The 88,235-nt window shown below is 66.7% G+C and carries 81 protein-coding genes and 4 pseudogenes; 36 read left to right on the top strand and 49 right to left on the bottom strand.

Annotated elements, in window-relative coordinates:
• Positions 1-99: pseudogene (locus tag QZH52_RS31410) on the top strand (IS5/IS1182 family transposase); the annotation flags it as partial.
• A gap of 73 nt (positions 100-172) precedes the next feature.
• Here QZH52_RS31410 and QZH52_RS31405 read toward each other — a convergent pair.
• The 8 genes from QZH52_RS31405 to QZH52_RS31370 all read right to left on the bottom strand — a co-directional run bounded on the left by QZH52_RS31405 (position 173) and on the right by QZH52_RS31370 (position 7,692).
• Positions 173-643 (bottom strand): hypothetical protein, encoded by a 471-nt coding sequence (locus QZH52_RS31405; RefSeq protein WP_301815000.1) that lies wholly within the window; start codon positions 641-643, stop codon positions 173-175.
• A 119-nt stretch (positions 644-762) separates the two neighbouring features.
• Complete coding sequence (locus QZH52_RS31400) at positions 763-1,695, bottom strand: branched-chain amino acid ABC transporter permease (RefSeq protein WP_301814999.1); 933 nt, start codon at positions 1,693-1,695, stop codon at positions 763-765.
• Positions 1,696-1,697: 2 nt separating this feature from the next.
• Positions 1,698-2,540, bottom strand: coding sequence for a branched-chain amino acid ABC transporter permease (locus QZH52_RS31395; protein ID WP_301814998.1), 843 nt, complete (start codon positions 2,538-2,540; stop codon positions 1,698-1,700).
• A gap of 21 nt (positions 2,541-2,561) precedes the next feature.
• The gene (locus tag QZH52_RS31390) at positions 2,562-3,278 is read right to left on the bottom strand and encodes an ABC transporter ATP-binding protein (protein ID WP_301814997.1); all 717 of its coding nucleotides are present in this window, start codon (positions 3,276-3,278) and stop codon (positions 2,562-2,564) included.
• Positions 3,262-4,059: an ABC transporter ATP-binding protein gene (locus QZH52_RS31385; RefSeq protein ID WP_301814996.1), complete on the bottom strand. Its 798-nt coding sequence runs from the start codon at positions 4,057-4,059 to the stop codon at positions 3,262-3,264. The genes QZH52_RS31390 and QZH52_RS31385 overlap by 17 nt, the downstream gene beginning before the upstream one ends.
• Positions 4,056-5,264, bottom strand: a complete 1,209-nt coding sequence (locus QZH52_RS31380) for an ABC transporter substrate-binding protein (RefSeq protein ID WP_301814995.1) — start codon at positions 5,262-5,264, stop codon at positions 4,056-4,058. The genes QZH52_RS31385 and QZH52_RS31380 overlap by 4 nt, the downstream gene beginning before the upstream one ends.
• An 84-nt stretch (positions 5,265-5,348) precedes the next feature.
• Positions 5,349-6,899: an AMP-binding protein gene (locus QZH52_RS31375; RefSeq protein ID WP_301814994.1), complete on the bottom strand. Its 1,551-nt coding sequence runs from the start codon at positions 6,897-6,899 to the stop codon at positions 5,349-5,351.
• Between the two features lie 10 nt (positions 6,900-6,909).
• Entirely contained in the window at positions 6,910-7,692 is a 783-nt protein-coding gene (locus QZH52_RS31370; protein ID WP_301814993.1) for a crotonase/enoyl-CoA hydratase family protein, read from the bottom strand.
• Between the two features lie 74 nt (positions 7,693-7,766).
• On the opposite strand from QZH52_RS31370, the gene QZH52_RS31365 reads away from it, so the two are divergent.
• Positions 7,767-8,573 carry a PaaX family transcriptional regulator gene (locus QZH52_RS31365; RefSeq protein WP_301814990.1) on the top strand — a complete coding sequence of 269 codons (807 nt, stop codon included), beginning with the start codon at positions 7,767-7,769 and terminating at the stop codon, positions 8,571-8,573.
• A 16-nt stretch (positions 8,574-8,589) separates the two neighbouring features.
• Here the strand turns inward: QZH52_RS31365 and QZH52_RS31360 are convergent, their stop codons facing one another.
• From QZH52_RS31360 to QZH52_RS31320, 9 genes are all read right to left on the bottom strand, one after another.
• On the bottom strand, positions 8,590-9,597 hold the full coding sequence (locus tag QZH52_RS31360) for an aldo/keto reductase (protein WP_301814987.1): 1,008 nt from the start codon (positions 9,595-9,597) through the stop codon (positions 8,590-8,592).
• 8 nt (positions 9,598-9,605) lie between these two features.
• Positions 9,606-10,562: a Gfo/Idh/MocA family oxidoreductase gene (locus QZH52_RS31355; protein WP_301814985.1), complete on the bottom strand. Its 957-nt coding sequence runs from the start codon at positions 10,560-10,562 to the stop codon at positions 9,606-9,608.
• Positions 10,559-11,428 carry a class III extradiol dioxygenase subunit beta gene (locus QZH52_RS31350; RefSeq protein ID WP_301814984.1) on the bottom strand — a complete coding sequence of 290 codons (870 nt, stop codon included), beginning with the start codon at positions 11,426-11,428 and terminating at the stop codon, positions 10,559-10,561. The genes QZH52_RS31355 and QZH52_RS31350 overlap by 4 nt, the downstream gene beginning before the upstream one ends.
• A gap of 1 nt (position 11,429) precedes the next feature.
• Positions 11,430-11,870 (bottom strand): protocatechuate 4,5-dioxygenase subunit alpha, encoded by a 441-nt coding sequence (gene ligA, locus QZH52_RS31345; protein ID WP_286372900.1) that lies wholly within the window; start codon positions 11,868-11,870, stop codon positions 11,430-11,432.
• Entirely contained in the window at positions 11,870-12,790 is a 921-nt protein-coding gene (locus QZH52_RS31340) for an amidohydrolase family protein (RefSeq protein WP_286372899.1), read from the bottom strand. The genes ligA and QZH52_RS31340 overlap by 1 nt, the downstream gene beginning before the upstream one ends.
• Before the next feature lie 4 nt (positions 12,791-12,794).
• Entirely contained in the window at positions 12,795-13,793 is a 999-nt protein-coding gene (locus QZH52_RS31335) for a Bug family tripartite tricarboxylate transporter substrate binding protein (protein ID WP_286372898.1), read from the bottom strand.
• Between the two features lie 29 nt (positions 13,794-13,822).
• Complete coding sequence (gene ligK, locus QZH52_RS31330) at positions 13,823-14,506, bottom strand: 4-carboxy-4-hydroxy-2-oxoadipate aldolase/oxaloacetate decarboxylase (RefSeq protein WP_301814979.1); 684 nt, start codon at positions 14,504-14,506, stop codon at positions 13,823-13,825.
• A gap of 165 nt (positions 14,507-14,671) precedes the next feature.
• On the bottom strand, positions 14,672-15,700 hold the full coding sequence (locus QZH52_RS31325) for an amidohydrolase family protein (protein ID WP_301814977.1): 1,029 nt from the start codon (positions 15,698-15,700) through the stop codon (positions 14,672-14,674).
• Positions 15,701-15,760: 60 nt separating this feature from the next.
• A complete protein-coding gene (locus QZH52_RS31320; protein ID WP_301814975.1) occupies positions 15,761-16,453 on the bottom strand; it encodes a substrate-binding domain-containing protein in 693 nt (230 codons plus the stop codon).
• Positions 16,454-16,593: 140 nt separating this feature from the next.
• Between QZH52_RS31320 and QZH52_RS31315 the strand changes: the two genes are divergently transcribed.
• On the top strand, positions 16,594-17,502 hold the full coding sequence (locus QZH52_RS31315; RefSeq protein WP_301814973.1) for a LysR substrate-binding domain-containing protein: 909 nt from the start codon (positions 16,594-16,596) through the stop codon (positions 17,500-17,502).
• A 20-nt stretch (positions 17,503-17,522) separates the two neighbouring features.
• On the opposite strand, the gene QZH52_RS31310 is transcribed toward QZH52_RS31315, so the two are convergent.
• The 17 genes from QZH52_RS31310 to QZH52_RS31230 all read right to left on the bottom strand — a co-directional run bounded on the left by QZH52_RS31310 (position 17,523) and on the right by QZH52_RS31230 (position 35,426).
• The gene (locus QZH52_RS31310) at positions 17,523-18,422 is read right to left on the bottom strand and encodes an NAD(P)-dependent oxidoreductase (RefSeq protein WP_301814971.1); all 900 of its coding nucleotides are present in this window, start codon (positions 18,420-18,422) and stop codon (positions 17,523-17,525) included.
• 20 nt (positions 18,423-18,442) lie between these two features.
• Positions 18,443-19,426, bottom strand: a complete 984-nt coding sequence (locus QZH52_RS31305) for a Bug family tripartite tricarboxylate transporter substrate binding protein (RefSeq protein WP_301814968.1) — start codon at positions 19,424-19,426, stop codon at positions 18,443-18,445.
• Positions 19,427-19,492: 66 nt separating this feature from the next.
• Entirely contained in the window at positions 19,493-20,356 is an 864-nt protein-coding gene (locus tag QZH52_RS31300; protein ID WP_301814967.1) for an isocitrate lyase/PEP mutase family protein, read from the bottom strand.
• A complete protein-coding gene (locus QZH52_RS31295) occupies positions 20,346-21,776 on the bottom strand; it encodes an FAD-dependent oxidoreductase (RefSeq protein WP_301814965.1) in 1,431 nt (476 codons plus the stop codon). Before QZH52_RS31295 ends, QZH52_RS31300 begins: the two co-directional genes overlap by 11 nt.
• Positions 21,773-22,387, bottom strand: coding sequence for a cysteine hydrolase family protein (locus tag QZH52_RS31290; RefSeq protein ID WP_301814962.1), 615 nt, complete (start codon positions 22,385-22,387; stop codon positions 21,773-21,775). Before QZH52_RS31290 ends, QZH52_RS31295 begins: the two co-directional genes overlap by 4 nt.
• On the bottom strand, positions 22,384-24,438 hold the full coding sequence (locus tag QZH52_RS31285; RefSeq protein ID WP_286534074.1) for a hydantoinase/oxoprolinase family protein: 2,055 nt from the start codon (positions 24,436-24,438) through the stop codon (positions 22,384-22,386). The genes QZH52_RS31290 and QZH52_RS31285 overlap by 4 nt, the downstream gene beginning before the upstream one ends.
• On the bottom strand, positions 24,435-26,135 hold the full coding sequence (locus QZH52_RS31280; protein ID WP_301814958.1) for a hydantoinase B/oxoprolinase family protein: 1,701 nt from the start codon (positions 26,133-26,135) through the stop codon (positions 24,435-24,437). Before QZH52_RS31280 ends, QZH52_RS31285 begins: the two co-directional genes overlap by 4 nt.
• Positions 26,132-26,629 (bottom strand): LeuD/DmdB family oxidoreductase small subunit, encoded by a 498-nt coding sequence (locus QZH52_RS31275; RefSeq protein ID WP_301814956.1) that lies wholly within the window; start codon positions 26,627-26,629, stop codon positions 26,132-26,134. Before QZH52_RS31275 ends, QZH52_RS31280 begins: the two co-directional genes overlap by 4 nt.
• Positions 26,626-27,915: a 3-isopropylmalate dehydratase large subunit gene (locus QZH52_RS31270; protein WP_286534077.1), complete on the bottom strand. Its 1,290-nt coding sequence runs from the start codon at positions 27,913-27,915 to the stop codon at positions 26,626-26,628. The genes QZH52_RS31275 and QZH52_RS31270 overlap by 4 nt, the downstream gene beginning before the upstream one ends.
• Positions 27,912-28,865, bottom strand: a complete 954-nt coding sequence (locus QZH52_RS31265) for a tripartite tricarboxylate transporter substrate binding protein (protein WP_301814954.1) — start codon at positions 28,863-28,865, stop codon at positions 27,912-27,914. The genes QZH52_RS31270 and QZH52_RS31265 overlap by 4 nt, the downstream gene beginning before the upstream one ends.
• Positions 28,866-28,890: 25 nt before the next feature.
• Positions 28,891-29,601, bottom strand: a complete 711-nt coding sequence (locus tag QZH52_RS31260; RefSeq protein ID WP_301814953.1) for an ABC transporter ATP-binding protein — start codon at positions 29,599-29,601, stop codon at positions 28,891-28,893.
• Positions 29,598-30,365, bottom strand: coding sequence for an ABC transporter ATP-binding protein (locus QZH52_RS31255; protein ID WP_301814952.1), 768 nt, complete (start codon positions 30,363-30,365; stop codon positions 29,598-29,600). Before QZH52_RS31255 ends, QZH52_RS31260 begins: the two co-directional genes overlap by 4 nt.
• Entirely contained in the window at positions 30,358-31,338 is a 981-nt protein-coding gene (locus QZH52_RS31250; RefSeq protein ID WP_301814951.1) for a branched-chain amino acid ABC transporter permease, read from the bottom strand. Before QZH52_RS31250 ends, QZH52_RS31255 begins: the two co-directional genes overlap by 8 nt.
• Positions 31,335-32,207 (bottom strand): branched-chain amino acid ABC transporter permease, encoded by an 873-nt coding sequence (locus QZH52_RS31245; RefSeq protein ID WP_286506771.1) that lies wholly within the window; start codon positions 32,205-32,207, stop codon positions 31,335-31,337. The genes QZH52_RS31250 and QZH52_RS31245 overlap by 4 nt, the downstream gene beginning before the upstream one ends.
• Positions 32,208-32,276: 69 nt before the next feature.
• Positions 32,277-33,497 (bottom strand): ABC transporter substrate-binding protein, encoded by a 1,221-nt coding sequence (locus QZH52_RS31240; protein ID WP_301814949.1) that lies wholly within the window; start codon positions 33,495-33,497, stop codon positions 32,277-32,279.
• Between the two features lie 17 nt (positions 33,498-33,514).
• Positions 33,515-34,297, bottom strand: a complete 783-nt coding sequence (locus QZH52_RS31235) for a GntR family transcriptional regulator (protein ID WP_301815001.1) — start codon at positions 34,295-34,297, stop codon at positions 33,515-33,517.
• A 97-nt stretch (positions 34,298-34,394) separates the two neighbouring features.
• Entirely contained in the window at positions 34,395-35,426 is a 1,032-nt protein-coding gene (locus QZH52_RS31230) for a LacI family DNA-binding transcriptional regulator (protein WP_301814948.1), read from the bottom strand.
• A 134-nt stretch (positions 35,427-35,560) separates the two neighbouring features.
• Between QZH52_RS31230 and QZH52_RS31225 the strand changes: the two genes are divergently transcribed.
• The 6 genes from QZH52_RS31225 to QZH52_RS31200 are packed head-to-tail and all read left to right on the top strand — an operon-like array spanning position 35,561 to position 40,516.
• Positions 35,561-36,427, top strand: coding sequence for a dioxygenase family protein (locus tag QZH52_RS31225; protein WP_301814947.1), 867 nt, complete (start codon positions 35,561-35,563; stop codon positions 36,425-36,427).
• Between the two features lie 42 nt (positions 36,428-36,469).
• Positions 36,470-37,234 (top strand): SDR family NAD(P)-dependent oxidoreductase, encoded by a 765-nt coding sequence (locus QZH52_RS31220; protein ID WP_301814945.1) that lies wholly within the window; start codon positions 36,470-36,472, stop codon positions 37,232-37,234.
• Positions 37,231-38,112: a beta-keto acid cleavage family enzyme gene (locus QZH52_RS31215; RefSeq protein ID WP_301814942.1), complete on the top strand. Its 882-nt coding sequence runs from the start codon at positions 37,231-37,233 to the stop codon at positions 38,110-38,112. The genes QZH52_RS31220 and QZH52_RS31215 overlap by 4 nt, the downstream gene beginning before the upstream one ends.
• Positions 38,109-39,107 carry a quinone oxidoreductase family protein gene (locus QZH52_RS31210; protein WP_301814940.1) on the top strand — a complete coding sequence of 333 codons (999 nt, stop codon included), beginning with the start codon at positions 38,109-38,111 and terminating at the stop codon, positions 39,105-39,107. The genes QZH52_RS31215 and QZH52_RS31210 overlap by 4 nt, the downstream gene beginning before the upstream one ends.
• 12 nt (positions 39,108-39,119) lie before the next feature.
• Positions 39,120-39,476 carry a cupin domain-containing protein gene (locus QZH52_RS31205; protein ID WP_301814939.1) on the top strand — a complete coding sequence of 119 codons (357 nt, stop codon included), beginning with the start codon at positions 39,120-39,122 and terminating at the stop codon, positions 39,474-39,476.
• Positions 39,477-39,535: 59 nt separating this feature from the next.
• Positions 39,536-40,516, top strand: a complete 981-nt coding sequence (locus QZH52_RS31200; RefSeq protein WP_301814938.1) for a tripartite tricarboxylate transporter substrate binding protein — start codon at positions 39,536-39,538, stop codon at positions 40,514-40,516.
• Between the two features lie 18 nt (positions 40,517-40,534).
• Here the strand turns inward: QZH52_RS31200 and QZH52_RS31195 are convergent, their stop codons facing one another.
• Genes QZH52_RS31195 through QZH52_RS31185 form a run of 3 tightly spaced genes read right to left on the bottom strand, consistent with a single transcriptional unit; the run spans position 40,535 to position 42,884 of the window.
• Complete coding sequence (locus QZH52_RS31195; protein ID WP_286534096.1) at positions 40,535-41,386, bottom strand: fumarylacetoacetate hydrolase family protein; 852 nt, start codon at positions 41,384-41,386, stop codon at positions 40,535-40,537.
• Between the two features lie 20 nt (positions 41,387-41,406).
• Positions 41,407-42,153, bottom strand: coding sequence for an SDR family NAD(P)-dependent oxidoreductase (locus QZH52_RS31190; RefSeq protein WP_286522184.1), 747 nt, complete (start codon positions 42,151-42,153; stop codon positions 41,407-41,409).
• The gene (locus QZH52_RS31185; RefSeq protein ID WP_286534098.1) at positions 42,150-42,884 is read right to left on the bottom strand and encodes an SDR family oxidoreductase; all 735 of its coding nucleotides are present in this window, start codon (positions 42,882-42,884) and stop codon (positions 42,150-42,152) included. The genes QZH52_RS31190 and QZH52_RS31185 overlap by 4 nt, the downstream gene beginning before the upstream one ends.
• A gap of 161 nt (positions 42,885-43,045) precedes the next feature.
• Here QZH52_RS31185 and QZH52_RS31180 point away from each other — a divergent pair, with 161 nt between their 5' ends.
• From QZH52_RS31180 to QZH52_RS31145, 8 genes are all read left to right on the top strand, one after another.
• Positions 43,046-43,753 (top strand): FadR/GntR family transcriptional regulator, encoded by a 708-nt coding sequence (locus QZH52_RS31180; protein ID WP_286522182.1) that lies wholly within the window; start codon positions 43,046-43,048, stop codon positions 43,751-43,753.
• Positions 43,754-43,804: 51 nt separating this feature from the next.
• Positions 43,805-44,800: a sialic acid TRAP transporter substrate-binding protein SiaP gene (locus QZH52_RS31175; RefSeq protein WP_301814934.1), complete on the top strand. Its 996-nt coding sequence runs from the start codon at positions 43,805-43,807 to the stop codon at positions 44,798-44,800.
• Positions 44,801-44,809: 9 nt separating this feature from the next.
• Complete coding sequence (locus tag QZH52_RS31170; RefSeq protein WP_301814933.1) at positions 44,810-45,367, top strand: TRAP transporter small permease; 558 nt, start codon at positions 44,810-44,812, stop codon at positions 45,365-45,367.
• A 15-nt stretch (positions 45,368-45,382) separates the two neighbouring features.
• A complete protein-coding gene (locus QZH52_RS31165; RefSeq protein WP_301814931.1) occupies positions 45,383-46,777 on the top strand; it encodes a TRAP transporter large permease in 1,395 nt (464 codons plus the stop codon).
• A 94-nt stretch (positions 46,778-46,871) separates the two neighbouring features.
• Entirely contained in the window at positions 46,872-48,398 is a 1,527-nt protein-coding gene (locus tag QZH52_RS31160) for a UxaA family hydrolase (RefSeq protein ID WP_301814930.1), read from the top strand.
• A 2-nt stretch (positions 48,399-48,400) separates the two neighbouring features.
• Positions 48,401-49,342: an SMP-30/gluconolactonase/LRE family protein gene (locus QZH52_RS31155; RefSeq protein ID WP_301814929.1), complete on the top strand. Its 942-nt coding sequence runs from the start codon at positions 48,401-48,403 to the stop codon at positions 49,340-49,342.
• A gap of 5 nt (positions 49,343-49,347) precedes the next feature.
• The gene (locus QZH52_RS31150) at positions 49,348-50,418 is read left to right on the top strand and encodes a malate/lactate/ureidoglycolate dehydrogenase (protein ID WP_301814928.1); all 1,071 of its coding nucleotides are present in this window, start codon (positions 49,348-49,350) and stop codon (positions 50,416-50,418) included.
• A gap of 89 nt (positions 50,419-50,507) precedes the next feature.
• A complete protein-coding gene (locus QZH52_RS31145; protein WP_301814926.1) occupies positions 50,508-50,912 on the top strand; it encodes a DUF2501 domain-containing protein in 405 nt (134 codons plus the stop codon).
• Here QZH52_RS31145 and katG read toward each other — a convergent pair.
• Together katG and slmA are read right to left on the bottom strand one after the other, a co-directional pair.
• Positions 50,909-53,152, bottom strand: a complete 2,244-nt coding sequence (katG, locus tag QZH52_RS31140) for a catalase/peroxidase HPI (RefSeq protein WP_301814925.1) — start codon at positions 53,150-53,152, stop codon at positions 50,909-50,911. The genes QZH52_RS31145 and katG overlap by 4 nt on opposite strands.
• Before the next feature lie 148 nt (positions 53,153-53,300).
• Positions 53,301-53,951 (bottom strand): nucleoid occlusion factor SlmA, encoded by a 651-nt coding sequence (gene slmA / locus QZH52_RS31135; RefSeq protein WP_301814924.1) that lies wholly within the window; start codon positions 53,949-53,951, stop codon positions 53,301-53,303.
• Positions 53,952-54,073: 122 nt separating this feature from the next.
• On the opposite strand from slmA, the gene galE reads away from it, so the two are divergent.
• Complete coding sequence (gene galE, locus QZH52_RS31130) at positions 54,074-55,093, top strand: UDP-glucose 4-epimerase GalE (protein ID WP_301814923.1); 1,020 nt, start codon at positions 54,074-54,076, stop codon at positions 55,091-55,093.
• Positions 55,094-55,097: 4 nt separating this feature from the next.
• Here galE and argB read toward each other — a convergent pair whose 3' ends face one another.
• Positions 55,098-55,991 (bottom strand): acetylglutamate kinase, encoded by an 894-nt coding sequence (argB, locus tag QZH52_RS31125; protein ID WP_286522163.1) that lies wholly within the window; start codon positions 55,989-55,991, stop codon positions 55,098-55,100.
• Between the two features lie 58 nt (positions 55,992-56,049).
• Positions 56,050-57,144, bottom strand: a complete 1,095-nt coding sequence (locus QZH52_RS31120) for an MraY family glycosyltransferase (RefSeq protein ID WP_301814921.1) — start codon at positions 57,142-57,144, stop codon at positions 56,050-56,052.
• Between the two features lie 44 nt (positions 57,145-57,188).
• On the opposite strand from QZH52_RS31120, the gene QZH52_RS31115 reads away from it, so the two are divergent.
• Complete coding sequence (locus QZH52_RS31115; protein WP_301814920.1) at positions 57,189-57,956, top strand: glycosyltransferase family 2 protein; 768 nt, start codon at positions 57,189-57,191, stop codon at positions 57,954-57,956.
• On the opposite strand, the gene QZH52_RS31110 is transcribed toward QZH52_RS31115, so the two are convergent.
• The 3 genes from QZH52_RS31110 to QZH52_RS31100 are packed head-to-tail and all read right to left on the bottom strand — an operon-like array spanning position 57,938 to position 61,978.
• On the bottom strand, positions 57,938-58,990 hold the full coding sequence (locus QZH52_RS31110; protein WP_301814919.1) for a glycosyltransferase family 2 protein: 1,053 nt from the start codon (positions 58,988-58,990) through the stop codon (positions 57,938-57,940). The genes QZH52_RS31115 and QZH52_RS31110 overlap by 19 nt on opposite strands.
• 31 nt (positions 58,991-59,021) lie before the next feature.
• Positions 59,022-60,014, bottom strand: a complete 993-nt coding sequence (locus QZH52_RS31105; RefSeq protein ID WP_301814917.1) for a glycosyltransferase family 2 protein — start codon at positions 60,012-60,014, stop codon at positions 59,022-59,024.
• Positions 60,011-61,978: a glycosyltransferase family 2 protein gene (locus QZH52_RS31100; RefSeq protein WP_301814916.1), complete on the bottom strand. Its 1,968-nt coding sequence runs from the start codon at positions 61,976-61,978 to the stop codon at positions 60,011-60,013. Before QZH52_RS31100 ends, QZH52_RS31105 begins: the two co-directional genes overlap by 4 nt.
• Before the next feature lie 115 nt (positions 61,979-62,093).
• On the opposite strand from QZH52_RS31100, the gene QZH52_RS31095 reads away from it, so the two are divergent.
• From QZH52_RS31095 to QZH52_RS31085, 3 genes are read left to right on the top strand one after another with little or no spacing between them, the layout of a single operon-like run.
• Positions 62,094-63,512 (top strand): mannose-1-phosphate guanylyltransferase/mannose-6-phosphate isomerase, encoded by a 1,419-nt coding sequence (locus tag QZH52_RS31095; RefSeq protein ID WP_301814914.1) that lies wholly within the window; start codon positions 62,094-62,096, stop codon positions 63,510-63,512.
• A complete protein-coding gene (locus QZH52_RS31090) occupies positions 63,509-64,312 on the top strand; it encodes an ABC transporter permease (protein ID WP_301814913.1) in 804 nt (267 codons plus the stop codon). Before QZH52_RS31095 ends, QZH52_RS31090 begins: the two co-directional genes overlap by 4 nt.
• A 6-nt stretch (positions 64,313-64,318) precedes the next feature.
• Positions 64,319-65,020, top strand: coding sequence for an ABC transporter ATP-binding protein (locus tag QZH52_RS31085; RefSeq protein ID WP_301814912.1), 702 nt, complete (start codon positions 64,319-64,321; stop codon positions 65,018-65,020).
• Positions 65,021-65,025: 5 nt separating this feature from the next.
• Here the strand turns inward: QZH52_RS31085 and QZH52_RS31080 are convergent, their stop codons facing one another.
• From QZH52_RS31080 to QZH52_RS31065, 4 genes are all read right to left on the bottom strand, one after another.
• Complete coding sequence (locus QZH52_RS31080) at positions 65,026-67,038, bottom strand: glycosyltransferase family 4 protein (protein ID WP_301814911.1); 2,013 nt, start codon at positions 67,036-67,038, stop codon at positions 65,026-65,028.
• A gap of 124 nt (positions 67,039-67,162) precedes the next feature.
• Entirely contained in the window at positions 67,163-68,122 is a 960-nt protein-coding gene (locus QZH52_RS31075) for a GDP-L-fucose synthase family protein (RefSeq protein ID WP_301814909.1), read from the bottom strand.
• 35 nt (positions 68,123-68,157) lie between these two features.
• Complete coding sequence (locus QZH52_RS31070; RefSeq protein ID WP_301814907.1) at positions 68,158-69,303, bottom strand: glycosyltransferase; 1,146 nt, start codon at positions 69,301-69,303, stop codon at positions 68,158-68,160.
• A 4-nt stretch (positions 69,304-69,307) separates the two neighbouring features.
• Positions 69,308-71,707 (bottom strand): glycosyltransferase, encoded by a 2,400-nt coding sequence (locus tag QZH52_RS31065; RefSeq protein WP_301814905.1) that lies wholly within the window; start codon positions 71,705-71,707, stop codon positions 69,308-69,310.
• Between the two features lie 463 nt (positions 71,708-72,170).
• On the opposite strand from QZH52_RS31065, the gene gmd reads away from it, so the two are divergent.
• The 14 genes and pseudogenes from gmd to QZH52_RS30995 all read left to right on the top strand — a co-directional run.
• Positions 72,171-73,208, top strand: coding sequence for a GDP-mannose 4,6-dehydratase (gene gmd, locus QZH52_RS31060; RefSeq protein WP_301814903.1), 1,038 nt, complete (start codon positions 72,171-72,173; stop codon positions 73,206-73,208).
• Positions 73,209-73,339: 131 nt separating this feature from the next.
• Positions 73,340-74,656, top strand: coding sequence for an FkbM family methyltransferase (locus tag QZH52_RS31055; protein WP_301814901.1), 1,317 nt, complete (start codon positions 73,340-73,342; stop codon positions 74,654-74,656).
• Positions 74,653-75,285, top strand: coding sequence for an acetyltransferase (locus QZH52_RS31050; RefSeq protein ID WP_301814900.1), 633 nt, complete (start codon positions 74,653-74,655; stop codon positions 75,283-75,285). Before QZH52_RS31055 ends, QZH52_RS31050 begins: the two co-directional genes overlap by 4 nt.
• A gap of 5 nt (positions 75,286-75,290) precedes the next feature.
• Positions 75,291-76,394, top strand: coding sequence for a DegT/DnrJ/EryC1/StrS family aminotransferase (locus QZH52_RS31045; RefSeq protein ID WP_301814898.1), 1,104 nt, complete (start codon positions 75,291-75,293; stop codon positions 76,392-76,394).
• Complete coding sequence (locus QZH52_RS31040; protein WP_301814896.1) at positions 76,391-77,425, top strand: glycosyltransferase family 4 protein; 1,035 nt, start codon at positions 76,391-76,393, stop codon at positions 77,423-77,425. The genes QZH52_RS31045 and QZH52_RS31040 overlap by 4 nt, the downstream gene beginning before the upstream one ends.
• On the top strand, positions 77,422-78,459 hold the full coding sequence (locus tag QZH52_RS31035) for a glycosyltransferase family 4 protein (RefSeq protein ID WP_301814894.1): 1,038 nt from the start codon (positions 77,422-77,424) through the stop codon (positions 78,457-78,459). Before QZH52_RS31040 ends, QZH52_RS31035 begins: the two co-directional genes overlap by 4 nt.
• On the top strand, positions 78,456-79,832 hold the full coding sequence (locus QZH52_RS31030) for a glycosyltransferase family 4 protein (protein ID WP_301814892.1): 1,377 nt from the start codon (positions 78,456-78,458) through the stop codon (positions 79,830-79,832). The genes QZH52_RS31035 and QZH52_RS31030 overlap by 4 nt, the downstream gene beginning before the upstream one ends.
• Positions 79,829-80,920, top strand: a complete 1,092-nt coding sequence (locus QZH52_RS31025; RefSeq protein WP_301814891.1) for a DegT/DnrJ/EryC1/StrS family aminotransferase — start codon at positions 79,829-79,831, stop codon at positions 80,918-80,920. The genes QZH52_RS31030 and QZH52_RS31025 overlap by 4 nt, the downstream gene beginning before the upstream one ends.
• A gap of 7 nt (positions 80,921-80,927) precedes the next feature.
• A complete protein-coding gene (locus QZH52_RS31020; protein ID WP_301814890.1) occupies positions 80,928-81,863 on the top strand; it encodes a glycosyltransferase family 2 protein in 936 nt (311 codons plus the stop codon).
• Between the two features lies 1 nt (position 81,864).
• Positions 81,865-82,812, top strand: a complete 948-nt coding sequence (locus tag QZH52_RS31015; protein ID WP_301814887.1) for a WxcM-like domain-containing protein — start codon at positions 81,865-81,867, stop codon at positions 82,810-82,812.
• 25 nt (positions 82,813-82,837) lie between these two features.
• The gene (locus tag QZH52_RS31010; RefSeq protein WP_301814885.1) at positions 82,838-83,194 is read left to right on the top strand and encodes a GtrA family protein; all 357 of its coding nucleotides are present in this window, start codon (positions 82,838-82,840) and stop codon (positions 83,192-83,194) included.
• Between the two features lie 27 nt (positions 83,195-83,221).
• Entirely contained in the window at positions 83,222-85,378 is a 2,157-nt protein-coding gene (locus tag QZH52_RS31005) for a hypothetical protein (protein WP_301814883.1), read from the top strand.
• 239 nt (positions 85,379-85,617) lie between these two features.
• Positions 85,618-86,100 (top strand): annotated as a pseudogene (locus QZH52_RS31000) (transposase); the annotation flags it as partial.
• A 338-nt stretch (positions 86,101-86,438) separates the two neighbouring features.
• Positions 86,439-87,191: pseudogene (locus QZH52_RS30995) on the top strand (helix-turn-helix domain-containing protein); the annotation flags it as partial.
• A 67-nt stretch (positions 87,192-87,258) separates the two neighbouring features.
• Here the strand turns inward: QZH52_RS30995 and istB are convergent.
• Positions 87,259-88,023, bottom strand: a pseudogene (istB, locus tag QZH52_RS30990) (IS21-like element helper ATPase IstB).
• Positions 88,024-88,235: the final 212 nt, after the last annotated feature.

Genomic DNA, 88,235 nt, shown 5'->3' with positions numbered 1-88,235 from the left:
GAGAAACTCGAGCGCAGCTTCGTCGCCCTCAACCACCTTGCCGCTGCCATCATTGCCTTCCGCAAGGTACCTGCCGACGTCAACATAATTTACGGATAAGTTCTTAGTCGAGAGCCACGAAAAAGTGTTCGCACCATGGTGCGTGTGCTGCTGCACCTTGGTGCAATGCGATCTATTCGGCCTTGGGCGTGCCAGTGCTCGCCGGTGCCACCGCCGGAAATTCGACCGCGGGCGCGGGAGCTTCCGCCTTTGCCACGGATGCCAGAACGACCGTGATGAGTTCGGGGTAATCGTACGCGGCGCCGGTGGCCACATCGACGCCCGCACCGATCACGCCCCCAAAGAGGATGTTCCCTGCCGCCAGCGCCTTGGTGGTCGACTTTGCAGATGCGACACCCGGCTCGTGGCCGTCCTTGTCGCAGTTGACCTTCAAGTCGCCGTAGGCGCGGTGAACCGTCGTGGAACCGGGCGTGGTGACGAACCAGACGCCCTTGTCATTCTCGAGCTTGCAGCTCGCGCCGGCCACCGGGCCGGCGGCATTCTGCGTTGCCACCGAAATGCTCTGGTTCGTTCCGCCGACGATGGAGGCGCATCCGACGGTTTGGGCCAGAACGGCCAGGGCGATGTAGGGACGAAGGTTCATTGTTGAAAATCCAGGGGAGATGGAGGTGCCGATGGGAATGGATTGTTCCGATCCTCCTCCGCGCCCACGATCAGAGGAGTCTGAAAATGTGCGGCAGGCCCGGCGCCGGCGGCCGTATCTCAGCGCTGCCGCCGCAGCAGCAGCCGCGCCACACCGCCCGGCATCACGAACACGAACAGGATCAGCACCACGCCGTAGATCGCCCAGGGCGCGGACTGGGTGATCTTTTCGGCCGCGGTCGGGACGAACACGATGAACAGGGCGCCATACAGCGCGCCCGAGAGCGTTCCGACGCCGCCGACCACCACGCCCACCAGCAGCGAGATCGACAGGAACATCGTGAACGAGTCGGGCGCCACGAACTGCACCGCGATCGCCGACAGGGCGCCGCCGATGCCGGTGTACATCGCCGAGATGCCGAAGGCGCCGGCCTTGTAGCGACGGTTGTCGATGCCCATCGCCTGCGCCGCCAGCGGATGGTCGCGGATCGCGACGATCGCCCGGCCGGCGCCGCTGTGCAGGAGGTTGCGCGCCAGCGCGAACAAGATCACCACCACAGCCAGCGCGAACAGGTAGAGCCACTGGTCCTGCGTGAGCGGCAGGCCGAAGGGCGCATCGGGCTTGGCCAGCACCAGGCCCTGCACGCCGCCGGTCCACGGCTCCAGGTGCTTGTACTTGAGCAGCTGCGGCATCGCCACGCCGAGCGCGAAGGTGGCCAGCGCCAGGTACAGGCCTTCGAGCTTGAGTGCCGGCAGGCCGAACAGCACGCCGGCCACCAGGCAGACCGCGCCCGCGGCCGGGATGGTCGCCCAGTAGGGCAGGCCGAAGCGGTCCATGAGGATCGCCGCGGTGTAGGCCCCGAGGGCATAGAAGGCACCATGCCCGAGCGAGATCTGTCCGTTGTAGCCGGTGAGGATGTTAAGCCCCAGCAGCGCCACCGCGTACGACAGCACCATGGTGGCCTGGAACACGGCGTAGCCCTCGGCCAGGAAGGGAAAGGCGAGGGCCAGCAACAGCAGCAGCGCGAAGGCGGTGCGTTCGACGAGGCGCATGGCTAGACCTTCACCACGATGGTCCGGCCGAACAGCCCGCTCGGACGCACGATCAGCACGCCGACGATCAGCACCAGCGCGACCGTGAGCTTGAGCTCGGTGCCGACCACGTAGCTGCCGATGAGGTTCTCCAGCACGCCGACGATGAAGCCGCCGAGCACCGCGCCCGCGGGGCTGTCGATGCCGCCGACCAGCGCGCCGGCAAAGGCGTAGAGCAGCACGCCACCCATCATGCCGGGGTCGAGGAAGACCACCGGCGCGACCAGCATGCCGGCCACCGCGCCGACCGCACCGGCCAGGCCCCAGCCTAGCATCAGCATCCACCCGACGTCGATGCCGACCAGCCGCGACGACACCGGGTTCTGTGCCGCCGCGCGCATCGCGAGGCCGAGCGCGGTGAAGCGGAAGAAGCCGAAGATCAGCGCCATCACGGCGAGCGTGATCGCGATTGCGCCGACCTCGTGCGCGGACATGAGCGCCGTGCCGTACCAGGCGCGCTCCGGGAACGGGCTGGGGAACTGCTTGATCGTGTAGCCGAACAACCAGCCGGCGAGGCTATGGAAGATCATCAGCAGCGCGATGAAGACGACCACCACCGACAGCACCGGCGCATGGCGCATCGGACGGATCACGATCCGCTCGACCAGCGCGCCCATCACGAAGGACAGGCCCACGGTGAGGCCGAACATCGCCCAGCCGAGGTAGGTGGAGAACATCGCCATCTCGCCCTGTGCGAAGTTCACGAGGTGGGTCGACTGGTAGATCATGACCAGCGCCAGCGCGACACTGGCGTAGATGCCGCCGGTGGCCAGGCCGGCCAGCAGCTGGTGCAGGAATGCTTGCATGTTGTCTCCTTGAGCTCGTGCTCAGCCGCCGAGGTACACGCGGCGCACCGCGTCATTGCCGCGGACCTCTTGCGGCGTGCCGTTCAGCACGATGCGGCCGCTCTCCATGAGGTAGACCGAATCGGCGATGTCGAGCGCCAGCGCGGCGTTCTGCTCGACCAGCAGGATCGAGACGCCCTGCTCCGCGTTGATGCGCCGCATGATCTCGAAGATGTCGCGCACGACCAGCGGCGCGAGCCCGAAGGAGGGCTCGTCGAGCAGCAGCAGGCGCGGCCGCGACATCAGTGCCCGGCCGATCGCCAGCATCTGCTGCTCGCCGCCGGACAAGGTTCCGGCCTGCTGGCCGCTGCGTTCCCTGAGCCGCGGAAAGTAGCCGTAGACCCGCTCGAAGTCTTCGGCGACGCCCGCGCGGTCTCGCCGCCCGTAGGCGCCCAGGCGCAGGTTCTCCTCGGTGCTCAACGCAAGGAAGGTGCCGCGGCCGTCGGGCACGTGGGCGACGCCGAGCCGCACGATCCGCTCGGTGGGCCGGCCGTCGGCGCGCTCGCCGCCGATGCGGATCGTGCCCGTGGTGCGCACAGCCATCTGGCACAGCGCGCGCAGGGTCGTGGTCTTGCCGGCGCCGTTGGCGCCGAGCAGCGCGGTGACCGAGCCGGCCCGCATCGACAGGCCGATGCCGTGCAGCACGCGGCTCGCGCCATAGGCCGCATGCAGCCCCTCGACTTCAAGCAGCATCGGCATGGGCGCCTCCCAGGTAGGCCTGGATCACCTCGGGGTGCTGCCGCACCGCGGCCGGCGGGCCCTCGGCGATCTTGCGGCCGAAGTTCAGCACCACCACCTGGTCGGAGATCGCCATCACCAGGCCCATGTGGTGCTCGACCAGCAGCACCGTGACGCCCAGCCGGTCGCGGATCTCGCGGATCAGCGCGGCCAGGCCTTCGAGCTCTTCATGGTTGAGCCCGCAGGCCGGCTCGTCGAGCAGCAGCAGGCGCGGCCGGCCGCAGAGCGCGCGGCCGAGCTCGACCCGCTTCTGGGTGCCGAAGGGCAGGTCGGCCACGATGCGCTCGGCGCAGTCTTCGAGCGCCAGGAAGCGCAGCAGTTCGTCCGCCCTCGCCTGCGCCTCGCGCTCCGTGCGTCGCTCGCCGGGCAGGCGCAGCAGGGCGCCCACGAAGCCGGCCGGCTGCCGGCCATGGCAGCCGACCAGCAGGTTCTCGCGCACGCTCATGCTGCCGAACAGCGCGAGGTTCTGGAAGGTGCGGCCGATGCCCTCGCCCGCCATGCGGTGGCGCGGCAATGTCGAGATGCGCCGGCCATCGAACTCGATGCTTCCGGCGCCGCAGTCGTAGATGCGCGAGAGGCAATTGAAGACGGTGCTCTTGCCGGCGCCGTTGGGACCGATCAGGCCGCAGATCTGGCCGGCCTCGACGCTGAACGACACCGCATCGAGCGCCACGATGCCGCCGAAGCGCACCGTCACCGCCTGCACGCGCAGCAGCGGCGCGCCGGTTGAAGGCGTGTTCACGGCCCGAGCAGGTCGCCGAATTTCTCATAGCCGGTGCCGTCGAAGCGCACCAGCTGCATCTGCCGGATCGGATAGAAGTTGTCGGGCCCGGTCTTCAGGCGGATGCCCGGATAGAGCATCGGCAAGGTCATGTCGAGGCTCGCGGCCTGCTTCATGAGGTTGGCGCGGGTCAGGTCGTCGCCGGCCTGGGTCAGCAGCTGCACCAGCGCCTGCGCCATCGAGTAGCCCGTGACGTTGAGCGTGTCGTTCGGGTCGCCCTCGGGGTAGTACTGCTTCATGAAGGCCGCGAAGTCGCGCCCCTCCGGCGTGTCGCGGCCATCGCTCGGATCGCGCAGGTAGGTGGCGGTGAGGAGCCCCTTCGCATGCTCGGCGCCGGCCGGCTTGAGCACCGCCGCCACCGAGTTCGACACGTTGGTCAGGTAGTGCGCGGGCTTCCAGCCGATCGCGGCCATCTTGCGGATGGTCTGGGCCGCGAACTTGGTCTGCGAGAAGTTCATCAGCGTGTCGGCGCCCGAGCTCCTGAGGCTGATGATCTGGCTGTCGACCGTGGGGTCGCTGACCTCGTAGCTGGCCTGGGCCACGACCACCGATCTGGCCTTGTCGCCGAGGCCATCGAGGAAGCCGCGCACGATGTCCTTGCCGAACTCGTCGTTCTGGTAGAGCACCGCCACCTTGGCATCGGGCCGGCTGGCCAGGATGTGGGCGGCGTAGATGCGGCCTTCGGTCACGTAGGTGGGGTTGAAGCCGATGCTCCACGGGAACTGGCGGTGGTCGCCCCAGCGCTCGGCACCCGAGCTCACGAAGAGCTGCGGCACCTTCCTGATGTTGAGGTACTTCTGCGTTGCTGCATTGGTGGGCGTGCCGAGCGGGCCGAAGATCAGCAGAACCTTCTGCTGCTCGACCAGCTTGCGGGTCTGCTCCACGGCCACCGGCGGGCTGTAGGCGTCGTCGAGCGAGATGAACTCGATCTTGCGGCCGCCGATGCCGCCCTCGGCGTTGACCTTGCGGAAGTAGGCGGCTGCGCTCTTGCCCACGGTGCCGTAGACCGAGGCCGGCCCGGAGTACGGCATGGTGTTGCCGATCTTGATCGTGGTGTCGGTGGCGCCGGGGTCGTAGCGCTTCTGGGCCTGCGCCAGCAGGGCGCTGCCTGCGAGGACGGCCACGGCCAGCCAGCGGCCGGCCCTTCGAATGTCGCGTGTCTGCATGGTTCTCTCCCTGGGTGGTGTGACAGTTCGGTGTGGCGGCGGACGGCTTCTGCCGTCTCTTGTTCCGCGCCGACCGGCCGCGCTTTAGGCCGGCGGATCGGATGCGGCGCGCAGGCGATCGCGCAGGGCGCGGCGGTTGAGCTTGCCCACCGCGGTCTTCGGGATCTGCTCGGTGAAGATCACGCGCCGCGGCTTCTTGTAGGACGCCAGCCGGGCCGCGACGTGTGCAATGAGCTCGGCCGCCAGCGCATCGCTTTCGGCATTGCCGGGCGCGAGCGCCACCACCGCGGTGACCGCCTCCACCCACTTGTCGTCGGGCAGGCCGACGACCGCGCATTCGCGCACGGCGGGATGGGCGAGCAGCGCCTCTTCGACCTCGCGCGGATAGACGTTGTAGCCGCCGCTGACGATCATGTCAGAGGTGCGGTCCTTGAGGAACAGGAAGCCGTGCTCGTCGAACACGCCGACGTCGCGCGTGAGCACCCAGCCGTCGGGCTTGAAGGTCTCTGCCGTGAGCTCGGGCGCAGCGTGGTAGCCGGCCACCGCCGACGGCGCGCGCACCGCGATCTCGCCGGGCTGGCCCGGCGGCACGTCGTGGCCGGACTCGTCGAGCAGCCGCACTTCGACCTCGATGGCAGGCTGGCCGCAGGCGCCCAGCCGCTCGCCATGGTGGTCTTCGGGCCGCAGCACTGCGAGGCACAGCGGCACCTCGGTCTGGCCGTAGTACTGCCAGAAGCGGTGTTGGCCCCAGAGCGCCATTGCGCGTTCGATCACGGGGCGCGGCATCGGCGACGCACCGTAGATCACGTAGCGCAGCGCATCGACCTTGCAGGTCGCCATGGCCGGCGTCTCGACCAGCATCTGCAGCATGGTCGGCACCAGGTTGATCGCGGTCGCGCGCTCGCGCTCGATCGCGGCCAGGAAGGACTCGGGCTCGAAGCCCGGCAGGATCACGGTGCGGCCGCCGCGCAGCCAGAAGGGCAGCACGAAGACGCCGCTGGCGTGGATCAGCGAGGCGGCATGCAGCATCGCGTCGTCGGGCGTCGCGGGCAGCAGGTTCAGCAGCACGTTGCGGCAGATCGCGGCATAGGAGCCCTGCGTGTGCTGCGCGGCCTTGAGCGTGCCGGTGGTGCCGGAGGTGAACAGGGTCAGGATCACGTCGTCGGCGCTCACCTGAAGATCGGGGTCGCGCGCCGGCTGCTGCGCGGCCGCGGCGATCAGGTCGGTGCCGCCGGGCAGGCTGGCATCGAGGCCATGGCAGTCCAGGCCCGGCAGGGCCTCGCGCAGTGCGGCGGCGCGCTCGGCGAGGTCGGCCCCGAACACCAGCAGGCGGCAGCCGGTGTCCTGCAGCATGCGCACGTGCTCGGGCAGTGACAGCCGGGCATTGAGCGGGACGCGGTTGAGCGCCGCCTTCACGCAGGCGAAGTCGAGCGGCACGCTGTAGAGGCTGTTGTTGACCAGCAGCGCGATGCGCGTGCCGGGCTCGGCGCCGCGGGCGCGCAGTGCGTGGGCCAGCCGGGCGCTGAGCGCATCGACCTCGGCGAAGCTCAGGCTGCGGCCGTTGAAGCTGAGGGCGGTGCGGGGCCCGTGCTGGGCGGCGCCGCGGCGGATCAGATCGAGGGTGGTGGGGACCATGTTCGCCTTCCTATTTGCCAAAGCTGCCGTGGCGGCCGGCGCCCTGGACGAAGCGGGCGGCGCCCGCCACGGCTTCCTCGAACACCACCGGAACGCCTTGGGCGCCTTCGGCGCGCAGCGCCTCTGCCAGCGGGAGATCCCACTGGCCATAGGCCGACGCGCGATCGGCCAGCATGCAGCGGCGCGGGAAGTCAGCGATCTCGCGCGCCAGGGCCTCGGCGGCCTCGCGCGCAGTGCCTGGGTCGACCAGGCGGCTGGCCAGCCCCATCGCGAACGCTTCTTCGGCCCCCACTGGGCGGCCGGTCAGGATCATGTCGAGCGCCCGGCCCATGCCGACGATGCGCGGCAGCCGCACCGTGCCGCCATCGATCAGCGGCACGCCCCAGCGGCGGCAGAAGACGCCGAACACCGCATCGCGTTCGACCACCCGCAGGTCGGCCAGCAGCGCGAGTTCGAGGCCGCCGGCCACGGCATAGCCGCTGACCGCGGCGATCAGCGGCTTGGACAGCGCCATGCGGGAGGGGCCCATCGGCCCGCTGCCGCCGCCCTGGGGATCGAGCTCGTGGCGGCGTGAAGGATCGCCGACGGCGCTCAGGTCGGCACCGGCGCAGAAATGGCCGCCGGCACCCCACAGCACCGCCACCTGCTGCGTGTCGTCGGCCTCGAAGGCTTCGAAGGCGCGGCGCAGATCGATCGCCATCGGGCCGTCGACCGCGTTGCGCACCGCGGGGCGGTCCAGGATGATCGTGCACACTGGGCCGTCGACCTCGGTACGGATGAAAGAACCCGCCATTCGCTTTCTCCATTGATATTTCAATGAAAATGATATAGACGGCAGAATAAGAAAGATTACACGTTTTCACCTAGATGGACATAATTCATAACATCGAAGAAGGCGAACCTTCGGCTGCGGACCTGGTGCTCGACCTGCTGATCACCCATCCCGAGCCGCACATGACGGTGCAGACGCTCGCGCGCGCGGGCGAGATCATGGGACTCAGCACGCCCAGCGTGCGGGTGGCGCTGACGCGCCTGCTGGGCCAGGATCGGATCGTCAAGACCGGACGCGGCTGCTATGCCGTGCAGCTGCTGGGCAACTCGGTGCACTACGAGGTGCAGCACTGGTTCGAGAAGGAGAGCCGGATGGGCCATTGGGCCGGCGGCTGGCTGCTGGTGCATGACGGCGACGTGCCGCGCAGCGACAAGACCGCCTGGCGGCACCACCTGCGGGCGCTCGACCTGAACGGGTTTCGCACGCTGGCCGCGGGCCTCTCGGTGCGGCCCGACAACCTCGACGGCGGCGCCGAGGCGATGCGCGCGGCGCTGGCCCGGCTCGGCTTGGCGGCGGGCAGCCTGGTGTTCGGCGGCAGCGGCTTCGACGCCGATGCCGCTGCGCGAATGCGGGCGCTGTGGGACGTTGAGGCACTGTCCGCCGCCTATCGCGGCGCATTGAAGCTGATCGAGGACAGCAACGCGCGCCTGCCGCGCCTGGCGCCCGAGGCGGCGGCCCGCGAGACGCTGCTGGTGGGGCGCACGGTGATCCGCGGCATCGTGCGCGATCCGCTGCTGCCCGAGGCGATCCAGCCCGGCGCGCCGCGGCGGGCGCTGATCGAGGCGACGCGCAGCTATCAGGCGCGGGCGCGTGAGCTTTGGCGAGAGGTGCTGGCCGGCTGATCGGCCAGCTCGCCTCTCAGTCCTCGAACACCTCGGTATCCACCTCGGTGCTGCTCTGCGCGCCATAGCGCGCACCGCTCACGGTGCGCTGGTTGATCACCGCGTCGACCCGCGCAACCAGTTCGGGCGACAGCCGGACCTGCTCGGCCTGCAGGTCTTCATTCAGGTGGGCGAGACTGGTCGTGCCGGGAATCGGGATGACATGCTCGCCGCGCGACAGCAGCCAGGCCAGTGCCAGCTGCGCCGGCGTGCAGCCGGCCTCTTTCGCCAGCGCCTTGTAGGCCGGCAGCAGCGCCAGGTTGCGCGCGTAGTTCTCGGGCGAGAAGCGTGGCATCGCGCGCCGGATGTCCTTGGCGTCGAGCGTCGACACGTCGTGCAGCACGTCGCACAGGAAGCCGCGCGCCAGCGGACTGAAGGCCACCAGCGCAGTACCCAGCTCGCGGCAGGCATCGAGCACGCCGATCTCGGTGTTGCGGCTCCAGAGCGAATATTCGTTCTGGACCGCGGCGATCGGGTGCACCGCATGCGCGCGGCGCAACGTGGCGGCCGAGACCTCCGACAGACCCAGCGCGCGCACCTTGCCTTCTTCGACCAGGCGCGACATCTCGCCGACCGAGTCCTCGATCGGCACCGACTTGTCCCAGCGATGCAGGTAGTAGAGATCGATGACCTCGGTCTGCAGGTTCCGCAGGCTGTCTTCGCAGTTGCGGCGCAAGGTGGCCAGGCGGCCGTCGATCACGCGGCGCAGCGTGCCATCGTCGCCGCGCACACCCGCCATGCCGCCCTTGCTGGCCAGCGTGAAGGCGCTGCGGTGCGGCTTCAACACCCGTCCGACCAACTGCTCGTTGGCCCCGAAGCCATACAGCGCCGCAGTATCGAACAAGGTCACGCCGGCATCCAGCGCCGCCAGCAGCAGCCGCTCGCCCTGCTCCGCCGACGGCGGCACGCCATAGGCATGGCTCAGGTTCATGCAGCCGAGGCCGATCGCGCTGACCGAGAAGGGGCCGAGTTGACGCGTGTGCATGGCGTGGCTCAGCTCTGCAGCTGCTGTTCGAGCTGCTGCAGAACCTGGTAGCAGGGCAGCACCTGCGCCACGCTCGAATTCGGCTCGCGGCCTTCGCGGATCGCGGCGAAGAACTCGCGGTCCTGCAGCTCGATGCCGTTCATCGACACGTCCACCTTCGAGACGTCGATCGCTTCTTCCTTGCCGGTGAACAGATCGTCGTAGCGCGCGATGTAGGTGCCGGTGTCGCCGATGTAGCGGAAGAAGGTGCCGAGCGGGCCGTCGTTGTTGAAGGACAGCGACAGCGTGCAGATCGCGCCGTTGGCCGCCTGCAGCTGGATCGACATGTCCATCGCGATGCCCAGGGTCGGGTGGATCGGGCCCTGCACCGCATTGGCCTTCACGATCGGGCTGCCGGCCTGGTAGGCGAACAGGTCGACCGTGTGCGCGGCGTGGTGCCACAGCAGGTGGTCGGTCCAGCTGCGCGCCTGGCCCAGCGCGTTCATGTTGGTGCGGCGGAAGAAGTAGGTCTGCACGTCCATCTGCTGGATGTTGAACTCGCCGGCCTTGATCTTCTTGTGCACCCACTGGTGGCTGGGGTTGAAGCGGCGCGTGTGGCCGCACATCGCGACCAGCCCGGTCTGCTTCTGCAGGTCGACCACGGCCTGCGCGTCCTTGAGCGAATCCGCCAGCGGGATCTCGACCTGCACGTGCTTGCCGGCCTTGAGCGCCGCGATGCTCTGCGAGGCGTGCATCTGGGTCGGCGTGCAGAGGATGACGGCGTCGACCTCCTTCAGCGCCAGCGATTCGGCGAGGTCGGTCGTGACATGGCCGATGCCGTACTTGGCCGCCACTTCTCGGGTCTTGTCGAGTTCGCGGCTGACCAGCGAGACGACTTCGACGCCGTCGATCTTCTTGATGCCGTCGAGGTGCTTGATGCCGAAGGCGCCGGCACCGGCGAGGGCAACCTTGATGGTCTTGGTCATTGTTGGTTCTCCAGGATGAGGTGGCCCACGGCCGTGTTGGACGCGGGAACATGGAAGAAGCGGTGCGCCACCTTGGGCGGCTTGCCGCCGGCGACGTCGGCCATCGCGCCGCGTGCGATCAGCCACATCACGAGCTCGATGCCCTCGGAGCCGGCTTCGCGCACGTAGTCGATGTGCGGCACCTTCGAGAGGCCGTCGGGGTCGGCGATCAGGCGGTCGAGGAACTTGTTGTCCCACTCGGCGTTGATCAGGCCGGCGCGCGGACCCTGCAGCTGATGGCTCATGCCGCCGGTGCCCCAGATGTGGACATTGATGTCCTCGTCGTAGGACTCGACAGCGCGGCGAATCGCCTGGCCCAGCATGAAGCAGCGGCGGCCGCTCGGCACCGGGTACTGCACCACGTTGACCGCGAAGGGGATCACCGGGCAGGGCCAGCGGAAGTCGGACTGCGGGGGCTGGCCGCACATCAGCGACAGCGGCACCGTGAGCCCGTGGTCGACGTCCATCTTGTTGACGATGGTGAGGTCGAAGTCCTGCTGGATCACGCTCTGCGCGATGTGGGAGGCCAGCGGCGCGTGGCCGATGACGGTCGGCACCGGGCGCGGGCCCCAGCCTTCGTCGGCCGGCTGGTACGAGTCGGCGGTGCCGATCGCGAAGGTCGGGATCATGTCCAGGCTGAAGGCCGTCGCGTGGTCGTTGTAGACCAGGAAGATGACGTCGGGCTTGTTGTCCTTCATCCACTGCTTGGAGAAGTCGTAGCCCGCGAACAGCGGCTGCCAGTAGGGCTCGTGCGATTTGCCGAGGTCGAGCGCGGCGCCGATGGCGGGCACGTGCGAGGTGTAGACGGATGCGGTGATGCGGGCCATGTCAGTTGCCTTTTTTTCCTGCGGCGCCCTGGGGCTGCCGATGCGCCTGCGCAGTGCCGTCCTCGCCGACGCGGCGATTGCCCTCGACCGAACGGCCGCCCTTGATCATCATGTCGCGGTATTCCTCTTCGGTCATGCCGGTCATGCTGCCGGCCATCTGCTGGAAGCTCTTGCCGTCGGTGGCGCCGATCTTGGCCAGGAAGTAGATGTTGCCCCCGAGCGCGATGCAGCGGTTGAGGTCGCGCGCCAGCACCGCGAGCTTCTGCTCTTCGGTCATCGGCCACTCGTCGAGGTAGGCCCGCTCGTCGGCCTTGAAGCGCTCGCGGTTGGCGGCCTTCATGAGCGACATGCAGAACTGGTTCAGGTGATAGCCCAGACGCGATTGCTCGGCGTCGAAGATGGTCGTGCCGGGCACGTCCTTGTAGGGTTTCTCGAGTGACATTACTTCAGCTCCGGCCAGTACAGCCGCGTCGGGTTGTCGACCAGCAGCTTGCGCTGCAGCTCGGCGGTGGTCGCGATCTGCGGGATGAAATCGACCAGCAGGCCGTCGTCGGGCATGTGGTCCTTGAGGTTCGGGTGCGGCCAGTCGGTGCCCCACAGCACGCGGTCGGGGAAGCTCTCGACCACCTTGCGGGCGAAGGGCACGACGTCCTGGTAGGCCGCCTGCTCGCCGTTCAATGCCTTCGGGCCGGTGAGCGACAGGCGCTCGGGGCAGCTGACCTTGCTCCACACATTGGTGTGCTCGCGCATGAACTTCAGGAACAGCTCGAACTCGGGGCCGTCGATCGGCTTGCTGACGTCGGGGCGGCCCATGTGGTCGACCACCACGGTGGTCGGCAGCGCGGTGAAGAAGTCCCACAGCTCGGGCAGGTCGACCGCCTCGAAGTAGATCACCACGTGCCAGCCCAGCGGCGCAATGCGGCTGGCGATCTCCAGCAGTTCGTCCTTGGGCGTGAAGTCGACCAACCGCTTGACGAAGTTGAAGCGCACACCGCGCACGCCGGCGTCGTGCAGCTCCTTGAGCTCTGCATCGCTGATGCTGCGCTTGACCGTGGCGATGCCCTTGGCACGTCCGCCGGAGGCCTTCAGCGCATCGACCATGGCGCGGTTGTCGGCGCCGTGGCAGGTGGCCTGGACGACCACGTTCTTGTCGAAGCCGAGGTGGTCGCGCAGTGCGAACAGCTGGTCCTTCGATGCATCGCAGGGCGTGTACTTGCGTTCCGGGGCGAACGGGAACTGGTCGCCCGGGCCGAACACGTGGCAGTGCGCATCGACGCTGCCGGCCGGCACCTTGAAGCGCGGCTTGGAGGGGCCGGCGTACCAGTCGAGCCAACCCGGGGTCTTGGTGAATTTCTCGGTCATGGCGTCAGTCCAGCGAGATGTTGGCCTTGCGGATCACGTCGCCGAAGCGCTGCGTCTCGGCCTTGACGAACTGGTTGAACTGGTCGCGCGTCTGCGGGAAGGGCTCGTAGCCGAAGCTCTTGAACTTCTCCAGCACGTCCGGGCTCGCGAGCGCGGTCTCGATGTCCTTCTTGATCTTGTCGGTGACTGCCGGCGGCAGGCCCGGCGGCACCGCGATCGCGTTCCAGCCGGTCACCTCGAAGCCCTTCGGGCCACCGGATTCGCCGACCGTGGGCACGTCCGGGAAAGCGGCGTTGCGCTGCGGAGCGGTCACGGCCAGGAAGCGCAGCTTGCCGGCGCGCTGCAGCGGGCCCGCGGTGGCGGCGCTGCCGAGCGCGAAGGCCAGCTCGCCGGTCGACACCGAGGTGTAGAGCTGGGTGGTTTCCTTGTAGAGCACGTGCTCCATCTTGATGCCCGCGGTGCTCGCGAACAGCTCGGAGCCCAGGTGCACCGGGTTGCCGATCGACCAGGAGCCGAAGTTGAGCTTGCCCGGGTTGGCCTTGGCGTCCGCGATGATGTCGCCGACGGTCTTGTACTTGCTGTCGGTCGCGACCGTGAAGAAGAAGTAGGTCTTGAACAGCGGCAGCAGCGTGTCGAAGTCCTTCACCGGGTCGTAGGGCAGCTTCTTGAACAGCGCCGGGTAGGCTGCCAGGTGCACGTTGTCGAGCACGATCATGTCGTGGCCGTCCTTGGCGCCGCGCTTGAAGGCGTCGATCGCGATGAAGCCGTTGCCGCCCGGGCGGTTCTCGACCACCACCGGCTGGCCCCAGGCGCGCGAGAGCTTGTCGGCCACCAGGCGGGCGACGCCATCGGGGCCGCCGCCGACCGGGAACGGCGTGATGATGCGCACCGCCTTGGTCGGGAACTGCTGCGCGAAGGCACCCATGGGCAGCGCCGCGGCGGTCAGTGCGCCGGCGGTGAGAGCGAGGGCGCGGGTCGCGAGAAGACGTCGAGTGACTTGCATGATGAGATTCAGGTGAGGATGAAAGGAAATCAGTCGATGTAGCGCAGGCCGGCCTTCTCGAGGGGCTCGCGCATCTTGTACATGTCGAGGCCGAGCACGCCGGAGGCCAGCTTCTCGCGCTTGGCGCCCTCGTTGGCCTCGCGCGCCACGGCCGCTTCGAGCGCCTTCGCCGCCATCGCGCGGGGCACGCAGACCACGCCGTCGTCGTCGGCCACGATCACGTCGCCGGGCGTGACCAGCATGCCGGCGCAGACCACCGGGATGTTGACCGAGCCGAGCGTGGCCTTGATCGTGCCCTTGGACGAGATCGCGCGGCTCCAGACCGGGAAGTTCATCTCCTGCAGCGTCTTCACGTCGCGCACGCCGGCATCGATGATCAAAGCGCGGGCGCCGCGGGCCTGGAAGCTGGTTGCCAGCAGGTCGCCGAAGTAGCCGTCGGTGCATTCGGCCGTGACCGCCGCCACCACGATGTCGCCGGCCTGGATCTGCTCCGCCGCCACATGCATCATCCAGTTGTCGCCGGGCTGCAGCAGCACCGTGACCGCGGTGCCCGACACCTGCGCGCCGGGATAGATCGGCCGCATGTAGGGTTTGAGCAGGCCGACGCGGCCCATGGCCTCGTGCACCGTGGCCGAGCCGAGCTTGGCCAGGGCGTCGGCGGTGACGCGGTCGGTGCGCTCGATGTTGCGATAGACGACTCCGAGTTCGTACATGGTCATGTCTCCTTTAAATATCGGTTTTCCAACAGGCCGTCACAAGACCGATGCCGCACGAAACCGGCGCGACCGAGGTCAGGGATACCGCGGAACCGGCTTTGCCGGGCCGCTGGTATCGCCCCCCTTGAGGGGGGAGGCGCCGCAGGCGCATCGGGGGGTGTTTCACAGATTCTTGGCCTTGAGTGCGGCGTCGAGCCGCGGGAACACGCGGCGCGCATTGCCTTCGTAGATCTGGAACCGGTCGGCGTCGCTCAGGATCTTGCTCGACTCGATGTAGCGCTTGGTGTCGTCGTAGTAGTGGCCGGTGGTCGGGTCGATGCCGCGCACGGCGCCGATCATCTCGGAGGCGAACAGCACGTTCTTGACCGGGATCACCGTGTTCAGCAGGTCGATGCCCGGCTGGTGGTAGACGCAGGTGTCGAAGTAGATGTTGTTGAGCAGGTGCTCGTCGAGCAGCGGCTTCTTGAGTTCTTGCGCGAGGCCGCGGAAACGGCCCCAGTGGTAGGGCACCGCGCCGCCGCCGTGCGGGATCAGGAAGCGCAGCGTCGGGAAGTCCTTGAACAGGTCCGAGGTCAGGCACTGCATGAAGGCCGTCGTGTCGGCATTGAGGTAGTGCGAGCCGGTGGTGTGGAAGGCCGGGTTGCAGCTGGTGCTGACGTGGATCATCGCGGGGATGTCGTACTCGACCATCTTCTCGTAGATCGGGTACCACTGGCGGTCGCTCAGCGGCGGGCTGGTCCAGTGGCCGCCGCTCGGGTCCGGGTTCAGGTTGATGCCGACGTTGCCGTATTCCTTGACGCAGCGCTCCAGCTCGGGGATGCAGGTCTTGGGGTCGACGCCGGGCGACTGCGGCAGCATCGCCGCCGGGATGAAGTGGTCCGGGAACAGCTGGCTCACGCGATAGCAGAGCTCGTTGCAGATGGCGGCCCAGGTCGACGAGGTGTTGAAGTCGCCGATGTGGTGCGCCATGAAGCTGGCGCGCGGGCTGAAGATGGTGAGGTCGGAGCCGCGTTCCTTCATCAGCTTGAGCTGGTTGCTCTCGATGGTCTCGCGGATGTCGTCGTCGCTGATCTTGAGGTCCGCGGCCTTGGGGGCCTTGGACGGATCCTTGAGGCCGGCGATCTGCAGGTCGCGCCAGGCGCCGAGTGCAGCGGGGGCGGTCGTGTAGTGACCGTGGACGTCGATGATCATGTGGTGTGCTCCTATTTAGTCAGTTGTTTCTTGATCTGTCCCGCAAGGTCTCAGTAAGACTCAGCAGGGCTCCATCCCCTGCGCCCGCTTCGCCGCATCGGCCTCCGCCGATGCCATGAAAGCCAGCATCGCACGCACGGTCTCGGCCTGGGCCGATCCGCTGCAGACGCCGCCTGAAAAAGTCGTGACGATCTGAATCGCGGCCGGCATCGGGCCGAGCAGGTCGATGCCCTGGACGTGGATCAGTTCGCTGAGCTGCTGGAAGCCGAGTTCGACCTCCCCTCGCGCGACCAGCGTGCCGACCGGCACGCCCGGCGGGGCCTGGACGATGCGGGGCTTGATCTCTTCGGCGATGCCCCAGCGCTCGAACAGGGCGGCCAGAGCGACGCCGCTCGGACCGGTGGAATAGCTGAGGCTGCGTGCGGCGAGCACCGCGCTGCGCAGCGCGTCCTCGGAGCCGATGTCGGGGTGCGGCGCGCCGGCCTTCACGGCCACCGCGACGCCCGAGCGCACCAGGTCGGTCTTGCTGCCGGCATCGACGCGGCCGGCGGCGATCAGCTTGTCGATCGCGTCGGAGGCCAGCACCACCACATCGAAAGCCTCGCCGGCCTGCACGCGTTTGGCGGCATCCACGCCGCCGACCGATTCGATCAGGACCGCGGCGCCCGAACGAGCCTGGAACGCAACGACGAGGTCGGCCAGCACCTGGCGGGTGGCCATCGACGAAATACCCTTGATTGCGGTCTTCTGCATGCTTTTCGCCTTGTCTCCGTGCCGGTGCTCGGCTCGATGGGCCGGATTTTGCGACCGTATTGCCCTGCAGGATTCGCCATAAGCCACTAGCAGCTAGAACAAAACGGCATATCATCCGACGCTGATCCCGGAGATGAAGCTTGGACCTGAAGCAACTCGCGTATTTCGTCCGCGTCGCCGAATTGGGCAGCTTCACCCGTGCCGCGGTGGCGCTCAAGGTGGCGCAGCCCGCGCTGAGCCGGCAGGTGCGCCTGCTCGAGGTCGAACTGCGGCAGAACCTGCTGGTGCGCAACGGCCGCGGCGCCACGCCGACCGAAGCCGGCCAGGTGCTGCTGGCCCATGGGCGCGGCATCCTGCATCAGGTCGAACGCGCCCGCGAAGAGCTCGACCGGGTGCGCGGCTCGCTGGCCGGCCGGGTGGCGGTCGGCCTGCCGCCCAGCATCGCGCGCGCGCTGACGGTGCCGCTGACCCGCGCCTTCCGCGAGCAGATGCCGCAGGCCCAGCTGTCGATCAGCGAGAACCTGTCGACCGCGATGCAGGACCAGCTGCTGCACGGCGGCCTGGACATCGCCGTGCTCTACGACGCCCGCCCGATGCCGGGCCTCGATGTACAGCGGCTGCTGGATCAGTCGCTGCTGCTGGTCGGCCGCCGTCCGCCGGGCCTGCAGGAAGATCCGCCGCCGGCCCCCCTGTCGCTGGCCGAAGTGGCCCGCCTTCCGCTCGTGATCCCGAGCCGGCCGAATGCGATCCGGATGTACGTCGAGTCGGAGATGGCCGGCGTCGGCTGCACGCCGCGGGTGGCGCTCGAGATCGACGGCGTCTCGGCGATGCTCGACCTGGTGGCCGACGGCGCCGGGTTCGCGATCCTGTCGCGCAACGCGGTGATCCGCTCGATCAATCCCTCGGCCTACACCCTGCGGGAGATCGTGTCGCCGCCGCTGCAGATCCCGGTCTTCACCGCGGTCAGCGCGCTGCGCCGCGCCACGCTGACGCAGCAGGCGACGCTGGAGCTGATCCGCAAGACCGGCGAAGCGCTGCTGCGAGGCTGACGGGCTCAGTCCGCCGCCGCTCAGTCCTTGCGCGCGGCCAGCAAGCGGTCGGCGTAGTCCTGCCAGGGGGCGTCCTTGGCCAGTCCTTCGAACACGCCGGCCTTGGCCTGGTCGGCCACCCATTGCTGCTTGTCCGCGATGGCCGAGGCCATGAGCGGCACGAAGCCGGCCTCGCGCACCGTGTTGGCTGCCTCGCGCATCTCCTCGGCCCGGCGCTGGCCGTGCTGCACCACGCGGCTGAAGAAGTAGGCGCCCTGCCGGCTCCAGTCGATGCCCGGAAAGGTCTCCTGCAGGGTCGGCAGCACATGGTCTTCGACGCCGTAGGCGCGCGCAGTGGCGTAGCTCTCGATCGCCAGCGCCTCGAGGCCCTTGATCATCACGCTGCGGCTCATCTTGATCGCGCTGGCGACGCCGAGGCGCTCGCTCACCGCCCGGGCGTCGAGGCCCCAGGCGGACAAGGCCTCGGCCAATGCGGCCGCGCGCTCGCCGCCGAGCAGCATCGGCACGCGGACCCCGTAGGGCGGCACCGAGGTCATCACGCCGGCTTCGACGTAGTGCGCGCCGGCGGCTTCGACCAGCGCCGCGCACTGCTGCTTGGTGCCGGGCGAGGCCGAATTGAGGTCGAGGAAAACAGTGCCCGGCCGCAGGTGCGGCGCGGCCTCCCGGGCCACGCCCAGCGTGTTCGACGCCGTGACCGCGGAGATCAGCAGCGTGCTGGCCTGGCACACCGCCGCCATGGACGGGTGCGCCGCCACCCCGGCCTGCGCGGCGTGCGCCTGCTCCGCCGTCTGGCGCGCGGGATCGATGAACTTCAGGTCCCAGGCGCCGACCGTGCGGACGCCGAGCTTGTCCTTGAGTCCGAACGCGAAGATCTTGCCGACCTCGCCATAGCCGATCAGGCCGATGTGTTCGAGCTGCATGCCAGTCCCCTTCGAGAAATCTATTGCCGTGGAATGCCGGCCGCGGCGATCACGCCGCTCCAGCGCCGGATCTCGCTGTCGAGCAGCGCGGCCAGTTCCTCGGGCGTGCCGGCCCGCGGCTGGACGTTGAGGGTTGCCAGCTGCTGCTGCACCTCGGCCGATGCCAGCGCGGCCCGCACGGCGCGATTGAGCCGGTCGACCCGCTCGCGCGGCGTCTTCCCGGGCGCGGCCAGCGCATTCCAGGAGCGCACGTCGAAACCCTTGAGCCCCGCCCCCTCGGCCGCCGTGGGCACGTTCGGCAATGCCGGGTTGCGGCGCTCGCCCATGACCGCGATCGCGCGCAGCGCCTTGCCCGTGATCTGCGGCATGACCGGCGACAGGATCTCGACCGCGGCATCGATCTGGCCGCTGCGCAGCGCCGTCACCACTGCCGGCGTGCCGTTGAAGGGCACGACCTGCACATCGATGCCGGCCCGGCTCTTGAACAGCTCGGCCGACAGGTGCTGGGTGCTGCCGACGTTCACCGTGCCGATGTTCAGCCCGCCGGGACGCGCCTTGGCCGCAGCGACCAGGTCGGCCAGGCTGCGCAGCGGCGAGGCCTCGGGCACCACGATCGCGAGGTCGAAATAGCCGAGCAGCGAGATCGGCGCGAAGTCCTTGCGGGTGTCGAACGGAAGCTTCTGGAACAGGCCCTCGCTGACCGCGGTGCCGTTGCTCATCAGCAGCAGCGTGAGGCCGTCGGGCGCCGCGCTGGCCACCATCGTGCCGGCCACCACGCCGCCGGCGCCGGGGCGGTTGTCGACCACCACCGGCTGGCCCAGCTGGCTGGCCATCGCCTTGCCGACCACGCGGGCCGTGAGGTCGGCGACGCCGCCGGCACCGAAGGGCACGACGAGGCGGATCGGCTGGGTGTCGCGGCTGTCGGCGTGGGCGGCCAAGGGCCAGCACGCCGCCGCACCGAGCGCGGCAGGCAACAACAGGAACGAACGGCGGGTGGATCTCATGGCAGACGCAAGGGCTGGAAAATGACGGCCAGTGTAGGCCGAAGCACCCTGCCCCCGCGTGCCCGGCTACTCGTAGCGTTGCCCCGCCGCCATCAGCTCCGGCGTGCCGATCAACTCGTTGAGCCCGTCGAAATCCAGCATCCGGTCGCGCCATGGCAGCGTCGTGCGGTGCGCCTGCAGGCTCGCGTAGTAGCCCTGCAGCGTGTGCGCCACCGCGCGCGCCGTGCCGCCCGGGAAGATCGCGATGCGAAAGCCGTGCGCCTGCAGCGCGTCGGCATCCTGCACCGGCGTCTTGCCGCCCTCGACCATGTTGGCGAGCAGCGGCACGCGATGGGCGAAGCGCTGGCAGGCGGCGTCCATCTGCGCGGGCGAACGCAGCGCCTCGATGAAGAGCGCGTCGACACCGGTCTCGAGATAGGCTTGCGCGCGGTCGAGCGCAGCATCGAGTCCCTCGACCGCGACCGCGTCGGTGCGCGCGAGGATCAAGGTCTGCGCCGACGCGCGCGCGTCGAGCGCCGCCTTGAGCTTGCCGACCATCTCGCGCTGCGGCACCACGGTCTTGCCGTCCAGATGGCCGCAGCGCTTCGGGAAGCCCTGGTCCTCGATCTGGATCATCGCGGCGCCCGTGCGCTCGAAGCCGCGCACGGTGCGCTGGGTGTTGAGCGCATTGCCGAAGCCGGTGTCGGCATCGACGATCACCGGCAGGCCCACGCGCTCGGTGATGCGCGCCAGCGTGTCCTCCACTTCGGTGAAGGTGGTGAGCCCGACGTCGGAGCGCCCGAGCCGCGTGTAGGCGATCGAGGCACCCGACAGGTACAGCGCCTCGAAGCCGGCCTGCTCGGCCACCAGCGCGCTCAACGCGTCGTAGACGCCCGGCGCCAGAACAATGTCGTTGCGCGCCAGGCGCGCCTTGAATGTTTCATCGGCCATGGAAAGCCTTCCTTTCATCGATGAGCGCAGCGGCCGTGTGCGCCGCGATGTAGCCGCCGGCAACCGCGCTCAAAAGTCCGTTGCCCGAGAGATAGCCCCAGACCGCATCGCCCGACACGCCGCCCGCGGCGCCGCCGGCGGCCAGCAGATTGGGCAGCGGCGTGCCGTCCTGGCGCAGGACCCGCATATCGGACCCGACGTCGAGGCCGCCTTGGGTATGGAACAGCGCACCGGTGACCTTGACCGCGAAATACGGCGCGGCCAGTGGACGCGCGAACACACGGCCATCGCCCTGCACGGCGCCGGCGCGAAGCCCGTCGAGCGTCGATTGCAGCGTGGCCGCATCGCAGCCGATGCAGGCCGCCAGTTCGGCCATGCCGTCGCAGCGCCTGAGCGCGCCGGCCGCCTCGGCCTCGCAAAAATCGGGAAAGCCGCGCGCCAGATCCAGCAGCGGCGCATCGAAGACATTCCAGGCCACGCCGCCCGGCTGCGCCAGCACATGCACCGCGGCCTCGGAGTAGCCCTGCGTCTCGTCATGGAAGCGGCGGCCCTCGCGGTTGATCTGCACCCCGCCTTCCATCATCACGGCCCAGGACATCAGCGCGCCCTGCGGCGTGACCCAGGAGCCGTGCCCCTGGTAGCCGCCGAGGTCGCGCAGCCGCGCACCGATCGCCTGGCCCCAAAGGATGGCGCTGCCGTCGTTGCCGACGTGGCCACCGAAGGCGGCCTCGGCCATCTCGGGCAGCAGCGCGCGCACCATCGCCGCATTGCCGCCGAAGCCGTTGCAAGCCAGCAGCAGCGCGTCGCAACCCAGCGTTTCCTCGCGGCCGTCGGGGCGGCGGTAGCCGACGCCGATCGCTCGGTCTGACTCATCGAGCCACAACGTGTCGACCAGGGCCAATGTCAGCACCGGGATGCCGGAGGCTTCGACGGCCGCCTGCAAGCCGGCCATCAGGGCGGCCCCGGTCTTCTGCCGCAGCGCGTGCATTCGATGGACGCTGTGACCGGGATAGAGAAAGCCATCGAGCACGATCCAGTCGAGGCCATGCCTGGCCTGCAGCGCGTCAAGTGCCGGACCGGCGGCTTGCGCGTACGCCTGCACCAGCGTTGGCGCGGCCCGGCCATGGGCCTTGGCCTGGATGTCGGCCGCGAAGCGGGCAGGACTGTCGCCCTCGATGCCCTGCCGGCGCTGGGCAAGCGTGCCGGGCGCCGGAATAAAGCCCGAGGACAGCGCGGTCGATCCGCTCGGCACGGCGTCGCGTTCGAGCACCACGCATTCGATGCCCGCGTCGTGCAGCATCAGCGCTGCCGTGAGCCCGCAGGCACCGGCGCCGACGATCGCGACGCCGACCTGCATCTCGGCATCGATCCGTGCCGCGCGCCGGACCCGGCGCTCCGGTGCCGCGCTCGAGACGCTCATGCCAGCCCCTGCACGAACGCCGCGCAGTCCGTCACCTCGGCCACGTTGGCCATGTCGGCCAGCGAGGTCCGGTGCCGCTCCTCGCCGAACGCCGCACAGCCGTCGGCCAGCACCAGCGTGCGGTAGTCGCGCATGTGGGCATCGCGCACCGTGCTCGCCACCCCGCCGTTGGTGACGATGCCGCACACGGCCACGGTGTCGATGCCGGCGCGGCGCAGCACCCAGTCGAGCTGGGTGTTGAAGAAGGCCGAGTAGGCGACCTTGCTGACCGCCACGTCGACCAGGCCGGCCAGCACGTCGACGTTGGCCTGGCCCCAGCTGCCCGGTGCGAAGTCGCCCTTGCGCAGGTACGGGCGCAGCGCCTTCAGGTGCGGCGAGACCATCGGCTCGCCGGCCGCATCGGGCCACAGCGTGAACTGGCTCGCGGCGACCAGGCCGCCGACGGTCTTGAGCGCGCGCGCCACCGCCGCCACGCGGTCGGGCAGCAGCAGCGCAGGCGGGTTGCTGTCGCCGCCGCGCGCATAGGCGCCGCGGGCATCGAGAAAGTCGTTTTGCAGGTCGATCACGATCAGCGCCGTGGTCGCGCCGCGGATGGCCGCCGCATCGCTCATGACAGCCTCACCAGCAAATTGCCATGCGCATCGACCTCGGCATGGAAGCCGGGCTCGAGCCAGACGGTGGTGTCGGCCTGCTCGAGGATCGCCGGGCCGTCGACACGCGCGCCGACCGGCAGCGCCAGCCGCGCGAAGCGCAGCGCCTCGTGCCACTGCCCGGCGTGGAACACGCGCTGCGTGCCCAGCGGGGCGACGCTGCCCTCGCCTTCGGGCGCCAGCACGGCGAGGTCGAACTTGGGCCGCACGCCGATGCGCGCGTAGCGCAGGTTCATCACGCGGATGCCGATGCCGTCGAGCACCCGGCCGAAGGCGGCGCTGTAGCTGGCCTCGAAGGCCGTGCGAATGCCTTCACGGGTCAACGCCTGCGCGGTGGCGGCCGTGAGCACCACCGGCAGCGTGTGGGTCTGGCCGGCATAGAGCATGTCGAGCGCGATCACCTCGCGCACTTCGTCGAAGCGCACGCCCGAGGAATCGAGCCGTTGCTGGCAGGACGCCGCCAGCTCGGCGATGCGCCGCGCGAGCTGCGCGACGTCGAGTTCGTCAAGCGGGCGATTGAGGGTCTGCACCGCGTCGTGCCGCATGTCGGCGATCACGCAGCCCAGCGCCGAGGTCACGCCGGGGTAGCGCGGCACGATGCCGATGGCGACGCCGACCTCTCGCATCATCGCGCACACGTGCAGCGCGCCGCCGCCGCCGAAGGGCATGTAGGCGAAGCGGCGCGGGTCGTGGCCGCGCTCGATCGACACCAGCCGGATCGCGCCGGCCATGCGCGCGTTCGCGACCGTGAGGATCGCCTCCGCCGCCTGGTGGACGTCGAGACCGAGCGGCTTCGCGACATGCGTCTCGATCGCCTCGAAGGACTTGCCCGCATCGAGCGCCGCCAGCAGTCCGCCGCCCAGCGGCCGGTCGGCGGCGATGCGGCCGAGCAGCACGTTGGCATCGGTCACGGTCGGGCGCATGTTGCCGCGGCCGTAACAGGCCGGGCCCGGGATGCTGCCGGCCGATTCGGGACCGACCTGCAGCATGCCGCTGGCGTCGACCGAGGCGATCGAGCCGCCGCCGGCGCCGATGGTCTCGATCTGGATCATCGGCGAGCGGATCACCATGCCGAACTCGATCGCGGTCTGCGCCGCCAGCGCGGCCTCGCCGTTGGCGACCAGCGAAACGTCGAAGGAGGTGCCGCCCATGTCGCCGGTGATCGCATTCGGGAAGCCGGCCGCCCGGGCGATCGCCGCGCAGGCGATCACGCCGGCCGCCGGGCCCGACAGCGCGGTGCGCACGGGCAGGTCGCTGGCGGTCTGGCGCGACATCACGCCGCCGTTGCTCTGCACCACCAGCAGTTCGCCGTCGAAGCCCTGGCCGCGCAGGTCCGACTCGAGCCGCTCGAGGTAGCTGCCGACCACCGGCTGCAGCGCCGCGTTGAGCGTGGCGGTCGAGCAGCGCTCGAATTCGCGGATCTCGGGCAGCACTTCGCAGGCCGAGGTGACATGGGCGTTGGGCCACAGTTCGCGCACCGCCGCGACCGCCAGCCGCTCGTTCTCGGGATTGGCGTAGGTATTGATGAAGAACACGCACACCGCCTCGCAGCCGGCCTGCAGCAGCGCGCGGGCTTCGGCGCGGACCTGGTCGAGGTCGACCGGCGTATGGAGCGTGCCGTCGGCCAGCACGCGCTCGTCGACCTCGCGCCGCAGGTCGCGCGGCACCACCGGCACGAAGCTGCCGCGCAGGCCCCAGGTCTGGGGCCGGTCGCGCCGGCGCATCTCGAGCACATCGCGAAAGCCCCGCGTGGTGATGATGCCGGTGCGCGCCACCTTGCGTTCGAGCAGCGCATTGGTGCCGACCGTGGTGCCGTGCACGATGGTGGCGATGGCGGCGGCCGAGTCGGCCACGCGGGCCACGCCGTTCATGAAGCCGCGGGCTTCCTCGCCGCGGGTCGACGGCACCTTGACGATGCGCGCCGTGCCGTTCGACTCGTCGAGCACGAACAGGTCGGTGAAGGTGCCGCCGACATCGACGCCGACGACCAGGGATTGGCTTGGGGAAGTCATTCGGAAGCTTTCTTGGTTGCATCGGCGGCGGCGCTGACATAGCCCATGGCCAGGTCGCGCTCGCGCTGCTCGGGCGCACGCTCGGCGGCGCTGCCCCAGCCGCCGCCGCCGGGGGTTTCGAGGCGCACGCGCTGGCCGCGAACGAGCTGGATGCCACGCATCTTCGACACCATCGGCGGCACGTGCCAGGCGCCGTCGTTCTCGTAGCGGAAGACGTTCACTGCGCCGGCACCGCCGCCCGCGATGCCCTTGGGCGGCGAGGTGCCGCGCTCGCCGAAGACGAAGGCTTCGGCCTCCTGCTCCAGCAGTTCGATCTCGTAGACCGCGCCGAGGCCGCCGCGATGGCGGCCATCGCCGCCCGAATCGGCGCGCAGCGACCATTCGGTGAAGCGCACCGGGTAGGCCGCCTCGAGGATTTCGAGCGGCGGGATGGTGGCGGTGGAGATCGGCGCGTTGCCGTGCGAGAGCCCGTCGCCGCCGGCATGGCCACCATGCCCGCCGCCGAAGAAGCTGAACATCACCCAGCGCTGGCCCTCGCGCCCGGCGTCGCTGCGGTGGCCCGCGATCGACAGCGCGTTGATGGTGCCGTAGGCCTGCGCCACCGCGCGCGTCGGATCGGCCTGGGCGGCGGCGCTGAAAATCACGTCGATCATGCGCAGGATGGTCTCGGTGTAGCCGCCGACCGGCCGCGGCCGCTCGGCGCTGATCACAAGGCGGTCTGGCAGGACGAAGTCCACCGCATCGAGCACGCCGGCATTCGCCGGCACGTCCGGGAACAGGTGCTTCAGCGCCACGTAGCAGGCCGCGATCGCTGTCGCGCGCGAGATGTTCACCGGCCCCGCGCACTGCGCAGAGGTGCGCGAGAAGTCGAGCAGCAGGCGGTCGCCGGCCACCGTCATGTCGAGCGCGATGGTGAGCGGCTCGTTGACGATGCCGTCGTTGTCGAGCACGTCCTCGAAGCTGTAGCGGCCGTCGGGCAGCGAGGCGATGTGCGAGCGCATCAGGCGCAGCGCGCGGCTGCGCAGCTCGCCCATGGCCTGCAGCACCGGCGCATCGCCGTACTCGTCGAGCAGGCCGTGCAATCGCCTGGCGCCGAGTTCGAGCGCGGCGAGCTGGCCGTTGAGGTCGCCCCAGAGGCTTTCGGGCAGCCGCGTGTTGGCGCGCAGGATCGCCAGCACGTCCTGGTCGAGCACGCCGTCGCGCACGATGCGCACCGGCGGGATCTGGACGGCCTCCTGCCAGCACTCGGTGGCGGCCGGGTTGTAGTTGCCTGGCACCGCGCCGCCGACATCGTGCCAGTGGGCGGCCGAGGCCATGTAGCAATAGAGCCGGCCGTCGCGGAAGAAGGGCCGCACCAGCTTGAAGTCGTTGGCGTGCGTGCCGCCGTCGTAGGGGTCGTTGCTGATCCAGATGTCGCCATCTTTCATGCCACCGCGCGGCGCCGCGGCGGCGGCAGTCGCGCGCACCGCGAAGGCCATCGCGCCGACGAACACCGGCAGGCCCGACTTGCCCTGCACCAGCGTGTCGCCGCTGTCGGCGTCATAGAGGCCGTGGCAGGCATCGTGGGCCTCGGCAATGATCGGATTGAAGGCGCTGCGGTAGAGCGTCGCATCCATCTCGTCGGCCACCTGTTCGAGGCGGCCGCGCAGCACCGCGAGCGTGACCGGGTCCATCGGGGTCGGGGGGGAGTCGTTCATGGTTGGGATCTTTCTTTGCCGAAGCGTTGCCGCAGCTGCTTCATGAGGCCGCCTGCGCGGACCATGTCCATCAGGAATCCGGGCACCGGCTCGCAGGCCAGCAGCCGGCCATCGGGCGCCACCACCGAGGGGTGCGCCGGGTCCAGTTCGACGCGATCGCCGTCCTGCAGCGTCTCGGCCTGGGGGCAGGTCAGCAGCAGCAGGCCGAGGTTGAAGGCATTGCGGAAATAGAGCCCGCCGTACGAAGGCGCGATCACCGCCGCCACGCCCAGGTGCACCAGCACCGCGGCCGCCTGCTCGCGCGACGAGCCGATGCCGAAATTCGGCCCGGCCACGATCAGGTCGCCGGGCCGCACCTCGCGGGCGAACTCGGGCCGCACGGCTTCGAGGCAATGGCGGGCGATGACGTCGATGCCGTGCTTCATCGCATGGCCCGGCGCCAATGCGTCGGTGTCGACATCGGCGCCGAGGCGCCAGACGCGGTGCGCCGTCATGCCAGCACCTCGCGCGGGTCGGTGACGCAGCCGCGCAGCGCCGCCGCAGCCACGGTGTACGGCGAGCCCAGGTAGACCTGCGCCGTGGGCGAACCCATGCGGCCCTTGAAGTTGCGCGCCGTGGTCGAGATCACTGTGATGTCGTCGCCCATCGGGTCGCCGTAGCCCGAGCAGGCGCCGCAGGCTGTGGGAAAGAGCTCGGCGCCGGCGTCGAGCAGCGACTGCAGCACGCCCTCGTCGCGCGCCCGCTGCTGGTCCTGCAGGCTGGCCGGCGCGACGATCAGGCGCACGCCGGCCGCCACCTTGTGGCCGCGCAGCACCTGGGCCGCGGCCCGCAGGTCCTCGAGCTTGGCGCCGGTGCAGGCGCCGACATAGGCGACGTCGATCGGCGTGCCGAGGTAGTGGCTCACGCCGTGCGCGTTGGCCGGGCTGTGCGGCGCCGCCACATAGGGTTCGAGCGCCGATGCGTCGAAGCGATGGCGCGTCAGCTCGGCGCCTTCGTCGGTGAACCACGGCGCCGTGTCGATCGCCGGCGCGCCGGCTTCGGCAAGGAAGGCCGAGGTGGTCGCATCTGGCGCGATCAGTCCCACCTGACCACCGAGTTCGGCGCTCATGTTCGACAGCGTCATGCGCTCCTGCATCGACAGTGCCGCAACCGCCGGCCCGCAGAACTCGACCGCCTGGTAGCGCCCGCCGTTCATGCCGAAGCGCGCCAGCATGTGCAGCATCATGTCCTTGGCCGTGACGCCCGCGGGCAGCCGGCCGTCCCACCACATCTGGATCGTCTCGGGCACGCGCAGCCAGATCTCGCCGCTGACCACCACGCCGAGCATCTCGGTGCTGCCGATGCCGAACATGTAGGCACCGAAGGCGCCGCCGGTGGGCGAATGCGAATCGCCGCCCACGCACAGCATGCCGGGACGGATGTGGCCGTGCTGCGGCACCACCACGTGGCAGATGCCCTGGCTGTCGTAGACATGCGGCAGCCGCTGGTCGCGGGCCCAGTCGCGGGCGATGCGCACGATGCGGCGAGAGTCGTCGTCGCGCTCGGGCACGTAGTGGTCCATCACCAGCACGATGCGCGAGCGGTCCCAGATCTGCGCCCCGAGTTCCTCCAGCATCGGCTGCAGCCGGCGCGGCCCCGAGGAGTCGTGGAACATCGCCAGGTCGACCGCGCAGGTCACGATCTCGCCGACCGCGACCGCCGCGCGGCCGCAGGCACGGGCGATGAGCTTCTGCGCCAGCGTCTGCGGCGCCGGCTGGAGGGTGACGGCAGGCGCGGTCATTCGGGCCTCGCGCCTGAATACTTGACCACCTGGGCCCAGCGCTTGATCTCGCTCTGGACGAAGGGGCCGAACTGCTCGGGCGTATTGCCGACCGCGATCACGCCCTCGCTGTCGAAGCGCTTGCGCATCGCCGGCTCGGCGATCGCCTGCCGCGCGGCATCCGCCAGGCGGCGCGTGGTTTCAGCCGGCATGCGCGCCGGCCCGAACAGGCCGAACCAGGCGCTCGATTCGTAGCCGGGCAAGGTCTCGGCGATGGCCGGAAGGTCGGGAAACTCGGGCAGGCGCTTGGCCGAAGTCACGCCCAATGCCTTCAGCTTGCCGGCCTTGATGTGCTGCTGCACGTTGCCGACCGCCGCGAACATCAGCTGCACCTGGCCCGCGAGCACGTCCTGCACGGCCGGCGCGGTGCCCCGGTACGGGATGTTCACGATGTAGACGCCCGACTGCATCTTGAAGGCCTCGCCCGCCATGTGCAGCGACGAGCCCAGCGCGCCGATGGCGAAGTTGAGCTGGCCCGGCTTGGCCTTGGCCAGCGCGATCAGCTCGCGCACGTTGTCGGCCGGCACCGACGGATGGGCGACCAGGATCGACGGCGACGTGGCGATGCAGCTCAGGGCCGTGAAGTCCTTGACCGGATCGAAGGGCAGCGTGGGATAGAGCGTCGCATTGATCGCATGGCTGGTGAAGCTCAGCAGCAGCGTGTTGCCGTCGGGCGGGGCCTTGGCGACGACCTCGGCGGCGATGTTGCCGCCGGCGCCGGGCCGGTTCTCGACGATCACGGTGCGGCCCAGCACCGGGCCCATGCCGGCCGCCAGGGTGCGGGCGATGGTGTCGGTCGAACCGCCGGCCGGCGCGCCGACCAGCAGGCGGATCGGCGTGTTGCCGATCTGGGCCCGGGCGGTGCCGGCCAGCGCTGTCACGGAGGCGATGAGGATGTCTCTGCGTTTCATGGTCTTTCCTTGTGGGGTCCCTGGCTCAGAGCCCGAGATAGGCGCGGCGCAGTTCGTCGCTGCCGAGCAGTTCGTCCGGCGCGCCCGAGAAGCGAACGCTGCCGTTCTCCAGCACGTAGGCGCGGTCGGCGATCTCCAGCGACTGGCCGACGTTCTGCTCGACCAGCAGCACCGCGAGGCCGTCGTCGCGCAGGCGCCGGATCAAGGTGAACATCTCTTCGACCAGCAGCGGCGACAGGCCGAGCGAGGGCTCGTCGAGGATCAGCAGCACCGGCTCAGCCATCAGGCCGCGGCCGATGGCCAGCATCTGCTGCTCGCCTCCGCTCATGGTGCCGGCGTTCTGGCGGATGCGCTCGCGCAGCCGCGGGAAGATGCCGAACACCTTCTCCAGGTTGCTGGCCCGTCGTTCGCGGGCCCGCGTGAAGGAGCCCAGCTCGAGGTTCTCCAGCACGCTGAGGTTCGGGAACACCTTGCGGCCCTCGGGCACCTGGATCAGGCCGGCCTTGACGACCTCGCGGTAGTGGGCGCCGCTCAGGTCCTGGCCGTCGAAGCGCACGCTGCCGCTCCAGGCCGGGCACAGGCCGCAGACCATCTTGTTCAAGGTCGACTTGCCGGCGCCGTTGCTGCCGAGCAGCGCGACCATCTCGCCGGCGTTCACCTGGAGGTCGACGCCGCGCAGCACCTCGACCCGGCCGTAGCCGCCGCGGAGGCCCTTGATTTCCAGCAGCGCGGTCATGCGTTCACCCTCTTCGCCGCAGCCGCCTTGCGCAGCCGCGCCGCGGTGCCGTGGCCCAGGTAGGCCTCGACCACCTTGTCGTTCGACGTCACCTCGGCCGGACTGCCTTCGGCGATCAGCTGGCCCTGCGCCAGCACCCACACGTGCTCGGCCAGGTTCATCACGGCCTGCATCACGTGTTCGATCATCAGCACGGTCACGCCGCCGTCGGCGATGCCGCGCACCACCGGCATCATCTCGGCGATCTCCTGCGGATTCAGGCCGGCCAGCACTTCGTCGAGCAACAGCAGGCGCGGCTCGGTCGCCAGCGCACGCGCCAGTTCGAGCCGCTTGCGGCCGGCGACCGTGAGGTCGGAGGCCGGCTTGTCGAGCTGCGCTGCCAGGCCCACGCGCTGCGCCACTTCGTCCGCGCGCCGCAATGCCGCCCCACGGCTGCGCTCGTGCAGGTGGACGCCGACCGCGATGTTCTCGCGCACGGTCTGCGCCGCGAATGGCTTGACGATCTGGAAGGTCCGCGTCATGCCGAGCAGGGCGTTGCGGTGCGGCTCGCGGCCCGTGATGTCCTGGCCCGCGAAGCGCACCGTGCCGGTGTCCGGCTTGAGAAAGCCCGACATCAGCGCAAACAGCGTGGTCTTGCCGGCGCCGTTGGGGCCGATCAGCGCGCTCAGGCTGCCTTCAGCGACGGACAGGCTGACCCCCTGCACCGCCTTCAGGCCGCCGAAGGAACGGGAGATGCCATTCAGCACCAGCAGCGGTTCAGCCACGGGGACCTCCCTTCGCGGACGACCAGAGCTGCCGCACCGAGAGCCCCAGGCCGGCGATGCCGCGCGGCAGGAAGATCACGATCAGCACCAGCACCGTGCCGTAGATCACCATGTTGATGCCCGGCAGCTCGCCGAACAGGTTGCGCGTCAGGTCGGCCAGCAGATGCAGCACCACCGCACCCAGCACCGGCCCCCACAGGGTGCCGACGCCGCCGACGATGGCCCCGACGAGCGCCTCGACCGAAGTCGACGGGCCATAGGCGATGCCCGGGTCGATGTACTGGAACACCTGCACGTAGAAGGCGCCCGCGGCGCCCATGAAGGCGGCCGAGATGCCGATCGCGCCGAGCTTGACGCGGAACGGGTTCACGCCCACGGCGCGCGCCGCGTCCTCGTTGTCGCGCACCGCCTGCAGCCAGGCGCCGAAGCGGCCGTTGCGCAGCCACCAGGTGACCAGCAGCGCCGCGACCACGAAGGCCAGCACCACCCACAGGTAGCCGGCGCGGGTGGCGAACTGCAGGTTCGACGGCGCCTCGCGCAGGGGCAGCATCAGGCCGACGCCGCCGCCGGTGAAAGGCACCGAGAGCGCGACGATGCGGAACACCTCGGCGAAGGCCAGGGTGACCAGCGCGAAGTAGGAGCCCTTGAGCCCGTAGCGAAAGCTCAAGCCGCCGATGAACAGGCCGACCGCCGCGGCACCGATGACCGCCAGTCCGAGCGCGGCCCAGGCGTTGAGGCCGCCCTGCAGCTGCGCGATGGCCTGGATGTAGGCGCCGCTGCCGAAGAACAGCGCATGGCCGAAGGAGAACTGGCCGCCGAAGCCGCCGAGGATGTTCCAGGCCTGCGCGATCAAGGTGGCGTAGAGCGCCATCATCACGAAATTGAGCGTCGCGCCCGACGCTGTGACCAACGGCACGCAGGCCACCACCGCGGCGAACAGCGCGATGCCCGCGAGTTGACGAGGACCGCTCATGCCTTCGCTCCGAACATGCCCTGCGGGCGAAACAGCACGACCCCGATGAAGATCGCGAAGATGCCGATCTGCCCAAGCGATTCGCCCAGGTAGAGGCCGCCGAGCGATTCGACGATGCCGACCAGGAAGCCGCCGATCAGCGCGCCGACGAAGCTGCCCATGCCGCCCAGCACCACGATCGTGAAGGCCACCAGCACGAAGCCGCCGCCCACCTGCGGATTGACGTAGTAGGCCGGCAGCAGGAAGCAGGCGGCGGCGCCGAGGCAGGCCAAGCCGATGCCGAAACTCATCGCATAGACATGGTCGACATCGATGCCCATCAGCTTGGCGCCCTCCTTCTCCTTGGCGACCGCGCGGATCGCGCGGCCCAGGTCGGTGCGCCCCATGACCCAGAACAGCAGTGCCGACACCACCAGTGCCCCGGCGAAGGCCACCAGCTTGGGCACCGCGATCATCGCCGGCCCGATGGCGACCGTGCTGAGCGCGTAGGCGGTGTCGATGTTGCGGGTGTCCGACTTGAAGAACAGCAGCGCCAGGTTCTCCATCACGATCGCGATGCCGAGCGTGACCAACAGGATGTTCTCGTCCTTGCCATGGCCTGCGCGGTTGATGACCAGGCGCTGCAGCCCGTAGCCGAGCGCGAACATGCCGGGGATGACGATCGGCAGCGCCAGGTAGGGGTCGATGCCCCAGCGCTCCTTGAGGAAGTACACCGCATAGAGGGCCAGCATCAGCGAGGCGCCATGGGCGAAGTTGATGATGTGCAGCACGCCGTAGATCAGGGTGAGGCCGAGCGCGATCAGGGCATAGACCGCGCCGGTCGTCAGGCCGTTCAGGACGGACGAGAAGAGGATGCTGGGGTCGAACATGGGCGGTTTCGGTGGGGCTGCCCGCACCGCGGGGCGCGGCCGGGCAGCTGGCGGGCCTGGACCAGGCGCTCAGGCGTTCAAGGGGAACATGGGTTCGACCTCACGGAACTCGCGCGGGATGATGACCTTGATGTCGTTCTTCACGACCTGCGTCATCAGTGGCTGCGCGCCCTCGTTCTGGCCGTTGACGAACTTTGTCGGGCTGTACGGCATGATGTGGTTCGAGAAGGTGCTCTTCTCCAGCGCGTCGATGATGGCGGCGCGATCGCTCGACTTGGCGCGCTCCAGCGCGTCGGCCAGCAGCATCATCGCGGTGTAGGTCATGAAGACCTCGTAGCTGAAGAACTGGCCCTGGGCCTCGACCCGCTTGCGCAGTTCGGCCGAGCGCTTGTCCTTCGGGTTGAACCAGTGGTTGCAGTCGATGATGCCGTTGGCTGCGTCCGGAAACTCCTTGACGAACTTGTAGCTCGATGCCGCGCCGCCGAGCACCGAGAAGATCGCCTTCGGCTGCACCTTCTGCTGCTGCATGGTGCGCACCAGCAGCGCGTACTCGTTGTAGTAGTTGGCCGGGATCACGATGTCGGGGTTGATCGACTTCATGCGCAGCACGATGTTGTTGAAGTCGCGCGTCGGGTTGGCGTGCTTCACGACCTCCTTCACCTCGAAGCCGTAGCCCGGCAGCTCGCGCGACAGCAGCGCCGCCGTGCCGGAGCCGAACAGCGAGTCCTCGTGGATGATCATCACCGTCTTGGCCGGATTGCCCGCGGCCTTGTTGAGCACCAGCAGGTTGGCCATCGCGACCTCGGTCGACTTCTTGTAGCCGGGGCCGAAGCGGAAGGTGTTCTTGAGGCCGCGCTCGACAATCTGGTCGGCCACCCCGACATCGACCACGTGCGGCAGGTTGTACTTGGCCGCGGCCTGCGTGGTGGCCAGGCAGATCGCCGACGCGAAGGCGCCGACGATGGCCGACACGCCGGCCTCGTTCATCTTCTCGACCTCGGCGGCGCCGGCCTGGGGCTGCGATTGGGCGTCGCCGAGCAAGGCCTCGATCTTGGCGCCGCCCAGCGACTTGATGCCGCCGGCCTTGTTGATGTCCTCGATCGCCATCAGCGCACCGAGCCGGCACTGCTGGCCCGAATAGGCGAGTGCGCCGGTCACGGGATGCAGCACCCCGACCTTGATCGGCTTGGGCTGGGCGCCGGCCACCAGCGGGAAGGCGATGGCGGAGGCCACGGCGGCGGACTGCGACATGAAGCGGCGGCGGTCCGGGCGATCGAAGCGATGGGGCATGGTGCTTTCCTTTATCTTCAGTTGAACTGGGCTGACACGTCTTTGCTGACCCACACCTTGGCGTCGATGCTGCCGACGCGCGACAGTTGCATCTCGTAGGTGTAGCGATCGGGCCGGTAGAAGCCGTGCAGCCACTGCACCGGGCGCTCGGCTTCGTCGTAGATGAGGCGGCGCACGGCCAGCAGGGCCGAGCCGACCGAGACTTCGAGGTGCTCCGCAAGCACGTTGTCGGCCAGCCGCGCCGTGATGGTCTGGTGCGCGCGGCCGACCTTGACGCCGGACTCTTCGAGCAGCACCAGGATCGGTTTCTTGGCCAGTTCGCGGCGGCCGAACTTGCGCGCGATGTCGTTCGGCACGTAGGTCGTGATGTGCGACAGCGGCCCCTCGCGCGTCGAACGCACGCGCACCGCCTTCTGCACCGCGTCGCCGAGCTGGAGCTGCAGGGCGTCGGCGACCTGGGTCGAGGCCGAGATGGTCGCCACGTCGATCACCTTGACCGAGGTGTGCAGGCCCATCGTGACCAGGTTCTCGAGCAGGCCGCGCAGGTTGGCGCGCGCCATGCCGTCGGCCGCACGTGGCTCGCCGCTCAGTGCCGGCGGCACCGGGCGCGTGCGCCGGCCTGGGTTGCGCGAGATCAGGCCCTCGGACGACAACTGGCCAAGGGCCCGCCGCACCGTGACGCGGGCGACGCCGAACTGCTCCATCAGAGCCAGTTCACCGGGCAGGCCGTCGGCGAAGCGCCCTTCTTCGAGTTGCTCGCGCAGCACCAGATAGATCTGGTGGTACTTCGGCAAAGGCATCTGCGACATGCCCGCGATGGTTGGGCACTTCCATTGTTCTGTCAATGGGACATTTGATGCGGGATGGAAACGGGGTCCTCGGTACGCCCCCCAGTCCTCAGAGCTCGCCAGCAACGTCTCGCGTCGACTCGCGCACCACCAGTTCCGGCCGCAGCACCACTGTGAAGGCCGACGGCGCCCGGCCCTCGATGCCGTCGAACAGCATCTCGGCGGCGCGCCAGCCGAGCTCGCGGTGCGGCAGCCGGATGGTGGTGAGCGGCGGGTTGACCATGTCGACCAGCGGCATGTCGTTGTGGCCCGTGATCGAGATGTCCTGCGGCACGCGGATGCCGCGCTCGCGCAGCACATCGTAGGCGCCGAGGGCGACCAGGTCGTTGCAGCACACCACGGCCTGCGGCCGTTCGTAGACATCGAGCAGCCGCTGCATGGCGGCGCGGCCGGCCTCGCGGCTGTAGCCCTCGCATTCCTCGACGCTGGCCAGTTCGAGTCCGCGGTCGCGCAGTGCCTGCTCGACGCCCTGGCGCCGGCCGACGCCGGTCGGCACGTTCTGCGGGCCGGCCAGGTGGGCGATGCGGCGATGGCCCAGCGACACCAGGTGATCGACCGCCAGCTTCATTGCCAGCCGGTCGTCGCTCACCACCGCGGGCAGGCGCCCGGTCTCGTCGGCCCGGTTGACCAGCACCGCCTGCAGGCCGGCCTTGCCGATGTAGTCGACCAGCGGGTCGTCGCGGGTGGCGATCGCCAGCACCAGTCCGTCGACCCGCTGCGCCAGCATCCGCTCGACGATCGGGCGCGCCAGGGCATGGTCGACCACGTTCGTCACGAAGACGAAGTAGCCGCGCGCCGCCGCGCTGGCCTCGATGCCCTGCAGGATCGGCGGGAACACCGGGTTGGTGATGTCGGGCACCAGCACCCCGATGGTGTGGGTGCGGCCGGTCCGCAGCGCCGACGCCGCGCGGTTGGGCCGGTAGCCGAGCTTGCGCGCGGCCTCCTCGACCACCTTCAGCACCTCGGCGCTGATCAGGCTGCGCTTGTCCGGATTGAGCGCGCGCGAGACCGTCGAGACATGCACGCCGGCGGCCAGCGCGACATCGCGGATGGTGACGGTGGACGAGGGTTGGGGGTTCATGGATGCAAACGATTGAATGCCCGAATCGGGACAACCCGGCGATTTTCCACGATGAGGGAATGGATATGCGGATTTTACTTTTCCGAGAAATGGAGGAATAATTTGCAAACGTTTGCATAAAGGCCAGACACCCCATGAACATCGTGACCACCCCCGAATCCGTGCTGCAGATCACCCTCCAGGCGATGGAGCGCACGCCCGACCCGCGCCTGCGCAGCGTGATGGCCGCCCTGACCCGCCACCTGCACGCCTTCGTGCGCGAGGTCGAGCTGACCGAGGACGAGTTCGAGCGCGCGCTCGAATTCCTGGTCGCGATCGGCCAGGCCAGCGGCGAGACCAAGAACGAGGTCGTGCTGGCGGCCGACCTGCTGGGCGTGTCCACCCTGGTGGCCTTGCAGAACAACCAGGACCCGCAGGGCGAGTCGCCGGCCGCGCTGCTGGGTCCGTTCTGGCGCGCCAACGCGCCGTTCTGCGATGGCGGCGAGAGCATCGCGCGCTCGGAGACGCCCGGCGTTCCGCTCGAGGTCGCCGGCACCGTGCGCGACACCGCCGGCCGTCCGGTGGCGGACGCCACCCTCGATGTCTGGCAGGCCTCGCCGGTCGGCCTCTACGAGAACCAGGACCCGGCGCAGCAGGACATGAACCTGCGCGGCCGCTTCAGGACCGATGCCGAGGGCCGCTTCCATTTCCGCAGCGTCCGGCCGGCCGGCTATCCGGTGCCGACCGACGGCCCCTGCGGCGACCTGCTGCGGGCCCAGCTGCGGCATCCCAACCGGCCGGCGCACCTGCATTTCATGGTCAGCAAGCCGGGCCACAAGGTGCTCGTCACGCAGGTCTTCGCGGACGACGACGAGAACCTCGAGAGCGACCCGGTGTTCGGCGTGACGCGCCGGCTGATCGGCCGCTTCGAACCCCAGCAGGGCGGCGGCCACGCGACCTTGCAGTACGACTTCGTGCTGGAGCCCGGCGAGATGAAGTTCCCGCGCCCGCCGATTCCATGAACACCTCGATCGATCGCCTTCAACCTTTCCCTTGGACACCCCATGAGTTTTGATCCCACCTCCCGACTCGACGGCAAGGTCGCCGTCATCACCGGCGGCCTCGGCGCCATCGGCCATGCGAGCGCACGCCGGCTCGCCGCGCTCGGCGCCAGCTGCGTGCTGGTGCACCGCAAGGGCGAGGACGCCGACGCCCGCGCCGCCGCCTTGCCGCATGCCGACGGGCAGCGCCATTCGGCGCTGCGCGCGGACATCGTCGACACGCCCAGCCTGCAGCGCGCCGCCGCCGCCGTCCAGGCGAGCTACGGACGCTGCGACATCCTGGTCAACAGTGCCGGCCACACGCAGCCTGTGCCCGCGGCCGACCTCGATGCCTTGACCGACGAACTGATCGACGAGCTGCTGCGCGCCAACTTCCGCGGCGTGTTCGCCACCATCCGCGCCTTCGCGCCGATGCTCAAGGCCAGCGGCGACGGGCTGGTGGTCAACGTCTCGTCGATCGCCGGCTTCACCGGCGTCGGCAGCAACCTGGCCTATGTCGCGGCCAAGGCCGGGCTCGACGTCGTCGGCGATGCACTGGCCAAGGCCCTGGCGCCCGCCGTGCGCGTGGTCTCGGTGTCGCCGGGCGCGGTCGAGTCGGGGTTCGTGCCGGGCCGTGGCGCCGAGTTCGCGGACAAGATGGCCGCCACCACCCCGCTGGGCCGCATCGGCCGGCCGGAGGACGTGGCCGCCACCATCGAAGCGCTGGCGACCACCTTGCGCTTCGTGACCGGCACCCGCATCGTGGTCGATGGAGGGCGGCACCTGTGAAGACGCTGATCACCTGCGCAGTCACCGGCAACCTCGTGAAGCCCGAGCAGACGCCGCACCTGCCGATCACGCCGGCGCAGATCGCCGACGAATGCCTGGCCGCGGCCGAGGCCGGCGCCGGCCAGGTCCACATCCACGTGCGCGACCCCGAGACCGGCAAGCCGTCGATGCAGGTCGACCTCTACCGCGACGTGGTCGACCGCATCCGGCGCCAGAACCGCGAGCTCATCATCAACCTGACCACCGGCCCCGGCGGCCGCTTCATTCCGAGCGAGGACGACCCGAAGGTCGCCGCGCCGGGCAGCACGCTGCTGCCGCCCGAGAAGCGGGTCGAGCACATCGCGCTGATCAAGCCCGACGTCTGCTCGCTGGACCTCAACACGATGAACTCCGGGCCCGACGTCGTCATGAACACGCCGAAGAACGTGCGCCGCATGGCCCGCGTGATCCGCGAGGCGGGCGTCAAGCCCGAGCTCGAGATCTTCGACTCGGGCGACATCAACCTGGCGCTCGACCTGATCGCCGACGGCACGCTCGAAGGCCCCGCCATGTGGACCTTCGTCCTCGGCGTGAAGTACGGCTTCGCGCCGACACCCGAGACGCTGCTCTATGCCCGCAACATGCTGCCGCGCGGCGCCTTCTGGAGCGCCTTCGGCATCGGCCGCATGGAGTTCCCGATCGTCGCGCAAGCCTGGCTCATGGGCGGCCACGTGCGGGTCGGCATGGAAGACAACATCTACCTCGAGCGCGGCGTGCTGGCCGAAAGCAACGCGCAGCTGGTGGCCAAGGCCAGGGACATCATCGTGAGCCTGGGCGGCGAGGTGGCTTCGGCGCGCGAGGCGCGCGCCACGCTGGGACTGGAAGGAGGCAGCGCATGAACGCCGTCACTGTCGACGACAGCGCCCGCGCCTTGCGGCTGGCCGAGAAGGCCGCGGACATCGCCGGACTGCGGCTCCAGGCCGCCGCCCAGCCCGAACCGGCGGCCACGCCCGGCTTCGCGGTGGTGCGGGTCGGCGCCGCGGCGGTCAATCCGAGCGACGTCAAGGCGGCACTCGGCCTGATGCCGCAGGCCGTCTGGCCGCGCACCCCGGGGCGCGACTTCGCGGGCGTGGTGGTCGACGGCCCCAACGACTGGATCGGCCGCGAGGTCTATGGCTCCGGCGGCGACATCGGCATCACGCGCGACGGCTCGCACGCGCGCTTCCTGGTGCTGCCGGTGGCCGCCCTGCGCGACCGGCCGCTCAGCATCTCGATGGACGAATCGGGCGCGGTCGGCGTGCCCTTCGTCACGGCCTACGAAGGCTTCCGGCGCAGCGGCATGCCGCGGGACGGGCAGACGGTGCTGGTGCTGGGCGCCAACGGCAAGGTCGGCCAGGCGGCGGTGCAGCTGGCGGCCCAGGCCGGGGCGCGGGTGATCGCGGTGCAACGGCGCCCGGGGCCCTTCGAAGGCTTCGCCTGCGCAGCGGTCGAGACGATCGATGCCACGCAGGGCGACATCGCGGCGCGGGTGCGGGAGCTCACCGGCGGCCGCGGCGTCGACATCGCCTACAACACCGTGGGCAGCGCCTACTTCGACGCCGCCAACAAGTCGATGGCCAAGGGCGCGACGCAGATCCTGATCTCGACCCAGGACCGCGCGGTGCCCTTCGACATCTTCGCCTTCTACCGCGGCATGCACACCTACGTCGGCATCGACTCGCTGGCGATGGACTGCGTGGCCGCCACCGGCCAGCTCGACGCGATGCGCGAGGGCTTCGAGCGCGGCACGCTGAAGCCCTTTCCGGTGGCCCGCGCCTTCACGCTCGACCAGGCCGCGGATGCCTACCGGCTGGTGCTGTCGGGCAGCACCGACCGCGTCGTGCTGCGGCCCTGAGGAGACGCCGCCATGCACCTGACCCGATTCGAGCAGGCGCCGGCCTACGAGGCGCCCAATCATTACGACATGCGCTGCCTGCGGCTGCAGGGCAAGGAGGCCGGGCCCTCGACCCAGATGTGGATGGGCATGAGCCAGATCCTGCCGGGCGGCCACACCACGCTCGACGGCTCGCAGATCGAAAAGCTCTACCTGGTGCTCGAAGGGCGCCTGACCGTGGTCTCCGAACTCGACGGCCACCAGGAAGAGCATGAACTCGGCCCCTACGACAGCTGCCGCTTCGCGCCGGGCGAGAAGCGGCAGTTGCTGAACCGCAGCCAACGGCCAGTGCTGGTGGCGCTGGTCATGGCCAATGCCGCACCCGGCTGAGCCTTCTTTCGCCTTTCGTCGTTCCTCGACACACACATCATTCCAACGGAGACAACCCCATGACGACATCCTTCCTCGGCCGGCGCCAGCTGCTGGCGGCCGCCATCGCCCTGTGCGCCTTCCCGGCCGCCCAGGCCCAGGGCGACTGGCCGCGCGGCCAGACGATCCGGATGGTGGTGCCCTTCACCGCCGGCAGCGGTACCGACATCGTGGCCCGGCTGGTGGCCGAGCGGCTCGGGCCGGCGCTCGGGACCAGCGTCATCATCGACAACAAGCCGGGCGCGGGCGGCACGTTGGGCGCTGCCCAGGTCGCCAAGGCGGCGCCCGACGGCTACACGCTGCTGGTGCATTCGGCGGGGCATCTGGTGAACCCGTCGATCTATCCGGGACTCAGCTACGACACGCTGAAGGACTTCGCCGGCGTCACGCCGCTGGCCAGCCTGCCCAACGTGCTGGTCGCCCCGCCCGGGCGCTTCGCCGACGTGAAGGACCTGGTCGCGCAGGCCAAGGCCAAGCCCGGGGGCTTCAACTACGCCTCGGCGGGCAACGGCTCGGCGACCCACATGAATGCCGAGGTGTTCCGGCTCGCGGCCGGCCTCCAGGCCCAGCACGTGCCGTTCCGCGGCACGCCCGAAGCCATGACCGAGGTGATGGGCGGGCGGGTCGACTGGTTCTTCGCGCCGATGGTCTCGGCGCTGCCGCTGATCAAGGACGGGCGGCTGAAGGCGCTAGCGGTCGGAACCGGCAAGCGCTCGTCCGTGATGCCGCAGGTGCCCACCACCGTCGAAGCCGGCGTGCCGGGTTCGGAGTACCTGTTCTGGGTCGGCCTGTTCGCGCCGGCGAAGACGCCGCGGCCGGTGGTCGACCGGCTGCAGGCCGAGGTGGCGAAGATCATGGCGGCGCCCGACCTCAAGGAGCGGCTCGACAAGCTCGGCGCCGAACCCTTCACGATGCCGTCGGCCGACTTCGACCGCTTCCTGGCCGACGAGACCGCCAAGGCCCAGCAGGTGGTCAAGGCGGCCGGGATCAAGGTGGACTGAGCCACCTCCCGTTGATCCTCAGAGCTTGAACGGCACCACTTCCTGGCGCTGTTCACCGAGCCCCTCGATGCCGAGGGTCATCACGTCGCCCTTCTTCAGGAACACCGGCTGCGGCTTCTTGCCCATGCCGACGCCCGGCGGCGTGCCGGTGGTGATGATGTCGCCGGGCTCCAGCGTGTTGAGCTGGCTCACGTAGCTCACCAGCCTGGCGACGTTGAAGATCATCGTCTTGGTGTTGCCGGTCTGCATGCGCTCGCCGTTGAGGTCGAGCCACATCGCGAGCTTCTGCGGGTTGGCGATCTCGTCGCGCGTGACCAGCCAGGGACCGATCGGGCCGAAGGTGTCGAAGCCCTTGCCCTTGTCCCAGGTCAGGCCGCGCTCGAGCTGCCATTCGCGCTCGCTGACGTCGTTGACGACGCAGAAGCCGGCCACGTAGTCGAGCGCGTTCTTCTGCGAGACGTAGCGCGCGCGGGTGCCGATCACCACGCCGAGCTCGACCTCCCAGTCGCCCTTGACCGACCCCTTGGGCAGCATGACCGGATCGTTCGGCCCCTGGATGCAGCTGTTGGCCTTGGTGAACACCACCGGCTCCTTGGGGATCGGCATGCCCGACTCGGCCGCGTGGTCGGCGTAGTTGAGGCCGATCGCGATGAACTTGCCGACCTTGGCCACCGGGCAGCCGTAGCGCGGCTTGCCCTTGACCAGCGGCAGCTTGTCGACCTTGAGCTTGCGCAGCTTGGCCAGCGCGGCGTCGCCGAGCTGGTCGGGGCCGATGTCGCCGACCACCGCGCTCAGGTCGCGCAGCTTGCCCTCGGCATCGATGAGGCCAGGCTTCTCCTTGCCCGGGTTGCCATAGCGAACGAGTTTCATGAAGGTCCTTTGTTGTGGGATCAGTAGGTGGAGCGACCGCCCGAAAGATCGAAGGTCGCGCCGGTGGAAAAAGAGCAATCCTCGGTGCAGAGCCAGGCCACCATCGCGGCCACCTCCTCCACCGTGCCGAATCGCCCCATCGGGATCTTCGACAGCATGAAGGCGATGTGGTCGGGCGTCATCTGGTCGAAGATCGCGGTCTTGACCGCCGCCGGGGTGACGCAGTTGACGCGGATGCCAGTATCGGCGAGTTCCTTGCCGAGCGACTTGGTGAGCGCGATCACGCCGGCCTTGCTCGCACTGTAGGCACTGGCGTTGGGGTTGCCGTCCTTGCCGGCGACCGAGGCGATGTTGACGATCCGGCCGTAGCCCTGCGAGCGCATCTGGCCGACCACCTCCCGGCAGCAGATGAAGAGGCCGGTCAGGTTGACCTCCATGACCTGGCGCCAGGCATCGACCGGGTAGTCCCACAGCCGCGTGTTGGGCCCGGTGATGCCGGCGCTGTTGACCAGCGCATCGATGCGCCCGGCCTGCGCCAGCGTGGCCGCCACGGCCTTGGCCACCGAAGGCTGCTGGGTCACGTCGACCGCCAGCGCATAGGCCTTGGCGCCGAGCGCCCAGGCGGCCTTGGTCGCGGCCTCGCCGTCGCGGTCCCACACGGTGACGCTGCCGCCCGAGGCCAGCAGCCGCTTGGCGATGCCGAAGCCCAGGCCGGTGGCGCCGCCGGTGACGACCGCATGGCGGCCGTTGAAGTCGAGCTGGTTCATATCATGATGCCGCCGTCGACCGTGAAGGCCTGGCCGGTCGCGAAGACGGATTCGTCGCTGGCCAGGAACACCACCACCGGCGCGATCTCCTCGGCCCGCGCGAGCCGGCCCATCGGCTGGCGCGCGATGAAGGCCTTGCGTGCCTCCTCGGGGTCGGCGTTGGCGTTGATGCGGTCGCCGAGCGAGGGCGTGTCGACCGTGCCGGGGCACACCGCGTTGCAGCGGATGCCCTTGGTCACGTAGTCGGCGGCGACGCTCTTGGTGAGGCCGAGCACCGCCGCCTTGGTGGTGCCGTAGACGAAGCGGTTCGGCAGGCCCTTCATGCTGGAGCAGACGCTCGCCATGTTGATGATGCTGCCGCGCCCGGCCGCGAGCATCCCCGGCAGCACCGCCTGGATGGTCCAGAATTGGGCCCGCACGTTGAGGTTGAAGGCGAACTCGAGGTCGGCGTCGGCGGCGTCGAGCACGCTGCCGTTGTGGACCACGCCGGCGCAGTTGAAGAGCACGTCGAGCGCCGGCAAGGTCTGCACGAGTGCGCCGATGGCGGCCTTGTCGAGCACGTCGAGCTTCGCGGTCCTGACGTTGGCGACGCCGTCGAAGCGCGCCAACAGCTTTTCGTTGACGTCGGTGGCCCACACCGTCGCGCCCTCGGCCGCGAGTGCGAGCACGCTCGCATGGCCGATACCCTGTCCGGCCGCGGTGACGAGCGCGGTCTTGCCCTGAAGTCTCATGGGATGTCCTCTCGAAGCTGATGGCGATGGTGATGCCGCGAAGGCCGCGCTGCATTCAGGGTTTCGCCCGATGGCCCGGCTCCGGTGCGGCTCGTATTCTGAATTGGCCTTACCACTTGTCCAATTCAGGACAACCCTTAACCCCTCCCCCTTCCCTGCACGTGCCGCTGCAAACCGTCGAGCCTCAACGCCTCTATCGGCAGATCGCCGACCAGCTGCGCGCGCTGATCGCCCAGGGCGAGTTCGCGGTCGGCGCGCGGCTGCCTGCCGAGCGCGATCTCGCCAGGCAGCTCGGCGTCAGCCGGCCTTCGGTGCGCGAGGCCCTGATCGCGCTCGAAGTCGAGGGCTGGGTCGAGGTCCGCACCGGCTCGGGCGTCTACGTGCTCGACCGTTCGCACCGGACGGCGGCGCCGGTGGCGGCGGCCGAATGGGGCCCGCTCGAACTGATCCGGGCCCGCCGCGTGGTCGAGGGCGAGACCGCGGCCCTGGCGGCCGCGCTGGGCCGCCGGCGCGACGTCGACACCCTGACCCGGGCCATCGAGAGCATGCGCGAGATGGCCGATCGCAACATGATGCCGCTCGAGGGCGACCGGGCCTTCCACCTGGCGATTGTCGAAGCCTGCGGCAACGTGGTGCTGTCCGAGACGGTGCAGGGCTATTGGGATTCGCGCAACGGCCCGATCTTCACGCGGCTCGGCGGCTACTTCGAGACCGTCAAGTCGTGGCGCAGCGCGATCGCCGAGCACGAGGCCATCCGCGACGCGATCGCCGCGCGCGACCCCGACGCCGCCCGTGCCGCCATGCACGCGCACATGGACAAGTCCCACCAGAGATTCAGCGCGAGTTGGCGCCGCGCGAAGGCCTCCTGATCCCAGCCAAGTCAGTCCGCTTTTCTTCCCAACCACAACGGAGACAAATCGATGACCAGCAAACGCTTCGCCCTCAAGACCTTCGCGGCCTGCGCCCTGGCGGCTGGCGCGCTCGGCGCCTTCGGCCTCGCGCAGGCCCAGACCAAGCTCAAGTGGGCTCATGTCTACGAGACTTCGGAGCCCTTCCACAAATACTCGCTGTGGGCCGCCGACGAGATCAAGAAGCGCACCAACGGCAAGTACGAGATCCAGGTCTTCCCGGCCTCCAGCCTGGGCAAGGAGTCGGACATCAACCAGGGCCTGACCCTGGGCACGGTCGACATCATCCTGACCGGCGCGAGCTTCGCGGGCAACACCTACAAGCCGCTCGCCGTGACCTACTTCCCGTTCATCTTCCGCGATTCCGAGCACCTGCTGAAGTACGCCCAGAGCGATGTCTTCAAGGAGCTCGCCAAGGGCTACGACGACAAGAGCGGCAACCACATCACGGCGCTCAACTACTACGGCGCGCGCCACGTCACCTCGGCCGCCGCCAAGCCGGTGGCCAAGCCCGAGGACATGAAGGGCCTGAAGATCCGCGTGCCCGACGCGCCGGCCTACCTGGCCTTCCCGAAATCGCTCGGCGCCAACGCGACGCCGATCGCCTTCGCCGAGGTCTACCTGGCGCTGCAGAACGGCACGGTCGACGCCCAGGAGAACCCGCTGCCGACCATCGAGGCCAAGAAGTTCTTCGAGGTCCAGAAGAACATCTCGCTGACCGGCCACATCATCGACTCGCTGCTCACCGTGGTCTCGGGCCAGACCTGGGAGAAGCTGTCGCCGGACGAGAAGAAGATCTTCACCGAGGTGATGCAGGAAGCGGCCGAGAAGACCGGCCGCGAGATCATCGCTTCGGAGATCCGGCTCACCGATGAGTTCAAGAAGAAGGGCAACAACGTGATCGTGGTCGACAAGGCCGCGTTCCGCGAGGCCGTGCTCAAGAACACCAAGCCGACCGACCAGGGCTACCGCCAGCAGGACTACGACCGCATCCTGGCGATCAAGTAAGGCGCCGCCATGACCGAGCAGAAGATCATCGACGACGAGGGCCACTTCCATGCGGAAGACGAAGTGGTCGACCTTTCGGACACCATCGCCGAGGGATGGATCGCGCTGGCGCTGTTCTGGCTGCTCGGCCTCACGGTTTTCTACCAGTTCGTCACGCGCTACGTGCTGAACGATTCCGCGGCCTGGACCGAGGAGGTGGCGCGCTACATGCTGATCGGCGTGGTCTTCATCGGTGCGGCGATCGGGGTCTCGAAGAACAACCAGATCCAGGTCGACTTCTTCTACCGCCACATGCCCAAGGCGATGGGCGTGTGGATGTCCAAGGCGGTCGACCTGGTGCGCATCGCCTTCTTCGCCGGTGCGGTGGTCATGACCGTGCAGATGATGTTCAAGATCGGCAGCCGCACGCGCATGACCATCGTCGACCTGCCGATGAACATCGTCTACGGCCTCTGCCTGTTCGGCTTCGCCGCGATGGCCTGGCGCTCGCTGCAGGTGGCGCGCATCCACTGGCGGCGCGGCTACAGCGTGCTCGAACGACCCGAATCCACGTTATCAGACCACTGAGACCGACTGTCCAACATGCTCAAGATCTTCTTCCTGGTCTTCATGGCCGGCGGCATCCCGGTGGCCATCGCGATGGCGGGCGCCTCGCTGGCCTACATCCTGATGTCGGGCGGCCTGCCGCCCTTCGTCGTGATCCACCGGATGGTGAGCGGCATCGACAGCTTCCCGCTGCTGGCCGTTCCCTTCTTCATCCTGGCCGGCAACCTCATGAACAACGCCGGCATCACGACCCGCATCTACAACTTCGCGCTGGCGCTGGTCGGCTGGCTCAAGGGCGGGCTGGGCCACGTCAACGTGCTCGGCTCGGTGATCTTCGCCGGCATGAGCGGCACCGCGATCGCCGACGCCGCCGGCCTCGGCACGATCGAGATCAAGGCCATGCAGGAGCATGGCTACGACACCGAGTTCGCGGTCGGCGTCACGGCCGCCTCGGCCACGCTCGGGCCGATCATCCCGCCCAGCCTGCCCTTCGTGATCTACGGGATGATGGCCAACGTCTCGGTGGGCGCGCTATTCCTCGCGGGCATCCTGCCGGGCGCCATGATGGCGATCCTGATGATGCTCACGGTGGCCTACTTCGCCCACAAGAACAAGTGGGGCGGCGACGTCAAGTTCTCGCGCACGCGGCTGTTCAAGGCCTTGAGCGAGCTCGCGGTCGTGATCGGCTGGCCGCTGCTGATGTGGCTGTTGATCAGCCAGCTGGGCACGCCGCCGCAACTGACGGTCTTCGGCGGCCTGGCGGCGCTGTTCGTGCTCGACCGGATCTTCCGCTTCGAGGCCCTGCTGCCGATCATGACCCCGGTGCTGCTGATCGGCGGCATGACCACCGGCCTCTTCACGCCCACCGAGGGCGCGATCGCCGCCTGCGTTTGGGCCATGATCCTCGGCTTCGCCTGGTACCGCACGCTGTCCTGGAAGATGTTCGTCAAGGTCTGCCTCGACACCATCGAGACCACCTCGACCGTGCTTTTCATCGTCGCCGCGGCGTCGATCTTCGGCTGGATGCTGACCGCGACCGGCGTCACGACCGAGATCGCGAGCTGGGTGCTGGGCTTCACCGACCAGGCCTGGGTCTTCCTGCTGCTGGCCAACCTGCTGATGCTGTTCGTCGGCTGCTTCCTGGAGCCCACCGCGGCCATCACGATCCTGGTGCCGATCCTGCTGCCGATCGCGACCCACCTGGGCATCGATCCGATCCACTTCGGCCTGGTGATGGTGCTGAACCTCATGATCGGGCTGCTGCATCCGCCGATGGGGATGGTGCTGTTCGTGCTCGCGCGGGTCGCCGGACTGAGCTTCGAGCGCACCACCATGGCGATCCTGCCGTGGCTGGTGCCGCTGCTGGTGAGCCTGGCGATCATCACCTACATGCCGTCCCTGGTACTGTGGCTGCCGAAAATGTTCTTCTGAGACCTTGCGCGACAGACCAACAAACCGCGCAGCGGTTTTTGCTCTGTCCCCAACTGACCAGATCCAGTGCCGTACAAGACAAAGGACCCCCACGATGAACCCCTTCATTCGACTCCATCCCGCCGACGATGTCGTGATCGCGCGCGGCCAGCTGGTCGGCGGCACGCCGGTCGAGGGCGTGACGGCACGCGGCCTGATCCCGCCCGGCCACAAGATCGCGGTGCGCGCCATCGCGCAAGGCGACCCAGTGCGCCGCTACAACCAGATCATCGGCTTCGCGAGCAAGTCGATCGCACCCGGCGAGCACGTGCATACGCACAACCTCGACATGGGCCCAGACAAGGGCCACTTCGAGCGTGACTACGCCTTCGGGGCCGACGTGAAGGCACCGCCGCCGAAGCGCGAGGCCACCTTCATGGGCATCAAGCGGGCCGACGGCCGCGTCGCCACACGCAACTACATCGGCGTGCTGACCAGCGTCAACTGCTCGGCCACGGCGGCACGCGCCATCGCCGACCACTTCTCGCGCAAGACCAATCCGGCGGCGCTGGCCGACTACCCGAACGTCGACGGCGTGGTCGCGCTCACCCACGGCACCGGCTGCGGCATGGACACCGGCGGCATGGGCATGCAGCTGCTCGAGCGCACGCTCACGGGCTACGCGACGCACCCCAACTTCGCCGCCGTGCTGGTGGTCGGGCTGGGCTGCGAGGCCAACCAGATCAATGCCTGGCTGGCCACCGGCCACCTGAGCGAAGGCGAGAACTTCCGCGTCTTCAACATCCAAGACACCGGCGGCACGCGCAAGACGGTCGAGAAGGGCGTGGCGCTGATCAACGAGATGCTGCCGCGCGCCAATGCCGTGCGGCGCGAGCCGTTGAGCGCGGCCCACATCACGATCGGGCTGCAGTGCGGCGGCTCCGACGGCTACTCGGGCATCAGCGCGAACCCGGCGCTGGGCGCCGCGGTCGACCTGCTGGTGGCGCACGGCGGCACGGCTATCCTGTCCGAGACGCCGGAGGTCTACGGCGCCGAGCACCTGCTGACCCGCCGCGCCGTGCGGCGCGAGGTCGGCGAAAAGCTGGTCGAGCGGATCCGCTGGTGGGAGCACTACACCGCCATCAACGAGGGCGAGATGAACAACAACCCCTCGCCCGGCAACAAGGCCGGCGGGCTCACGACGATCCTCGAGAAGTCGCTCGGCGCGGTGGCCAAGGGCGGCACCAGCAACCTCGAGGCGGTCTACGAATACGCCGAACCCGTGACCGCGCACGGCTTCGTCTACATGGACACGCCGGGCTACGATCCGGTCAGCGCCACCGGCCAGGTGGCGGGCGGCGCCAACATCATCTGCTTCACCACCGGCCGCGGCTCGGCCTATGGCTGCGCGCCTTCACCGTCGCTCAAGCTGGCGACCAATTCCGCGCTCTGGCAGCGCCAGGAAGAAGACATGGACATCAACTGCGGCGAGATCGTCGAAGGCACGGTGTCGATCCAGGAGATGGGCCAGCGCATCTTCGAGATGGTGCTGGCGACCGCCTCGGGCGAACCCTCGAAGAGCGAGCGCCATGGCTACGGGCAGAACGAGTTCGTGCCCTGGCAGGTCGGCGCGGTGATGTAGCCATGTCGCATTTCACTCAGCCCCCCTTCGGCACGCTGGACGGCTGCGGCATCGAGAAATTCGACGCCCGTTTCAACCGCCTGGTGCCCGGACCCGAGAAGGTCGAGCGGCTCTGGACCGGCGCCCGCTGGTGCGAGGGGCCGGCCTGGTTCGGCGCCCACCGCACACTGGTGTGGTCCGACATCCCGAACAACCGCATGATGCGCTTCGACGAGCGCAACGGCGGCGTGGCCGTGTTCCGCGAACCGTCCAACAATGCCAACGGCAACACGGTCGACCGCCAGGGCCGGCTGGTCAGCTGCGAGCACCTGACGCGGCGCGTGACGCGCACCGAGCATGATGGCAGCCTCACGGTGCTGGCCTCGCACTGGCAAGGCAAGCGCCTCAACTCGCCGAACGACGTCGTGGTGCACTCCGATGGCGGCATCTGGTTCACCGACCCGAGCTACGGCATCCTGAGCGACTATGAAGGTTTGAGCGCCGACAGCGAGATCGGCACCTGCAACGTCTACCGCATCGACCCGGCCAGCGGCGCGGTCGACCTCGTCGCCGACGACTTCGTCAAGCCCAACGGACTGGCCTTCTCGCCCGACGAATCGATGCTCTACATCGCCGACACCGGCGCCAGCCATGCGGACGACGGGCCGCGCCACATCCGCCGCTTCGCGGTCTCGAGCGACGGCCGGCGGCTGGGTGCCGGCAGCCTGTTCGCGGAATGCACGCAGGGGCTGTTCGACGGCTTCCGGCTCGACACCGAGGGCCGCATCTGGACCAGCGCCGCCGATGGCGTGCATGCCTTGCACCCCGACGGCAGCCTGATCGGCAAGATCCTGCTGCCCGAGCGCGTGGCCAATGTCTGCTTCGGCGGCCCCAAGCGCAACCGCCTCTTCATCTGCGCCACGAGTTCGCTCTACGCCATCACCCTCAACGCCAAGGGAGTTTGAATCACATGTCCCAAACACTGGAGCCGGGCCGCCTGAGAAATGAGGTCGCCCGCATCCTGGCCGCCGCCGGCAGCACGCCGGCCGAGGCCGAGCAGGTCGCCGCCAACCTGGTGCTGGCCAATCTGAGCGGCCACGATTCGCACGGCGTCGGCATGCTGCCGCGCTATGTCGACGCCATCGCCGAGGGCGGCCTGGTGCCCAATGCCGCGGTCCGGATCCTCCTCGACACCGGCGCCCTGCTCTCGCTCGACGGCCAGCACGGCTTCGGCCAGATCGTCGGCGTGCAGGCGATGGAGCTCGGCATTGCGCGGGCCAAGCAGCATGGCAGCTGCATCCTCTCGCTGGCCAGCGCGCACCACCTGGGGCGCATCGGCCATTTCGCCGAGATGGCGGTGGCCCAGGGGCTGGTGGCGATGCACTTCGTCAACGTGCTGTCGCGGCCGGTGGTCGCGCCCTGGGGCGGCGGCGACGGCCGCTTCGGCACCAACCCCTGCTGCATCGGCGTGCCGCTGGCGGGGGCCGAGCCCTTCATCCTCGACTTCGCGACCAGCCGGGTGGCGCAGGGCAAGATGCGCGTGGCCTACAACAAGGGCGAGCGCGTGCCGCCGGGCCACCTGATCGACGAGCATGGCGCACCGACCGACGACCCGGGCGTGGTGGTGGTGCCGCAGAGCAACGGCCTGTTCGGCGCCCTGATGACCTTCGGCGAGCACAAGGGCTATGGCATGGCGGTGGCCTGCGAGCTGCTCGGCGGCGCACTGACCGGCAGCGGCACCTGGCACCGTCCGGCGGACACCGCGCGCACAGTGCTCAACGGCATGCTGGTGGTGCTGATCGACCCGGCCAAACTCGGCACGCAGGCGAGCTTCGAGCAGGAGGCGACGGCCTTCGTCGACTGGCTGCGCCAGAGCCCGCCGGGCGCCGGCTTCGAGGCCGTGCAGATCGCCGGCGAGCCCGAGCGCAAGGCGCGGGCGGCGCGCGAGCGCGAAGGCATCTGGCTCGATGACGCGACCTGGCGCGAGATCGTGGAGGCGGGACGCAAGGTCGGTGTCACGGTCGGTGCCACCCGCGGTTAGGGCCCACCAACTGTTTCAATGTCGTCTTCGCCCGGCCTTGGGCTTGCGCTATGGTTTCCCCAACTGTTCGCAAAGTACAAGGAGCCGACATGAACACCACCAGACAACGCTTCATGCGCGTCAGCGCCATCGCCCTGCTGCTCGGCAGCGCCGGCTTCGCCCAGGCCCAGTCGCTGGACATGCTCAAGGGCCTGGCCGGCGGCGGTGGCGGCATGGCCTCGGGCAGCCTCGGCAACGCCGCCGGCGTGATCGAGTACTGCCTCAAGAACAACTACCTGAGCGCCGACAGCGCCACCACGGCCGTGAAGGACCAGCTGATGGGCAAGATCCCGGGCGGCAAGCCCGCCTCCGATCCCGGCTACGTGGACGGCGCGCAGGGCATCCTGACCGGCACCGACGGCAAGAAGATGGACCTGACCGGCGGCGGCCTGAAGCAGGAAGTCACGCGCAAGGCTTGTGACTTCGTGCTCAAACAGGCTAAACAAATGCTCTAGATATCGAAGCGATCGAGGTTCATGACCTTGGTCCAGGCCGCCACGAAGTCGTCGACGAACTTCTTCTTCGCGTCCGAGCTGGCGTAGATCTCGGCGATGGCGCGCAGCTGCGCGTTCGAGCCGAAGACCAGGTCGACGCGGGACCCGGTCCACTTCAGCTCGCCCGTCTTGCGGTCGCGGCCCTGGAACGCGGCGCCGGCCGAGTCCGCGTTCCACTCCGTACCCATGTCGAGCAGGTTGACGAAGAAGTCGTTGCTCAAGGTGCCCGGCTTGTCGGTGAAGACGCCATCGCGGGACTGGCCAGCATTGCCGCCCAGCACGCGCAGGCCGCCGACCAGCACCGTCATCTCGGGCGCCGTCAAGGTCAGCAGTTGCGCCTTGTCGACCAGCAGCACCTCTGCCGGCACGGCCAATCCGGCCTTCACGTAGTTGCGGAAGCCGTCGGCGACCGGCTCCAGCGGCGCGAACGACGCCGCGTCGGTCTGCGCCTGCAGCGCATCGGTCCGCCCCGGCGTGAAGGGAACCCGGACCTCGTGGCCGCCGTCGCGCGCCGCCTTCTCCACGGCCGCGCCGCCGGCCAGGACGATCAGGTCGGCCAGCGAGATCTTCTTGCCGCCCGCCTGCGCCCCGTTGAACTCGGTGCGGATGCCCTCCAGCACCTGCAGGACCTTGGTCAGCTGCTCCGGCTGATTGACGTCCCAGTCCTTTTGCGGCGCCAGGCGAATCCGGGCGCCATTGGCGCCGCCGCGCTTGTCGGAGCCGCGGAAGGTGGAGGCCGACGCCCAGGCGGTCGAGACCAGCTGCGCCGGGGTGAGCCCTGAAGCCAGCACCTTCTTGGCCAGCGCCGCGACGTCCTTCTCGTCGACCAGCGGATGGTTGACCGGGGGAACCGGGTCCTGCCAGATCAGCTCTTCGGCCGGCACCTCCGGCCCCAGGTAGCGGGCGCGCGGCCCCATGTCGCGATGGGTGAGCTTGAACCAGGCGCGGGCGAAGGCATCGGCGAACTGGTCGGGGTGCTCCATGAAGCGGCGCGAGATCTTCTCGTAGGCCGGGTCGAAGCGCAGCGACAGGTCGGTGGTCAGCATGGTGGGGACCAGCTTCTTCGACGGGTCGTGGGCATGCGGAATAGTCGCGCCGGCGCCCTTGGCCACCCACTGCTGCGCGCCCGCCGGGCTCTTGCTCAGCTCGTATTCGTAGCCGAACAGGTTCCAGAAGAAGTTGTTGCTCCACTTGGTCGGCGTGGTGGTCCAGGTGACTTCCAGGCCGCTGGTGATCGTGTCGCCGCCGCGGCCGGTGCCGAAGCTGTTCGCCCAGCCGAGGCCCTGGGCCTCGAGGCCGGCGGCCTCGGGCTCGGCCCCGACGTTGGAAGCAGGGCCGGCGCCATGCGTCTTGCCGAAGGTGTGGCCGCCGGCGATCAGCGCCACGGTTTCCTCGTCGTCCATCGCCATGCGTCCGAAAGTGTCTCGGATGTCGTAGGCGGCCGCGATCGGATCGGGGTTGCCGTCCGGACCTTCGGGATTGACGTAGATGAGGCCCATCTGCACCGCGCCGAGCGGGTTCTCGAGCTTGCGCGAGTGCGGCACCTGGCTGTCGTCGTCCTTCACGAGCACGCCGTGCGCCTCGTCGACGCCGGGCGAACCCTGGGCGTAGCGGATGTCGCCGCCGAGCCACTTGGTTTCGCGACCCCAGTACACGTCCTGGTCAGGCTCCCACACGTCGGCGCGCCCGCCGCCGAAGCCGAAGGTCTTGAAACCCATGGTTTCGAGCGCGACGTTGCCGGCGAGGATCATCAGGTCGGCCCAGGAGATCTTCTTGCCGTACTTCTGCTTGACCGGCCAGAGCAGCCGGCGCGCCTTGTCGAGGCTGACGTTGTCCGGCCAGCTGTTCAGCGGCGCGAAGCGCTGCTGGCCGCGGCCGGCGCCGCCCCGCCCGTCGCCGATGCGATAGGTGCCGGCGCTGTGCCAGGCCATGCGGATGAACAGGGGCCCGTAGTGCCCGAAATCCGCCGGCCACCAGTCCTGCGAATCGGTCATCAGGTCGGCGAGGTCCTTCTTCAGCGCCGCCAGATCGAGGGTCTTGAACTCGGCGGCGTAGTCGAAGCCCTCACCCATCGGGTCGGACTTGGACGAATGCTGGTGGAGCAGGTCGAGCCGCAACTGCTGGGGCCACCAGTCACGGTTCGTCGTGCCGCCCGCGGCGGGGCTGAACGGGCACTTGGCTTCGGTCTTTTCGCTGCTCATGGGGTTCTCCTACGTTCTACGATGAGGGTCGGAGGTGCATTCTGTGGCAGAACCGGCCGGCTGCGAATAGGGCCTCTCTATGCCGTGCATAGCCGGATCGGGGCATCGCGGGGCGACGTCCAGCGCGAGGCCGCCGCCTCGCACGTGTTCAGTTTGGAAGCATCAACGCCACCGAGGCGTCCAGGTGCTCGGACGGCGCCCGGCGAAAGCCCGAGCGCGCGAAGCGCTGCAGCCGTCCGACCACGAAGGCCGTGAGCGCCGAGGCGCGCACCTGCGCGTCCAGGGTGGGCGTGGCGGAGCCGTCGACCGCCGCCCCGTCGCGCAAGGACTGGCGCAGGGTCGCTTCGATCTTGTCGAAGAACTGGTTCATCCGGCTCTGCAGCCGCTCGTTCTCGAACACCAGCGCATCGCCCACCATGACGCGGGTCATGCCGGGGTTCTTCTCGGCGAACTGGACCAGCATGGCGACGATGCGCGCGGCCTGCTCGTGGCCCGGGGCCTCGCGCTCGACGATCTGGTTGACCAGAGTGAACACGCTCTGCTCGATGAAATCGATCAGGCCCTCGAACATCTGCGCCTTGCTGGCGAAATGGCGGTACAGCGCGGCTTCGCTGACCTCCAGCCGGGCAGCCAGCGCGGCCGTGGTGACGCGCTCGGCACCGGGCTGCTCGAGCATGGCGGCCAGGGCCTGCAGGATCTGCACGCGCCGCTCGCCCGGCTTGGGGCGCTTGCGCGTCGGTGCGGCCACCGGTTCTGAACTGCTTGTGGCGCCAGTGGCGCTCGGCTCGTCGTTCTGCATGGGCGCGTGCAAAATGTAAAAAAATGATTCTCGCACGGGAACGTTAGCGCGCGCCAACCGTGCAAGCCCTGCCTGTCGCGCAGAATCGACAAATCATTCACGCTTCCGACACAAGACAGACCATGAGCCCAACCATTCTCGTGACCGGCGGCGCCGGATTCATCGGCAGCCACACCTGCGTCGCGCTGGCCGCCGCGGGCTATGTGCCGCTGGTGCTGGACAACCTGGGAAACAGCGACGTCCGGGTGTTCGAACGGCTGGCGCGAATCATCGGCGAGGCACCGCGCTTCGTGGAGGGAGATGTTCGCGACCGGGCCTTGCTGGATCGGCTGTTCGCCGAGCAGCCGATCGCCGGCGTGATCCATTTCGCCGGCCTGAAGGCGGTCGGCGATTCGGTGGCCGACCCGCTCGCCTACTACGACAACAACGTGCACGGCAGTTTCGTCCTGGCCGCGGCCATGCAAGCTGCCGGGGTGCGCACGCTGATCTTCTCGTCTTCGGCGACGGTCTATGGCGAGCCGGATCACTCGCCGATCCCGGAAGACGCGCCACGCCGACCGGCCAATCCGTACGGCCGCTCGAAGCTGATGGTCGAAGAGGCACTGGGCGACCTTCAGCGTTCGGACCCGACATGGCGGATTGCGCTGCTACGCTATTTCAATCCCGTGGGCGCGCACGAGAGCGGGTTGATCGGGGAGCACCCGCAGGGGCGGCCCAACAACCTGATGCCCTTCGTCAGCCAGGTCGCCGTGGGCTTGCGCGACAAGCTCGCGGTGCATGGCGGCGACTATCCGACGCCCGACGGCACCGGCGTGCGCGACTACGTCCACGTGATGGACTTGGCCGAGGGCCACGTGGCGGCACTGAGGCATGCCGAAAGCCAGCCAGGACTCGCCACGCTCAACCTGGGTACCGGCCGGGGTGCATCGGTGCTCGAGGTGGTGAAGGCTTTCGAGCGGGCCTGCGGCCGGCCCATCCCCTACGAGATCGGTGAGCGCCGCCCCGGTGACGTCCCGGCCTATTGGGGCGATCCGGCACTGGCGCAAGCCACCCTCGGTTGGACGGCCCGCCGCGGTCTCGACCAGATGTGCGCCGACAGCTGGCGCTGGCAGCAGGCCAACCCGCGGGGATACGAAAGCTAGGCCCTCAGCGGGCGCGGATCATCGTGCCGTAGGCCTGGTCGGTGAGGATTTCCAGCAGCATCGCGTGCGGCACGCGGCCGTCGATGATGTGGACCGCGTTGACGCCGCTCTTGGCGGCGTCGAGCGCGCCCTCGATCTTCGGCAGCATGCCGCCGGAGATGGTGCCGTCGGCGAACAGCTCGTCGATCTCGCGGGCGCTCAGGTCGGTCAGCAGCGTGCCGTTCTTGTCGAGCACGCCGGGGGTGTTGGTCAGCATCATGAGCTTTTCGGCCTGCAGCACGGTGGCCAGCTTGCCGGCGACGACATCGGCGTTGATGTTGTAGCTCTCGTTGTTCTCGCCGAAGCCGATCGGGCTCACCACCGGGATGAAGGCGTCGTCCTGCAGCGCCTTGACCACGCTCGGGTCGATCGAGACGATGTCGCCGACCTGGCCGACGTCGTGCTCGAGGTTGGGATCGTTGCGGTCGGCCATCTTGAGCTTCTGGGCCCGGATCAGCCCGCCGTCGCGCCCGGTCAGGCCCACCGCCTTGCCGCCGGCCTGGTTGATCAGGCCCACGATGTCCTGCTGAACCTCGCCGGCTAGCACCCACTCGACCACTTCCATGGTCTCGGAGTCGGTCACGCGCATGCCCTGGATGAAGTGGCCGGTCTTGCCGAGCTTCTTGAGCGCGGCCTCGATCTGCGGGCCGCCGCCATGCACCACCACCGGGTTCATGCCGACCAGCTTGAGCAGCACCACGTCCTCGGCGAAGTCGGCCTGCAGCTCGGGGTCGGTCATGGCATTGCCGCCGTACTTGATGACGATGGTCTTGCCGTGGAACTTGCGGATGTAGGGCAGCGCCTGGGCCAGGATCTCGGCCTTGTCGCGCGGAGGGATGTTGAGGACGGGATCAGTCATGGCGAGCGATGGGAAAAGACGAATTTCCGGATTGTGGCGGAACTCGGCGGCGCCGAGGTTACGGCCGCAGCCAACGCGGCACCTTGAAGCGCACGATCATCAAGTAGGCGGCGACGTAAGTGGCCACGAACAGGACGCAGAAGGCGATCAGCACCAGCGTGTTGTTCCAGAACAGCACCGCCGGCACCACCGTCAGCGCCGCGAAGATCCACAGGTAGGGCGAGGTGCGGTTGTTGCGTGCCAGCAGCTGCCGGGCCTCGTCGTCGGCGAAGGCCACGCGCACGATGCGGCGGAAGATCAGCTGGTGGAAGTGCAGCGCGTCCGCCGTGCCCGGCGACTGGCCGCGCGCCACCTTGCGGTAGATCGAGAACAGCGTCTCCCAGACCGGGTAGATCAGCAGCAGCATCGGGAACCAGGGCGAGACAACGCGGTGCCGCTGCACCAGCGTGACGGCGGCGATGGCGATCACCATGCCCCAGACATAGGCGCCGCCGTCGCCGGCGAAGATCTTGCCGCGCGGGTAGTTCCAGATCAGGAAGCCGAGCGTGGCGCCTACCAGGCAGATCACCATGGCGGCGAGCTGCCGGTCGCCGACCTGCAGCGCCACGTGCGAGATCGCCAGGCAGACCAGCACCGCGACCGTGCCGGCCAGGCCGTTGTAGCCGTCGATGATGTTGAAGGCGTGCGGCAGGCCGCCGATGGCCAGGGCGGCGAACACGATCGCGGCAAAGGGCATGGCCTGCAGCCAGCCATCGACGGCAGGGATGCCGACCCGCGCAAGGCCCAGGTTCAGCACCCAGCACAGCAGCAGCGCCGAGCCGATGGTCAGGCTGAGCCGGTAGCGCACCGACACCTGCTGGGTGACGTCCTCGATGATGCCGCCGAGCACGGCCGGCGCGATGCACAGCAGCGTCAGCGCCGAGCTCTTGAGCGGCCAGGAGACATTGAACGGGTCCGAGCCGATGCCCGCGACCAGCCAGGCGACGCCGGTGCCGATGAAGATGCCGGCCCCGCCCAGCCGCGGCACGTGCCCCTTGTGGAAGCGCTGCGGCATGTCGGCGCCGTAGCGACGTGCATGCCGGCGGGCGCGGCGCATGAACAGCTGCACCGCGAAGGCGGAGAAGAGGAAGCTGATGACGATCAGGGCAATCATGGGTGGTGTTGGGGAACCCTAGAATTCCCGGACGAAATTAGACCATGCCGATGCCCCCCTCTTCCCCTGCCTCCATCACGGTGTCGATCGTGAGCCACGGCCAGCTCGACCTGGTGCGCCCCCTGATGGAGGAACTCGACCGCTTCAGCCGCGGCACGGTCGCCAAGGTAGTGCTGACGATCAACATCCCCGAGACCGACGCGCTCGCCGGCCTGCACTGGGGCTTCGAGGTGGAGCGGATCGAGAATCCGGCCCCGATGGGCTTTGGCGCCAACCACAACCAGGCCTTCGGCCATTGCGCGACGCCGTGGTTTTTGGTGCTGAACCCGGACATCCGCTTCGATCGCGACATCCTGGCGCCGCTGGTCGCCCAGGCGCGGCCGGACAGCGGCCTGCTGACGCCGCGCATCCTCGAGCCCGGCAAGGACGAGCCCGAGCAGCACCGGGCGATCATCACGCCGCACGAGATCCTGGTGCGCCGGCGGCCCGGTTACCAGCGCCCCGCGGTGCCGCACTGGATCCCGGGGCTGTTCATGCTGTTCCGCAGCGACGCCTACCGCGAGATCGGCGGCTTCGACGAGCGCTTCTTCATGTACGGGGAAGATTTCGACATCTGCGCCCGCACCCAGCTCGCCGGCTGGAAGCTGCAGGTGGCGGAAGACCTGCTGGCCCGGCACGACGCCCAACGCGCCAGCCGCACCAGCCACCGTCACCTGTACTGGCACGTGACCAGCCTGCTGAAGGTCTGGAGCTCGGCCGCGTTCTGGCGCTTCCGCGGCGCCCTGCGCAAGGCTCAGGCCTCGGTGCGGTAGAGCCGGCGGAAGCCGCGGATCAGGGGCAGCTTGGTGGCGGCGCCGATGGCGCGGACCATGCCGGGGGTGCTGTGGGAGAGCAGGAAGCGGGTCAGTCGCAGCTTGGTCTTGGCCTTGACGCCGACGTAGGGGTTGGTCAGGACCATCCTGGCGTAGTCGTCGAGGTGGGCGAACATCTCCTTGCGGTACTCGTTGTCGAGCTTGGTGGCCTGGATCGCGTGATCGACGAACAGTTTGCCGAAGCGCGGCATCAGGTAGTCGCGCAGGTAGTAGCGGTTGCGCTTCGGCTCGTCCGGGAACGTGGCGGCGAGCTTCAGGAAGAAGCGGTAGCGGCTGCGGATCATCCGGATGCCGAACGAGGTGCTCTCGGTGTGGATGCACCAGACCGTGACCGCGCGGTCGAGGAAATGGTTGCTGTAGCCCTTGCGGAAGATCCGCATGAACAGATCGTCGTCCTCGAAACCCATGAACTGCGGATCGAAGCCCTGCACGGCGTCGAAGGCCGTGCGGCTGACCAGCGTCGCCGACGGCAGCACGAACATGTCGTAGCGCAAGATGTCGAAGATGCTGGTCTTGGGATGGTCCTTCGAGTGCTGCTTGATGAGTTCGGTGCGCACCACGTTGCCGTCGACATCCGCCTCGTAGAGATCCGCGTAGACGAAGCCGAAGCGCGCGTCGTCACCGGGGATGGCGTTCGCTAGGAGCTCGATGTGGTTAGGAAGATAGAAATCGTCCTGATCCAGGAAGCAGATGTAGTCCGAACGCGACGCCGCCACGCCCGCGTTGCGCGCCGAGCCCTGGCCGCCGTTCTCCTTGTCGATGATTCGGAACGGATAGCGCTCGGCCAGCGCGCCCAGCGCTTCCCGCTCTTCCGGGCGCGAGCCGTCGTTGACGACGAACACCTCATCGGCGGGCACCGTCTGGTTGAAGACGCTCTTGACGGCGCGCTCGATGAAGTCGGCGCCGTTGTAGAACGGGATGACGACGACGACGGTGGGCTTGGCGGCAGCGGGGGAATCGTTGTTGGCGGGCATTCAGCGTGGCTTGTGATTCATCGGGGCGGTCTCAGACGGATTCGAACAGGTCGCGCACGACGCCGCGCGCGCCGCGGCCGAACTTCTCGTAGCGGCCGGTCATGGCTTCGCGCAGCACCGGCACGCACCGTGCCAGACGCGACGCCGGCAGCGCGGCCCGGAATCGCTGGTGTTCGAGCTTGTCGCGCAGCTTCCGGATGGTATCCGCAGCCACCTGGTCGCCCAGCGAAAGCAGGCGTTCGAGCAGCAACTCGGCTTTTCGGGCGCGATCCTGGTGGGTGGTGCCGCGGGATGCCAGGGCCTTGCGGACCTTGCCCATGAAGCTGTCGCGGCGGGCGCCGATCTGGTTGCTTTCGTGCTGGCGGTAGTCGATCAGTTCCTGTTCGAGCACGTCGACCCGGCCGATCGCGGCGGCGACGATGCCCAGCCACTCGTCGTGCAGCCACTCCTTGGGGAAAGGCAGGGCCTGGACCAGCAGGGAGCGCCGGAACAGGGTGGTTGCGCCAGTCACCAGGTTGCGCCGCAGGAAGACGTCGAATGCACGGCCCTCGTGGATCCAGGCACGCTCGAAGGGCTTGACCTCCAGCGCGTGGAACAGCGTGTTGCCGAGCGGCTCGAGCGATCCATCGACCAGGCGGGCATCGGTGTGCAGCAGCAGCAGGTCCGGGCGCGCCTCGAACTCGGCCACCATCCGGGCCAGGCGCTCGGGATGCCAGACATCGTCCTGGTCGCTCAGGGCGATCAGGTCGGCGGTGCAGGCGCTGGCGGCCTGCTCGAAGTTCTTGGTCACGCGGAGGGCCTTGGCGTTGCGAATCGGCCTGAAGCGAATCGACAGGCCCGGACGCTCGCGCTGGCAGGTCTCCAGGGCTTCCTGCGCCAGTTCGACGCAGCCGTCGGTGGAGGCGTCGTCGGACAGGACGATCTCCGAGGGCGGCAAGGTCTGGAGGCAGATGCTGCGGACCTGCTCGCCGATGTAGCGGGCGCCGTTGTAGGTGCAGAGCGCGACGGACACGGAGAGGGTCATGGGGCTGCGGCGCCGGTGATCCAGGGCACGCGAGGCGGCCAGGCCAGGCCGAAATCCTCCGCGTACACGGTGAGATTGGGGTTGTAGGCCGGATCATCGGCGATCAGCTCGCGCCATTTCGAGCGCATGTAGTCCTGCTCCTGGTCGAAACGCTGGCGTTTCGACCGCGAGAAATCGGATCCTCGCGTCGCCGATTCGTGGTGGAACAGCTCGGCGTGGGGAGTCCAGACGTTGCGGTACCCGGCTTCGCGAAGCCGAAGGCAGAAGTCGACGTCGTTGTAGGCGATCTTCAGGTCGACTTCGTTCAGGCCGCCCATCTGTTCGTAGAGCGATTTGCGAACCACGAGGCAGGCGGCCGTCACCGCGGAGAAAGACTGGACCGATGCTCCCCGTTGCATGTAGCCGGCCTCGGTCGCCGGCAGGAACTTGTTGGCGTGACCCGCAACGCCCGTGGCGCCACCGACGCCCAGTAAAACGCCACCATGCTGAACGGTCTCGTCCGGGTACAACAACTTGGCCCCCACGGCGCCAACGCCAGGCTGCATTGCCAGGGAAACCATTTCTTCGAGCCAGGCTGGCGAAATGACCTCGATGTCGTTGTTGATCAAGCCGAGCACAGCGCCGCGTGCATGGCGCGCTGCCATGTTGTTCAAAGCCGAATAGTTGAACGGCTGGGCGTCCCGAATGACGCGAATTCCCGGTTGCCGATCGAGTTCCGCCATGTAGGCCAACGCATCCGGTTCGTCCGAGCCATTGTCGACCAGAAGGATCTCGTAGTTTGGATAGGTCGAGAGCATGACAATGCTCTCGATGCACTGTCGAAGCAGCGACAGGCCGTTGCGCGTCGGAATGATCAGCGTGACCAAGGGCAGTTCGGCAGGGAGCGCGTAATTCACGCGCCTCACACCATCGGCTTCCGTCACGCGCGCCTCGACGCCGCGGCGCTCCAGGTGCTGGTCCAGCGCCCGCGACTCAGCCACCATCGCTTCCCTGCGATCGGTCGATTCGGGCGCATTTCGCGTGTGCCACAGGATGCGAGGAACCCGGTGAATCTGACCCAGGCTCAGACGCTCGACACACCTGAGCATGAGGTCGTAGCCGGCACCTTCGCCGAATTCCTCGCGAAACCCACCGACATCCCTCAGCAGCGCCCTCGAGTAGGCGGCCGTGTGCGAGACGTAGTGCTGCGAATAGAACAGGTCGAGATTCCAATCCGGCTTGAAGCGGGGATCGACTCGGTTGCCATCGATATCGAGGCCGTCATCGTCGCAATAGATGATCCCCGCCCCGCTCCGGCCAACGATCTCGAGGGCGAAATGGCTCAGCGCGCAAGTCGGCAAGACGTCGCCCGGGTCCAGGAACAACACCCAATCACTCTTGACCCACTCCAGTGCATTGTTGAACGCGTTGGCCTTCGAGGTCGGAACGGCGCTGGAACGCACCGTAGTGCGAACCCCCGCGCGGGCGTCCCGGGCAACAAGGCCCTCCACCTCGGCCCGTGCGCCTGCGGGGACGGTGACAACGAGGTCCCAAGCCGCATGGTCCTGGGCTAGGATGGCGCCGATCGACGGCGCCAGCAAGGACACTTCATCAATACTCGCCGCAAGCACGATCGAAAGCGAAGGCCGTACGACATGGCCAGCCCTGCGGACGCAGAAGGGATCCTGCATTCCGGGAGCCGGTGAGTCATACAGACGAATCCACTCGGCGTAACTCTGGTCCCTTCTCAAGGCGGCCGGGCTCGGCGCCGGCTTCCGTCCCAGCTGCCGGCTCAGCCAGCGCAAGGGCGCCGAGAACCGCCAACTGGTCGACTGACGCATGGCCTGGAGCTGTTCCTCGAGCCCTGTGACTTCCGAGGTCAGGAGTCGGACTTGGCGGTGAAGTTTGGCCTTCTCCTCGTCGACGCTGCGCGGGCGGGGGCGGCTCGGCGGATGCGTCGTCGGCAGGGTGGGCTTTGTAAACATCGTTCGTGAACTTCGGCATGGATCGGTGACAAGCCGAGGCTCCGCGGCCCCGGTCTCCGAGGCCGGCTGGAGTCGGACCGGTAAAATTATCGCCCGTCCAGATATCAGGAAAAAAATGCGCTTGCTTTCAGTTGTGCTCTCGGGAGGCGCAGGCTCCCGCCTGTGGCCCGCTTCGCGCCAGGCCTTTCCGAAGCCTTTCATGAAGCTTGGGGACTCAACCCTGCTTCAGCAGGCGATCGAACGAGGGCAGGCCTGCGGCACCGGCGACCTGTTGGTCGTCACCAACAAAGATCACCTGTTTCTCACCAAGGACGTCTTGGCGCAGATGGTTGACCCGCCCGAAGCCACGTTGTTGCTCGAGCCCAAGGGTCGCAATACCGGGCCTGCCATCGCACTGGCGGCGCTGCAGTGCGCCCGACAGTTCGGCGGCGACACTGTCATGCTGGTGCTGTCGGCGGACCACCTGGTACCCGACGTCGAGGCTTTCGTTGCCAGCGCCAGCCAGGCCTTCAGGCTGGCCGAACAGGGAGCCCTGGTGGTTTTCGGCGTCAGCCCGACCAGTCCGGACACCGGTTTCGGCTATATCGAGGTAGAGCATGTGTCGCGCGAAAGCCAGCGAGCCACGCGATTCGTGGAGAAGCCGGACCTTGAGACGGCACAGGAATACCTTGCGACCGGGCGCTACTATTGGAACAGCGGCATGTTCTGCTTCACCGCGGATGCCATCCTCTCGGCCTTTGAGCGCCACGCGCCCCAGTTGCTGACCGCCGCGCGCCGTGCGCTCGAATCGTCGCAGGTGGTGGGCCAGACAGTCCAGTTCGAATTGCACGCCTTCGGATTGCAGCCCGATATCAGCATCGACTATGCCGTGATGGAGCGCGCCGACAATGTCCACGTCGTCCCTGCCAAGTTCGGCTGGAGCGATGTTGGTTCGTGGCCATCGGTTGCAAAGGCCCAGACGCCCGATGCCAGCGGCAACACCATGCCGCCGGACGTCGTCGCCATCGACACCACGGGCACTCACGTGCAGGTCTCCAGCCATAGCCCGAAAGTGGTGGCCACGCTGGGCGTGCACGACCTCGTGATCGTCGACACGCCGGATGCACTGCTGGTGGCGCACAAGGACAGCGCGCAGTCGGTCAAGAGCGTCGTCGACATACTGAAGGCCCGCAGGCACGAAACGGTGCATCTGCCCGCCGTGGTTCATCGCCCCTGGGGCACCTATGCCTCGCTCAAGGAAGAAGACGGCTACAAGGTCAAGCGCATCACGGTGAAGGCTGGCGCGTCGCTTTCGCTGCAATACCACCATCAGCGCGCCGAACACTGGGTGGTGGTGCGCGGCTCGGCACTGGTACAAGTCGGCGACGTCGAGCACCAAACACACCCGGGCGAATACCGCTACATCCCATTGAAGGAGAAACATCGTTTGACGAATATCGGCGAAGACGAACTTGTGCTCATCGAAGTGCAATGCGGAGCCTACCTGGGTGAAGATGACATCGTGCGACTGGCAGACACTTACGGGCGCGTATGAGCCAGGCACATTCGAATTTGCATCGCAGCGCGTGGGGCGACTGGTGGGAAGGTACGCGCCGCACTGACATCTGGTGGACACTCGCCTGGTTCGACATCGTCCTGCGCTATCGGCGCTCGATGCTGGGCCCGTTGTGGCTCACGCTCAGCATGGGCGCCATGATCGGCGGCATGGGGCCGCTCTACAGCTCGCTGTTCGGCACCGAGTTGTCGAAGTTCTTTCCGCATCTGGCGCTCGGGATCATCTTCTGGGGCTTCTTCTCGGCCATGGTGACCGATTCGTGCAACGCGTTCATCGGCTCCTCGAACTACCTCAAGCAAGGCTATTTCCCTATCAGCCTGTTCGTATGGCGCAGCATGGCGCGCAACCTGATCCAGTTCGCTCATCAGATCGTGTTGTACATACCGGTCGCGATCTGGGCCGGCATCTCGCTCGGGTGGTCGGCCCTGCTCTTCGTGCCGGCTTTCCTGCTGGTGCTCATCAACGCTCAGGCAGTGGGTATTGCGCTCGGGCTGGTCTGCACGCGATTTCGCGACGTCACTCAGATCGTGACCAGCGTGATGCAGATGCTGATGTTCCTCACACCCGTGTTCTGGCTGCCCTCCAGCCTGCCCGGCCGCGCGCAATATATTCTGTGGAACCCGTTCGCGCAGATGCTGGACCTGCTACGCACGCCGCTGATGGGTGGTGTGGCCGAAATGCACAACTGGTGGGGCATCCTGGGCTGGACCGCTGTGACACTGATCGTGTCGAGCTTGCTGTTTGCGAAATACCGCCGTCGCGTGGTCTACTGGCTCTAAGGAACCATGGCTTTCATCTCTCTCAAAAGCGTTTCGGTCAACTTTCCCATTTACGGTGCCGGGGCTGCTTCCTTCAAGAAGACGCTTGCGGCATCGGTTACCGGCGGCCGCTTTGGCAAGGAGACCGGCGTCAATGTCGTTCAAGCCTTGAGCGGCATCAACCTGGAACTTAAAAGCGGTGACCGGCTGGGCCTGATCGGCCACAATGGTGCGGGCAAGTCGACATTGCTGCGCACGCTCGCCGGCGTCTACGAACCGTCATCGGGCGAATTCGCGCGCCAGGGCAGCGTCTCTAGCCTGATCGACCCTTCATTGGGCATCGAAGCGGACGCCACCGGCGTCGAGAACATCATGCTGCGTGGCCTCGTGATGGGCATGAGCAAGAAGCAGATCGACGCGTTGACCCCCGAAATCTGCGAGTTCAGTGGGCTCGGGGAATATGTCAACATGCCGGTGCGAACTTACTCAACCGGAATGATGATGCGCCTCGCTTTTTCGATCTCGACCAGCGTCGAGGCGGACATCCTACTGATGGATGAGTGGCTGTCGGTGGGCGATGCGGAGTTCACTGAAAAGGCCGAGCAGCGAATGAAGGATGTCGTTTCGAAGTCCGGCATCCTGGTGCTGGCCTCCCATTCGCCCTCACTGATTGCCAAAGAGTGCAATCGGGTCATCCATATGGAGCACGGGCGGATCGTCGAGCAATAGCTCGATCAAGAGGGCGTTGCGCGCCGCATCGCCCTGATCTCCTCGAGACGGCTCGCAATTCTTCTGCCCGCGGCCTCCAGCGACAGGTTGGTTTCGGCGCTAGCCTTGCCACGAGCCCCGACCTCGCGAGCCAACTCTTGGTCATCGTAGATACGGCGCATCAGTTGCGCTGCATGTTCCTCGGACGGCTCGGCCCACTCCAAATCCGCATCGTACGGAGGGATCGTCTTGCCCAGCTCTACCAGCTTATGATTCACCAGCAGGCTATTGCCGTCATCCATGAAGTCCACGTTGCCCGAGAAATTGGTGGCGATCACCGGCTTGCCCATCAGCATCGCCTCGGCCATCGTCAGGCCCAGGCCCTCACTGCGATGCAGCGACACGTAGGCATCGCACGCGTCCATAAGCGACAGCACTTCGTCAGGGCTGTACACCTGATCGATCACCGTGATTTTCGCGCCGCCGGCCGCAGCGCGCAGTTCCTGGATCTGCGCTGGATGCCGATCGCCGAAAGACGTCTTGAGCACCAGTTGAACCCCATCATCCTCGCCAAACGCCAGCTTGAACGCCCGTATCAGCCCCAGCGGATTCTTGCGCTCCATCACGCTCATCATGTGGAAGGTGAACAGGAACGTGAACGACTTCTCGCTCAGGCCGAAGTAGCTCTTCGGGCGCCTCGCGAACGGCGCCAACTTGACGCCCGGAAACAAGGTCCGCACCGGCACCGACAGCTTCTCGCGCAAGCCCTTCGCAACGAACTCGGTCGCCGCCCACACCTCGTCCACGTTGCCCGCGTGCGCCACCCACGCGTCCGGGATCGAATCGAATTCCCAGTACCAGTAGCCCACGCGGTAGGTGCGCGGCTGGCGCTCGAACAGGTTAGCGCGCCGATATGCATCATCGAAGAAGGGTTCGGGTTGCGTGTGGATGACTGTCACGTCGTGGCATTCCATGCCGCGGAAATCGACGTGGCGCGGGTCGTCCTTGGCATCGGTTCGCACGTCGCGCAGCGAAGTCGACACGCCCGCCAGGCGCACCGCCTCGACCATCGATTCGACTGACACCCTGAGGCCTGACGGATAGCAGAAGTGGCCAATGACATTGATGCCGAGACCGATGAGTTCGTCCGCAATCGCCTGGGGGTCGAGTCGCCCGCACCAATTCCGGACTGACTCGGACAGACCGGCTTCCGGTGACGCCAACCAGACCAGCAATGAGCGTGCACTTTGCCGGTCTACGAGCGCATTTGGCTGGGCTGCTCGCCACGCGTCTCGAGCCCAATAGGTTGTTCGAATCTGCAATGCCGGCTCTTGCCACTGCGGCCATCCGGACGGATCAATCCACCCGCCGGAAGCGCCGTACTCTGCAGCAAACCAGGACGCAAACGCATCGCGTCCGAATACCGTCATCCCGTCGGGGTGCTGTCGCTGCCACGCGGGCGTGAAGTAGTAGGCCAGCATAAGTTCCTGCTCTGGGTCTTGTGCGGCTTCCAAGAACAGCCACCAGACCTCCTCCGGACGCAGCCCCGCTTCGCCCGCGCCACATCGCATAAACCAACGGAAAAGGCCACTCATCCCAGCGGGCGTCAGGCCATGCGGCAGCACCGATCCGAGGACTTCGTTCGCGAGAAACGTCTGTCTTGCACGATCGGGCAGGCTATCCTCCAAAGCGTTAAGGAGGTGCGAAAGGGCGGCTTCGCTCAAACCCAATTCCGCGGCGCCCGCTTGCTGAAGCCAGCCGCCGAGTTCACCCCCACGTCCTCCGCCAAGGCCGGCAGGGAACCGCGCCCGAAGGTCACTGCGCCCGCGCCAAAGGTCGATACAGAAGCGCGCGGCCGACCAACGGTCCACCACCGCGCCGGGCGCGACAGGCGACCAAAGGAAGTGGCTCGCAGGCATGTCGACCAACCGGATCACCTCCGCGTCGGAGAACAGGTCGAGCATCTCCATGGGAGGCACGTCCGCGCCGCGCTGCCGCAGTGCGAGTCGAGCCTGCTCCCCCTCGACGAAGCGAGCCATCTCCGCAACTCGAGCCTCGGCAGCAGCGCGCGCTCGCAAGAACCTCACGCGCTGCCCCATCCGCCAAGGCGTGACAAGCCACCAGGCGCCCTTCGCGATTCGCCTTACGTATCGTCGGATCAGGCTATGCGGCATGACGCTTGAGAAAGTCCTCGTACGCGTGCTGGAGCCCAGCAGCGAGTTGGGTCTTCGCCTTCCATCCTAACGCCGCGAGGCGCCCCACGTCCAACAGCTTGCGCGGTGTTCCATCCGGCTTTGTAGCGTCAAACTTTAGTTCACCCTGGTAGCCCACGGTCGCCTTGACGAGTTCGGCCACTTCGCGAATTGTCACATCCTCGCCGACCCCGACATTGATCAAGGGCGCAACGTCCGGATGAGTCAGCGCGGCGAAACGCTCATCGGGCAATGCAAGAAGGAACATGATCGCGTCCCCGAGGTCGGACGAGTACATAAACTCCCGGCGCGGCCGGCCTGAGCCCCAGACAACTACCGACGACGCCGCCGTGACCTTCGCCTCGTGGAAGCGCCTGATCAGGGCCGGCAGAACATGCGAATGCTCTAGGTGGTAGTTGTCACCCGGCCCGTACATGTTGGTCGGCATCATCGCGAGATAGCGCGTGCCGTACTGCCGATTCGACGCCCAGCAGGACTCGACGCCGGCGATCTTCGCCAACGCATAGGGACGATTGGTCGCCTCCAGCGGGCCGGTCAACAGGTACTCCTCCTTGATGGGTTGGGGGCAGCCCCTCGGGTAGATGCAGGAAGATCCGAGAAAGATCATGCGATCGATCCTAGCCTCGCGCGCGGCATCAAACACATTCAATTGGATGCGCAGGTTGTCGTGAAGGAATTCGACGGGCAGCTTGGAATTGGCCAAGATGCCTCCGACCTTCGCGGCACACATGACGACATGGTCTGGCCGGTGTTCCATGAAGAACGCGCGTGTGGCGGCACGGTCTTGAAGATCGAGTTCGCCATGAGTCCGCGTCACGATCTCAAAATCCGGGTGGTTCTTCAGCGCCAGCATCGTTGCCGAGCCAACCAAACCGCGATGACCAGCGACGAATACCTTCATCTTTTCCATCGGAACTCTCATTGAAAAGTTGTGCACCACCAAGTTCAGCGTCCCAAGAGTTGCCGGGCTAGCCTGAGCATCGGATGCCAGATGAACCGGGTCGACCTGAATATCGCGTGGCGCTGCGCAAAACCGCGCAACCCGAAAGACGCCGATGCTCGCGGCGGCGCCCCTGATGCCGGCGCAGTCGACGCGCCGACCTCCGCCTCACCCAACGCGTGCTGGTACTTTCCGGCATATAGCGCCTCGCTGCGCGTCAGGATAAAGCGGACCAGATCTGCCTCAGCGTTCTCCCACGCGGCTCGGCCCGCCACGACGCCGTCCCTGGCCTGTGACCCTAGCTTCTCCACAGTCGAAAAATCCAGCGGCTGCGGATCGCGGGCTTCGTAGAGTAAGCCGTTAAGGCCTGGAATGATGTATTCGTTCATGGTGCCATGGTTGGGGGCCACGACGCACTGGCCTCGACCCATCGCCTCCAAAAAAGACTGCCCGATGCCCTCCTCCAACCGGGGCGCGAAGAAGACGTTCGCACGCTCCATCACAGCATCGAGATCGGCCTTGTTCTCGAACCAGGTCGAGGTCGTGATGTGATGCCTGGCGATGTCCTCGGCCGAGGGATCTTCAGGCGCAGGCGTGCCCGGATCCACGGCCAAGTGGATGTGGAAGCTGTCAAAAGCGGTGTTGCCGATCAATCGGCGGATGACCCGCCACGGCAACTCCGGCTCTCGACGCAACCAGAAGAAGCCATGAAGGCCTTGGCGCGCAGGTGCAGGCCGTGCAATAACCGGCTGGTAATAGCGCACGAAGTGGCTCACGATGCCGAACCCGCTCGTCATGCAGTGGACGGCGTTCGAGAAGTTCAGGACCTTCGAGCCCTGGAACGGCTCCCAGAACGCAGACAGGTTATAGACCGGCCCCTGCCACAGCCCGAACTGATCCAACATGGGAACGTATACGATGTTCGGGTGCGACTGCCGAAATTGCGGACGATCCGGCGCACAGTACGACTGGAACATGATCACGACGTCGTGCAATCGTACATCCGCCCACGCTACCGGTGGGCCACCTTGCCAAGCATCGTCCCAGAACAGATCGACGCTATGGCCGTGCCGGCGCAGGATCTCCGGCAAAAATGCTGTCGATCGGGTGGTGCGATGGAACGAATGATCGAGGTACGCGATGCGGGCCATGGCGCTACCTTCTCAGAACCGTTGAATAGAGCCCTTTGACCATCGCGTACGCGCCGGGATGGCGCCGCAGGGACGCCTTGACGGCTTCCTTGACCGCACCCTTGACCGTTTGCTTGCGCTCCTCGGCGACGGGCAAGGCAGCGGGCTGGATATCGCAGGGGTGTTGAAGTCTTTCGATCGACGCCCAGCCTAGCGCATAGAGGAACTCGGTGTTGGCCGAATGCCTTGCGAACACATCCCTGAGGAATGCAGTTCGATCGGAAGGAGGATTGGGCAGATCGGTCAGTCCGGCGAACAAGAAAAAGCAGTGATAGAGCCCGGTGATGTCGGTCGGCGACAGGAATGGGAAGCGCTCTGCGACCACTCTCATGCATTCGACACTATGCTGTCGAACGTCTCCTGACGTTCCGCCGAGCGAATAGTTGACCGTCACCTCCCGCGTGTACACAAAGGTCACATCGACCTCCATGCAGGTCATGATCCACTTGAAGTCGGCGACGATCTTGTACGAGACGTCATACGGACCGGTGCGTTCATAGGCCGCCCTGGTGGCATAGATTCCGTTGTGGCAGTCGTTGGCGCACATGAAATAGCAGCCTGGATGCACGAACGCCGGGTACCATTCCTGGCTCACATTGCCCCCCCGCACGTTGGCCGCAGTCAGCAACATCGCGCAACCGCTGCTGTCGCCCATGCGATGAACGGCGATCTCGGCGGCATCGGGCTCGAGCCAGTCGTCGGAATTCAGGATGCAGATGAGTTGTCCGCGCGCGAGCGGGATGGCCTTATTGACGGCATCGTAGAGACCCTTGTCCGGCTCCGAGACAAAATAGTCGAGCCGGTCGCCGTATTGAAGGATCAGGTCGAGCGTGCCATCGGTCGACCCACCGTCGAGGACAATGTGCTCCACATTGGCGTACGTCTGCCGTTGCACGCTTTCGATCGTTCGCGCCAAGGTTTTCGTGTTGTTGCGAACCACGGTGACGTAGCTCACCAGAGGGCGGTCCGGCGCCCCGGTCTTGAAGACGCCACCCGCCCGCAAACCTCCTTCGACGCGAGTCGAGCCCGATGCGAGGGGAAGAGCATCGGTCCAACGGGGCCAATCGGAGCGTCGGGCCGCAGCGGGCACATCGGCCAGCCGAGGGAAATGCGGGCCGTGGCTCCCATTTTGGTAGTCGATGAAGTTGGCTTCGACGATACCGTCGGAGCGCATGTATCTGGCGGCCTGCGCACCAGGCAACAACGCGCGGCGCCGACGATTGTTCGGCCGTTCGACATGGCGCAGGTAGGCTGCGCACAAAGTGTCGATGACGATCTCCGCACAGCGTTCCCAACTGAACAAGCGAGCCTGCTGCAGGCCGGCCTCGGAGAGTTCGGCACGATAGTCCTCGGACTCCTCCATCCGACGAATTGTGCCGGCTACACCCGCCACGTCGTCCGCGTCCACCATCGCGCCCGCCCGGCCTACGACCTCCGGGAGCGAGGAATTGTCGGAACAGATCACCGGCGTGCCGCAGGCCATGGCCTCCAGCGGAGGCAATCCGAAACCTTCATAGCGGGACAGATAAACGAAGCACAGAGCATCGCTGTAGAGCGCCGACAAGTGGGCGTCCTCGACAAAGCCGGTGAGGACGATGCGGTGGCTCCACTTGTCTGCCGCCGCCAGGGCCTCCTGTAGCTGCTCGAGCTTCCAGCCTGACATCCCCGACAGCACGAGGTGTAATCGGCTCGACTCGTTTTGTTCGAGGTGGAGAACAAAAGCATTGACAACCTGGTCGAGGTTCTTGCGTATCTCCAGCGTTGCGAGGCTGAGGACGTACGGAACGCCTGGCGGGATCCCGTACTTTGCCCGCACTGCCTGCTTCAGGCTCGCATCGCCGCAAGGCTTGAAAGACGGCCCCGCTGCCAGCGGGATGACCGTGACCTGCCTCGGGCTCAGGTCCGGCCTGCACGCCAGCAGGTCCTTCTTCGTGGACTCAGAGATGGCGAACACCACCGTGTGCTCGTCGAGGCTGTCAACGATGTTTCGCACCTCTGCGGCGGCCTCGACCGAAAAGAACTCCGGCCGTTGGATGCCGATCAGGTCGTAGATCAGATGCGCCTGAAGTACTCCCGAATCGAGTAGCCAGGGAGACGGCGCGACGCCGAACGGCGACAGCAGAATGTCGGCGGACGCCGACGGCAGTTCACCATCGCCTGCCAGGCGCTGCGCAGGAAGCCGCTTCTGTGCCATGTAGCCGGCTGCCCTGGCTTCATCTCCATCACGATAGAAGAGCCGGGTATCCAGCTTCTCCGAACGCGCCAGGATGGGAAACAATTCGTCACAAACGCGGTAGATGCCCGTTCTTACGCCCTGTGCCAGCACGTACATGTCCAGCGCAAGGCGCGGCTTCGGATGATTCATTGTTCGATTCAGATTGAGTTTCCCAGATGGATGCCCGACAAGCTGAGGTCGCGCTGGCCCCCGGCGTGTCCGCACTCTTGCGGAGTGCCTGTGAACAACCACGGCTCCTTCCTGAGGGCCGGCCCACGGCCGCATTCGCTTCGTTTGCTATCGAAAAGCCCCATTCGGAATGGATTTCATCTTGACCGCATCTTCACGGTCGCCGGATGCGACCCAAAAACTTTCACCGGCCGCTTGCCGGCGGCGCCCGCCGCCTCTCAATCCAGGATTTCCGAAGCTTGGGATTTTAGGGGGAACCGCCTCATGGCCGACGGCACGGCGCGCCCGCGCTGGCGTCTTTCCGGGGGTGCTTACGTGTCAACTTTCAGAGCCACTGATCCTTTACGGCAAAATCGAGCACTTTGCGCTTTGCCGACTGAAGCCGGTAGAGCCGCTACGACGGTCAATCAAGAAAGGGGCTTTCATGAAAAAACGTGCAGTGGTCACAGGCATCACCGGCCAAGACGGGGCTTATCTTGCCGAGTTGCTGCTTAGCAAGGGCTACATCGTTTACGGAACCTATCGCCGTACCAGCTCCGTCAACTTCTGGCGCATCGAAGAACTTGGCATCCAGGACAACCCAGATCTGCACTTGATCGAGTACGACCTGACGGATCTCGGAAGCTCGATGTCGCTAATGAAGGAAGCAGCCCCGGACGAGGTCTACAACCTCGCCGCCCAAAGTTTCGTCGGCGTCAGCTTCAACCAGCCCGACGCCACGGCGCAAATCACCGGAATGGGCGCATTGCACCTGCTTGAAGCGATTCGCATGACCAATTCGAAGATTCGCTTCTACCAGGCCTCCACTTCCGAAATGTTCGGCAAGGTGCAGGCGATCCCCCAGGTCGAGGAAACCCCTTTCTACCCGCGCAGCCCCTACGGCGTCGCCAAGCTGTTCGCGCACTGGATGACGATCAACTACCGCGAAAGCTACGACATCTTCGGTTGCAGCGGTATCCTGTTCAATCATGAAAGCCCCCTGCGCGGCCGTGAGTTCGTAACCCGCAAGATCACCGACGCCGTCGCCAAGATCAAGCTCAACAAGCTCGATGTACTCGAATTGGGCAACCTGAGCGCCAAGCGGGACTGGGGCTTCGCGAAGGAGTACGTGGAAGGCATGTGGCTGATGCTGCAGGCGAAGGAAGCTGACAGTTTCGTGCTTGCCACCAATCGGACCGAAACCGTCAGAGAATTCGTGGACATGGCCTTCAAGGCCGCCGGCTACGAGTTGCGCTTCGAGGGCGAGGAACAGGAAGAAGTCGGCATCGACATCAAGACGGGCAAGACGCTGGTACGCGTCAATCCCAAGTTCTACCGACCCGCCGAGGTGGACCTGCTGATTGGCAATCCCGCCCGGGCCAAGGAGAAACTGGGCTGGGAGCCGAAGACCACGCTAGAGCAGCTTTGCACGATGATGGTCGAGGCGGATCTGCGACGGAACGCCGAAGGGCGCTCGTTCTAGAAAGTCCATGACTGTCAGCCGCAAGCCGCGCGTTTCCCGCGGCTTCATATAATTTCCCGCTTCCTGTGTTGGAGCCCCTGCGACAAGAGTCGCCGCCCGCACCGACCGTATTTCGCTTGTAGTCAGTATCCATGCACGCCACGAAGAAAATTGAGAGAGCCGGCGTGGACATTCGCGTTGCGCTCTCTTCGAAAGCGAAGATACTTTCGACACATCTCGATGCAACGGGCGGCCACGCGCCGAAGAACGATGCGGCCGCCTCGCCACCTGCGGCCGCGACCGGGTTCGATCTGGCAGTCAAGAGGACACTGCGCCCATTGGCGCGGCTTCTTTTCAAGCTCATCAAGCCGATCCTTCGCCCCCTGGCGTTCCGGCTCCGCGCCCATTTGCACGGCACTTTGCAGGTCGAAGCCCAGCAGCTTCGCCAGAGCCTCGCCGAGGAGCTCGAAGCACACAAGCAATTACAGCTGGAAGCCATCGAACGGCTCCTCACGGTCCACACTACCCAGCTCGTGCAAGAAATCCAAGCCATGCGAGTCGCTGCACGGCGCACGTCATCCATCGCTGCGCCGGATGTTGTCATGACCGAGCGGGTCGCAGTGCGACTCGATCGCCTCGAAGCCCAGGCGCAGAGGGCACTATATCGGCTCGCCGTCGCCTGCGGCCCCGACGAATTGATGCTGCGTACCGCAGTCGGCTACGTGCTCTGCCAAGCCTCGGACTACGCGCTGATTTCATCGCTGCTGGAAAACGGCGAGCTTGAGCCGGGCACGCGCATGCTGATACAAAAGCTGCTCCGGCCGGGCGACACCTTCGTCGATGCCGGCGCCAATATCGGCATGCACACCCTGGCGGCCGCCAGGGCCATGCAGGGAACGGGACGCATCGTGGCGTTCGAGCCGCACCCCGTGACGCATGACCTGTTGCGCAAATCCATCTGGATGAACGGCTTCTCGGATTTGGTCGAGACACGTCAGGCAGCGGTGTCCGATCGGGCCGGGGCAGAGCATCTCTACCTCGGCTCGACCAGCGGCCATCACTCGCTGTACCCACTCGAGTTGAAATTGACGGTACCGCCGCCCCTGGAAGTGCCACTGCTGCGAATCGACGACATCCTGGACGAATCGGGCAAGGTCGACCTGATGAAGTTTGACGTCGAGGGCGCCGAGCTTGAGGCCCTGCGAGGCGCGAAGGCGACGATCGAGCGGAACCCAGGGCTCGCCTTGATCGTCGAGTTCGGCATCTCTCACCTGCGCAGGACCGGGCATGGAACCGCGCAATGGCTGGGGGAATTCGAAAAGTTCGGCTTCGCCTTCAGCGTCATCGATCCCAGCGACGGCACGCTTCGCGACGCGTCGGTCGAAGAGCTCGAAAGCAACGTTTCAGTCAATCTCTTTCTTGCCCGTCCGGGCGCCATGGCCTGGCATCGGGCGCGGGGAACCGCGTGAGCCAGAGCGTCGTCATTGTCGGGGCAGGCGGACACGCGAAGGTCTGCATCGAACTCTTGCGCGCCACAGGCGTGCCTGTCGCCTGCTGCATCGGCGGCGCCGACTCCAAAGAATTCTGCCTCGACGTCGCCGTCCTCAAGGGGGACCATCACCTCGCCACGCTGCGCGAGCGAGGGCACGAACTCGCATTCGTCGCCATCGGCTCGAACGCGCTGCGCCAACGCTTGGCTGCAACCGTCCGGGCATTGGGCTTCAACCTCGTCAATGCCATCAGCCCGAACGCAGTCGTGTCGCACAGTGCCCGCCTCGGCACCGGCATTGCGATCATGGCCGGCGCAGTCATCAACGCCGACGCCACGATTGGTGACTTGTCCATCATCAATACCTTGGCGAGCGTCGACCACGACGGCACCATCGGCGAAGCCGTGCACATCGCGCCCCACTGTGGCCTGGCGGGCAACGTCCATGTCGCCACGCGCGCGTTCCTTGGCGTCGGGTGCAAGGTCCTTCCCGGTGTCTTCATCGGAGCTGACGCCGTCGCTGGGGCGGGTTCGGTCATCATCTCAAACGTGGCGCCAAACGCCAGAATCGTCGGCGTGCCGGCCAAGAACCTCAAAGAAAGAACATAGACAACATGAAACGCATCTCCGTCGCCGAACCCAAACTCGCGGGCAACGAACGCAAGTACGTCCTCGATTGCCTGGACACCAACTGGATCTCGTCCAACGGCAAATACATTGGCGCATTCGAGGCTGCCTTCGCCTCCTTTTGCGGCGTGAAGCACGCCGTGGCGGCCAACAACGGAACGACCGCGCTCCATCTCGCCCTTGTGGCCCTTGGCCTAGGCCCCGGCGATGAAGTGATCATCCCTACAGTGACCTACATCGCGACTGCGAATGCGGTGCGCTATTGCGGCGCGACGCCCGTGCTGGTGGACGTGTGTGCCGACACCATGAACATCGATCCAAAGCAGGTCGAGCAAAAGATCACGCCGCGCACCCGCGGCATCATCCCGGTCCATCTCTATGGTCATCCGGCGGACATGGTGCCGCTTTCGGCGATCGCACGAAAGCACGGGCTCTGGGTCCTCGAGGATGCCGCGGAGGCGCATGGGGCCGAAGTGAACGGTCGGCGGGTCGGAAGCCTGACGGATTGCGCAACCTTCAGCTTCTTCGGCAACAAGATCGTCACCACCGGCGAAGGCGGCATGGTAACGACCAACGACGACGAGCTGGCCGCCAAACTGCGCCTCTATCGAGGCCAAGGTGTCGATCCCCAGCGGCGCTACTGGTTCCCGGTAATCGGCTACAACTACCGCATGACGAACATCCAGGCTGCGATCGGCCTGGCTCAGATGGAGACGATCGACGCCGCGCTGCAGGACCGACAGGCATTGGCGAAGCTGTACAACGAAGCCCTGAGCCCACTGAAGGACCTGCTGGTTCTGCCTGAAGCGCAACCCGGCATGCGCCACGTCTACTGGATGTACACCGTCTTTCTGCGCGATGGCGATGAACAGAAGCGTGACGCCGTCATGCGCGCCCTCGACGAGCTCGGCATCGAAACCAGGCCGGTGTTCTACCCGATGCACGTGCTGCCTCCATACAAGGAAGACGCCGTCTATCCGGTGGCGGATCAATGGGCCCAGCGTGGAATCAACCTGCCGACGCATCAGTTCATGGGTCGGGAAGACGTTGATCGTGTTGCCGCAAGTCTCTCGCAAGCCCTCGCTCAATGAGAATTGCGCTTTGCTCTTCATTCGTTCCATTCATCAACGGCGGATACCGGAACATCGTTGAATGGCTCGAATCGATGCTCCGCGACGCGGGACACGAGGTGGAGCGCGTCTATCTTCCCGAGGTGGACACACCCGGGTTGCTCTTTCAACAGATGGCCGCCTTTCGCTATATTGACCTTAGCGCAGCAGAGCGGGTCATCTGCTTTAGGCCGCAGTCCCACCTGATCCAGCACCCGCACAAGATCGTCTGGTTCATTCATCACCTGCGTGTCTTCTACGATCTGTGGGACAGCAGTTACCGCAACTTCCCGGATGATGCGAAGCACCGCGGAATTCGCGATGCGCTGCGCGCGGCGGACACCGCCGCATTGCGCGAGGCCCGGCATGTTTTCTCGAACTCGCAGGTGGTGTCGGACCGGCTCGAGCGCTACAACGGGTTGAAGAGCGAGCCCCTGTTTCCGCCAGTGCTCAATCCAGAGCGCTTTCATCATCGTTCAATGAACGACGAGATCGTCTGCATCTGCCGTCTCGAAGACCACAAGCGGCAGCATCTGCTGATCGAGGCCCTCAAATACTGCCGGACGCCTGTACGGCTTCGACTCTGTGGGTTGAGTGGCGGCGCTGCTTACTTCGACTTGTTGCGTCAACTGGCCCAAGACCATGGCGTCACGGGGCGCGTCACGATGGATCATCGCTGGATCAGCGAGGAAGAAAAGGCTGACTTCCTGGCCGATTGCCTTGCGGCCGCCTACATTCCCGTCGACGAAGACTCCTACGGCTATCCGACCATCGAGGCGGCGCACGCGAGCAAGTCTATTCTCACGACCACCGACTCGGGCGGTCCACTCGAATTCGTCGTCCACGAGGTCAACGGCTTGATCACCCCGCCCCAACCTGAAGCCCTGGGCGAGGCCATGGACCGGCTCTACGAGAACAGGGCCGATTCGCGGCGAATGGGTGCCAACGCCAACACTCGGGTCGGCGAGCTGAACATCAGCTGGTCGCACGTGCTCGAAAGGCTGCTGGCGTGAAGGTTCTCGTCGTTAACAACATGGCGCCCTTCGTGTCGGGCGGAGCCGAGTCCATGGCGGCTCATCTCAAGACCAACCTTGAAATTGCAGGCCACGAAGCGGAGGTGCTTCGCATCCCGTTCCAATGGGAGCCGGCAACGCGCATACCCTCGCAGATGCTGATGGCGCGCAGCTTCGAATTGCAGAACGTCGACCACGTCATAGCGCTCAAGTTTCCTGCCTACCTCATTCCGCATCCGCGCAAGAGCCTGTGGCTCGTGCATCAATACCGCCAGGCCTACGACCTGTACGACGCCGGCCATACCAATCTGCCCGAAGGCCAGATGGGAATCGACCTCCGAATTCTGATCAGAAACGCGGACAACGAATGCTTCCGCGGCGCGCGGCGCATCTTCGCGATCTCGGATGTGACGCAGAAGCGACTTAAGCACTACAACGGCTTTTCGTCAGAAGTGCTGCGCGCGCCAATCAACGATCCCGAAATATTTACGGGCGGCCCATCAAAGGGTTACATCTTCGCGGGCGGCCGCGTGAACGCGGCGAAACGCCAGCACTTGTTGCTGGAAGCGATGGCAAACACGTCAAAGGAAGTGCGGCTGGTCATCGCTGGCCCGCCGGATTCGGCGGACGATGCCGCGAGGCTCCAAGAAATCGCCGAGCGACTCGGCGTGCAGGATCGCGTGCGGCTCGATCTGCGTTTCATGACCCGGACGGAGTACGCGGACTACCTCAACGGCGCCGCGGCGGTGGCCTCGCTGCCTTTCGACGAGGAGTCCTTCAGCTATGTTGCCATGGAGGCAGCGACCGCGAAGAAGGCCTTGATCAGTACGACCGACAGCGGAGGTGTTCTCGGGCTTGCAAAGAACAGAACAACGGGATGGGTCGCCGAGCCCCATGCGGACGCCCTGGCGGAAGCGATGAGTGCCGTCTATGCAGATCAGAAACGGACGCGAGAATTCGGATTGGCCGCGAAGGCTCGCTGGCTAAGCCACAACATCAACTGGCCCACGACCGTTCAGGCGCTCCTGTCATGAACATCGTTATCTTCAGTCCTCTCGCCACGACTTCCGCCATCGGTCGCGTCACGACACTCATCGTGCGAGCCCTGTTCAAACTTGGTCACTCGGCTGTTGTCGTGCGCACCGAACAAGAGCCCGCGCTTGGGGTTCCGGCCCATGACTGCGAAACCGAAGTGTTGTCGTGGACCGACGCCGGAGGCGTTGAACTAGCAGTTCGGGACGCGGACGCACTCTTCTACCAAATAGGGAACAACTACACATATCACTGCGGCGCTCTGCATTGGCTTCGAAAGCTGCCGGGCATCGTATGCCTGCACGACTTCCTGATTGCCCATCTTTTTGCCGAATGGGCGCACGGTCGCCGTCACGAGGCCGAGGCGGTGCTTCGGAACTGGTACGGCGACGAAGCTGCTGTCGCTTTTTTCAACGCCAGGTCTGACAGCGAGTTCATGGACCTTGCGAGCCGCCGTTACCCGATGACCGAGTGGATCTGCTCCCAAGCTTCGGCTGTCATCTCGCACAGCCACTGGGGCATGCCACGCGTTGCAGCGTCGTGCGCCGGGCCACTTAAGGTGCTGGCGCTACCCTATGACGCGCCGGGCGCCGCGCGATGCTCTGCGCGCGCCCAGGACGGCCATGCTCGAATGACGATCCTGACGGTAGGCCATGCCAATCCGAACAAACGCATCGACAGCGTCATCCGAGCTATCGGCTCCAGCGAGATGCTCGCCCGCGCCGTCACGTACCGACTCTGCGGGCGAATCGAGGCCGGTATGGCCGCTGATCTGGCCGCGCTGGCAAAAGCGAAGGGCGTCGATCTGGTCATTTCCGGCGAGACCACCGATGACGTCTTGCAGGAGGCAATGCTCGACGCCGATATCGTCTGCTGCCTGCGTTGGCCGAGTTTCGAATCCGCATCGGCCACCACCATAGAGGGTCTCCTTTATGGAAAGGCCGTGGTCGTGACCGACGCCGCCTTCTACCGAGAAATTCCAGACGATTGCGTGTACAAGATCTCGCCGTACGACGAGGTCGCGGAGCTCAGTCTCGCACTGGAAGAACTGATCACGGACAGTGACCAGCGGCTTGCGATGGCGCACCGCGGCCAAGCCTGGGCAGAGCGGACCTTCGATGCCGAACTTTATGTGGCCCAGTTGTCCGATCTGGCGCGGCTGGCAACTGCGGCCCAGCCAGTGCTTGCCATGGCACAAACCCTGATCGACCACCTTCGCGGCTGGGGCGCCTCCGAGGAGATCATGACCTCCGATCAGATCTCCCGTCCCCTGACGATCTTTGGCAACACGCACTCATCCGAATCCGAGACACCACCCAGCGCGACTGCGGCGCCGACGCACCACGACGCCGACAACCGGACCCAACCATCATGATTCCTCTTTTTTCCGCCAGCGCAGTGAATGCAGGCATCGATCTCGAAGGCGCGGCGCAACGCGTGCTACGAAGCCACTGGTATGTACTTGGCGAAGAGGTCAAGGCGTTCGAGCGCGAGTTCGCCCAGTACACCGGTACGACCGAATGCGTCTCGCTTGCCAACGGCACTGACGCGCTTGAACTGGCTTTGCGCGCGCTCGGCGTTACCACTGGTGATCGCGTCGCTTGCGTTGCGAACGCAGGCTTCTATGGCAGCACCGCCATCCATGCAGTCGGCGCCACGCCGGTCTACGTCGACATACAGCCAGAGACGCAGAACATGGCTGCGGACTCGCTGGCGTACGCGCTCGAGCGCAAGCCCAAGGCGGTGATCGTCACTCACCTCTATGGCCAGATGGCGGACATCGACGTCCTGAAGCGCTTGACGCACGACGCGGGCGCGAAGCTGATCGAAGATTGCGCGCAAGCGCACGGCGCAATGCGCGACGGCCGCCGTGTGGGCAGTTTCGGCGACATCGCCTGCTTCAGCTTCTATCCAACCAAGAATCTCGGCGCCATCGGCGACGGCGGCGCGGTCACTTGCGACGACGCAGCGCTGGCGGACCGTGTGAGGACACTGCGCCAGTATGGATGGTCCGCCAAGTACCACGTTGGCACGCCGGGAGGCCGCAACAGCCGCCTCGACGAACTGCAGGCGGCCGTGCTGCGCGCCAAACTGCCACACCTCGATGCGGGCAACCGCCAGCGCCGCGCCATCGCCGCTCGCTACAACGCGGCCTTCCAGGGCCTGCCGATCGGGCTTCCGCCCTCGATTGGCGACGATTACGTCGGTCACCTGTACGTGGTGCGCTGCAAGGAGCGCGAGGCCTTCAGGGCGCACCTGAGCGCACAGGGGGTGAGCACCGATGTTCACTACCCGGTGCCTGATCACCTGCAGGCCGCTTATCCCGCCGTCTCTGCGGCCGGCTCGCTCGATGCGAGCGAAGCCGCGAGCCGCGAAGTCGTCACCCTACCCTGCTTCCCCGGCCTGGCCGATGCAGATGTGGCCGCGGTTGTCGCTGCCGTTGGCTCGTTCTTCAATCGCTGAGCCCGACATGCTCACGCTCGTCATCCCGGTCTATCGCAACGAAGCATCGATCCCGGACCTTCTCGACGCGGTCGCGGGCCTGCACCGGGACCTCCAAGGGCAGATGGAGGCTGTGTTCGTCATCGACGGCAGCCCCGACCGCTGCTTCGAACTGCTGCGCGACGCACTGCCGGGGCGCCCCTTCCCGTCGAAGCTGGCATTGCTCACCCGCAACTTCGGTTCGTTCCCTGCCATCCGCGCCGGACTCGCGCTTGTCGAGAGCGATCGCTACGCGGTCATGGCGGCCGATCTGCAGGAGCCGCCTGAACTGGTGCTGCAAATGGATCAAGCGCTGCGCAATGAGCCTGTCGACGTGGTCGTGGCCACGCGCGAGGGACGGGAAGATCCGTTATCAAGCCGACTCCCAGCGCAAATCTTCTGGTGGCTCTACCGCAAGTACGTGATACCTGAAATGCCTCCCGGCGGCGTGGACGTCTTCGGATGCAACCGCGCGTTCCGGGACAGCTTGCTACGTCTGGACGAACGTCACAGTTCACTGGTCGCACAAATCTTCTGGCTGGGTTTCAGGCGCAAGCTGATCTGCTACTCGCGCCGCTTGAGGCAACACGGCAAGTCCGCCTGGACCTTCAAGAAGAAGCTCAACTATCTGATGGACAGCGTCTTCTCGTTCACGGACCTGCCAATCCGCCTGCTTGTGCGCGTTGGCGGCACCACGGCCATGCTGGCCGGACTGCTCGGCATCGTGGTGACGATCGGAAAGCTGATGGGCCTGATCTCGGTGCCGGGCTACGCCATGACCATCCTGACCATCGTCTTCCTCGGCGCAGTGAACTTGTTCGGGCTCGGCATCGTCGGTTCCTACGCATGGCGGATCTACGAAAACACCAAGGGCCGCCCTCACACCGTGACGCTTCGCGTCGATGAATTCAACAGGAACGTCTAGCATGGACTTCTTCACCCACCCCAATGCGCTTTGCGAAAGCGCCACGATCGGTTCAGGCACGCGTGTTTGGGCCTTTGCACATGTCCTGCCCCGGGCCCGCATCGGTATCGACTGCAACATCTGCGATCACGTCTTCATCGAGAACGACGTCATCATCGGCGACCGCGTCACCGTCAAATGTGGCGTGCAGGTCTGGGACGGTGTGCACCTCGAGGATGATGTCTTCGTCGGTCCGAACGTCACATTTACGAACGACATCTTTCCGAGGAGCAAGCAGTACCCCGAGTCCTTCGGCCGCACCGTCGTGCAGTCGGGCGCGTCGCTGGGAGCGAACTCCACGATCCTTCCTGGCATCACGATTGGCCGCAATGCGATGGTCGGCGCGGGCGCGGTCGTGACACGGTCGGTGCCGCCCAACGCGATCGTGGTGGGCAACCCAGCACGCATCACTGGCTACGTGGATGCGGCGCCCTACACGGAACCCGCAGCAGACGCCCGGGGGGCCAGGGAGCCAGGCGTGACAAAGACCTCGATCGAAGGCGTGACGCTGCACGCGCTGCGCGCGGTGCCGGACATGCGCGGCAGCCTCTCTGTCGGCGAATTCGAGCGCGAGATCCCGTTCAAGCCGCTGCGTTATTTCCTGGTCTACGACGTGCCCACGGCCGAAACTCGCGGCGAGCATGCGCACCGCAAATGCCACCAGTTCCTGATCGCGGTCAAGGGCCAGGTCAGCGTGGTGGCCGACGACGGCGTCAAGCGCGAGGAGTTCAGACTCGACAAGCCGTCGGCGGGCATCTACCTGCCACCGATGACCTGGGGCATTCAGTACCGTTACTCGCCGGATGCTGTGTTACTGGTATTTGCGTCCGACTACTACGACGGCGCCGACTACATACGCGACCACGCCGATTTCCTACGGCTCAAGCTCGGCGATGCGCCTAAAGCCTGACACTCCACCAATAGCGCTGAATCGCATGGCGTCGCCTTTCGTACGATTCCTGATCTCGGGGGGTGTCAACACCGGCGGTACCTACCTGCTGTACCTGATGCTGCTCCAGTTTTTGCCGTACTGGCAGAGCTACGCCATCGCCTTTGTCGCGGGCATCGGACTAGCCTATGCGCTCAATCGTTTCTTCGTCTTCGGTACGCCGCGCAACGAAAAGAAGGCGGCGATGCTGCCGCTCGTGTACCTGGCGCAGTACCTGGTCGGCGCGCTGATCGTATTCGTGTGGGTCGAAGTGCTGCGCCTGCCGGCGATGCTCGCGCCACTGTCGAGTATTGCGATCACTATCCCATTGACCTTTGCGGCCAGTCGCTGGCTGTTCCGCTAGCGAACCGGGAGCCCGGAGTCACGACTCATGAATCTGAAGAGAATTTCCTGGCTAGGCTGGGCGCTGCCGTCGGCGGCAGTGGTCCTCCTGCTGTGGCTCCCCTTCGGTTTCAGCCTGCACGGGCTGATCGAGGAATGGGACGTGCTGGGCACGTTCACGATTTCGGGCCCGGTGCTCTTCGTGACCCCGCATTCGTTCTTCGAGGTGCATCGGCTACGGCCACTCACGGTGTTTCCTCACGCCCTTGGTTACCTCCTCGATCGCGATTCGTTCGACGCCTGGCACTGGATCATGATGGCGATGCTGGTGCTGAAAGGCGCCGCCTCGTCCTACCTTGGCACCCGCATCACGCGCTCACCGCGGTGGGGCGTGTGCTTCGGACTGCTGGTGCTGTTGTACCCCGCGGACACGATGCAGCTATCTTTTCGGGGCCTGCACATCAACGCGGCACTGGCGATGGTTCTGCTTGGTGCAGCGCTGCTCGTGCATGCCCAGGATCGGCGCCCCGGCGTGGGACGCTGGCTCGTTGTCGCACTGGGCGCGGCAAGCCTGGTCGCCGCCCAGTTGATGTACGAGGTCGCGTTCACTCTGGTCCTTTTTCCGCTGCTGGTTCTGTGGTGTCGCGACGGATTCGGGCTCGCCTGGCAAAAGCTGCGCGTCCAATCGCTACCCACGCTGGGCTGGATAGTGGCGGCCCTGTTGTATGCCGGCTACGTGGTCTGGGCCTCGTCCAAGGGCGGCCAGTCGTACCAGCAGTCGCTCACGGACGGCCATTCACCTGTAGACATCCTGCGCGCGGCGCTGCCAAAGCTCTTTCAGATCGGAATGCTTCGCGCGTTCGTCGGCGGGTGGTTCGACGCCTGGGGCATAGCGAAGACGGAATTCGCAGGGCGAGCCTATCTTTTCGCCTTCGGACTGATCAGCTCCCTTCTGGTCCTTGCGTGGCCACGGTGCGAACCGCAATCCACAGAGGCCGTGCGGCCGGCACACGACCTGAGCTGGGCCCACCTCGGCCGTATGGTGCTCGCTGGCCTAGTTCTCTTCGTGCTCGGCTACGGGCCCTATCTGTTCTCCGGAGCGCACGTGCTCATCAGCCAGCGCACCTACCTGTTTGCTGCACCAGGCGCCGCGCTCGTGGTGCTTGTGTTGCTTATCGCGTTAAGTCGCGCGTGGAGGCCGCTGGCAGGCGCCGCGATTCTGGGCTTCATGACGCTGGGAGCGGCCGCCCAGCTCTACCAGTTTCAGCACTACGTCCAGATTTCCGAAGCGCAGCGAAAGATCCTGCGAGTGATCGTCGAAAATTTCGACGGCGAGGCGGGGGCCAAGAGCCTGCTGATTCTAGATGGCTCGAATCGCCTGTCTCATACCTGGTTCCTGCGCGACAACCTTCACCTTGCGCTCACCTACCTCTATGACAGACCCGTCAATCCGCCCGAGATTTGCCTGATGCCGAGCGGTGAGCGACAGCGGCTCGATGCGCTCGGTCGCGCGGGACGCTGCATTGAGGAAGCCGACCGATGGGTCTTCCAGAATGCAGCGGCCGTGCCCGGCGTCACGGCGTCGCCGCAATCCGCCAAGGCGATCGCCAAGTCGGACCTGATCACGCTGCGCATCCAGGCGGACGGTAGCGTCGTGCCTGACCCTGCGCTGGATGCCTATCGCGCCCAGCTTGCGACGGCAGATACACCGTCCGCGCGGCGCTACCGTGGCATCCTGCGTCCCGAAGTTGGGGGACTGCATCTTGGCCTTTTCGCGTCCCCCGAGAACGCAGACAGCTACCGCTGGGACTTCGGCCGATGGTGGAGCCTGGAAGTGCCGACACGCGGCAACGGATGGCGCGAGGCAGAATGGAAGATCGGCCGGTTGCACCATGATGCTTCTGCCTGGAAGACGCAGAAGAAATCGAGTCTGCTCTTCGAGTTGAGCCCGAAGGCCGCGCCCTATGCGCTGAGCGGGACGTTCACCGCGATCGTCAGCCCCGCGATCAAGGACAGCATCCAACTGCGGCTGAACGGGACGGATGTGCCGATTCACTGGATGTCGGAGCTAGAGTTCTTCGCAAGTGTTCCGCCGCTCGTATTACGCAAAGGCACTAACACGCTCGAAATCAATTCGGCGACCGACCCCGGCTATTACGACCTTTCGGCTCAATTGAGCGACTTCGCTATCGGTCCTCTCCGATAGCAGGACGCCGACATTCATCGTCACGGCACCATGCGCCAGCTAACCCAGACTCGCAGCCACCGAACTTGAGGCGGCACGTACAAGCGAGATTTCTGCCGCAGACTCCGGTCATCACTGGGATTCAGGATTTCGCCAGCCTTCGCAAGCGCTGCGCTTTTGGAGATGCTATGTGGGACTCCCCGAGCGAGGCCCGTCTAGCTAAAACGGGATTTCCTTAACTTCTGGCAAAGGAGATGGAAATGTCGACATCCCAGACAGCCCCACAAGGCAAAGATACGGCGACCGTGGTCGACCTGTATATGAGCTTTGAGCTCGGCGACAAATCGTGGAAGTTGACCGTCAGCGATGGCCAACGCGGCGCCAGTCGATACAACGTGGAGGCCGGGGATACGGCCGCCGTTGCGCACCGAATTGGCAAAGCCCGGGAGCGATGCAAGCTCGCGCCGCAGGCCAGGGTGCACTCCTGCTACGAAGCCGGGCGTGACGGCTGGTGGCTGCACCGTTGGCTGATCGAGCAGGAGGTTGACAACGTCGTCGTCGACTCCTCGAGCATCGAGGTGAACCGGCATGCCAGGCGGGCCAAGACCGACCGACTCGATGGCGACAAGCTATTGGCGATGCTGCTGCGCCACCATCGCGGCGAGCGTGTGTGGTCGGTGGTGCATGAGCCTACGCCCGAAGACGAAGATGCTCGCCGCACACACCGCGAGTTGGGCCGGCTGAGATACCGACTGGGGCTGTGCTCAAGCCAGCCATGAGTTGATTCCAACGCCATGCGCCAGCCCACGGTGGCCGCAGGAATGCACTCATCATGATCAAAGGTCGACGCGCCCGAGACGTTCACGGGTCACTGCACGAAAGTGACCGTCCTTGGAGATGGGGCGCGTCGGGAATCGGGGGTTTGCCAGTGCGCCTCGCGCGCATTCAGCATGAGGTGTCCGGGGTATTCCCACCCCGCACGGATAGAAGTTCGTCCGAGCATTGGCTCGATGTCAGGCGACACGACAAACTGACCCCCTGGGGGTGCGACCGAATTCTTGGACTACCCTGGAGGTAGTTCATGTATTCATACGAAGACCGAATCCGAGCGGTCAAACTCTTTATCAAGCTGGGCAAGCGCGTCGGGCTGACCATCGGCCAGTTGGGCTACCCGACAAAGAACTCTCTGAAGAATTGGTACCTGGAGTACGTGCGAAGTCGCGATCTGCCTGTTGGCTACGTGCGCTCGATGCCGAAGTATTCGCACGAGCAGAAGCAGCTGGCGATCGATCACTATCTCGCTCACGGTCGCTGCATTGCTGCAACCATGAAAGCGCTGGGCTATCCGGCTCGAGGGACCCTGACAGCCTGGATTGATGAGCTTCATCCTGAATCCAGACGGCGTGTTGTTGGCAGAGCCGGCAGTATGCCTCGGCCGCCGGAATTGAAGAGGGCCGCGGTCCTTGAACTGTGCGCCCGCCAAGGAAGTGCGCGGGCGGTTGCTCACAAGCTTGGCGTGAGCAGGCCGACGTTGCACAACTGGAAGAACCAGCTCGCCGGCCCGGAGATTCCAGCATCCATGAAACACCGCAAAGATTTTCCACCAGAGCCGCAGCCCGAGCGAGCGGAGCTGGAGCGGCAGGTTGACTCGCTCCGTCGCGACATTCGGCGGCTGCAGCTCGAGCACGACCTGTCGAAGAAGGCGAGCGAAATCATAAAAAACGACCCTGGGCGTCAGCTGCAGCTCCTGACGAACCGGGAGAAGACGATGCTGGTTGACGCCCTCAAACAGACCCATGCGCTGTCAGATCTCTTGACTGAGCTTGGTCTTGCCCCCGATGGCCAGGTCAAACTGCTCCACCTGTGGCCGGGTCAAACTGCTCCAGGCAGGACGGTCGGAATTATGCCGTGGCGGGGGTCAGCGCCAGGCGCGCAGCGGCCTCCTTTAGGCGGTAACTCTTGCCTTCGAACTCGAGCATGACGGCGCGATGCATGAGACGGTCGAGGATGGTGGTCCCCATGGTCGCGTCGCCGAGGTATTTGCCCCAGTCCTGCACGACGCGGTTGGAGGTGATGACGAGACTGCGGCGCAGCTTGTAGCGCTGGTGCACGACCGTCTGGAGCAACTCGGCAGCGGCTTCGCTGATGCGGCGCGCAAGGAAGAGGTCGTCCAGTACGAGCAACGCCGGCTCGGTATAGCTGCGCAGGATCCTGGCGCGTTCGATCTGGCTGGACAGGCCGTAACGCGCGAACTCGTCGTCGGCTTCGACGTATCGCACGTCATGGCCCTGAAGGGTGGCCTAGTAGGCCACGGCCTTGGCGACGTGGCTCTTGCCGGTGCCGGGTTTGCCGATGATCAGCGCATTGGCGCCGTCGGCGATGAACTTGAGGGTGTGCAACTCGAAGCAGGCTGCCCGTGGCAGCTTCGGGTTGAATCGCCAGTCGAAGTCGGCCAGTGTCGGACGTTCGTCGAGCTTGGAGTGCTTGAAGCGCCGTTCGGTCAGGCGGGATCGGCGCCGGTCGAGCTCGTCTTGAAGCATGGCAGCGAAGGTCTCCAGGAAGGGCTGCTGAGCGGACTGTGCCTGCATCAGGCGCGTGCTCAGGGTGTCGGCGATGCCGGACAGACGCAGCTCGCGCAGGGCGCGTTCGATCTCATTCATGGTCATGGTGGGAAGTCGGTTGGGTTGCAGGGGATACGAGAGAAGACAGGGGATGCGCTGCGCTGCGGGCGAACAGGTCGGCGTACTCGTCGGCCGGCCGGATGAGCTGTCAGTGGTCTTCCAATAATCCCCATCTGTGGTCGTCGAATTTTCCTCACCCATCAACTCCAAGGAGCAAACGATGGAAGTGGAAGTACGAAGCTCGGTGATCTCGCATG

Origin of the sequence: Variovorax ginsengisoli, from assembly GCF_030486595.1 — a bacterium.
GTDB classification, from domain to species: domain Bacteria; phylum Pseudomonadota; class Gammaproteobacteria; order Burkholderiales; family Burkholderiaceae_C; genus Variovorax; species Variovorax ginsengisoli_B.
The sequence above is the reverse complement of the archived record's forward strand: the minus strand, read 5'-3'. Positions and strand labels throughout refer to the sequence as shown.

Coding starts and splice junctions, on each gene's coding strand:
- QZH52_RS31405 (WP_301815000.1), bottom strand. CDS start 643: ATGAACCTTCGTCCCTACATCGCCCTGGCCGTTCTGGCCCAAACCGTC.
- QZH52_RS31400 (WP_301814999.1), bottom strand. CDS start 1,695: ATGCGCCTCGTCGAACGCACCGCCTTCGCGCTGCTGCTGTTGCTGGCC.
- QZH52_RS31395 (WP_301814998.1), bottom strand. CDS start 2,540: ATGCAAGCATTCCTGCACCAGCTGCTGGCCGGCCTGGCCACCGGCGGC.
- QZH52_RS31390 (WP_301814997.1), bottom strand. CDS start 3,278: ATGCCGATGCTGCTTGAAGTCGAGGGGCTGCATGCGGCCTATGGCGCG.
- QZH52_RS31380 (WP_301814995.1), bottom strand. CDS start 5,264: ATGCAGACACGCGACATTCGAAGGGCCGGCCGCTGGCTGGCCGTGGCC.
- QZH52_RS31375 (WP_301814994.1), bottom strand. CDS start 6,899: ATGGTCCCCACCACCCTCGATCTGATCCGCCGCGGCGCCGCCCAGCAC.
- QZH52_RS31370 (WP_301814993.1), bottom strand. CDS start 7,692: ATGGCGGGTTCTTTCATCCGTACCGAGGTCGACGGCCCAGTGTGCACG.
- QZH52_RS31365 (WP_301814990.1), top strand. CDS start 7,767: ATGGACATAATTCATAACATCGAAGAAGGCGAACCTTCGGCTGCGGAC.
- QZH52_RS31360 (WP_301814987.1), bottom strand. CDS start 9,597: ATGCACACGCGTCAACTCGGCCCCTTCTCGGTCAGCGCGATCGGCCTC.
- QZH52_RS31355 (WP_301814985.1), bottom strand. CDS start 10,562: ATGACCAAGACCATCAAGGTTGCCCTCGCCGGTGCCGGCGCCTTCGGC.
- QZH52_RS31350 (WP_301814984.1), bottom strand. CDS start 11,428: ATGGCCCGCATCACCGCATCCGTCTACACCTCGCACGTGCCCGCCATC.
- ligA (WP_286372900.1), bottom strand. CDS start 11,870: ATGTCACTCGAGAAACCCTACAAGGACGTGCCCGGCACGACCATCTTC.
- QZH52_RS31340 (WP_286372899.1), bottom strand. CDS start 12,790: ATGACCGAGAAATTCACCAAGACCCCGGGTTGGCTCGACTGGTACGCC.
- QZH52_RS31335 (WP_286372898.1), bottom strand. CDS start 13,793: ATGCAAGTCACTCGACGTCTTCTCGCGACCCGCGCCCTCGCTCTCACC.
- ligK (WP_301814979.1), bottom strand. CDS start 14,506: ATGTACGAACTCGGAGTCGTCTATCGCAACATCGAGCGCACCGACCGC.
- QZH52_RS31325 (WP_301814977.1), bottom strand. CDS start 15,700: ATGATCATCGACGTCCACGGTCACTACACGACCGCCCCCGCTGCACTC.
- QZH52_RS31320 (WP_301814975.1), bottom strand. CDS start 16,453: ATGCAGAAGACCGCAATCAAGGGTATTTCGTCGATGGCCACCCGCCAG.
- QZH52_RS31310 (WP_301814971.1), bottom strand. CDS start 18,422: ATGCAGCTCGAACACATCGGCCTGATCGGCTATGGCGAGGTCGGCAAG.
- QZH52_RS31305 (WP_301814968.1), bottom strand. CDS start 19,426: ATGAGATCCACCCGCCGTTCGTTCCTGTTGTTGCCTGCCGCGCTCGGT.
- QZH52_RS31300 (WP_301814967.1), bottom strand. CDS start 20,356: ATGGCCGATGAAACATTCAAGGCGCGCCTGGCGCGCAACGACATTGTT.
- QZH52_RS31295 (WP_301814965.1), bottom strand. CDS start 21,776: ATGAGCGTCTCGAGCGCGGCACCGGAGCGCCGGGTCCGGCGCGCGGCA.
- QZH52_RS31290 (WP_301814962.1), bottom strand. CDS start 22,387: ATGAGCGATGCGGCGGCCATCCGCGGCGCGACCACGGCGCTGATCGTG.
- QZH52_RS31285 (WP_286534074.1), bottom strand. CDS start 24,438: ATGACTTCCCCAAGCCAATCCCTGGTCGTCGGCGTCGATGTCGGCGGC.
- QZH52_RS31280 (WP_301814958.1), bottom strand. CDS start 26,135: ATGAACGACTCCCCCCCGACCCCGATGGACCCGGTCACGCTCGCGGTG.
- QZH52_RS31275 (WP_301814956.1), bottom strand. CDS start 26,629: ATGACGGCGCACCGCGTCTGGCGCCTCGGCGCCGATGTCGACACCGAC.
- QZH52_RS31270 (WP_286534077.1), bottom strand. CDS start 27,915: ATGACCGCGCCTGCCGTCACCCTCCAGCCGGCGCCGCAGACGCTGGCG.
- QZH52_RS31265 (WP_301814954.1), bottom strand. CDS start 28,865: ATGAAACGCAGAGACATCCTCATCGCCTCCGTGACAGCGCTGGCCGGC.
- QZH52_RS31260 (WP_301814953.1), bottom strand. CDS start 29,601: ATGACCGCGCTGCTGGAAATCAAGGGCCTCCGCGGCGGCTACGGCCGG.
- QZH52_RS31250 (WP_301814951.1), bottom strand. CDS start 31,338: ATGAGCGGTCCTCGTCAACTCGCGGGCATCGCGCTGTTCGCCGCGGTG.
- QZH52_RS31245 (WP_286506771.1), bottom strand. CDS start 32,207: ATGTTCGACCCCAGCATCCTCTTCTCGTCCGTCCTGAACGGCCTGACG.
- QZH52_RS31240 (WP_301814949.1), bottom strand. CDS start 33,497: ATGCCCCATCGCTTCGATCGCCCGGACCGCCGCCGCTTCATGTCGCAG.
- QZH52_RS31235 (WP_301815001.1), bottom strand. CDS start 34,297: ATGCCTTTGCCGAAGTACCACCAGATCTATCTGGTGCTGCGCGAGCAA.
- QZH52_RS31230 (WP_301814948.1), bottom strand. CDS start 35,426: ATGAACCCCCAACCCTCGTCCACCGTCACCATCCGCGATGTCGCGCTG.
- QZH52_RS31225 (WP_301814947.1), top strand. CDS start 35,561: ATGAACATCGTGACCACCCCCGAATCCGTGCTGCAGATCACCCTCCAG.
- QZH52_RS31220 (WP_301814945.1), top strand. CDS start 36,470: ATGAGTTTTGATCCCACCTCCCGACTCGACGGCAAGGTCGCCGTCATC.
- QZH52_RS31210 (WP_301814940.1), top strand. CDS start 38,109: ATGAACGCCGTCACTGTCGACGACAGCGCCCGCGCCTTGCGGCTGGCC.
- QZH52_RS31205 (WP_301814939.1), top strand. CDS start 39,120: ATGCACCTGACCCGATTCGAGCAGGCGCCGGCCTACGAGGCGCCCAAT.
- QZH52_RS31200 (WP_301814938.1), top strand. CDS start 39,536: ATGACGACATCCTTCCTCGGCCGGCGCCAGCTGCTGGCGGCCGCCATC.
- QZH52_RS31195 (WP_286534096.1), bottom strand. CDS start 41,386: ATGAAACTCGTTCGCTATGGCAACCCGGGCAAGGAGAAGCCTGGCCTC.
- QZH52_RS31190 (WP_286522184.1), bottom strand. CDS start 42,153: ATGAACCAGCTCGACTTCAACGGCCGCCATGCGGTCGTCACCGGCGGC.
- QZH52_RS31185 (WP_286534098.1), bottom strand. CDS start 42,884: ATGAGACTTCAGGGCAAGACCGCGCTCGTCACCGCGGCCGGACAGGGT.
- QZH52_RS31175 (WP_301814934.1), top strand. CDS start 43,805: ATGACCAGCAAACGCTTCGCCCTCAAGACCTTCGCGGCCTGCGCCCTG.
- QZH52_RS31170 (WP_301814933.1), top strand. CDS start 44,810: ATGACCGAGCAGAAGATCATCGACGACGAGGGCCACTTCCATGCGGAA.
- QZH52_RS31165 (WP_301814931.1), top strand. CDS start 45,383: ATGCTCAAGATCTTCTTCCTGGTCTTCATGGCCGGCGGCATCCCGGTG.
- QZH52_RS31160 (WP_301814930.1), top strand. CDS start 46,872: ATGAACCCCTTCATTCGACTCCATCCCGCCGACGATGTCGTGATCGCG.
- QZH52_RS31155 (WP_301814929.1), top strand. CDS start 48,401: ATGTCGCATTTCACTCAGCCCCCCTTCGGCACGCTGGACGGCTGCGGC.
- QZH52_RS31150 (WP_301814928.1), top strand. CDS start 49,348: ATGTCCCAAACACTGGAGCCGGGCCGCCTGAGAAATGAGGTCGCCCGC.
- QZH52_RS31145 (WP_301814926.1), top strand. CDS start 50,508: ATGAACACCACCAGACAACGCTTCATGCGCGTCAGCGCCATCGCCCTG.
- katG (WP_301814925.1), bottom strand. CDS start 53,152: ATGAGCAGCGAAAAGACCGAAGCCAAGTGCCCGTTCAGCCCCGCCGCG.
- slmA (WP_301814924.1), bottom strand. CDS start 53,951: ATGCAGAACGACGAGCCGAGCGCCACTGGCGCCACAAGCAGTTCAGAA.
- galE (WP_301814923.1), top strand. CDS start 54,074: ATGAGCCCAACCATTCTCGTGACCGGCGGCGCCGGATTCATCGGCAGC.
- argB (WP_286522163.1), bottom strand. CDS start 55,991: ATGACTGATCCCGTCCTCAACATCCCTCCGCGCGACAAGGCCGAGATC.
- QZH52_RS31120 (WP_301814921.1), bottom strand. CDS start 57,144: ATGATTGCCCTGATCGTCATCAGCTTCCTCTTCTCCGCCTTCGCGGTG.
- QZH52_RS31115 (WP_301814920.1), top strand. CDS start 57,189: ATGCCGATGCCCCCCTCTTCCCCTGCCTCCATCACGGTGTCGATCGTG.
- QZH52_RS31110 (WP_301814919.1), bottom strand. CDS start 58,990: ATGCCCGCCAACAACGATTCCCCCGCTGCCGCCAAGCCCACCGTCGTC.
- QZH52_RS31105 (WP_301814917.1), bottom strand. CDS start 60,014: ATGACCCTCTCCGTGTCCGTCGCGCTCTGCACCTACAACGGCGCCCGC.
- QZH52_RS31100 (WP_301814916.1), bottom strand. CDS start 61,978: ATGTTTACAAAGCCCACCCTGCCGACGACGCATCCGCCGAGCCGCCCC.
- QZH52_RS31095 (WP_301814914.1), top strand. CDS start 62,094: ATGCGCTTGCTTTCAGTTGTGCTCTCGGGAGGCGCAGGCTCCCGCCTG.
- QZH52_RS31090 (WP_301814913.1), top strand. CDS start 63,509: ATGAGCCAGGCACATTCGAATTTGCATCGCAGCGCGTGGGGCGACTGG.
- QZH52_RS31085 (WP_301814912.1), top strand. CDS start 64,319: ATGGCTTTCATCTCTCTCAAAAGCGTTTCGGTCAACTTTCCCATTTAC.
- QZH52_RS31080 (WP_301814911.1), bottom strand. CDS start 67,038: ATGGCTCGCTTCGTCGAGGGGGAGCAGGCTCGACTCGCACTGCGGCAG.
- QZH52_RS31075 (WP_301814909.1), bottom strand. CDS start 68,122: ATGGAAAAGATGAAGGTATTCGTCGCTGGTCATCGCGGTTTGGTTGGC.
- QZH52_RS31070 (WP_301814907.1), bottom strand. CDS start 69,303: ATGGCCCGCATCGCGTACCTCGATCATTCGTTCCATCGCACCACCCGA.
- QZH52_RS31065 (WP_301814905.1), bottom strand. CDS start 71,707: ATGAATCATCCGAAGCCGCGCCTTGCGCTGGACATGTACGTGCTGGCA.
- gmd (WP_301814903.1), top strand. CDS start 72,171: ATGAAAAAACGTGCAGTGGTCACAGGCATCACCGGCCAAGACGGGGCT.
- QZH52_RS31055 (WP_301814901.1), top strand. CDS start 73,340: ATGCACGCCACGAAGAAAATTGAGAGAGCCGGCGTGGACATTCGCGTT.
- QZH52_RS31045 (WP_301814898.1), top strand. CDS start 75,291: ATGAAACGCATCTCCGTCGCCGAACCCAAACTCGCGGGCAACGAACGC.
- QZH52_RS31040 (WP_301814896.1), top strand. CDS start 76,391: ATGAGAATTGCGCTTTGCTCTTCATTCGTTCCATTCATCAACGGCGGA.
- QZH52_RS31030 (WP_301814892.1), top strand. CDS start 78,456: ATGAACATCGTTATCTTCAGTCCTCTCGCCACGACTTCCGCCATCGGT.
- QZH52_RS31025 (WP_301814891.1), top strand. CDS start 79,829: ATGATTCCTCTTTTTTCCGCCAGCGCAGTGAATGCAGGCATCGATCTC.
- QZH52_RS31020 (WP_301814890.1), top strand. CDS start 80,928: ATGCTCACGCTCGTCATCCCGGTCTATCGCAACGAAGCATCGATCCCG.
- QZH52_RS31015 (WP_301814887.1), top strand. CDS start 81,865: ATGGACTTCTTCACCCACCCCAATGCGCTTTGCGAAAGCGCCACGATC.
- QZH52_RS31010 (WP_301814885.1), top strand. CDS start 82,838: ATGGCGTCGCCTTTCGTACGATTCCTGATCTCGGGGGGTGTCAACACC.
- QZH52_RS31005 (WP_301814883.1), top strand. CDS start 83,222: ATGAATCTGAAGAGAATTTCCTGGCTAGGCTGGGCGCTGCCGTCGGCG.